Source organism: Rubinisphaera italica, from assembly GCF_007859715.1.
Lineage (GTDB): Bacteria > Planctomycetota > Planctomycetia > Planctomycetales > Planctomycetaceae > Rubinisphaera > Rubinisphaera italica.
The window spans coordinates 5,853,213-5,968,555 of sequence record NZ_SJPG01000001.1 but is presented as its reverse complement, the minus strand read 5'-3'; the positions used below and the strand labels follow the sequence as shown (position 1 = coordinate 5,968,555).

The following is a 115,343-nucleotide window of genomic DNA, read 5'->3' as shown; positions in this document are numbered from 1 at the left end:
TCCCCCAGCAACGATTCCTGAGGAATCGTCTGAGGCACATCGACATACACAAACAGTTCATCACCTTCCTGAATCTTGAGCTGATCCGCCACCCGACGATTCAGAACCAGACTGTTTTCATCGGGGAGTTTGGCGACATCTCCTTTGAGCATTTTCCACAAACGTTCATCCAGCCCCACCAGATTCACTTGACCGGCTGTCAAAATGGTCGGTTCATCATTGCGGTTCTCGTAGGATTCCTCGGCAGATTCCGAAGTTCGTTCGAACTGCAATGAAGCGGTCAGGAGAATCGCAGGAGCCACTTTTATGGCTCCCCCACCCGGTTGTTTCGACAAGTCCTCAGCAATGTCCGAGGCGATCTCTTCCCGAAAGAATCGAGACCCCGAGAGCGCATAATCAACATTGCCGAGCCGGTCGAGCGTCATCTGTTCGAGACTGAAACGGACGGAGTCACCGACGATCAGTGCACCGCAAATGACAGCCGCACCGACCGCAACACCCAGCAGAACTGCCAGGTTAGTTCGCCAGTAATACCGTAATGTTCTTAAGATCAGCTGGGTGCGATTCATGAAGATCAGTAACCGTCATTCTGGTGAATGTTAAGGATTTATGTGGTAGCAGTTTCAGCCGAACGATCGACAACAACAAGTCGACCTTCTTCCAGCTGATAGCAGACAGGGAAGCGATACGCTAATTCCAGAGAATGCGTCACACACAGGAGCATTGCCCCCTGTTCGCGGCTGATCTCCAGGAGCAAGTCGCCAATGACGGTCGCTGTCTGCGGATCGAGATTTCCCGTCGGTTCATCAGCAAGAATCAACTCGGGTTGATTAATTAACGCTCGACAAACCGCAACGCGTTGTCGTTCACCCCCTGAAAGTTGAGCTGGGCGATGTGTCACACGATCTTTCAACCCCACTCGTTTCAACAATTTGATTGCGAATTTTTCTTTTTCCGGATCGACACCATTTCCCGCCAGGCAAGGCAGCAGAACATTCTCAAGCACATTCAACTGCGGTAAGAGATTATGATCCTGAAATACGAATCCGATGTGAGCATTTCGAAATGATGTCTGGTCCTTTTCGGAAGAGGCGATCATGTCGCGGCCAAGCAATTCAATCGAACCAGCATCGGGGCGATCGAGTGCACTGATCAAATACAAAAGCGTACTCTTGCCAGAACCCGAAGGGCCAATAATACTCGCTGCCGCTCCGGTTTCGAGAGTAAAATCCAGATCCCTTAAAATCGAAACCGCTCGACCAGCCGATTCGTAACTCTTAAACAACTTCCGCACAATCAGTTTTGCGGACGGTTCATTTTTCAAACTCTCATCATTCATGGGACTTCATTCGTTAAAAAGTAGGATAGGTTTCAAGCCTGTCCTGTCGAAGTTCATCGCAAAATCACGTCTGTAAATACGGGGATTCTTCCAGCTTCTCTGCAAAAGGGGAAGCAATTGGAATTGATTCGAGGGTATGATCGGCTCGACACAAACAGCAGGCCGTCTTCATTCGTCCCTGAGCCAGTTTCTTGTCGCCGCAATAAATGCCCATCGACCACGAAACCGATTTTACGCCCAAACGCTCGATATCGACAGTAATCTGCAGAATATCTTCATAGCGAGCCGGGCCAAGATATTGACAATGCGAATTGACTCGCGGCCAGCCAACAATGATGCCATCTTCACGCCGATGCATGATCTTCAAATCGAGCGAACGAAAATACGCATGCTCGGCTTCTTCCATATAACGATAGTAATTCGAAAAGTGCACGATGCCCGCCATATCGGTTTCAGAAAATGAAACACGACGCTCATGCACAAACTGCGATTGATGCTCGATCACGGAAACTCTCAGACATTTCAATAAACAAACAGAGAATAAATGTATTCACCAATTGTAGTCTGAACTCAGGCAGGTCAACAGGGAAGAAGAGTGAGAGAAGCAAGTATCCTCGGGGCAATTAATTCGATTTCTCAAAAGCGGACTGGATTACACCCCAGACTGTCTCAGCCATCCGCTTTTGTCCCGCTTGAGAAAGATGGATACTGTCCAGCGTGGACTCTTCCGGAAGTAGGATCGAGAGGAATTTGCGTTTCGGAATCAACTGCACACGAAATTTGTTGGCCAGTCTGCGTTGTATGGCTCCATAAGCATTACGAAACGGTGGCAAAGGCAACTCGAACATCACGACTTGTCGATCAGAATCACAGGCTCGTTCTAATAGTTTCCTTAAGTCATTCTCAAATTTTTCTGCAGATGTCGAACCGAGTAAGTCATTTCCTCCAATTTCAATAATCAAAACGAGAGAATCAATTCTTTGGTTTTCGATCCTCTTGTAAGCAGAAGAAGCTGTTTCACCAACATGCGAAACATCTTCGATTTCCAGTTGATGCTCTTTTAATAGCAAAGTCGGCCAGGCAATCGTGCCATCATCCAACCCTGCAGTGACAGAGTCTCCAATAATCGCGATGGAGCGTTTGGAAACCGGCTGTAACTTCGGCGAAAACTGATAAGTCAATTCATAGATCGCCATCCCTAATAACAGAGATATCAATCCAATTGCAAAATACCGATTCCATTTTTTTGAACGCATACCTCCCAGCCAGGCAGTAATGGTAATTGCTGCAATCAGATACATGGGCAGAGAGAAGGGCGTTCCGGATATTGCAATCAGGATAATGCCAATCAGACAGAAGGTGATCGCCAGACTTTTTCTTTTGGGGAACAGAGAGAACCCCGCTGCGATCACGATTAACAGGGCACCAGAAAAGAATGCCTGACCGCTGAGCAGATGGTACAGAATCAGAGAGTTCATTGAGCACTGGTCATATCGGGCCGTAAGCGAGCTGCTTCGCCCAGATAGATATGACGGATTTCTTTTTGCGATTTCGTCGTATTGACATGAAACAGCACACGAATACAACTCGGCAGCGAATTCGGGACTGCGATTTCCGAAGCACATAACAGAGGGACTTCGTTCATTCCCAAACCCCGGGCGGCTTCAGCCGGGAAGCAGGCCGTTAAATCCGGGGAGGTGGTGAACACCGCGGAAACGATATCATCGAATTCGGTAATCTGATTCGCGTCCAGAATCGCCTGTAGCAACTCGCGAGTTGCTTCCAGAATCGATTCTCGTGTATTTTCAGCCGCAGAAATCGCTCCGCGAATCCCTCTCACCCGCATATCAACCTCGATCAGAGATGCCATTGGACTTATCCGTAGAATGGCTACAGCATAATGAACGGAGAATCGATCATAAAGCAGAGAAACCCTTTTTTCTCAAAAGCCAGTCAGGTCCAACATTTCTGACGAATGAAAACTTCGTTGCATGCCACTGGATTTGCCAGTGCCATCCCGAATAGAGACACTCTTTAAAACTCAATTTCAAGTTTCTGCTCTTCTTTCAGCGTGGTCGAGCGAATTAGAATGGTGTCCTGTACACGGGCTGCTCCTCCGGGTACTTCAACGATCAGCTGGGCATGGCGATTAATCACTGGCAGATAAACAGTTCCGCGTCGATATTCGGGACCGGGAACATTCTGCTTATAGCCATCTGTTCCGACAACCTGGCCAGAAAGATCGGTTGCACGATAGCGTTTGACTCGATCGGGAAGGCGAACAGTAATCACAATTTGATAATCTTCCCCAGGTTTCGGATCATTCGGCTCCGTCCAGGCAGTGAAGCTCCCCTTGGTGAAGATTTTGGCATTCTTCGGCACCAGAAAACTGGCTCCCCCGTTTCCCCCTTTACCACCATCATTGAACAGAGAGTCGACCGAATCCTCAACGCCCGTCACCACCTGATTGGCGGCATTGGGAGACAGTTCCATGTTCATCGCGGTTTCGAGAGATTCAGAGGTCGCGAGATCTCCCGTCGGCATATCGATACGAACATCCAGCACTTCATCGAAGACCAATGCTTCATCGTTGGTGGCAATCGAGGATTCGATGTAATTTTCCTGCACGTAATCGGAGAAAAAATACAGCGACATCGCGATCAGTAATAGACCATGAAACAGCAAAGAAATCCCATATCCAGCAGCGACCGCGGAGAGAAACCAGCGTTTGACAGCTTTAGAAATCCCTTTCAGGGAAAATTCGAACGGTTCGACGGCGTGGGGCGGTGGCTCGTGAGCGATAATCACCTGCACAGGAGCCTCCGGTTGCATTTTCTGCCGACGTTGTCGACGGATTTTCTGCGAAGCGACGTCAGGCGTCTGCAGATTCGGCAAGGTTGTCGAATCAGAATTCGACATGAATGCTCCGAAGCAGTGAAATAAAGAAAAGAATCGTCGAACTCTGTAACGCAGAATCAGCCAAAGTTCTACGGGCCTCCTCTGTATGATCGACCGATTGGCCCGAGAAGTCAAATCCCAGAGATCTCAAATCGATGCCCGCTGATTGATTATATCACTCTATCAGGTTTTGGTAAGGAGAAAACCGGATTGGGGTAATAACTGCTCGATTACACTTACATTTATGAAAAATCAATATAATAATCCATAGATCAAGAATCACAGATTTTACCTTGGACGTAACTTTACTTTCGAAAATGCTCCTTCCAACTTGCAAAAAAATCTCCCACTGCGTATCTTTTTGTGTACATTTGTGTAATTGGCCGCATTTTCATTTTTTAAAAGTAGAGTATCGATTATGGATGAATCTCTTGCAAAAATTAGTACATCAATCGGAATTGGTGCCTTTTTTCTGTTAGGCTTGTGCCTAATTATTGAGTTAATTCGCCCTTCATTTATTCTTCGTTACCTCAAATCTGATCATATTCCAAAAGGTATTTCTACGTCATTTGTATTAGCTATTGCATTTGTGTTTGGATTGCTAATTGAAAATCTATCATCATACGTTGCTGATCGTATTGATTATTTAACACCGTTACCGAATGAGAAAAGTTTGCGCGCACAAGTGCTTTTGCGGGAAGGTCTGAAAGATCGTTACACGAACTCAGATTATATGATGGATTTTTTGTTTAAAACCAATGTCCCGCAAGAACAGATTGATATTTTAAAGAATGGTGCAGGCGACACACCATTAAAAGATTTATCAGTTAACGATATATATTACACCGCTAAGAATATTGTTTACAGAGAAGACAACTACTTTATAGAATTGACTTATTTTCAGTCACGGGTCAATTTCGCTAGGTCATTCACTTTGGCATGTGTATTGCTTACTACTTTTTCTTTATTCGCGATACTCTTCTGCTTTAATTCACCTAATAAAATACCTGCTAAAATTCTTGTAAAACGTATTTTATTTTGCGTATTACTATTTTTTTGTCTTTATGTAATAGGCCGGTATGCATATACATCTGAGGAGATTGAATTTAATCAAAGAGTATTTGGATACTTCCTTTCATTAATCCATAGTGCCAACTCTTAATTTTTACTTAAACATGGTGTTTAAATATTATTTTCACTTTTACCTTCTACTGAATCACCTCCAACCCGCCCACCGCTTCCTCCTGATCCTGAATATACTCCCGATACTGACGATCAAGCGTCGGAAACGGAACGCCGGTCAGTTCGTCGAGGCCCTGGACGTTGCCTTGGATGGTGGGGTTGGAGTGATAAATCTGGGCGAGGTAGTGCATCAGGGGGATGCGGTATTTGCCTTTTTGGTAGTGCATGAAGAAATGAGCGAGGCCGGAGGCCTGGCTGTAGCGTTTTTGGAGTTCGGGGGTGGAGCCGGTTTGATAGGGGATCATGCCGAGCCTGGAGAAGATTTGCAGCGGGACGTAATACTCTTCCTGCAAGACTCGATGCCGGGCCCAGTAAAAGCGGATGAAGCGGGGATCGCCGACGTCGTATTCGAAGCCATCGGGTGTTTCGGTGACGGTGAATGATTCCATATAACAGGCGATGCCTTCGACAATCCAGAAGTTGGCATCGCGGCCGACATCCCGTTTCTGCAAATGGCTCTCGTACATCAACTGATGCGTCACTTCATGAAAGATGGTGGCATCGTTATTGGCTTCGGCATCGAAATAGAAGTAGGAGGTGCGGTCTTCGAGTTGATAGAGTCCGTTGGTCATCGCAATTTGCGGAATTCGGCTGATGAGCCGTTCGACATATTCTTCTTTCTTACGAAAGAAATGCACTTCATACCGCTGGCTGCGGGTTTTCGCGCGGCCGTTGGTGGAGTCGAATAACTGACGGATTTGAGCGGGGGAATTGTAAAAGGGGGCAAATGTGGAGATGAAGTAGTCGTAAAATGTTTCCAGTTTGCGCCCGAGTTCGACACCTTCTTCGAGTCCGACGTTGGTTTTGATCTGAAAATGTTCGGTTTCGATATCCCAGCCTCGATTGAAATCCTGCCGCAATAACGCCTCTTTCTCAGCCGAGAGCCAGGCATTGCCGAGATTTCGCTCGCCGGCTTCGTAGCGGGCGACGTCGTCCTGCTTAATCCAGCCAAACCGGGGATGATCGACTTCCTTATTACGCAGCTTATCCCGCTCGAAGGTCGTCATCCATTCCTCACCCTGCCGAACATATCCCCGCATGAGCCGGGCGGAGGTGTGATCGGAATCGAACTGCAGCAACAGATTGATGAGCTCAAAGGCAAATGTAGGTGAAGTCGTTTGCGAGCGCCTGGCCAGTAGATAAAGTTTCTGGGCATATTTTTCACAATTCTGACGAAATTCGACATGCAAATCTCGCTCGTCTGGTGGGAGATCGAACCGGATTTCCGGCTTGATTTTCCGGGGCAGGGTGCTGAGTTGCTCTTTTTCTCCGGAGAGAAGAGCCAGTTTGAGATCGATTTCCGTGACCAGGTCACGATTTGTCAACTGAGCCGCCTGGACTCGGAGTTCGGTCAAATCGTCAATCAGTTGCTCAGTTTCGGTCTGATAATCCTCATAAGCTCGTTCCAGTCGGCTATCGGCCTGAACAGATGAAGTGGTCAGGATGAGGGGGAGAATTAGAAAACAGAATTTATTAAGGTGGGAGTGTCTATTCACTGGGCTGCTCTTTATGGACAAATTCGTGAGACTGGACAGGAATTTATAAACTGGAAATGCCGTAATGTACTTCAGTGTAAGGTGATACGTAAATTCTTCGCTCCCCCCTCGCTGACACTTTGGGTTTGGATGGTCACTTGGGTGGCGGGGGCGCTCCGCTTTAGCGGAAGCCCCCGGAAGTTGTGAGTTCGGGGGCTTCTCTTCGAGAGCGCCCCCGCCACCCACGTCAAATTTATATCAATGATGGTTGATTGCTGGTTAATGTCTCCGCCTGCCAAAAGTCGCCGTGAATTCCGTGCAACCCGCCATTGACCCCATTTTACAATCGCAATAACATTTTACATTGTTATTACTTACGGCATCCGTACAGACAAACCGCAAATTCAGTGCCAGTCTGGCGCGACGTTTGCCAGATGGATTGTTATGATGCTGAGTGATCGACAATGCTGTCATTATGGCAATTCGGATACATTGTGCCTGAATTTGCCAAATGAGCCAAGGGCATTGTTCACTCAAACAAACAGCTCCATCAGTCCTGTGCGGATCTCGTTCAGGATGGATCGATATGAAATCGACGCGCAAGGTGCGTACAGGAAAATCGTTTACTTATAGAACAGACAGACGAACTGGATTTGAGCGTTGAAGATTGAGAGTTGCAGGAATCGAACTATTAAACCCTCAACACTCAACCATTAACCCTCAACCCACTTAGTCAGGAACTTTGGCGGCGGATCGTTGAATTCGTCATTTGCGAAGTGTCTGAGGATAGAAGAGTCATGGAATTTCTGGAAAAGCTTGGCGACTGGTTTACAGGCCTGACGTCATTGATCGATTCGTTTATCAAGCGGTTTTTCGGCTCCGATAACGACCGACTGATTCGCAAAATTGGTTTCGTTCGCGATAAGGACGGCAACGACACGATCACGCCGGGCAGTGCCCTCGACCGTATCGATCAGCTCGAACCCGAATACGAGAAACTTTCCGAAGGGGAGCTGAAAGGTCTCACGGAGAAATTCCGCGCCCGCCTGAACGACGGCGAAACGATGGACGACATTCTGCCGGAAGCCTTTGCTGCGGTTCGCGAAGGCGGTAAGCGATATCTCAAAATGCGTCACTATCCCGTGCAGATGGTCGGGGGTTATGTGCTGCATAAGGGCAATATTGCCGAAATGGTGACTGGGGAAGGTAAGACGCTCGTCTCGACATTGCCCGCTTATCTGAACGCCCTGGCTGGCAAAGTGCATGTCGTAACGGTCAACGATTACCTGGCCAAACGCGATATGGAATGGATGGGAGCCCTGCATATTGGACTCGGCCTGAACGTCGGCGCGATTCAATCGCAGATGTCGTATCTCGAACGACAGGCCGCTTATGCCTGCGATATCACATACGGCACAAACAACGAACTCGGCTTCGATTACCTCCGCGACAATATGAAACCCCGAGCCGACATGCAGGTGCAAGGCCCGCTCGATTTCGCCATCGTCGATGAAATCGACAACATTCTGATCGACGAAGCCCGAACTCCGCTCATCATTTCCGGACCTGCTCACGACAATCTGGAAAAATATCCCCTGGCTCACAAAATTGCCAAGCAACTCCAGCGGGATGAGCATTTCGAAGTCAAAGAAAAAGAACATACCTGCCATCTGACTGACGAGGGAATTCGTCGCGCAGAAGAACTGGCAGGCGTCGATAGTTTCTACACAGCCGGCAACATGGAATGGCCGCATTTAATTGATAACTCACTGCGAGCCATCCACCTGTTCAAGAAGGATGTGACTTACGTTGTCGAAAACGGCGAAGTCGTTATTGTCGATGAACATACAGGCCGCAAAATGTATGGACGGCAGTGGAGCGATGGTTTGCATCAGGCTGTCGAAGCCAAAGAAGGGGTCAAAATCAAAGAGACGACCCAGACACTCGCCACGATTACCCTGCAGAACTTCTTCAAACTTTATGGCAAACTTGGCGGCATGACCGGAACCGCCATGACCGAAGCGAACGAGTTCTACAAGATTTATAAACTCGATGTCATCGCCATCCCGACCAACCGACCAACCCAACGAAAGAACTTCCCGGATGTCATTTTCCAGTCGTCCGAAGAAAAATGGAAAGCGGTTTGCGAAGAAATTCGGGATGTCGGTAAAACGGGACGTCCGATTCTTGTCGGTACCGCTTCTATCGAGAACTCTGAACTGATCAGTAAAAAGCTTAAAAAGTACGGTATTGAACACGGCGTGTTGAACGCGAAGTATCATGAAAAAGAAGCCGAGATTGTTTCACAGGCGGGCCGACTGAACGCGGTCACCATCTCGACCAACATGGCTGGTCGTGGTACCGATATCATCCTCGGCGGTAACCCGGAGCATCTCGCCTGGGAAGAACTCAAAGAGCGATACGGCTCCCGACTCGATGTCCCCAAATCGGAATGGGATGACACCTCCCGTAAAATCGCCGATCGCGAAGGCATGAAAGAGGAAGCAAAAGTCGTCCGCGACAAAGGCGGCCTGTATGTGATCGGTACTGAACGTCACGAAGCTCGCCGTATCGACCTGCAGTTGCGTGGTCGTTCCGGACGCCAGGGCGATCCCGGTTCGAGCCGCTTCTTCATCTCTCTCGAAGATGACCTGATGCGAATTTTCGCGGGCGATTTCGTTCGCAGCCTCCTCGGCTCGCTCGGGATGAAAGATGGCGAAGCGATCGAAAGTCCGATGGTCACCCGTCAAATCGAAAAGGCTCAGAAGAAACGCGAAGAGACGCACTTCGAACAGCGTAAGAATCTGCTCGAATATGACGAAGTGATGGACGAACAACGCAAGCGAGTTTACACCTACCGTCAGCAGATTCTCGATGGGGCGAACTGCCGTCAGTTGATTCTCGATATGATCGAACGTCAGGTTGGACGAGCGGTCGATCACTTCCTCGATAAGGATTACCGCTGGGAAACCATTGCCGCCTGGACGCATCAAAACTTCCTCGTTGAAGTCGAGCCGAGCGAAATTCGCGGGATGGAAGCCGATCAACTCAAGCAGTACCTCAAAGAACAGGCGATGCGGCAGGCAGAGGATGAGATCGTCGAACAAATCGAAGAATTCCTGCCCGCAGATGCGGAAAATCAACGCGACTGGAACTGGCTCGGCCTGGCTCGCTGGGCCAACAACCGATTCAGCATCAATCTCAACGATAAAGAACTCAAGGAAGCCGGTCGCGATAACCTCACCGTGCTCATTTACGATCGTGCTCAAAAGTCTCTCGAAAAACTCGACTTCTCGAATGTCGATCACATGCTCGATGACCAACTCGGCGCGAAGACCGTCAGTGGCTGGTTGAGCCAGCAGTATGGAATTCATATTCCTGCAGAAGAGTTCAAGGAACTCGAGCAACATCAGGTCGAAGAACTTGTGCTTGATCGGATTATCAAAGACTACCGCAACCGCGAAATCAGCTTCCCGGTTTCCGTCGGCATGTCCCGCTTCATGAGTCGTTCCCGCAACAGCGATCAGTTCGATCGTCAGGGCCTGGCTCGCTGGGCCGAGTCGCGATTCCGCACGCATTTCGAAATGGAATCGATCGACAACAAATCCCGCAACGATCTCGAAGAACTGCTCATCCAACGCAGCCGGGATTTTTATCCGGGCGAGAAGTTAACTGAAGAAGTCGAAGAAAAAATCGGGGCCACTTACAAGTCCACTGGAGAGGAATCAGCCGAACCAAACACCCCGGCTCTGCAGGGGATGATTGACTGGGCCAATCAGCAGTTTGAAGCGAGCCTGAATGTCGACGAGTTCACCGGCGTGACAGCCGTCGAAGCGCAGAATCGACTGCTGCGGGAATTCGACTCGCATTACCGCCCCGAGTTTTCTCAGGCCGAGCGATCAATTCTGCTCGAAGTGCTCGACCATGCCTGGAAAGAGCATCTGTACTTCATGGACCATCTCCGCTCGGGAATTGGTCTGGTCAGTTATGCCCAGAAGGATCCGAAGGTTGAGTACAAACGCGAAGGGATGAAAGCGTTCGAGCAGATGTGGATGCGTGTCGGCGAGCAGGTCACCTCGGCCATCTTCCGCGTCGAAAACGAAAGCCCGGACTTCGTCGGCTCCCTCTGGAACATCTCCTCAGCGACCCACGCGGTTCCCGATGCCTCGATCCCCGAAACCAACGGCACCCACGAATCGAGTAGCCAATCCCAACCCGGCCCCGAACCAGGAGCCCCGGAACAACCAATCGACCCGATCCGCAACACCGGAGACAAAGTCGGCCGCAACGACCCCTGCCCCTGCGGCAGCGGCAAAAAATACAAAAAATGCTGCGGAGCAAACGACTGAGTAAAAACCAAAGTTATGTAGGGCAGGCTCCTGCCTGCCTTCCTTTTGTGGAAGGTCGATTGAATGCCGAATTATCGACGTGCCTCTATCCCTGGCGGGACATATTTCTTTACAGTTGTCACTCATCGCCGACGTCGATTATTTCACCTCGCAGAAAATCGAATGATTCTCGGTGATGCAATCCGCGAATGTCAGCGAGATTGGCCTTTCCTACTCAACGCCGTCGTTCTCTTGCCAGATCACTGGCACGCGATTTGGACCTCACTTCGATTACATCCACTACAATCCCGTCAAACACCAACTCGTCGAGTGTCCGAAAGATTGGGAAGCGACAAGCTTCCATCGTTGGGTGAAGCAAGGAGTCTACCCTGATGACTGGGGCTGCAAAAATTATCCGCCAATCAAAATTTCTGAAACGAAGAATGATTATGGAGAACCACTGTAAGCACAATCCAGGGAAGGCAGGCAGGAGCCTGCCCTACTGGGCTATGCATTTAGCACGATACGAAAATCCACCATGCAAATTACAATAACTCTATCAGATGCAGAAGCCTCTCAACTCCAATCGATGGCTAATGCAATGAAACTCGATCTCGAAGAGACTCTTCGCGTCTATCTTCGATCATTATACAGTGCCTCGCATGACTTACCATTCAAACCAGCTTCGGAGATGAGTTACGAAGAGGCTCTTGCGATTGTTCGTCACGCTGAATCCGGAATAGATGGTACATTTTTTCGTTTAAGAATGGGGAATGATCCAGGGTTAGCAGAAACATTACGACTGCGGATGGCATTGCGAGTTCTCTTTCACCATTTACGCGAGAAAGATTCCATTCCACTTCCAGTATGCGAAGCCGCCGCCTCTATTCTCTTTCATGAACGCGAAGCACGCATAAATCTTCAATCGAATAGCTCAAATATCCGTCCAGAATTACTCAGTTCTGAACTCTTCGATATCCAACTTCACGCGTTTCAACTTCTCAGTGGGGCGAGTTATGATGCTGATCGCGTCCGTCCCGATCTCGGGGATCATATGGATAATTCAGCTTGAGTATGCTGTGCTTTCGCAGGGTGGCCAAACCGATTTTGTCGGTTGGGTGCTGAAAGCACAAGATGCTTTACCGTTCGCGCTCCATGTCTATCTAAACTGCGAATTCATCATCCACGGGATGGCCCAGACGCATTCGTCTGGCCCTTACTGGTTTTTGAGTCGTTGGATGTTTTCAAAGTCGGAATCCGTATGTTGGTTTCCTCTTGTCGCTCCGCGACCCAACTGACAAAATCGGTCGTGCGATCCGCGTTTAAACGCACCTTTCTCTGGGTGTTATTGCACGAGCATTTATAATTCACGTCAAATTCAAATTGAAAGAAAGGTGCGTCTCGACGCACCCTACTTCACTCACGGATTCAAGTCACGCCTGCATATTGAACACTATCGCGACACACGAGATACCGATATCGCGGCGTTGGTCAGGATTGGGCAAAGCGCCGGATTTGATATTGTCGACACAGAAGCACACAATTGGGCATCACCTGCACCTGCGGGAAGCGATGACTAGTAATCGTAAGAGTGGGATTAAACGCACCTTTCCTCACTTCGTCCACCCAAATAGCGGGTTGAAGTCTTCATTCGAATGGGATTTCAAATCGTAAGCCGCTACATGAAACTATAAACATCGACAGAATACTACTTCACTCCATTGAGGGCGGTCATGCATTTAATCTTCACCACACTCATCATAACTCTTGTCCTCACAACAACCGCGAAAGGTCAGGAAGGTGATGTTTCGCCAAAGCTGGTGATTTGTGGCGGGGGATCGATGCCCGATAGTGTATTCCAACGTTTTCTCAAAATGGCAGGCCCCAAACCAAATCTGGTCGTCATTCCAACTGCGTCCAGTCGCGACTTAGACCCCGAAAAGGTTCAAAAACTCTGGCGATCTCGCGGATTCCAGGATGTTTTTGTGCTGCACACAAACAATCGTAACGTCGCCTCAACCAGCGAATTCATCGAGCCGCTGAAAACGGCAACAGCGATCTGGTTCTGTGGAGGTTCACAGCAGCGAATTGCCGACGCCTATCTCAACACACTCCTGGAAAAAGAAGTGTACGAACTGATTCAGCGCGGCGGAGTCGTTGGAGGAACATCCGCAGGGGCCGCGATCCAGTCCCGTGTCATGATCGCCAGTGGAAGCCGTGAGCCAAAAATCTCAACCGGTTTGGACTTGTTGCCAGGCTCGATCATCGATCAACATTTTTTGAAGAGAAACCGGATTCCCCGACTGCTCGTCGCCATACGCGCTCATCCCCACCTCATCGGATTCGGCATTGATGAGGGAACTGCCCTGATAACCCAAGAGGGCAATGCCCAGGTTATTGGGAAATCGTTTGTGCTTCGAATGGAATCCGTCGAAGGAATGATTCAGCTAGACGCGTACAACAATGGTGAAGAGGTGCCGCTGGCGAACCGCTAATTGGTGGGTGGCGCCGGTTGTGCGAAGCAGCTACGGTGTGACGTAATCACAAGTGGTGACATGCCTCCACGCAGGGTGGCCAAACCGACTTGGTCGGTTGGCTGCTGAAAGTATAAGATGCTTTACCGTTGGCGATCCATGTCTATGGAAGTATTGCAGGGTACGTCTTGACGCACCCTACTATTCTGGTTGACTAAGGGCATAAAAAAAGAGCCGCACTTGAGGAGTGCGGCTCTCTAAGGAGACGAGAGAGACATCGTAGGAGCTGTCAATCAGGTGCGAGATTCACGCTCGCTCTTGATTGCGACTTTTGGATTCAAGGTTGACTTGAAGGTCCAGGAGTCAGTTGGTTCGTCCTTTCGTCTGGGGAGGAACAGTGTGTCCTCCCCGGAGCGAGGTAATCGTTTGAGCCTTTACAGGCACTCTTTGCAGTTTTCGGTGCAGTTCTCAGTTCCGCAGCCGCATTCGTCCTGGCAGCAACCGTTGTCGCAGCAGATGGGAACGCGGACACAGATTTCCCGAGGCACGCAGCGAGTTTTCTTCACCATGATGGTCCGTGGCACGCACTTCGTTTTCGTCACATACTTGACGTCGCGAACTTTGTGGCAGGTGGTGTAAGGGACGCAGCGAGTGCGGCATTCCTTGACCATTTTACAGGTTGTGTAAGGAACTCGTCGTTTGACAGTTTCACATTTCCAGGTGCAGGTGGTGTACGGCACTCGTTTGGTGATACAGCGTTCGACAAAGTGACATGTCGTGTAAGGAACACGGCAGTGCTTGGTTTCTTTAATCATTTTGCAGGTCGTGTAAGGCACACGTCGAGTGTGACATTCTTTGACCATTTTGCAGGTTGTGTAAGGAACGCGTTTCTTAACTGTGCAAGGAATTCGCTCGCAGACAGTGTAAGGAACTCGTCGTGTTTTGACGCAGGTTTCGTAACGAACGCTGCAGACTTTTTTCTTCACAGTTTTCGGGCACCAGACCTGGCGACAGACAGTGTATCCACCGCTGCATTTTGTCATGCTGGTGCAGTCCGGGCAGTTGTTGCAATCGCTGCAGCCTTCTGCACATTCGTCGCCGCAACCTTCATTACAGCCATCCACACAACCTTCTGTGCAGCCGTTGAATCCACCGAAGTGGTTCATGTGACAACGTGAACGTCGACCACGAGGCATATCGCAGCAGGAAGATTCACAGCAGGGAACGCGTTCCCGAACGGTTTTCCATTCGCCGCAGCAAACATCAACCCAGTGTGTTTCGCGAACAGGCTTGCAGACGGTGTAACATACGTCGCGGTAGCAGGTTCGTGTTTTGGTTTTGTACTGAGTACAGCACACAGTTTTGTAACATGTCTTGTAAACCGGACGGCATGTCGTGTAACAGACGTTGCGATAGCAGGTCCGTGTGACAGGTCGGCTCACAGTATAGCAATGATCGCGATAGCAAGTTTTGTAGACTGGCTTACGAACCTTAGTTGTCACCTTGCGATAACAGGTTTTGTAAACTGGTTTACGGACTTTTTCACAGACAGTGCGGTAGCAGGTTTTGTACACAGGCTTGCAGACTGTGTATTTTTCCTGACGGTAGCAGGTCTTGAAGACGGTTTTGGTGCAGCGAACCGGTACGGTTTCGCAGCAGGTGTCGTAAACAGTGACCGGGCAGCAATACTCTTGATTTTCCCAGATCGTCTTTTTGACGGTCTGATATTGGGGGCAGCAACGCTTTTTGGCGTAGCCGAAATGTCCCCAGGCTCCACAGGTTTCGACAGGGCAGCATTCGTAGCTGTCTGCACCGCAATACGCGGCTTGTGACGTGCCGCTCATTGCGCACATGACCAGTGCGAATGCAGCGACTGATATCCAGGCTGCTGACTTCATAGCTAGTGTCCCTCTTTCCTCGGCTTCATTGGTGAATTCAATGAAGCAATTCCAAATTGAAACCAGAGACCACACGCTGACATTGGTGCAATCTCAACTGACTCATAGCGCGGTAATCAAATTGCGCCATTCTTGTTATCGTCGCTCATTCTTCGCAAACTTCTCATTTTGTGCATCTATTTCATAATTCGCAGTCGCTCTGTGCTTTGTTGATTGTGCAATTCTTGTAACCGGAATATCCGACACGGACTCGTCAGTTGATGAGAATCTATGGGTCCTTTAATTTGACAGCTCCCTGAGATAAGGTATGAGGAGGAGCGAAGGGAAATGGTGAAACGGGAAGAACGTATCTTCTACGCGGGAAACCATTTGCGATAATCACAACTTAAGGTGCGATTGCGATGCGATTTGGAATATGTCAGGAACTGTTTGAGGGTTGGTCCTGGGAGCGGCAGTGTGAATTCATAGCCAATACAGGTTATACGGGCGTCGAAGTTGCCCCGTTCACTTTGGCTTCACGAGCTAATGAAGTGACCGATCAGGAACGTGTCCGGTTGGTGAAAGTCGCCCAGGAAGCCGGGCTGGAAATTATTGGACTGCATTGGCTGCTCGCTAAGACGGAAGGTTTTTACCTCACAACCAGCGATGCTGATGTGCAAAAACAAACGGCCGACTATTTCGTGGAACTGACACGATTGTGTGCAGACTTAAATGGCAAAGTGATGGTGCTCGGCTCTCCTCAGCAGCGCAGCTTGCTTCCAGGGATGAGTCAGAAAGAAGCCGACGAAAATGCGATTCGAGTGCTCAGTCAGGTTCTGCCTGTCTTAGAGGAGAATAAAATTGTGCTCTGTCTGGAGCCATTGTCCCGACAGGAAACCGATTACATGATTACCTGCGCTCAGGCCAAAGTGATCATCGATCACTTCCAGAGCCCTTCGATTCAACTGCATCAGGATGTGAAAGCGATGTCGGATGAGTCGACGTCCATTCCCGAACTGATTCATCAGTTCAAGGATGTGACTGGCCACTTTCATGCTAACGATGTCAACCTGCGTGGGCCGGGGATGGGCGAGGTCGACTTCCAGCCGATCTTCAAAGCCCTGAAAGAAACCAACTACGACGGCTGGGTTTCTGTGGAAGTTTTCGACTATTCCCCAGGTGCAGAGAAGATTGCGATCGATTCTCTGGAGTATATGAAGCGTGTGTGGGAGAGTTGTTAATCGGGAACCGCAGATGAATGCGGATTGACGCAGATGTTGGTTAAATAAGTCGACTTATTACCTGAAGCGTCAGGGCATTTTTGCACGAAACACCTTACCCCCAAGCGTCAGCTAGGGGACGGCGTTTATACAACATTCGGGTTAAACTTATTCAGTGATTTACTTAATGCCTTCTCGTGAAAAAAACTGAGCGATAAGGGAACGAATCGTCTGTCACTGGACAAAACATGCCGTCCCCTCGCTAACGCGTCGGGTTAAGATCATTCGATCAGCGCAAACAAAAACAGGCGGATGTCTTGATGACATTCGCCTGTTTTTTGAGATGCGATTGTGTTCTTAATCGATTATTCCGAGGCTGGTCCGGCACAGCGGATGAGGTGATCGTGGTCGATGTAAACCACTTCTTCAGTCGCATCAGTGTGAGTGAACGGAATAGGCCAGGTGCTGCGGATGGTTTCGTCGTAGTACACGGTGCACTTGTAGTGACAGTGGTGGAGTCGAGCCGGTCCGACCATCGGGTAGAAACGGCAGTCGTCCAGTCGGTCGACAATCGGTTCGACTGTCATGCGGACGTTGTTCCGACAGGTTTCTGAAAGGAACCAGACTCCGCCAGCTGTGTTGTCGGGAAGAGCCCGCATCACTTCATCGGGAGAAGGAGGATCCAGACAGAAGATCGGAGCGTTCTCGCCCTCGACAGGATCGAGAACCGGAACTTTGTCGTACCGTTCCTCATCCCAATATTTGTCTTCGATTTTTTGACTCCAGTAAGGATTCACTGGAATGATTGGAGTCGTTTCCCAGAATCGTGCCAGTACGAAGGCTGTGTTAATAAAGCCTCCATATAGGGTACAGCCACTGTTCGAGACCGCCAAACCGGCCAACAGAACACACATGGCCGATCGCCTTAGGATGTTTCGCCAGTTGATCATATTCGCATCTCCGAATCCCTGGGGCGACCGTGTCTCTGAAGGAGAGAACGACCGACGCTTGTTTGGGCGACCAGTCCCTGGTCTGCAGAATTGTGTGTGAGGTAAACTTCGCTTGATTCCTATTGCGAACGCAACAGGCTTCTGTATTAGGTATCGATCTTTACAGCCGCTCATCTTGTGAAAATATTCCGATTTTGCGGCTGATATCGAAAATTCCTGTTTATCGGGCTTTGACAGAAGTGCATAGCGTGCCTGCCATTACTGAAATTGAACATGAGAGAGGTGAAATCAGGTGAAGGCGAGCTGTGGCAGTTATGCCACGGGTGTTGTCACGATCATTGTGCGTCTGGTTGGAAAAGAAAATTCAAAAATTTGTGATTACTCGATTCTGGGGGCTTCGCTGCGCTTCGACCCCAGCTACCCGACTACACTCATTTGCTGCGCAAGATAAATAAGCCGGGGTGGCGGGGCGCTCTCGAAGAGAAGCCCCCGAATTGTTGATCTTTCGGGGGCTTCCGCTGAAGCGGAGCGCCCCCGCCACCCCAGAAATTCTTTTGAATCATGAGAAAACCCGAGTCATGACTGACTCGGCTCGCCTGATTATTGATTTTCTCAACCCTCAACAAAAAAACACTTCCGACCCAAGGATCGGAAGTGTCGCATCATTCATTCCCGGCTGATGTTCAGCCTACCTGCCTGAGAATTCAGTGTTTTTTCAACGGGATCAGTCCCAGTTTTTCGGATTCATGAACCACCACCAGCGTTCGGTTTGTGGGCTGAACTTCAACTGCCATTGGCCATCATCCCATTCGAGGGTCGAGCTACGCCATCCCAGGGGAACCTGTGGATAAGGGTAGAACGGTCCGACATAAGGGAAGGCTGAGGCTGAGTACTGAGTTGGATAACTGATCGCTGCAGAGTTTGGATAGGCTGCAGTCGTTGGCCAGGCATGCTTTGGCAGATAAGGTTGGTTGTAAACCGGATTGACAGGTCCTGGTCCGGCATGACCGTAAGCTGGCCCTGGTCCGACTGGTGCAGGAGATGGCGGTGCCATTCCTGGTGCTCTACCAGGAGCCATTGCTGGTGGCATTGGAGCCTGGTTTGGTGCAGCTTCGCCTGGAACCAGTGTTGGCTGGTACGCAGTCTGCATGACGGGTGGAGCCGCCTGAGTAACCTGCAACTGATTGTTCACGCTGGCAACATCAGGAACCTGTGAAACCACAGAGTAAATGTATTGCCGTTGCTGATCATTTCCGACTTCACCGCTCAAATTGGCGATGCCACTTTTGTAACTGATTTCGATATCGTAACCAGTAACTCCGCTATCTCGTAACGCATAGGCGATGCGATTGGCGACTTCCTGATTACGAGCCTTGTCATCAGCTGGCTGCGATGCTGCAACCTGCTGAATCGGCGAGACAAAAGGTGCTTGTGTAGGTGCCTGGAATCCAGCCTGCTCAATACCAGCTGCCTCACGAGCAGGTGCAGCCTGCTGGGTTGGAGCCTGGAAAGCAGTTTGCTGAATCGCTTTGTTTGAAGTGGGGTTAATCAAGCCGAGCTTGTTATCCACACTTTGAACAGCTGGCAGAGCCTGCACAACTTCTCGTGCTCTCAGCTTTTGCTGTTCGTCCTGGATCATACCGGAAAGAGTGGCAACGCCATTCTCGTATTCGATGTTGATGTCGTATCCGGTCAATTTTGCTTGCGTCAAAGCAGCAGCAATCTGTTCGGCAACCTGTTGGTTGTTATTTTCCGAAGTTTCTGCTTCTGCTTGTGATGGACGCGAGGACGAAAACGGGTTGGAAAGCCCGAACGGTCCTTTCGCCATTACCAAATTGGGAGACATGGCGAGGATCCCGAATGTCAGAATCCATTTGCTTTTGATAGGCATTGGGATAGTACCTCCGTGTGCTCATGCTGTTCTCCCAACCGGGGAGAGGACAGGTCCCACATCACTGTGGAGACGAATTGAATGATGCTTAAGGGTCTCGGCAGGTTGTCGAGAACAAAGAACCGCCGTTAAGGAATTCATCCTGAACCCCGACGGCGAGTCGACCAGACATCCTGCCTGGTTGAACACATTTGCCCTGTTTGACATTCTGTGAATGCTTCACATTGAGTAAAGACTTCACGCAGGTCAAAACGCACAATTGTTCTGTCTCTATTGATCGGACGTTTTGTATCGTTTAGACAGATTATTCTGATTATTTCGGCAGAAAAATGGAGAACAGACCAAATTTCGGCTTCAGAGACTGTTCCAAATGTAAACCGGTGAAATTCAACGATTAGTAAAAACACTGATTCGCGCCTGATAAATTACAGAAAGCAATCAACCCGGGTGGCGGGGGCGCTCTCGAAGAGTAGCCCCCGAATCGTTGATCTTTCGGGGGCTTCCGCTTACGCGGAGCGCCCCCGCCACCCCGGAGATCCTTCTCAAGGTATTGCTGAAAATCCGGTTTCCAATTGGAACAGGCTTCACAGCCGCTCTGAAATCGGCTCCAGATTAGGATTCTGGGGGATGGACTGAGGAAAACTTCGCCTCGATTCCCCCAATTGCTTCATCAAACCGGGGTCCATCGGTGGAATATCAACCGCGAAATGACTATTCTTCTCAACTTATATCTCCCGAGATGGCTCCGCCCCCATTGCGGCAGGAACTCTCTGGCAGATAAACATACAATCACCGGATCTTGACTTCATTGCCTGTCATTTGGACTGAAGTTCATCTTCAGGGCTGCTTTGACAGCGGTTGCTCCCGAACAATAGAGTTGTCGTGAATTGCCGTAACTTGTTGCGGTATCGAAAGAAAGCTAAACAATGCCTCGAAAAATCCCGAGCCGTCTGGAGCTGAGAAAGCAGGCGGAAGCAGCAGAAAAGAATCCTGCTCCAAAGAAGGCCAAAAAGAAGAAAGCGGCGAAAAAACGTACTACGCGCCGTACCAAAGATGCTGTCCCGGAACGAAAAAGACTCGTCTGGGTCATTTATACAGCAACATTGCGTGAAGAAGCCCGCTTCCCTTACGATCAACGCGCAGAAGCTGAAGAGAAGCTCGAAACGTTGCTGGCCAAGGGAAAACGGACCTATTTCATGCAACCGGTCAAAGAACTCGTTTCCGGCGGGCCGGCTCCCTCGGCTGAAGTTGCCGATGAGGAGGACGATAACGATGTCATCGAGGACGTCGAAAACAATGAATCCGATGACGACGATGTCGACACTGACGGAGACGATGAAGACGACGACGTCGGCGGAGATGACGAAGACGATGCTTCAGATGAAGATGATTAATCTTGTCTGGAGCCTGGAGCCATTCCGCCCTCGGATACACTCATTGCTGATAGAGACCAATTGAGAAATGAACAGGTCAGGTCATTCCTGACAAAATATTAAGGGACGATCGACGATTTTACCAAACATCTCCTCACTGCAACCCGACAGTTATCTTGTTCGAAGTTCGTGAGCGTCCTCATTCAATACTAAACACCATCAGGGAGTTCTTCTTGTGCTACACCGCGTTCTGGTGACTGACAACTTATCTGCTGCTGGACTGAAAGTTCTGGAAGAGAATCCGGAAATCGAACTTGTCATTAAAACCGACCCCAAATTGTCGGTCGAGCAGCTCCGTGAAGAATTGCAGGATGCCGATGGGATCGTTATCCGCAGCGGCACGACGCTGACTGAAGAAGTCCTAGAAGGGCAATCTCGCCTCAAAGCGATTGTCCGAGCTGGTGTGGGAGTCGACAACATCGATATTCCAGCCGCAACCCGACAGGGGATTGTGGTCATGAACACCCCGGCTGGGAATACGATCAGCACAGCAGAGCACACCATTGCCATGATGATGGCCATGGCTCGTAATATTGGGCCAGCTAGTGCAAGCATGCGTGAAGGCAAATGGGAAAAGAAGATTTTCACCGGAACTCAATTAGCCGGTAAAACCATTGGTGTCATCGGTTTAGGACGAGTCGGCCTGGCAGTTGCACAGCGATGCCTGGGCCTGGAAATGCGAATTGTTGGATATGATCCGTTTATCTCCAGTGAGCGCGCCAATGAGTTCGGAATTGAACTCTACCGAGATCTCGATGAAATGCTGCCAAAGTGTGAATTGCTTACCGTTCACACAACAATGACCCCAGAAACCAAAAATTTGATTAATGCGGAACGCATGGCAAAAATGCCCAAAGGTGCACGTATAATCAACTGTGCCCGCGGTGGCATTATTGATGAAGATGCCTTGGCAGATGCTGTTGAATCCGGGCACATCGCAGGAGCCGCTTTGGACGTTTTCCTGCAAGAACCACCTAAAGAGACTCGACTGGTTAAACTGCCTTCTGTTTTGACGACACCGCATCTGGGTGCATCAACTGACGAAGCTCAGGAACTGGTTGCCGTGGAAGCCAGCGAAATTATTTCCGGATTCCTCACTCGCAACGAAGTTCGTCATGCAGTCAACATGGCTCCGGTTTCGGCTTCCGAAATGGGTGGCATGAAGAAGTATATCGATCTGGCTTATCGCCTAGGCATACTTCTGGCTCAGCAGACTCACGGCGAAGGGATCCGCAGTGCCGAGATTCATTATCGAGGTGAAGCGGCCAGCAAGCATACTCGTCTGCTGACCTCTTCGTTCTCTTCTGGATTGCTGTCGATTGCGTTAGGTGATCGGATTAATATCGTCAATGCGAGCATGTTAGCCGAAGAGCGTGGAATTCCAATCAGTGAAGAAACCTCCAAAAAGGCTGGTGACTTCTCGACGATGATCGTCGCTGAAGTGACCACCGATCAGGGAACCCTGCGAGCCGGTGGCACGATGTTCGGTCACGAATACCTGCGACTGGTGTTGATGGACGACTATCAACTCGATGCCTACCTCGATGGTACGATGTTGATTTATCGTCATCGCGACGTTCCGGGCCTGATTGGTCTGGTCGGGACCGTTCTGGGCAAGAATAACATCAACATCGCTCACATGGCTTTGGGACGTGAAACGAACCAGCCTGGTGGCGATTCCGTCGCGGTCATTAATCTCGACTCGAAACCGGGACAGGATGTGATTGACGAAATCCTTTCCAATAAAGATGTCACAGCTGTGGAAATCGTCCAGTTACCAGTCGCTGGAGCTCCATTGCCCTGGTTAGGCTTGTAATCTAAAGAGATTTCGCACCGATCATTGAATTGAACGCAAACCGCTGTCATTATTATTAGTGACAGCGGTTTTTTGCGATTCCTGCGATCGAATATCGTCACCAATTGAATGACTCCGGGATTCAACCTGAACTGAAACAGATCCAAATAATGAACGATATCTCAGCCTCTCCACTCGTCGGAATTATCATGGGCAGCCAGTCCGACTGGCCAACGATGGAGCATGCGTCTCGGTTTCTCAGTCAGTTCGAAGTCCCTCATGAATGTCGTGTCGTCTCTGCTCACCGTACGCCTGATGCGATGTTCGAGTATGCCAAGTCAGCAGCTTCGCGGGGAATCCAGGTGATTATCGCCGGTGCAGGGGGAGCAGCTCACCTGCCGGGGATGGTTGCCTCTCAAACGACATTGCCCGTACTGGGAGTGCCGGTGAAGAGTCGAGCTTTATCGGGTTTGGATTCCCTGCTTTCGATCGTGCAGATGCCCGGAGGAATTCCTGTCGGCACATTGGCGATTGGAGAGGCCGGGGCGAAGAATGCAGGACTGCTTGCTTGTCGAATCCTGGCATTAAGCGATGCGGACCTGAAAGAAAAACTGGAAGCCTTCCAAAAGAAACAAACCGAGACAATCGCTGCCGATTCGCACATTGAAAACGCCTCATGGGAAGAGGCTTAATTTGGCGTTTGATCTGGGGACTTCGCTTCGCTACGACCCCAGCCACCCTGGACAAATAGCAGTAGGGTCTGCTGTTCGGACCAGATAGTAACGAAGTATTCAGTAAGTAACTATTAGTCACCACAGAACGGTCCGCACTGCGGACCCTACAAAAACAGAGACAGAACGAGATCGATGAAACGGGATCAGCAAGTGATTAATCCGGGTGCGACGCTTGGCGTTTTGGGGGGTGGTCAATTAGGTCGCATGTTCGCCGAGGCCGCCCATCGGCTCGGGTATCATGTCCACACCTATTCCGATGAAGCCAATTCTCCGTGTGGTCAAGTCGCAGAGCGGGAGTTTGTTGGGGCTTATGACGATATTGAAGCCATCCGTGAATTTGCACGTACAGTCGATGTCGTGACATTTGAATTTGAAAACATCTGCTCCGCTGCCGCTCAGGCGATTGAAGAAATTGTCCAGGTCCACCCCAGTGGACAGGTTCTGCATATCTCACAGCATCGCCTCCGAGAGAAATCGACATTGGCCGAGGCCGGATTGCCCGTCACACCATTCCGGCCTGTACGCACTTCCGGAGAACTACAAAAAGCGATTCAGGAACTCGGGACACCCTCGATCTTGAAAACCGCCAGCGGTGGTTATGACGGAAAAGGACAAGTCACGGTTCCTAATGCAGACGCAGCTGAATCTGCCTGGAAAGAGTTGGGGGAAGTCGAAGCGATTCTGGAACAGCGAATTGATTTCAAATGTGAAGTCTCCTACATCGGAGTGCGGGATTCTTCAGGAAACTTCACTGGCTGCGGTCCAATTCGTAACGAACATGTCAATCACATTTTGGATTTGTCAGTCTTTCCCGATCCCGAGATGGCTTCTGTTGCTGAAGAGGCCCGTGCAATTGCTCAAGGGGTTCTCGAAAAGCTCGATGTGGTCGGCGTGATGTGTGTCGAACTTTTTGTGACCAACGATGATCGTCTACTGATCAACGAAGTTGCTCCCCGTCCACACAATTCCGGGCATCTCACCATCAATGCCTGTGCCAGCAGTCAGTTCGATCAACAGGTCCGAGCCATCTGTGGTTTACCGCTCGGTGAGATGACTCCCTTAAAACCAGCAGCCATGGTTAACCTGCTGGGCGATGTATGGGAACAGGGAGCCCCGAACTGGTCCGCTGCTCTGGAGCGGCCCAGCGTTTCGCTCCATCTGTATGGAAAAAAGGAACCAAGAGCAGGGCGAAAAATGGGACACCTCACCGCTATTGGTGAGACTTCGAAATCCGTTGTGGATACGGTCATCCAAGCAAGACTATCTTTGCAATCGAAATAAATGGTTGGGTTATACTTCGCCACCCCAGCCATCCGTGCCCATCTGCGATTCAAACATTTCTCATGCATTAATCTTATTTCTACGACCAACTTCCTGAAAAGTTAACATGACCCAAATCAAAGCCTGCCTGTTTGACATGGGAAAAGTTCTCGTACACTTTTCTCACGATGTGATGCTCGATCAGATGGCTGCTGTTTGTGGATGCGAAGCGGCCGAATTAAAAATGTTGCTATTCGATTCCGGCTTGCTGCTCGAATATGAACGGGGGCTGCACGACGAACCGCAGATGCATAGCAATCTTGAAACCGCTTTGAAACGTCAGCTCGATCGAATTCAACTCGAAGATGCGGCTGCTCGGATTTTTGAACCGAATGAAGAGATGATTCCCCTCTTGCAGGAATTACGAGCAGCAGGAATTCCATTGGTTCTTCTTTCGAATACGAGTCGCATTCATTTCGAATATATCCGGAACAACTTCTCGCTTCTCGAACACTTCGATCATTTCATTCTCTCTTATGAAGTGCAGACATTGAAGCCTGACCCGGAAATTTATGCTCATGCGGTTCAAGCAGCTGGCGTCTCGGCTGAGGAATGTTTTTTCACGGATGACATCATGGAAAACATCGTTGCTGCTCGCGAATGCGGCATCCAGGCACATCTGTTTGAAGATGCTGAGCAAATTCGAAAAGTTCTGCACGGTCTGGGACTTCCGATTTCGGAGTGAATCTGACATGATCGAATAGCCGGGTCAATCGGTCAGGGATGTTGTGAGAACATTCCGTTTCAGACAAAGGTGTTCGAAGATGATTATTGGTGTCCCCAAAGAAGTGAAGTCCGATGAGTATCGTGTGGCGATGCTGCCGGTTGGTGTGCAGGAGTTAACGCGGCGTGGTCATCAGGTTCTCATCCAGAGTGGAGCCGGTGTCGGCAGTGGATTGCCCGATGATGAGTATGCCACTAACGGAGCGGAGATCGTTCCCTCAGCCGATGAAGTGTTCGCTAATGCCGATTTGATTGTCAAAGTCAAAGAGCCGATGGCGGAAGAATGGCCGATGCTGCGCAGTGGTCAAATCGTCTTTACTTATTTTCATCTGGCTGCCAGCAGAGAACTCACACAGGCATTAGTCGAAACGGGGATTATTGCCGTCGCTTATGAAACTCTCGAAGGCTCCAAAGGTGACTTGCCGCTACTTACTCCGATGAGTGAAGTCGCAGGTCGGATGAGTGTTCAGGAAGGTGCCAAATATCTCGAACGGCCTCAGGAAGGTCGCGGAATTTTGCTCGGCGGAGTTCCCGGCGTGGCTCCTGCTCATATAGTCATTCTCGGCGGAGGCATTGTCGGCAAGAATGCCGCCCAGATCGCTGCTGGTTTTCAGGCCGATGTCGTGATTCTCGATATCAATGTCGACCGCCTGCGGTATCTCGAAGATATCATGCCTCCGAATGTCAATACACTCTTTAGTGATCGTCATAATCTGGAAGAGCAGTTGGAACGGGCCGACCTGGTCATTGGCAGTGTGCTTGTTCCGGGAGGCCGAACTCCGCAGCTTGTCACCGCTGAGGATTTGAAACGAATGAAACCAGGCTCAGTGATTATCGATGTCGCGGTCGACCAGGGAGGGTGTGTTGAAACATCACGACCGACCACACATTCCAATCCGACTTATATTATTGATGATGTTGTGCACTACTGTGTCGCCAACATGCCCGGTGCAGTCGGGAGAACGAGCACGTACGCCCTGTGTAATGTAACTTTTCCCTATGTCGCGATGATTGCCGACGGAGCGTTACAAAAGAAAGCCGGGCTGAGTCGGGCGATGAAAACAGCGATCAATATCTGGGAAGGTAAGTTGACGAATAAAACGGTAGCCGAAGAATTCGATATTCACCATGTCGATTTGTCGGATGTTTAAACGAGAATAAACTTATTTAAGGATCAAAAATGACCAAGACGCTCCTCTGTATGCTCACCTGTCTATTTTCAATGACACTGCCGGTCTCTGCGGAAGATCTGGTGGTCCCTACGGTTGTAGAGTTATGGCCGGACGGCGCTCCCGATGCGAAGGGGACCGAAGCGGTCGATATACCGACTCTTGCGGTCTATCAACCTTCCGTCAGATATGACCAGAAAACTGCTGTCGTTATTTGCCCGGGTGGTGGATATGGCGGGCATGCGATGGGGCATGAAGGTCAGGAAATCGCAGGCTGGTTGAACTCATCCCGTGTCACGGCTTTCGTCTTGAAGTATCGCCTGGCTCCACACTATCAGCACCCGACTCCCATGCACGATGTCCAGCGGGCGATCCGCCATGTGCGGGCTCATGCGAAAGAATACGGGATCAATCCCGAACATGTCGGAGTGCTCGGCTTCTCAGCAGGCGGACATCTGGCCTCAACAGCTGCGACTCATTTTGATGATGGTAATGCAGAAGCCGATGATGAAGTCGATCGTCAAAGTTGCCGTCCTGATTTCGCAGTCCTCTGTTACGGCGTCATTTCAATGAAGCCAGAATACACTCACGGAGGCTCTCGTAAGAACCTGCTGGGAACGGATCCCTCTGAAGAACTCGAAACCTTAATGTCCAACGATTTGCAGGTGACCTCCGAAACTCCGCCAACTTTTCTGTTCCACACTTACGAAGACACAGCCGTCAAGCCAATTAACAGTGTGTTGTTCTACCAAGCGATGCTCGAACACAAAGTTCCCGGCGAACTGCATATCTTTCAATCCGGTCGCCACGGCGTCGGCCTCGGAAAATCAATCCCCGGAACACGGGAGTGGTCTACTCTAGTTGACAATTGGATGCGAGTGAACGGTTGGATTGAGTAGGAAAGTTTTGGTCAGTAACCAATCTTAACCCGACTCGTCAGCGAGGGGACGGCGTTCTATGATTTTCGGTTCTCATGGTTAAATCACGCCTTCAATTGCAATTCAATCAGCAAATTGTAGGGTGCGTCCTGACGCACCATGCTGCCGAGATGACTTCGCTATTGACTCTCAAATCCAAAATGAAACCTCCGCGATTCGCTTATCGCTTTCAAATTGAATTCTACCCTGATTCCGGTGCGTCAGGACGCACCCTACTATTCCAACTACCGCTAAATGTCTTGTAAGTTCAATATCGGGGAGCAGTCAAACTGACTGCGGAATAGCGATTTGAGGGCGACATTTAAAGCTCAAAAGAGCACTACTATTCTGATGCGTCGGCTTACGAGGATAAAAAAACGGGCAAGTCTTTTTCAGACTCGCCCGTTTTTGTTTTCGTTTGACGCTCTGCAGGAGCAACTTCAATCGTTTTTTTACCCAAATCGTTCAATCGACTGCCCCCGGTGGAGCAGTTGTAGGGTGCGTCCTGACGCACCATGCTGCCGAGATGACTTCGCTATTGACTCTCAAATCCAAAATGAAACCTCCGCGATTCACTTATCGCTTTCGAATTGAATTCTACCCTGATTCCGGTGCGTCAGGACACACCCTACTATTACGCCCCCGGTGGAGCAGAATGTTCCTAGTAAGCCAGGCCAGGTGCCAACTGTGCGTGGAACTCAAGGATCGTGTGTTGTCCGCAGGGAATCACTTTGAGGCAGGCGACTTTGCCTGAGCACTTGAGTGCGTGAGTCCAGTCGTCTTCGCAGATGATGCGGATATCGTCGAACATTTTGATGACATCGCCAGGAGCAAGGCCAAGTCGGCACGCTTCGCTGTTCGGCTGGATTTCTTTGATCAGCATCCCTTCAGGACACATCACACCGAAGAAGCCGAGGGAAGGGAGTGGAGCCGGGCAGACAGGTTTTTCAATGATGACTGGCTTTTCGACAATCACTTCGCGGTAAACCGGTTTTTCAATCACAACTTCGTGAACGATTGGCTTGGCGTATACAGGTTTCACATAGTGATCGTTGTGGTAAGTCTTTTTATAGCCGTAATTTCCGCCGCCGTAGTGACCACCATAATTTCCACCGTAACCTTTTTTATAGCCCCCCTTTGAGCATCCACCCGCTTGAGCAGCAGTGGTGAAGGTTGTCAGAGCAGCCAGAGCGATCAGTGTGAGTGTGAAGCGTGCCATGGTTTTGTTCCTTGGAGTGATGTTGTTTTTGTTTTGTTGAGGCCGCGTTGTGCTGCCTCTCACTCTTTAAAACGGAAAGTCGGCTCTGGAGGGGACAGGGGGATGGAAAGCCGAGGGAGGAAAGCCGCAGGTCAGGCTGTGTCTGACGACAATTGAGGTGGATCGCAAAATTCGTCAGGCACTGCCTGACCTACAGTTTCGAAGTGGGTGGAACGGACTATAACTTCGCATCAGAGGCAGTGCATTTGATCTTCTCCCCCTGTTCTTGGTATGAATGTGTTTTGATTTTCTGTTTTCCGAATCACCAATTACTCTGAAACCTGACTGATATGTCTTCTCTACCTGCAGATTGCCTGAAAAGTGTTACGTTCCCTGAATTGAATCGCACACTTGGCAGCTTGAGTGCTGTCAAAAAGTGCGAGATTCAGGATGGAACTGCCCAAATAACGATTGAACTCCCCGTCCCCGGCTATCCTCATAAAGAGGAGTTGTCTCAGTCGATTGAGAAGCAGATTCGTTCTGTTTCTGCTGACGTGAATCAGGTGGACATTGAATACACGCTGAACATCAAAGGCCCGGAATCTGGGGCGAAGGTTGGCCTGCATGTGAAAAATATGATTGCGGTCGGCAGCGGCAAGGGGGGCGTCGGAAAAAGTACAGTCGCCGCCAGCTTGGCTTATGGTCTGCAATCTTTGGGAGCAAAAGTCGGACTGCTCGATGCCGATGTGTATGGGCCGAGCATTCCTCATATGACGGGCTCGACAGGCAAGCCGGAAGTGCGGGAGCATTTGAATTCGAATGGATCAGTCGTTCAGCGAATTCATCCGGTCGAGCACGATGGCCTCAAACTGATGTCAATCGGCTTTCTCGTCCCTGAAGGAGAAGCGATCATCTGGCGTGGACCGATGCTGCACAAAATGTTAACTCAATTTGTTGCAGAAACTGAATGGGGTGAATTGGATTATCTGATTGTCGACATGCCGCCGGGAACGGGGGATGTTGCATTGACTCTTTCACAAATGCTCTCATTGGCGGGGGCGGTTGTGGTTTGCACGCCGCAGAAAGTCGCGCTGCTCGATGCCGTGAAGGCGATTGGGATGTATCAGAAGGTGAACATTCCAATTCTGGGGATGGTCGAAAACATGACGGGAGAAATTTTCGGACGCGGCGGAGCTGAGCAGGCTGCTGCTGATCAGAAAATCCCATTCTTAGGTGAGGTTCCTATCGAAGCCGAGGTTCGGATTTGTGGCGATGAGCGTCGCATGAAAGATCTATTTACCGAAGAGTCGAAATCGAAGGCAGCCCTCGAATCCATTTGCTCACGCGTCGCTATGGAAGCGGCTAAGGTTTATTTCAAAAAACCAGCCACGACAACACTCGAAATTCTGCAATAATGAATATGATAAAGTAGAAGATTCTCATTCACCTTTCTCCAAGAATACAGATGAAAATTGATGATTGATCGAACTGATAACAATACGGATCAGATTACGCTGGCAGAAATCTTTGATGAGTTCGAATTTCTGGGTGATAGCGAAGCGCAGATGGACTATCTGATCGACCTCGGACTGGATCTCCCCAAGCTACCCGCTCAAGAAAAGACTGAACTCAATCGGGTGCATGGGTGTCAGAGTAATGTGTGGATGCTGACCGATTTTGATGACGAAGTGAGTTCACCGTTGCACCTGCAGGCCGAGAGCGATGCGATGATCGTTAACGGATTGATTGCAGTTCTGCTGGCGGCTTATCAGGAAAAACGGCCCAAAGAAATTCTCGATATTGAGATTCACAAAATTTTCGATCGTCTCGGACTGGATCGACATTTGAGTCCACAACGAAAAAACGGACTCAATGGAATGGTTAAACGAATTCGCGAAGCCGCGATGGTGAAGTTATCGCAGGAAGGGTAAGTCATAGGTAGGTTGGGCCAGCGCAGCGTAACTCATAAAAGAGGCAACATCGATTCCGTCAGGCAGTGCCTGACTTATCAGTTAGCAGGAACACACTCGCTTGCGCTTCGTGCTTGTATAAAAAACCTCAACATTCCACCATTAATACTCAACCAATCCCCATGAATATCACCTTGCCCGAATTTGATGTCGAAGCCTTTCGGAAGCAGTTTCCTATTCTGCATCAGCCGGATTCTCATGGACGTCAGGTAATTTATCTCGATAACGGAGCTTCTGCACAGAAGCCTCAGGTGGTGATCGATAAGGTTGTCGAAGCTTATACGAAATATTACGCGAACGCTTATCGCGGCGTATATGAATTCGGGCAACGGATCGATGATGAACTCGAGTTGACCCGAGAGGCAGTTCGGTCGCTAATCAATGCGGAACGAAAAGAAGAAATTGTCTTCACACCGGGCACCACCGCTTCATTAAATATGATTGCTCAAGGTTACGGTCGCACAGTCCTGAAGCCGGGCGATGAAATCCTGCTCACGCTGATGGAACATCACGCGAATATTGTTCCCTGGCAAATCATTGCCGAGCAAACCGGAGCCGTCATTCGGTATCTGCCTTTAACTGAAGATGGACGACTCGACCTCGAACAACTTTCCGATTATCTGACCGAGAAAACAAAATTCGTCAGCGTGACCGGCATGTCGAATGTCTTGGGAACAATTCCCAACATTCAACTTCTCGCCAGTGCTGCTCATGCGGTCGGGGCTATTTTTATTGTCGATGCTGCTCAATCGATGTTGCATGAAGCGATTGATGTGCTCGAAACGGGAGTCGACTTCATTGTGTTTTCCGGACACAAGTTTTACGGGCCGACCGGCGTTGGTGTCCTCTATGGACGCTATCAGCATCTCGAACAGATGTCCCCTCTGTTAGGTGGCGGACATATGATAGACCGGGTGTTTGAAGATCATTCCACCTGGGCCGATCCCCCTGCTAAGTTTGAAGCGGGAACCATTCCAATTGTGCAGGCGATTGCTTTGCGACCTGCAATTGAATTGGTTCGCGAAATCGGATTGGAAGCGATTCGTGCTCACGAGCAAAGCCTGCTCGTGCATGCGATGGATGCTTTGAGAGAAATTCCCGGCTTGAAAATCTACGGGCCTGCTCCAGAACACAAAGGAGCCATTGTCAGCTTCACTCTGGAGGGAGCCCATCCTCAGGATCTGGCGTTTCTCTTGAACCGACACGGCGTTTGTGTGCGTCATGGCCATCACTGCACAATGCTTCTGCACGACCATCTGGGAATTAGCGCCAGTGTTCGTGCCAGCTTTGCCGCCTACAATACGCACGAAGAAGTGGACAAGTTGGCCGAGGCAATTCAAGCGGCTCGTAAGCGATTGCGGCTAGCGTAAATATAAATTGAGGGTGGCGGGGGCGCTCTCGAAGAGAAGCCCCCGAATCGTCGATCTTCCGGGGGCTTCCGCTAAAGCGGAGCGCCCCCGCCACCCAGCTAATAATTTCAGGCAGCTTTTGAATTCAATTGAGGCTCTGCCGACTCTTGCGAATATCGCTCGGGATGCATCTGACGATCGATTCGATCTTCCAGTTCGTGCATAATCTGCTCGACCCGTTTTGTCTGCTCTTTAATTTGCTCTCGGGTAAGTCCCGATGGAATGCAGATCGGTTCTCCCGTGATAATCTTCACGCGAGTAAACGGTTTGGGAATGAGCATATCGGTCCATTTGGCCTGAAATCTCCAGTAGCGTTTGCAGCGTGCGGTCACAGGAACAATCCGTCTTCCCGATTGGGAGGCCAGGAACACAATCCCCTCTTTCATTACGTGCCGCGGTCCGCGCGGGCCATCTGGTGTGATAGAGATATGGTGAGCTTTCGCAGCCTCCAGGCATTGCTTGATCGCTTGCGTGCCTCCACGTTGGCTGGAACCACGAATAGGAGTCAAGCCGACCATTCGCATGGTATCTGCCAGATAGCTGCCATCCTGATGTCGACTAACCAGGCCCGCCATGTGCCTGGGTTTGCCGCAAAAAATGGCCATCATCAGAATGTCATGCCAGATACAAAACAGAAATCGCTCAGGAGAATCGGTTTTATCTTTGGCATATGGAGACGTGCCGGGTGTGTGTTCGATGGCCTCGATCCGACAGGTCGCGAAGATTGCGCGAGAAGCCGTCATGCAGCAGAATGCGACGAATCTGGTTAAAAACCGACTCCGAATTTTCACAGCTGATACTCCGCAAATACTTTCTGAGTAGTAGTGAACAGCGGAAGTTTAGCACTGTGTCGAATTTGCTCCAAGAAGATTTTCTATTGTGCCATTTTTGCATTCGGGAAATCTCATCTCGCCCGGCGACGGCAAAATCTCAAACCGAACCCTTTGAATCAATTTGAATATTGACCTTAGAACTCCTATTTCTCCGGATTTAAAAATGATCTTGGCGTAGACTCACTCGCTTGCGCTTCGTGCTTGTAACTGAGGTTTTTCAAAATTTCAGTCTTAATTGAAATCGTACCATCTTTATAAAAACCCGGGTGGCGGGGGCGCTCTCGAAGAGAAGCCCCCGAATCGTCAACCCAGATCATATTGACTCAAGTAGGTGTTGTTAGTGGCTCTTATTTTTGGGAGGCATCTGGCTCGATGGAGAACTTGCGTTGATCACGGGATCTTTCTGCTCAGTAAGCCAGTTTGTCAGTTGTTGTGAGAGCTTCTTCAAACGGCCAGCATGATTGGGATCGGCTGCGAGGTTGTTCATCTCATGAGGATCGGCGGTCAGATGAAACAGTTGCCTGAGATTCTGCTGGGGATACCAGATCAGTTTCCAGTCCTCATCATCGCGGATCATACGTTGAGTATCTGTGAAATATCCGTAGGTGGTGCGTGCCTCATCGACTGGACTGGCATTCCACAGGGAAACAAGACTTTTTCCCTGAACACTTTCGGGTGTTTCAAGCTGACACAACTCGCAAACGGTGGGATATAAATCTCGCAGGGCACAATTGGAGTCAATCGTTTTTCCTGCTGGGAGGCCCGGCCCGGTAATGATTAAAGGGACATTCGTGGTGTGTTCATACTGGTTTTGTTTGCCCATCAAGCCGTGACTCCCCAATGCCAGCCCCTGATCGCTGGTGAAGATAAAGATTGTTTCCTCTAGCATATCGCGGCTCTGCAATGCCTGAGCAATCCTGCCGACCTGCTCATCGATATTTGCGACCAGTGCGTAATAAATCGATCGCTGCAGTTGAACCGACTCGCGCGTGCGGGGGGCAGGGATAATCATTTCATCCCGTCCGTTTTGATTGCCATGATCAAAAGGATGTTTGGGGAGAAAATTGACTGGTAACGTCACTTCACTGGCCTGGAAAGAATTTTCCCAGCCCTTCGACCAATGCAGCGGATCGTGGGGAGCAGTGAAGTTGACCGTCAGAAACAGGGGGGATTCTCCCGTTTGGTTGATCTGCTTGATCGCTGCGTTGGCGATTCTCAAATCGGTGTCGGGCATTAAGCCGATGCCCAATTCGGGGAGAGGTTTTCCACTGCCATCTTCGCTGTCGGCTTTGAACGTCCAACCCCTGTAGCCTGTTACCGAATGACCACTGGAACTGATTGGCAGTGTCAGCGGTTGACCTTTGGCTCCTCCACTACTGTAGAGCCCGGCGGTTCGATCAAATCCACGTTGATGAGGTTGACCATTCACATGCCATTTGCCGGAATGAACCGTCTCCCAGCCATGTTTCTGCATCCAAGCCGGCCACAACGTCCATTCCGGCGGAAACTGGATCACTTTGCCTGGAGTAGCCTCAGTGACAACCGATCGACCACTCAGAAATTCTGTCCGACTGACATGACAGATCGGATACCCACACGTCGCCCGCTGAAATCGGCAGCCACGATTGGCCAGTTCCTGCAAATGCGGAGTCGGCACAGGTCCACCATAGACCGATATGACATCAGCCTGAAGGTCGTCCGCGACAATAAAAACGACATGAGGACGATCTTCTGCGACGATAATTTGCGGATCATTGACCAGAAAATTCGTCAGAAAACAAAGCATCAATAAATAATGTGACTGCATCTGGCCTGCCTTCAAGAAAAAAATGAAGCCTGCTTTGGTTACAGCAGTGTGGATTGCATTCGGTATGCTCATCTTTAATTCATCGGATTTATCAGTCAGAGCACTGCCAAGCTCTATCTCTAATACCCAATCTTGAGAAAAAATCCAAGAGTCCTCCTATCAGGTACAGGACTCAGATTAAGGAACCCTCCTTCTCAATTACTGGAGAATGTAATTCTCAATTCGCTTTAATCCGACCACTCCTCAAGCATGTGGTATCCTTCCTGTATTCACCAGGCTACCCAATTATTTCGTGAATTTTACATAAACATGATGCGTTATGATTGTTTATGACGGTTTTTGAGCGCATGATAGGGCATAATTTGATTGATCATGAAGGATCTGACTTGTGTTGCCGGATCAGCGACGAGCGAAAATATTGGATTTTGCCGAAAGAAACGGCTTTGCGTCTCTTCAGCAGTTAGTTGAAGCGACTGAGGCCAGTGAATCGACAATACGGAGGGATTTGGAAGTTCTTGACAGATCCGGTCATATCCGGCGAACCCGTGGTGGGATTGCCTATTCCGGAGAATCGTTAACGACTTTTGAAGATCGAACCACTCGTGCGTTGCCCCAGAAGCAGCGGATTGGGAGAGCCATCGCAGAGATGGTGCAACCGGGAGAATCGATACTTCTGGATGGCGGAACCACAACTTTTGAGGTTGCCCGGCATCTAATGAATACCCCTCTCCAGATTGTGACCAATTCTTTGCCCATTGCCCAATTATTAATCAATGCTCCGAATATCGAGCTGATTCTGATTGGCGGGTATCTGTATCCGAAGACGGGAGTGGCTTTGGGGCCGATTGCCGTCGATGCGTTGAGCACAATTCGGGTGCAGCGGTTAATTATGAGTGTGGGGGGCATCACTGAAGAGGGGATGTTCAACAGCAATACTCTGCTGGTGGAAGCCGAGCAGCGGATGCTGGAAACCGCAGAAGAGGTGATTGTCGCCGTCGACAGCGGCAAGTTTGGCAGAAATGCCCTGGCGAAAGTTTGTGATCTGAATCGACCGGATCGCATTATCGTCGACAACGGAATCAACGATCATTGGCGAAACGTGATGAGTACAGCAGGTGTCGGGTTAACGATTGTTGAGTGAGTTTATCAGGCCATGCCTGATCGAAATTAGAAAAATCAAGAGAAGGTTTTTAAGAATATGACAGCAGCAGCTTCCATTCAGCGTCAGGATGTGGAACGAATTGTTCGACAGGTTCTTGAAAGTCAAATGTCGGGAAAATCAAGTTCCCCAAATGGTTCTGCCCCCGATGGCAAACCGAATCCCCTGGTCGTCAATATTTCTGCTCGGCACATTCATCTGACAGAAGAGCATGTCGAAATCCTCTTCGGGCCAGGGGCGACTTTGACTCCGATGAAAGATCTGTATCAGGATGGCTACTTCGCTGCCGAAGAAACGCTTTCCGTTATCGGTCCTCGTCGTCGCGTTCTGAATAATGTACGAATTCTTGGGCCATGTCGTCCTGACTCTCAAGTCGAGCTGGCATTCACCGATGGCATTTCCCTCGGGATTGATTTGCCGGTTCGTATCAGTGGAGACATTCAGGGAACCGCCGGCTGCATTTTGATGGGACCAAAAGGCGTTGTCGAGCTTAAGCAGGGTGTCATTCGAGCAATGCGGCACGTTCACATGGGACCGGAAGATCTCGAATACTACGGCGTCAAAGATAAAGACATGATGCAACTGCGGATCGAATCACCCGGTTGCACAACAGTGCTCGAAGATGTGGCTGTACGAGCAGGCAAGGGCATCAAGCTCGAAGTTCATCTGGATACTGATGAAGGCAACTGCATCAATCTCGATGCCGCATCGAAAGTGGAACTGCTCAAAGTTGAGCCTTGTGCATGTCACAGTCATTAAGAGTCAATTCTGTCAGGCACAGCCTGACCTACGGTTCAAGTTTAGTTTTTCAGTTTGAGTCGAACGGTGTTCGTTCAAACGCAACACGTTTTTCGGGAGAGAAAGCAAATGGCAAAAGTGATGGAAGCTCTCGGCATGATCGAGACGAAGGGTTTGATTTGTCTGATCGAAGCAGCCGACGCAATGTTGAAAGCTGCCAATGTGCAGATGATTGGTTGGGACAAAGTCGGTAGCGGACTCGTGACCGCTTTCGTCGTTGGCGATGTCGCCGCTGTCAAAGCTGCAATCGATGCCGGTGCAGCCGCCGCCAGCAAAATTGGCGAAGTTGTCAGCGTGCAGGTCATTCCTCGTCCGCACGAAGAACTGGCCAGCGTTCTGCCGACCAAGAAAACCACAGCAAAATCTTAATTACACTCGGCTGCTCAGTTTATGAGGAGCCGCGATATTCATGGAACAGATTTATTTACCCTGGAGTGAAACCATTATGAATGGTGATGCAATTGGAATGGTGGAAACACTCGGTTTGATCGCTCAAATCGAAGCTTCCGATACCATGTTAAAAGCTGCGAACGTAACGCTCGTGAAGCAGATTCAAATTGGTGGTGCGTATGTGACGACCGTCATTCGTGGCGATGTCGGCTCGGTCCGTGCTGCTGTCGATGCTGGTGCAGAAGCTGCTTCTCGCGTTGGCAAACTCGTTTCTGCTCACGTCATCCCTCGTCCTCAGGGCGATTTGATGGACTATTTCGTTTAGGTTGTCAGGTCCGCTATGCGGGCCTTGCGGTGTGAAATCAAATTCGACACGTTCTCTCAAGGAAGAAACGCATGAAAATTCTTGTGGCCAATCTGGGATCGACCAGCTTCAAGTACCGGCTCTTCGATATGGAAACCGAAACGCAATTGGCGCGAGGTGGAATCGATCGGATCGGGCAGCCGGGAGCAGAGAGTTCGTGCAGCGTTGAAATTGGTTCACACAAATCCGAACGAACTCAAGTCGTTCCCGATCACGCCTCAGCGGTGCAAATTTGTCTCGAACAATTGACCGACTCCGAAACGGGCTGCATAAGCTCCGTCGAAGAAGTCGCAGCGATTGGTTTCAAGGCTGTATTTGCTGGCAAGCTGAGTGGTGTTCGCAAGGTCGACAACGAGTTACTCGAGATGATGGACGAGTTGTCCGATGTGGCCCCGGCTCATAACCCGCCGTACGTGAAAGCGATGCGGGAGTTGCAGGCTGCGTTTCCGGAAATGCCCCTCGTGGCTGCTTTGGAAACGGGTTTCCACGAATCCATCCCACAGGCGAATCGCCTCTATGCCGTTCCGTTTGAATGGCAGGAGAAATACTCGATTCAACGTTGGGGATTTCATGGTGCCAGTCACAGATTCATCGGACAGCGAACGGCTGAACTTCTCGGACGCGACGATTTGAAAATCGTTTCGTGTCACCTGGGAGGTTCGAGTTCACTGTGTGCTCAAAAAGGTGGGCAGTCGATGGCCACCACAATGGGAATGACGCCGCAAACGGGATTGCCTCAAAACAATCGCGTCGGAGATTTCGATCCGTTTGCACTGCCATTACTGATGCGAAAGTCTGGTAAGAGCCTCGAAGAATTGCTGAGCGAGCTTGGCAAGTCGGGTGGTCTACTGGGGTTGAGTGGCGGATTGAGCAGCGATATTCGCGATCTCGAAGAAGCGGCTGGGAACAATCATGAAGGAGCTCAGAGAGCTCTCGATGTGTATGTCGCCAATATTCGACATTACATCGGAGCCTACATGGCGGTTCTGGAAGGAATTGATGCACTCGTCTTCACAGGCGGGATTGGGGAGAACAGTCAGTACATACGCCAGCATGTCTGTGCGGGGTTTGACTGGGCGGGTCTGAAACTGGATGAATCCATAAATCAGACCGCAAGAGATGAAGGCTCGCTGACAGCGGCGGAGAGCAAAGTACAAATCTGGATTGTGCCGACCAACGAGGAGTTGGTTGTCGCCAGGCAGACAGAGAGTTTGATTACGAAGTAAGTACAGGTCATACGACATGGGTGGCGGGGGCGCTCTCGAAGAGAAGCCCCCGGAAAACTCTCGGGGGCTTCCGCAAGCGGAGCGCCCCCGCCACCCAGAATTGATTTGATGTTTAGAAATTCTTTTCGGAGAAACGGATATGTTCATCGGACGCATCACAGGCAGCATTGTTTCGACTCACAAGGTCGATTCCATGGTCGGCCAGACGCTGTTCGTTGTCGAGCCGTTGCGTGTCGATGAAAAGAATAAAGACTCACTCAAATCAACGGGCCGAACTTTCATTGTCGTTGATACCGTCGGAGCTGGTGTCGGCGAAGTCGTGTTGTGCGTGCAGGGATCGTCCGCCCGTTATACCGAAGAGACGAAAAAACTTCCGATCGATGCCGCCATTATTGGCATTGTCGACGAAGTAACCGTTCACAACGCACAAGTGTACGACAAAGACGGGGAGGAATGATGGATCAGCAATCTCCTGCAATGATTCAACAAAAGTTGATCATTTTGATCATCGCTCTCGCCTTGACCGGCGGAGTTGTGATTGCAACGGGCTTCTTCTTTGTGATGGGCAATTTGAATAACCCGCAGGAAGATTCCGTTCTGACGGCGATCTTTCTGGGTATCACGGCAGTGATGGTGCTCACCTCATTTGTCGTGCCGCCAATCATTGTGAAGACAAAAGAATCCGAAGCAAAAGCGAAGCAACAGAAACTGAGTGAGCAAGAATATCTGCAAATCTTTCAGATCAAAACGATTATCGCCTACGCCCTGATGGAAGGCCCGGCCTTCATGAATCTGGCCGTGGCTCATCGATATTCACTTCCGATTCTGGGATTTTTATTCTTGCTGATGATCGCTCGACTCCCCTGGCCGGGACGAATCGATTCCTGGATTCGGAATCGAGTGGAACTGCAGGAGTTTGAAAACTATCAATCATAGCGTGTCTTAAAATCATCTTGAAAAACAGAATCAAGAATTGAAGCAATTGAAATAAAGAATTGGAAACCACAGAGACACAGAGGACACGGAGAGTTTTAATGACAAAGTAAACTCGATTAGTTTGGTTAGGTCATTCTGTAATTTAATAATGAATATCTCTGTGATCTCTGTGTCTCTGTGGTGTAAAGAATTCAAAGAATAAGTAGGTAAAAAACTTAATCGAAACCAAGAAATCAGAATTAGTTTTTTAGAAACTTTTTGAATAAACCGCTGCTTAGCAGCACTGTGATCAACGAAACCTCGCTTCCTGAAAGCGACTATAAATAACGAGGACGATTCGGATGCAATCTACTGAAGACACAATTCGCAGCGTTGTTCAAGAAGTTCTGGCTGAGTTGCAGAAAAAGAACAACGGAACCAGCGTGCCGAAACGGGAACGTCAGGATGGAGACTGGGGTGTGTTTGCAGACACCGATCAGGCGATTGCAGCAGCCAACGAAGGTTTCGCTGGCTTGCGGGAAGCGAGCATGGAAGATCGAGCGAAGATCGTCGAAATCGTGAAACGGATTTGCTTCGAGCAATCTGAGGAACTCGGAAAGCTCGAACTTCAGGAAACCAAAGTCGGCCGTCTCGAACATAAAATCGAGAAGCTGCAGATCATCAAAAAAGTGCCGGGCACTGAATGGATGAAAACCGATGCGATGAGCGGCGATCATGGTTTGATGATTGTTGAATACGCTCCCTTCGGCGTCATTGGTGCGATTACTCCCGTCACTCACTCCCTGCCAACTTTGGCTGGTAACGTCATTAATATGGTCGCCTCTGGAAACTCCATGGTCGTCAATCCTCACCCGAGCGGTAAGAAAATCGCTTGCGAAGGTGTGCGACGTTTCAACCGGGCCATTTATGCCGCAACCGGTTTGCAGAATGTGGTCACGATTGTTTCTGAGCCAACATTGGAATCAGCTGAGCGAATTTTTCAGCATCGTGATGTAAAAGTCTTGTGTGTCACTGGCGGACCTGGCGTTGCCCGAGCTGCGATGGCCAGCAGAAAGAAAGCGATTGTCGCCGGGCCGGGGAATCCTCCAGTTCTTGTCGACGAAACTGCTGACCTCGATAATGCCGCTCGCTCGATCATCGCGGGTGGTGGATACGATAACAATCTGCTCTGCATCGGCGAGAAAGAAGTTTTCGTTGTCGAGTCCGTATTCAATGAATTCATGGCTGCGATGGATCGAGCCGGAGCTGCTCGTATGAATTCGAGCCAAATCGATCAACTCACCAAAGCCGCCTTCAGCCCACCAGAAAACAAAGACGATCACTGGCATCTGAATCGGGACCTCGTCGGACAACATGCCTCTGTACTGGCCAAACATGCAGGGATGTCGTTGCCGGAATCTACGCCACTTCTGTTTGGCGAAACGGATGAGCAGAACCCGTTTGTCCCTGAAGAACAGATGATGCCCTTCGTTCCAATCGTCCGCTGCCGCAATGCCGATCACGGTATCGACCTGTGCGAAAAATACGAACATGGCTTCCGACACACCAGCCTGATTCACTCACGCAACGTTAGAACAATGTCCACCATGGGACGACGCATGGACACAACTCTGTTCATCAAAAACGGACCCTCACCAGCCGGCTTAGGCCTCGGTGGAGAAGGATATCTGTCCTTCAGTATCGCAACACCGACAGGTGAAGGAGTGACGAATCCAATGACGTTCACTCGTCAGCGACGCTGCGTAATGGTCGACGATTTACGGATTGTTTAAGGCCCCTTCAACGAATAAACAAAACACCCCCCTAGACCCAAGTCTTAGGACTCTAGACCCAATGCAACTTGCCACCGTACATGGAAATGCGACTGCAACCGTGAAGTACCCGGCTATGACCGGGTGGCGGATGCTGGTGGTGCAGCCTTTGATGGTGGATGGATCGCCGGATGGGTTTCCGTTGCTGGCGATCGACAATTTGGGAGCAGGGGTTGGGGATACTGTGATGTTGACAACAGACGGAGCAGCTGTGAAGGAGATGATGAAAAGTGAGGCTTCTCCTGTGCGGTATGCGATTATTGGAATACAAGACTAATTAATCTTATGAACCTGGATCAGATTGATATTGATGGAATTGTCCAAAGCGTGCTGCAGCAATTGCGGCGGCGCGAGGATCGTCCGTTGATGTCAGCGATCGAACCAGTCAGTCAACCCAAGTTGAATAAAGTTGCCGTGATTCTGTCAGCTGTTGTGACGGCTGATTTGCTGGCGGAAAATGTTGGCGCAAACAAGACGGTTAGAATCTCACCGAAAGCAATCATTACACCGGCTGCCAGAGATTATCTGCGAGAGAAGAACATCACAGTCGAATCCATTGATTCGAAGACAACACAGAATCAGACATCAAAAAGTGAAACAACACAAAACGGATGGCATGGGCTCGTCGTCTCAGCCTCAGAAATGTTAAAAAGTTGTCTGCAGAATTTAGAGAAATCATCAAACGGTCGCTGGTCGCAGGAGTTGAGTGATTCCACTTCCGCAGCCGTCAAGTTAGTTCGTCAGGAAGTGGCTCGGGGAAACAAACGTGGCTATATCATTTTTTCCGACAAAGCGGCTACTGCTTGCTGTGAAGTGAATCGTAGTGAACAGGTTCGCGGCGTCGTCATTTCACGTGCTGCCGATTTACCGGCGATTTCGGAAGTGAAAGCCAACGTGATTTGTCTTCCAGCCAGCGGACTGAGTTATATGGAATACCGCCAGATTTTTCATCATCTCATAACGGAGAACACATTATGAGAATCGGCGAAATTATCGGCAAAGTGACCCTCTCGACCTGGCATCCTTCCTTGAAGGGTGGTTCGTACCGGATGGTCGTGCCGTTGACACTGGAGAATTTGAAAGGAACGTCGGACGAACGCGAGGAATCTTTCGTGATCTACGACGAATTCGGAGCTGGCAACGGAACCATCGTCGCCATCGCCGAAGGGCCGGAAGCCTCTGCCCCATTTCATCCCGAACAAAAACCAATCGACGGCAGCAATGCGGCGATTTTGGACGAAATCAGGGTAGGGAGTGGCCAGTGATGAGTGGCTAGTGGCCAGTGTTGAAAGGGTTGACATGTCACAGTTTCGATTTGAAAAACTTGATGTCTGGCATAAGGCCATTGAATTAGCGGAAGCGGTTTACAAGGTTTCAGCTAATTTTCCACAGCGAGAAATATATGGTTTAACAAGTCAAATTCGAAGGGCAGTGGTTTCTGTCTCTTCGAATATTGCGGAAGGAAATGGGCGACCATCCAATAAGGAATACATCAGGTTTATCGAAATTGCCTATGCGTCACTCATGGAAGTCGTTTCACAACTGTTTATTGCACAAAAACTCAACTTTATTACTGAAGTTCAATTAGTCGAACTCAAAAATCAAGCCAATGACATCGCTCGCATGCTGAGCGGTCTAAGACGTTCCTTACAAGATAGATAAACACAAACCTCTGGCCACTTAACACTGGCCATTCTCTACTCACTAACCTAATACACTAGCCACTGGACACTAGCCACTGGCCATTACAGGAGTACATCATGGAAAACCGTTGGAATAGTGGAATTAACGATCGTAAGCTCAAAGAACAGATCTGTGAGATTGGGCGTCGTGTTTATAACAAAGGCTTCGCTGCTGCCAACGATGGAAACATTTCCATCCGTGTTGGTGAAAACGAAGTGCTTTGTTCGCCGACCATGATCTGCAAAGGATTCATGGAGCCGGATGATATCTGTGCGGTCGACCTGGATGGAAATCAGCTGGCCGGGAAGCGAAAGCGAACCAGCGAAATCCTATTGCATCTGGCGATCATGAAAGAACGGCCCGATGTCAAAGCCGTCGTTCACTGTCATCCGCCTCACGCCACAGCATTTGCAGTAACACGCGAGCCGATTCCTCAGTGTATTCTGCCCGAGGTCGAAGTCTTCATGGGCGAAGTCCCGATGGCTCCCTACGAAACTCCCGGCGGACTCGAATTCGCGGAAACGGTTGTCCCTTTCCTGAAGGCGACCAACACAATCATCCTCAACAATCACGGCACCGTCAGCTTCGGTAAGGATTTGCAGGAAGCTTACTGGAAGACGGAAATTCTGGATGCTTATTGCCGCATTCTGATTCTATCCAAGCAGCTCGGCGGAGTGACATACCTCAACGAGCAGAAGAGCCGTGAGTTGATCGATCTGAAAAAGAAGCTCGGCTTTGACGACCCCCGCTTCCACAGCGAAGATTGCGATCTGTGCGGCAACAGTGCCTTCCGTGATGGCTACAAAGAAAATATGCCACAGCAGAAGTCCTTCGAAAAAGCTCCATCTTATCCGGGCTACCTGCAGAAACCTGCTTACGAGCAGAACGGTCAAGCTTGCAGCATGAATAACAACAACGGTCAGATCGATACCGATCAGCTCGTGAAAATGATCACCGAACAGGTGATGGCTGCGTTGGGGAAATAGTCGCTGGTTAATAGTTAATAGTAGGGTGCGTCTTGACGCACCGATATCGAATGCAAAGTGCGTTTATTCGCACCGGTTAAGCGGTTCTTAATTCCGCACAGAACGAGTGGAGACATCATGAAGGTCAGTATTATTGGTGGTGGTGGTTTGGTTGGTTCCTGTGCGGCTTTTGCTTTGCAGGGTGGCGGAATCGTTCGTGAGATTGCTCTGGTGGATGTCAATCAGGATCTTGTTGAGGGGCAGGCTCTGGATCTGATTCACGGGGCGACCTTCATGGCCGACCAGAAGATCACATCCGGTGGACCGGAAGCGTCTCGCGATGCCGATGTGATTGTTATCACCGCGGGATTGCGTCGTAAGCCGGAAGAAAGTCGACTCGATCTGATCAATCGAAACGTGGCGCTGTTCCGAAACATTCTGGCCGACCTGAAAAGGGTTGGAACGAAGAAAGATGCCATCGTCTTTGTCGTCTCCAATCCTGTCGATGTTCTCACCTTCCTCGCCTTGCAGGAACTTGGCTTGCCACCGCATCAGGTGATTGGACTGGGAACCGTTCTCGATACCTCTCGTTTGCGTGGCATGATGGCTCATCGTCTCGATGTTCCTGCGACTCAAGTGCAAACCTTGATTCTCGGCGAGCACGGCGACAGCATGGTACCGATCTGGTCAGCCGCTCAAATCGCGGGACTGCCTTTGGACAAATGGCCGGGCGTGAGCAGTACTTTGATTGCCGAAGTCGAAAAGAAAACTCGCGGCAGCGGAGCAGAAGTGATCAAGAAAAAGGGCGGAGCCGGTTTCGCGGTCGGCGTTTCCATCGCCGAGGTTGTGCATAGCATTGCTCTGGACAAACAGAGGATTCTGCCGATCTCTTCACTCCAGAACGGAGCCTACGGCTTGCGGGATGTGAGCATCTCCGTCCCGACAGTCGTCGGACGAGCCGGTGTTCTGGGACATGTCGAAATCGACCTCTGGCCGAAAGAACGGATGGGACTGCAGAACTCTGCGAATGTTCTGCGAGGGACAATCGATACAGTGCTAAAGAGTATTTCCTGATCAGACAAAATGCATAGTCCTTAGCCCTGGGTGGCTGGGGTCGAACTAAGTGAAGCCCCCAGATAGACGATCATTCTGGGGGCTTCACTTCGTTCGACCCCAGCCACCCATCGCACAATAATCTTGAAAATACCCGAGTCATGACTGACTCGGCTCGCCTGACCTACAGTTTTACTGCAACTCTTTACCGCAATGTTTGCAATGCTTACGGTCGCAGGGGGTTTCGCGGCCGCAGTGCCAGCAGGTGAGTTTGGTGCCGGAGTCGAACATCACGCCCAGGAAGTCTAGAAATGACATTCCGGTCGCTGCGTAGATGATGAAAAAGAGGAAGATCCCGGCAATCAGGATCACGGGAAAGAAAACAATCCAGAAGAAAAAGCTGCCGAACCACATTTCAAACCCGCCCTATCTTGTGCATTTTAACTACCACCACCCCAAGCCTGTCCGATCAGGGAAGTCAGGCAGATTTGCATCAATGTCTCGATCGTGATGTGCCGATTATCTCGATTATAGCGAATGAACTCGTTGCGCGATCGTAGTGCGCGGGTTCCAATTAGCTTTTTCCTAAGAGAAATATCACGGTCTGCAGAACATGAAGTTTTGTCGATTAGGGGACATCAGGATGATTGTCACGGGTCAGATTATGAAATCCATGCGGTTTTGCGGATACTTTTTCGCATTTCTGATTGGAGCCTTCTCCGTAACGATATGCCAGGCGGCTCCTAAGATTATTCAGTTTGATTCGCCAAAATCATCTCAAGTAACTTCCCCAACCGTGGCGATCATCGGCGCGGTCAATGAACCTGGAACCTATCAGCTGCAAAGCCGCACGCTCACTCTTGCAGACATGGTTACTCAGGCAGGCGGATTGACTGAAACTGCTGGTCAGAAAGTCCAGATTGTGCGTGGTGGAAGAGCCGGGATTGTGTTGTTCTACCAGTCTCAAATGGATTACACCCTACGGGCAGGGGATGTGGTGATTATTGCTGAAGGCTCTCCGAGTCGGGCAAAAGTGATCTCGTATGATCATGAAAATACGAATGGAAAATCGACCGCAAACTCACTGGTTGTTCGGGCAACACATCATCAGCCAGCGACTCGAAAATCGAATTATGGACATATCGTTCTGGTCGGCCTGCAGGATCATGCGGTAGTCATGCCACTCTGGAAACCGGAATTAACAACAGACGAGTTGCTGACGACCTGGCTGAAACAGCCTGCCGAAGTGGCTCAGGGAGTTCAACTGATTGCCGGACCTCGTAGCCGGGGAGAAGTGAACGAACTTTCTGACGGTATGGTTCTTCAAGTCCCCTCGAAGCTCGTCAACGGAAATTCGCTACCACGTTTGCCATCGATTTTAGGTGAGCCAAACAATCCAGAAGCGAAAAGTGAGAAATCAGCAAATGACTACCAACCAGAGACACAGAATCAAAACAGATGGTTGAAGGACAACGGGATTTCAACGGATTTACAGCCAGTCCCCATCACACAAAATGCCCCTGCAAAAATTGTCTCCGAACCTGAGCCATTGGCTTCGGTGCCGGAGTTCAGCCTGCCGACGTTGATGCAATCCGTCCAGCCGAATCCTGAGAACAACATGCAGGCGATGAGACCAGAACTGCGAATCGATTCTCCACTTCAAGATCCAACAATGGGAATGATGGTCATCCCACAGAGCTCCGCTCCAGTCGCAGCGGGCATGTCATCACAGTCTAATACCAAAGAAAGTCGCATTTCGTATCAGCCTGAGAGCGGGCAGAGTGTTGACGGCGTTTCGAGCGTTCCTTCGTTCGAGACCAGCTTTGATAGCTTTGTGAATGAATCCTTCCTGGGAGAAAACACCAGCGAGTCATTGCTCAGTCCTGTCAGTAATGAAGAAATCCATCTGGCAGCCGCGAATGAAGTGATTCCGAATCCGATTGATGTCAACGAGCCCAATCAATCCTCGTTCATTGGCTTAATTGCAGGGGGAATTGTCATTGTCGGAGTATTTACGGTGATTTTTGCTTCTGTGAAAACACACTTAGAACAGCCTGAATTCACCTCTGATGACGAACTGGAAAAAGAGCCCGTCGTGAAGACCAGAGATGTGAAACCGCTCGTGAAAAGCCCTGTGGTTGAATCTCAACGACAGACGACTCCAATTGCACCGTCTGAGGAAGAGGCACTTCTCCAGGCGTTGACAGAGGATCGCCTACCGACCATCGAAGAGCGAGTCTTAATGCCTCGGGAAATGAAATTTTTTGGCAAACCACATTTGCATTATGAGTTCCGCGTCGATGCGGCTCACGAAATTCCGAAGCCACATATTCAGACACCAAAAGTGAATGCAGAATCCAAACCAAAAATTGGATCAGGGCCGACATTTCGTATTACTCGCGAAGATGTTCAATGGCAGGGACAGGTCGGAATGGAACATACGTCTTCAGACTTCTTTCAACAAACGACACCGAATTTGAGATAGAAAAGTCAATCTCAGAGAAGTTTAACCCGTCATTGAGAAGCAACGTATTCAATGACACTTCGGGCCTCTGGCCACATATTCCGCGTAAGAATTGAAGCTGACTATGAATATCGCAATCGAATTTGGAGGCGGCGAATTTCGTTCGTTGCGACGTGAGGGAACTCGATTGCTGGCGCGTCGGATTTCAACCGACTATCTCGTCATCGATGCGAATGAATCTCGCCGTAAAATTCTCGAACGCCATAGCGAGGAGTTTGCTCGTTGTGATGCAGGCATCATCGTTTACGGAAATGCTGCCAATGAACTGGCGGAATTGCTGACATTACCTTTGCAGTCGGCATTGGAAAATGGTCACTTGCGAAAAGACGATCCGGTTTCTCGTCAGTTTCTTGGCGCACTGGTAGAAGGCTTGCTACCTGTGCCGACCAAGACGAACTCCCCTTGTATCGTCATTGCTTCGCAGGATGATCAAGATTCGAGTAGTCAGGAGGAGGTTCGGTTTCTGACTCAACTGGTGAAACTTCGAGGGTATACGCCCGAGGTCATTTCACCGGGTCTGGCATTAATTCTTTCCGAATGTTCCGGTTCCGGTTTTACTGGTGTTGGCATCAAAATGGGTGCGACACTTCTGGATGTTTCGTTTGTTTACCAAACTCGTGAACTTGCCCGGTTTACGATGCCTTGTGGCGGTCAGCGAGTCGATCGACAGATCGCCATTTCGCAGAACTGCTTTGTCCGTCTGCAGGATGGACGTGAAGTGCTCGATGTCCGCCCGATACGAATCTGGCGGGAAGGTGTCGAGACACTCAACCACATTTCCGATTCCCGTACCCTGGAGTTGAGGAATCAGTATCGCGAGATCGCCTTCATGGCGATGCACCGAATTCAACAGGAGTTGAATCAGGATGGCATTCTCATTCCTAAGCAAGTTCCACTAGTCATTGGTGGGACTCTGGCAGGCCCAGCCGGAACGGATGAAATGTTTACTCAGGCGATTTCTGAAATTGAATTGCCGATCCGAATTTCTCAAGTCAGACGCGTTCACAACATCCGCTTCTCAGCGTTACGGGGCGGCCTGATTCTCGGTGAAATGGCATCTAAGCCAGAGAAATCCGCTGCGTAATTGAATTATTCGCCATGTAAGCACGAAACGCAAGCGCGTCTGTCTATTTGACAGTATAACACGCTCGCTTACGCTTTGAGCTTGACGGTTATGGCAAAATATCATTTGCTACGATTCCGCTCTGCTCCTCCAAATTGCGTGATCCCTGCTTTGGATTCACACGTTTTCTGCAATAAGCTCCATAAAATAATCATGCATGGCGGCTGTCCTAAGGGTGCTCTCAGACGGTCCTGATTCCTATCATTTATAAGTGATACTGGATTTTCGGGTCGGGAACTGTGAGAATAACAAGTGATTGACTTGTTGATTTATTAACGGAGAGAAAGCAATAATGGTCTGTGAATTACGACCAGCCACGAATCGATGCAATTTCCCTCAGGCATTACTGGCTTCGCTGATCATGTGTCTGCTGGGAATGCTGTCGACTTCTGTGCGAGCCGACGAAAAACCGGCTCTTAAACCGGCTCCAGCCGCTGAAGAACCCGCTGGCGAAGTGGTGGAGGAAGGTGCGGCTGATGAGAAAAAGGAGAAAGCGAATAAAACGCCTCTCGCCTTGTATGTCACTGTCCGGAGTCCGGTCGATGACAGTATTTTCCGCAATGTCCGCAACACCGCATTAAAACTTCAGGAACTGGCTCGGGTCGAAAATCGCCCTGCGTTTCTGATCCTGGAAATTCGAGCCGGGCAAAGCGAGTTTTATCAGGTGCATGGCTTGGCTAAGTTTCTGACTTCCTCGAAAATCGATCGTGTCACCACTATTGCCTGGGTTCCGGAAACGGTCACAGGAAACAATGTGGTCGTCGCACTGGGATGCCAGGAAATTGTGATGCATCCCGATGCTGAATTGGGAGATATCGGTCGGGGTAAACCGGTCGAGCCGGATGAAGAACAACTCGTACTCTCACTGGCAGAAAAAAGGCACAACCTCCGACTGAATCGCGATCTCGTTCTCGGCATGCTTAATCCACAAGTGTCGCTGCTGGTAGCCACTGTCGAAAAAGATGGCATGACAGAAAAGCGAGTCGTTACCGAACAGCAGGCAAAAGTCCTGCGGGATAACGGACTGGCGATTACCGATGTTGAAGTGATTAAGGATAAAGGTCAAAGGGGATTGTTCTCTGGGCGAGAAGCTCGCGAGTTAGGAATTCTCGTTTCCCACACGATTGATTCCCAACCGGAACTGGCCAACCTCTATGGTATCGATCCACAAAGCCTGCGTGAAAAACATGGGCAGGGGGAGTCCTCGGTCGTTAAGTTAATCGATGTGACCGACATCATCGATCCCGTCCTCGAAGCCTTCATTCAACGACAGATCGATCGAGCTTTGGCCGAAAATGCAGAGATTATTATCTTCCGGATTGAATCCCCCGGTGGGTATTTAATGTCTGGAACCAACCTCGCGAATATGATCGCGGATCTTGAAGAGAAAAATGTTCGCACTGTTGCTTACGTTCCCGATCACGCGATCAGTTCTGCAGCCATCACCGCATTGGGTTGTGATGAAATCTACATGGGACCCGATGGCCAAATCGGTGATGCCGGTGTGATTCGCCAGGAGTTCGACGGAGCCTTTGAACGAGTCCCCGAAAAATTACTCAGCCCTTTACGACAGACGTTGATTTCACTGGCCGAACGGAAGAAGCGTCCGCCTGCGATTCTTGAGGCGATGTCGTTCAAAGACCTCGAAGTCTTTCAGGTGACGCATCGAGAGACAGGTCGTGTCTGGTATCTCACCGAAGCCGATATCGAGAAGTCCAACGGCGAATGGATTAAAGGTCCAATTGTCCCCGAGTCGGCTAAGGGACTGCTGCTGACTTTGCAGGATGATCGAGCAGTCGAATTAAAAATCGCGGCAGGTGTCGTGAACGATCTCGATGATCTCAAAGATCGACTCAACATCCCCGCTGATGTTGAACTCGATGCTGTCGGCCGCACTTGGGTTGATTCCCTGATTTACCTGCTAAACGATCCATTCATTACAGGTTTTCTCCTGTTTGTGGCGATCATCTGCATTTATATCGAACTGCATTTTATGGTGGGAATTTTCGGGATCTGTTCGGCTCTCTGTTTTGGGATTTTCTTCTGGAGTCGTTATCTCGGAGGGACAGCGACCGGGCTGGAAATCGTGTTATTCATGATGGGCATCGCCTGCATTCTGATGGAAATATTCGTCATCCCGGGCTTTGGTGTCTTTGGCGTTTCGGGAGGCTTGCTGATGGTCCTTTCGCTGATTCTGGCCAGCGAAACCTTCAATAATATCGAGCCGGAAGTGAACTCTCAGAAGTTTGTGGAGGCGGTCACGATACTTCTCGTTCCGCTCGCGGCGGTGATTGTCTCGTCGATGTTTATCAATAAGTATTTGCCTCAAATCCCACTGTTGAGGCACATCGTATTAGTCCCACCAATTCGGAAGCATGCTGGAGATACCGACACTCTACAATTGCGCCCTGATCTTGCAGATGGAAAGTCTGGCTTATTCGTCGGGAAGCAGGGAGTGGCCACGACGATTCTCCGACCTTCCGGCAAAGCTCGATTCGAGAATGAACTCGTCGATGTCGTCACGCAAGGCCCTTACATCGCCGCGAAATCTCCAGTGGAAATTATTGAAGTTCGCGGACGACGCGTGGTTGTACGCTCTCTGCCAGAAAGCACTTGAACTGAGCCTAAAATTGCGGGTGGCGGGGGCGCTCCGCTTCAGCGGAAGCCCCCGATCGTTCAATGTCTCGGGGGCTTCTCTGCGAGAGCGCCCCCGCCACCCTCCCTTGTTATTGGAATACAAAGAATGAACGCTCGAATCCACTAAGATTCATGAACGGTTACAATTGATGTATTCAATATCATAACAATCAAAACAGGAACCCATCCCACCAGCATGGTGGGGCAGGCCCCACCCTACCTCAGAGTCATTTACTCAAGCCGGTGTCTGTCAGCAATGTGTGATCTATGCATTCTCAGGCATCAATCCGCACATGCTTCAGAACCTCAGCTGCTGACATGACATAGCCGATGTAAAACGGACCGAATTCCGCGTAACGGGCAGAGGCTTTGTCGAATCGCATCGTATAGACGATATCTTTCACGTGAATCGGATTACGGGCCCACAAGGTGACGCCCCATTCCCAGTCGTCAAATCCGGTGGATGCAGTGATCAACTGGGATACTTTCCCGGCGAATTTGATTCCCGAAGTGGCATGCTCGGCCATCAATTCCGAACGGGCACTGAACGGCAGATCGAACCAGTTCGCGTGCGGATCACGAATCTTGTTCATCGGGTAAAAACAGTGCACGGGGTATGGTGGGATTTCGGGATAGATTCGTTGCTTGTTCATAGCCGGCAGACGTTGTTCGTAGCCGCGAACACGAGCTTTGAACATGTCGTCTTCAGGATTGGCCCCTTCGCGAATCAGTTTTTCAGAGAACTGTTCGAGAGTCGGCACATACTCGGAAATTTCCGTCAAAGAGACGAACGAATACGTCGGCTGCAAAACCGTTCCCAGTTCGGAAGAACGGAGTTCCTGACAGATCGTGTCAATCACCAGCGGATCAGGATCCATCAGCATCAATCCCAGGTCTGCCCGATGCCCGGAAGTGGCAAACACCTGCATCCGTTCTGGAACTCCAGCACGTTCTGGATTCAGGATTTCGATAACCTGCTGAATGCCTCGTCGACACTGTTTTTTGGACAGGTTCTTCAACTCCCGTTGATTCACCTGATAATAAATGTGCAGACAATGCCAGCCTTCGTGCAATTTGATACTTGGCTCTTCTTGCGGGGTCGAGGGCATAGGAGGGCGTCCAGACATTTCGATTCTTTCCTGGGGAGTGTTGAGAGTTGAAAGTTAAGAGTTGAGGGTTCTTTTCACTAGCCACTAATTCGGTTTACGCTTTGGCTTCGCATCTCGTAGTGGCCAATTGGGATCTTCTTCGCGAGCATCGGCCATCATGCGTTCTGCTTTTTTGACAAGATCTGGTTTCTCATTTGCAAGATTGTGTTCTTCTCCAGTATCTGTTTCGAGATTATACAGTTCGATCGGCAGAGACGGTCCATTGCGGACGGCTTTCCAGTTAGCGAAACGAATCGCCTGAATCGATTTTCCTTCATGCAATTCCCAGTAAAAATAATCACGTTCGGGAGCAGATCCCCCTTTGAGAAAACTGACCAGCGACTTTCCATCAGAACGAACATCACCTGGAAGTTCGGAATTCGTTAATTCGACAACGGTCGGGAGAAAATCCCAGAAGGCCCAGGGCTCTTCAGTGACACGACCGGCGGGCACGGTACCCGGCCACCAGGAAATGGCCGCCTGGCGTAAGGCTCCTTCATACATGCCTCGTTTGTAGCCACGCAATTGACCATCCATAGTCTGATCAAACAGTTTTCCAATTTCGGAATTGGGATTAAATGACGAACCATTATCGCCGGAGAAGATGACCAATGTGTTTTTGGCGATCCCTTTTTTTCGCAGCAGATCGAGAATGCGTCCGACATCGCTGTCGAAGCGAGTGACCATAGCCGCGTAGTTCTTTTGCAACTCGCTCCAGTCTTTTTCAGAATAAATTCCCTGATCATCGATCTCATAACGTCCATGCGGCAAGGTCGCTGCATAAAATAAAAAGAAGGGGCTGGCATCCTGCTCGTCGATCCAGCGAATCGTTTCATCAGCAAGATAATTTTGAGCATAAGATTTCCCCCGCCCCGGTTTGCCGGTGTTACCGGGAAGTTCGAAACGTTGGTCGTCGTTGTAGAGATAAGTCGGGAAGTAACTGTGAGCGTGTCGCTGGCAGTTGTATCCATAAAAATGATCGAACCCCAACTTGGCTGGGCTACCCGTGGTATCGAACATGCCCATGCCCCACTTGCCGATGCAGGCAGTGGCATAACCCTGAGATTTAAGATGCTTTGCAACCGTATAAGTGTTGGCCGGCATTGGCATTTGACCTTCCGGCTGAATCTCGCGATTCGCTCGAATCGGACAATGTCCCATATGCAGGCCCGTCATCAGGGAAGAACGAGATGGCGCACAGACAGACGTTCCACAATAAGCCTGCAGGTAACGTGTCCCTTCGGCAGCCATCTGATCCAAATGGGGAGTTTGAATCCGTTTCTGACCGTAGCAACCCAGATCTCCCTGAGCGATATCATCCGAGAGGATAAAAATAATGTTCGGCTGCTCACTGGCAGTCGAGTTCGAACAAGAAGCCAGAGCAGCCATCAGACAGAAGATAAATGAGAGTAAATTCATCGATAAGAATTCCTGAGTGTTGAAATCATCGAGTTATTCCATTGGTCATTCGACCGATGGTCTCCTCACAATAATCCGCATCGAGTCACTACGAAAGGGAATGGCAGAAATCGATGAACATAATATGGATTGATGTATCGAACATGAACTGAACGATCTAACCCGATCCATTCAGCATTTATGCTTGTAGTTTCGCAGAAAATACGTTAGTTTTCGACTCTTGCACAGAGCCGAAGTGGCGGAATGGCAGACGCGTCGGATTCAAAATCCGATGGGGGTAAACCCCGTGCGGGTTCGAGTCCCGCCTTCGGTATCCAATTGAAACGCTCGCCCTCAATCTTTGAGGACGAGCGTTTTTTTGTGCCCTTTCTTCAGATACCTGCATTCAGCCGCACTTAGCGGAGTGTATACACAAGACCACATCTTTTGCGAGTTTAACGATTGTAGCGGACGCATGAATTGAATCAAAAAATTCAATTTTTACCAATTGCAACTGGCCGATGGAAAATAATGGTTATTCAATGGCCAGGGTTTTTCCCTAGTAAATACGGATAGTGTGATGCGTGCGTTTATAATTGCAGTTGTTTACATGTCAGTTTCATCAATTTGCCAGTCCGGTTTTGCTGAAAGTATTGAGTCTGAATTATTGACGAATGTCAGTTATGATGAGTGCCTGGAGAACTGCTGCGAAAGCAGTTGGATGGATGTTCTGGAATTCTTCGCCGGGCTGGAAGGTTCCAAGCAGCCTCAGGATTTCGGGGTCAATGCCCACATGGGAACCCGGGTGCATGTCAATTATGGCTCGATCATTGTCCCGGAGTGGGGCCTGGGCCTGCAGGTCGGAACGGCGATTATTGCAGAGGCGATCATGCCGTTCGTGTGACATCCCGTGTTCAGGGAGCCAGTGCCCGTACACAGTCGTTCACAACATTCGGTCTATTTCAGAAGTCGGAAACCGGCTGGACGTGGGGAGCAGTCTACGATTATCTGGCGGAAGATGATTACGATCAGTTTTCTCTCAGTCAGACTCGCGGTCGCGTGAGCTATCGGATGGCTCCCGATCGCGAAGTCGGCTTCTACGGAATATTGCCACTGACAAATGCGACTGAAACCTGGGGAGCGATCCCGGTCGAACTGGAATCGATTGCTCAGGGGAGTCTGTTTTATCGTCAGACGTGGGATAATCAGTCGGAAACTTCGATCTGGCTGGGAATGGCGGAAAGTCATGCTCAGAACAATTTCGCTTTGGGAGACCAGAGTCGCACACCGAATGTACTGATTTACGGAGCCGACTTTCACGTCCCGCTCAATAGTCATATCGCACTTTTCGGAGAGGCGAACTTCATCACACCTTCCGATACGGGGACCGTCGATGCCTACCTCGGATTCGTCTACTACCTCGGATTCGTCTACTACCCCGGCGGCAACGCCTACGGCTGGCGAAAACAACGTAACTCGCCCGTGCTTCCCGTGGCCAGCAATACATCCTTCTCAGTAGATTTGCGAAGATAACTTATTTGTTGCAAACAGAGTTCAATGACACAGGTTGGGTAGCAATCCGCTATTCGACCAGTTTGGAATTGTCCTTCCATCTAAATTGTGCGCAATCATTGATAGGTGATCAGCCGAGAGTCAAAACTCACGAATTGTTCACCTCTGACCAAGCGTATGACCGAATTGATGCAATAAATCCTCAGAATCGAAAACTTCGCCACGATCTTTAGAAATCGTCGTAATTATGTCTTCCCAGATAGGCATTTCCCGTCAATAGCTCTCCTGCGAACTAAGTTTGAATACAGATCAAACTTGGATCTAGCGTGCTCATGGAGAGTTTACCAATATGACAGTCACCAATCTGGACCACACCAATGCCAGTTCACATTTCGTGAAAAACGGCGTTGACGAGATTGATAATTGCGAAGTTACAGGGCAGATTGAAACTGATCCCCGGATATCGCACGGCATGGCTCCCGTTTCGCGGAATGCCCAACAACTTCAGCAAATTGGTACTTACCGGATCATCAAAAAGTTGGGTGCTGGCGGGATGGGTGCGGTCTATCTCGGTATTGATGAACGTGACAACTCCAAAGTCGCTATCAAAGTACTTACTCAAGATGCGGAACCTGATCTGGATGCCGTCCGTCGTTTTGAAAAAGAAGCCAAACTGCTTGGCGAGGTAAATCATCCTCACGTTTCTAATTTGAGAGATGCGGGCGAATGGAATGGCGTTTTTTACCTCGTGATGGACTATGTCAACGGGATCGATCTCAAAGTTCTGCTGGCCGTCGAACGAAAACTTTCCGAGTACTTGGCGCTGGGGATCATTCGAGACATCTGCGATGCCCTGGCCGAAGCCCACTCACGCGGCATTGTTCATCGTGATATCAAACCCGCTAATGTGATGCTGGTTGTTGAAGAAGTTCCCGGACAGGAAGCGGTCCATACGTTATCCGAATTGATTCGCGGCGGTCATCATCCGATGGTCAAGTTGACCGACTTCGGTCTGGCTCGGCACGTTGACCAGTCCGAATCGATGGCGATGACCAAAACGGGAGCCATGCTTGGCACCCCGTATTATCTCTCGCCGGAACAATGCTCAGGACAGTACAAAATCAGTCCGGCGACCGACATTTACGCATTGGGTATCACCCTGTTTCAAATACTGGCTGGCAGGCCGCCGTTCCAGGCTCCCGATCCGGTCAAACTGATTACGATGCACAGCTTCGAAGAAGCACCCGATATTCGTAAGCACAATCCCGAAGTCAGCGATGGCGTGGCTGCTCTCATTGAACGCTGCCTGCAGAAAACTCCCGATCAACGCTTTGCCGATGGGGCTCATTTACGCGATGAAATCGATCGATTATTGCGTGGAGAAACCAACGATGTGGCCATTCATCCCATCGTGCCTGAGGTTAAGTCTCAAATCACAGAAGCCGTCTGGGAATGGGATTTGAAATCGACTCCACAAGAACTCTGGCCACATGTCTCCAATACCGAACGCATCAATCAGGCAATCGGTTTACCGTCTGTCGATTATCAAACGGAACGGGACGAGAATGGGCAGCTACGAAGATTCGGGTCTTTCAAATTGGGCTTCTCTAAACTCACTTGGGAAGAACATCCCTTTGAATGGGTGGAAGGAAAACGCCTAGGAGTTCTTCGCGAATTCAAGAATGGCCCATTTCACTGGTTTGCCAGCATTGTCGAACTACAGCCCTTATCGGATGGTGGCACAAAATTACTGCATCGAGTCCGCGTAGCCACGCGAGGCATGTTGGGACGCTTCCTGGCTCACCTTGAAGTCAACGTCAAAGGCCGCAAAAACCTCGATCAGGTTTACAAGCGGATTGATTCTGTCATCGCGAAGAAATCAAAACAGGTCAACCTGGAAGATCCTTTTGAGTCTCCCGCCAAGCTCACCAGATCAATCCAGCAGCGGATACAGTCTCGCGTTGAACGACTGGATTCAACACAAGTGGACCAGGAATCTCTTGATTATTTAATCCGGCATCTGACAGATTCTCCTGCTCAGGAACTCGCACGAATTCGCCCGTATGCGATTGCAGAAAAGTGGGGATTGGACAAACAGATGTTTTCCGAAACCTGCCTGCAGGCGTGCACAGTTGGTCTGCTCGAATTGCACTGGGATATCCTTTGCCCGACATGCCGAATCTCATCGGACATTAAAGACACCATCGCTGACATCGACAAACACTCTTACTGCGAAGCCTGTGACCTGGAATTTGAAACCGACTTTCAGAACGCAATCGAGCTTTTTTTCCGAGTTCATCCGGAAATCCGCAAAGCCGATTTGAAGACTTATTGCATTGGCGGTCCCGAACATGCTCCGCATGTCGTCGCTCAGGCGCGGATGTCTCCGGGTGAAAAACTCGAATTCGATCTCGCATTGGACGCCGGCACTTACACATTGCGAGGACCACAACTTCCGTACACCGCACAATTTATTGCCGAATCGAATCAGGGGGCGATCCGAACTTCACTGAAACTCTCTCAAAAGTTTGACACTCGCTGCAAAACAAGACTCCAGGCTGGTCGTCAACTTTTCACACTCGAAAACGGATATGAAATACCATTGCTGGTTCGACTGGAAAGAACCGTTCTCAATCAGAATGTTCTGACTGCAGCCGATGCAAGCCGAATTGCGATGTTCCGAGAACTGTTCCCAGATGAAGTTCTTTCCCGAGAACAACTGACCGATTACACAACCTGTACATTACTCGGGATTCGCATCACTGATCTCGAAGCCTTGTTCGAAGCTTCCAGTGAATCTGGTGCATTTCGGATGTTGTCGCAGAAATTTGAAAAGTTGTGTCAGTCAGTTGTTGCCTGTCGCGGACAGGTCATCAAGCAAGCGGAAGATCGTATTCTAGCCGCGTTCCCAGAAACGAATGATGCACTGGAGTTGACTCATACCCTGCTGAAAGAACAACAGACCAGAGAATTCAAGATGGCACTCGGCGTCACTTTACATCGAGGCACCACCATGACGACGACCATGAATGGTCAAATGGATTATTTCGGACGCTCCGTCACCACTGCGAATCAAATGCTCGAACGAGTAGTCGCCGATGGATTACTGCTCTCTTCATCGCTGGCACAGGATATCGAAGTGACACAGGGATTGAAGAAGATGAACGTCTTTCCGGAAAAATCAGGCGGACAATCCGATCGAGTCTTTCGGCTCAAATCGTAGTGAATGGAAGAGCGAACATTTCCTCGAATCAAAATTTAGACAATTAAACACTGCGTTGGCTCTCTTCGTGAATACGAAGTACGTTTCCGACAAACACCTGAAGCAATCCTGAGAAGGTAAAAGTCATGATTATCAACGACATTATGGAAAAGAATGGTATAAAATCAGGGAGTCACGAGTCGCACGTGGACTGGTTTCTTGAAGGCTGTTTTCAGCCGGATGCCAGCACATCCCGCGTCGCAATTACGCGTTCTCCTTTCACGATTGGTCGACGTAACACCAACGATTGCAGTATTGGCTCCCAGAAAGTCTCGGGACAGCACGCACAACTGATCACCGTCGGCGATAAAATCTTTGTCCGCGATATGAACAGCACGAATGGAACGTTCGTCAACGGGAATCGCATCATTGTCGATACCCCATTGGCTGCGAGCGATTATCTGCAATTTGCCGATATGGAATTCCAACTGGGACGCCATCAGGAGCAACGTAACGACCAGACGATTGTCTTTGATGAACCTGAAACTGGTTGGCAGATCTCGAAGATGAATCAGGTCGTCCAGGAGCAGCAATTCCGCATGGTCTTCCAGCCGATTGTCACTGCTGTAGGGGATTCGTTATACGGCGTCGAAGCTTTGTTGAGATGCCATATTGCTGGCTTCGAATCGCCAATCATGTTGTTCGAAATCGCTTCTCGACTCGGGCTCGCAGAACGATTAAGTGATGCCGCTCGTTACAAAGCAGCGATGGCAATTGCGCCACAACATCCCGCCAAACGGCTCTTTCTGAATACTCATCCGAATGAACAACTCGGGCAGAAATTGATTAACTCACTGTCGAATTTACGCTCATGGGTTGGGGATTGGAGCATCGTTCTCGAAATCCATGAAGCAGCTGTTCCCGACTTGGCAACAATCCGAGAGTTTCAGGCACGATTGAAGGATTTAGACATCGAAATCGCCTACGATGATTTCGGAGCGGGGCAGTCTCGACTAAAAGAATTGACAGAAGTTCCACCAAATATCGTCAAATTCGATCGCACAATTGTCGACGGACTTGCAACAGCATCCACACAACACCGAGCAATGGTGCAATCTCTTGTTAACGTCTGTCATGAGAACAATATCATTACACTCGCTGAAGGTATTGATAATGGCGAAGACAGCGAAGTCTGCCGGGAAATGGGCTTTCAACTCTTCCAGGGATACTACTTTGGTCGCCCTGCTCCATTGGAAATAATACCGGATTCAACAATTCAATAAATCGAAGGAATCATGAGCAAACCGGTGGCGTCCTGGCCGACTCTGCTATCGGTATGCAGTCAACACTGCATTTATTGCATGGTTTCTCTTATTGACGCGATCTGGTTTGATCAAGTAAAGCCCGCAATTTCGGTTGCTCCCGTTTCCCTAGTTTCGAGCCAATGACATTCTTCATTTCCTGTGGATCATTCTCGTGATCGTACAACTCAGTCGCGATCACGGAACCATCTTCATAGTCTCGCCATTCGGTATAACGGAAGCGAGGAGTCCGAATCGAATATCCCATCGCCTCTGGGGCTTCACCCGGTTTCGGATAAGCCGGTCGACAATGCTGCGTCAAAGCGGCAGCTTGAACGCTTCCTGCAGGATCCTCAAATAAAGGTCGTAAACTCACACCTTCCAGGCCGCTGGCAGGTTGTTCGAGTCCGCACAGATCGACAAGTGTCGGGTAGACATCCAGCAACTCGACAATCGCTGACGTTCGCATTGCCTCGGTTTGTCCAGGAAGAGAAATAATCATCGGAACACGGGCATCGAGTTCGAAATTGGATGTCTTCGCCCAGAGTGTTTTCTCGCCCAGATGAAATCCGTGATCGGACCAGAATACGACAAGTGTACTCTCCCGCAATTTGAGACGATCCAATTCATCGAGCACTTTTCCAATTTGTGCATCGACAAAACTGGTCGCCGCATAATATCCATGCCGCAAGGCTCGCTCCTCTTCCAGAGTCGGTCGCCCGTCGGGACGATCTTTGAAGCCTCTGAGAATTTCCCGACCATCGTGCATGGCAATACCTGGCACGTTTGTCGGTTGATCTCGATTCATCGCCAGTTCAATCTCACTCCGTTCATAAAGATCCCAGTATTTCTTCGGCGGATTGAACGGCGCATGAGGTTTCCAGAATCCAACCGCCAGAAAAAACGGTTCGTCCTTCACCTCGTTCATTGCCTCGACCGCTAATTGAGCGATGCGGCCATCAAAGTAAGCTTCATCCGGGACATCCATCATTTCTGTTCGGGGCACCTCGGATAGATTCCTGGGCAACTTCCCTTCAACGAGCGGCTTGTCATTGCCATGTGAATTAAAATGCATCACAGCTGGCACAGACCAGGAAGCAGCATCTCCTTTGTATTCAACCTGAATCCAGTTATGGAATATCTTGCCAACATCCCGTGTTTCATAACCCGATTGCATAAAATGTTGCGGCAACGTCACTACATCGGGAACCCGTTCCCGAAAATGAGTTGGCAAATCGTGAATCTGCAAGGTGTCAAGTCCCAACCCAGTCAACATTGAAGCGCGAGACGGATTGCAAACCGCCTGCTGACAATAAGCCTGTTCAAACAAAAGCCCCCGACTGGCCAGCTTGTCGATATTGGGGGATTTCACGACAGTATCGCCATAACATCCCAACTCAACTCGCAAATCATCAACCGCAATGAACAAGACATTCGGTTTCTCTGCAGCCTGCATCCATGCAGCGGATGATGCAACCATTAGAGATGTCAGGATACAAAAGGTCGTCCGTCTAAAGTTGATTCTTGTCACGATGACTCCTTCGCCTGATGATACTCAAGCTCTGCCATTCAGTATTAAAAGCTGTTCACACATCTGAGCATGACATTTCATCTCCATTCTGGCAATTCTGACAGGAATGTCGAATCGTGTTTAACCCAGTATTTGCATGGTGTCATACTTCCAGGAACGAGGTTCCGGTTGCTCAATCTCAGAGACGGCAAAGAACTCTGAATACCGTGAACGAATCATCGAATCGACCGCACGGGCATGCCATTTCGCCCAGCCGCGATTACCCCATCGATCAGACCAGCTATTGAGCATGTAGAAGTAATCTCCCTCATAACCCAGAAGACAAATCGCATGCCCGCCTCCGTTATTCTGTACGCGATACGTATCCAACACAGGCTTATCCATCGACTGATCCCACAGGATTCCCAAATAAATCGGATATCCAGATCCAATCGCCAGTCGACATTCTTCAGCGGAGTTCACAGGCGTATGCGCTAACAACTGGTGCTGCTCAGCAGCCTCCCAGCAAGCCTCGGGAATCGTGGAGACATATCGTCCGGGAAAAGGAAACAGATGATCTGGACAATTCCCATATTGTCGGGAAGCCTTGATACCGCCGCTGATCGTCGCTCCTGTATCGCTTCCCAGGAGATTGTCAGCCTTCTGTCCGGTCAGATAGCTGAACATCGGCGAGAACGAAATTCCCTGCCCACCAATTCCATTGGACAAAGCCTCCATACAATAGGACCGGGAGAAACCGGAACAAGCTCCTACCTGCCCCTGATCTTTCACCTCAATCTTCCCTCGCGGATCCACCTTTTCCGGCAACTCCGCCGCTTTCAAATACGAAAACTTCACAGCCGCCCCGTACAAAAACGTCTGATCTTCAAGATCATTCCGCCAACCTTTTGCTCGTTCAATTGATTCTGTCACTCTCTGTTTTCCTTTTCGTTTCCTACGACATACTGTCTGTCCAGAGGCTAGTGACCAGAGGGCTTCGAGCTATCATTAAAACTCTCACCCCTAATCTCTAACCACTAACCTAATTTGCCTCTCATCACTGACCACTCAAACCCTGTTTCCGCCAATACTCAGCCGCCACCTGCGGACTCCACTTCTCTCCTCCGATCTCAGCCGCATCGCGATTCAAAATTATGAAAGCGTGTTCCCGAATGGCTTTCGACTGTTGCTGTAGAAAAAGATTGGTTTCCATCTCGGTCGACAGTTCACCCGTTTCCAATTTGTCAGCCACTTCCAGGAACAACGCTTTCAATCCTTCGTCATAGTTTTTCAGCACACGTTCGATAGCCGTCTCTGCAGATGTGTTCGGATCATCTTGATGATCTCCATCTGCGTGATGCCCATTACCTGCTGGCAGGCATCCCAGGACCAAAACCAGCAAGCCAATTCCAATCAATTTCATTGATGCCCCTCCCAATTCTGGTTCTGAAGATGTTGTGCAATTAATTGATCGAGCAGAGTTTTCCACTGCGAACTCAACAGGCTGATCAGCGTAGTACTTAGCCAACAGACCAATGGCAGCAAGATCGACAGCAGTCCATAAGAAACAGTCAGCCAATGCCATCCTGCTCGCTCAAAACAGATTCCGAACAGCACGCATATGCCACCGAATCCGTAACAACCAAATAACTTAATAACGCTCGGCATAGTCAGTCAGCCAATCTTTGAAGGTCACCAGAGCCGGGCCAATGATGCCGGTCAGTATCAAGGAAATCGCTCCGTTATCCGTGTCGAGACTCGGCAGCAATTCCGAAAGATTTCCGACAAACACAACCACTGCCGACAATCCAGCCGTCACCAGCAGGTTCCACAAATCCGCTTTGTCGAGTTCAAACGCTCTCGACTCACCTTTGGCAAACATCATCTCTTTTCTCCTTTTCTTAAAAATTCAACTCTCACTCTTACTCAATCTGGTGGCACGCCCAGAACGTAGTGATGGGCGTGGCGATTACACATGACCACGCTTAAACATCTGGGGGCTGCGCTGCGACCCCAGCCACCCATCGCACAATTCTTCAGTTGATGTGTCGTTGAAACATCTCCTTGGCGATCTCTCCCCACGCATCAAACCAGGCCGACGACTTTCGGCTACTCAGACAAATTTCTTCCAGATCCCGATCCTGTGCACGGATCGCCTCACGGATTTCTTCTGCAGTCTGGGAAATGGCTTTCGTCGAATTGGCAATCATTTCCTGAGCCCGCGCTTCTCGTTCGATGGCTTCCAGCTTTTTCGAGATCCACGATTCAAACGGCCCATGAATCCAAGATGGCGGCTTCCACAACCCGTAAACCATCACCAGAAATGCACCGACCACCAGAAAAATGGCCAACCCATGATTCGCCAAAAACTCACCCGCCTGTTCAATCGTCATCACCATCAATTCAATCCACATCGCAGTTCAAACCGTTCATTCCTGTTCAACTTAAGCCGATCTGGTGCGCTCATTGACAGTCCTTCCCGGGAGATAGACAAATGCCTAACTTGAGACCACTCTCTTAACTGCATAAAATCAATCAGGAATGCTGGTCATGCCACCGGCTTTCCGCTTTCCAACTTCCGCTTTCCAAACATTCCGGATTCCTCATGTATCTCGTTATCGCCTGCAGTTTAAAATCGACCAGTAAAAGCCGACTCCTGGCAGAAGCCGCAGAGCGGAGTCTGCATTCATTGGGACGGGAGGTCGAACTGATCAACCTGCGCGATTTCCCTCTCCCTTTTTGCGATGCCGAGGGTGCGTACGCCGATCCGCATGTGGCGACATTGTCGAAGAAAATCATCGAAGCCGAGGGGATTCTGATCGCCTGTCCGATTTACAATTACGGCGTAAATGCGGCTCTCAAAAACCTGATCGAATTGACAGGCCAGAACTGGCAGGAGAAAGTCATCGGCTTTCTCTGTGCGGCTGGAGGCACCGGAAGCTACATGTCTATCATGGGACTGGCCAACAGCCTGATGCTCGATTTTCGCTGTTTGATATTGCCGAAATTCGTTTATGCCACAGGCAATGATTTTGACGAAACTCGCATTTCCGATGAAGGCGTCGAACAACGCATCTCCGAACTCGGCCACACAATGATCCGCATCTCGTCCGCATTACGCGAAAATCCTTAAGCAGCCAGGAGTAATCGCAGGGGGACCAGGCAGAGTCGTTCGGGTTGCGGAGCAATTAGGCGAGGCACCATGCAGGTTTTAAGTTAATAAGTCTGCGTTGATCACAAAATGGCACACACGATGAATGCATCTTCTCGATTTTATCGCCCCAGCCGCGTTGACCCATCGATAAATAATCGATCAGCATGTATTATACTAAATGTCAAACACTAATGGACGGAAAGCGATGTCTGTCTATTTATTTTTTCGTGTCACACCAACCTCACATCTGATAACCCGATTGTCAACAGCGATATGCCTTCATTACAAAAGTGCGAGTTTGTCCCTTATCTCTCCATCACCGACGCCACGAGAGCTGTCACGTTTTATTCAGATGTTTTTGGCGTAACTCCGTACTTATTGCTAAACATGCCAGATGGGCGAGTCATGCACTGTGAATTTCGAGTAGGGGCCTCCCGATTCTTTATCAGTGAAGAGCTCCCGGAGCATGGTGGCACACCAAGTCCAACTCGACTTGGTGCTACAAGCGTGGCGATTCATCTGTACGTTGATGACTGTGATTTAATGGTGGAAACGATGAAAAAGAACGGCTCAACGGTTTTAATGGAACCAACAGATGTGTTCTGGGGCGAGCGTTTTGCACGCGTTCGTGATCCTTTCGGGCACGAATGGGGAATAACGACTAAACTACGTGAAATGACGTCCCATGAAATCCGCGCTGCTGCCGAACAAATGTTTGCCGAGATGTCCGAGTAGATTGTGACACGTTGTACGCAGGGTGGCCCGGCACGACTTTATAAATATGTGGGTAAAGACAAGCCGCCAAATTCGGTCGGGCCACCCTGCTATCGGATTGTGGAGTAAAAAATATTCCGCCGTGTGTGTTCAAGTTGCAAAGTCTGGTTTAATCACAAAACGGCACACATGATGACTGCATCTTGTCGATTTCATCGCCCCAGCCGAAGCGGCTGGGCCACCTGCGCATCAGTGAAAGTATCGCTGGCCAAGTTCAATGGCAAGCGTTGTAAAGGGCGGTTCGTGTGGAAGTGCAATGTCGGTTTCAAGATCGAAGTATGATGAAACGCGAGTGTTACCTAAGCCGAGCCCCCACAAAAAGAGCTCGAACCCATATCGTGTTGGCCAGTAGAAACGAAAGGGAACATCGAAATCAGATTGCTTTTGTGGTTCGATTACTTCAATTCCGCGTTCGCAAAGGCCTTTCATTTCCAAACCGAGAAATGAGTGAAACGAAATGTCATCGCTTGGCTCATCAGTTGAGTACTCCATGCCGGCAAGATAACCCGACTCGGGGATTGCCACCGAAATAGTGTCCTGTTGATACCAATAGCTGAGGTCTTGGTCGTATGGACGTTGCGAACGGACGATTACGGCATAAATCAGATAGTGTGTCCGCAGCTGATAGGTTGATAAGGCGTTGATTTCATTGAGGTAGAAAGTCCCGCGATCATCCCGTGCGATGTCACCCTTAGATGACGCGAGCACGCCACCAAGATACTCCGCCATCAAGGGATCGTCGCACAAGCGAGCTTCGTCGAATACGCGTTTGAGCACGCGAGGATTGACGACGCCGGGTTCATCTGCTCGCGAACCTAGTTTGTGAAGTGCGATTCTGAAGACGTTGTCGAGGTTGATATTGCACCGCTCGACGAGATTCTTGATTTCGCCACCGACGTAATCAGCTGATGGTCCAAGGAGCTTTGTCAGCAGTTCCTTAGACCCAAGTACAGTTAGGCCTGCGCCAACTGTTGTCAGTGGGTCCATTCATGCACTCCTTTGGCAAATAACTAATTGATAGGCAGAATTGACTTCTGTCTAATAAAGTTTGATATTCTGTATAGCACATTTTTCATTATCGACTGATGAATCGATATCTGTCAACCAGTAGTGCAGTAGGGTGCGTCGTGACGCACCTTTCACTCGAAGTTCTTGAAATCGTCTCCATACCATTCCGCGTGGCTGCCCCAATTGGGTGCATACTCTCCAAGTTTAACATATCGCAGGGTGGCCCGACCGCTTCGGTGGGTTGCGGAACGCAAAGATATTCCGCCATGCGTGCTCAAGTTGCAAAGTCTGGTTTGATCACAAAATGGCACGCATGATGACTGCATCTTGTCGATTTCATCGACCCAGCCGAAACGGCTGGGTTACCCGCGGAGTCGACGGGCAGTTCCAGATCGACGACGCCCGCACCAAACTGAAACGGCTCTACCCAAAAACTAAGAGTGGATGACGCAGTAGGTCAATTCTTGTGAATGCAAAGTTTAAGTGCGTCTTAGTTTTCTCCGTTGAAAAATAACGGGAAGTGAAATAAGACCAAAGAAAAACTCAAGAGTTATCGCCGTACCGGTTTCGGTAAGTATCACGCAATCCGTCACACCATTGTTGATGAAACCTTCCCTCTTCACAATTACAACAAATCCTGACGTTGCCATACTCGACACTGCTTGTCCACAAGAAATCGATGCCACAGTATCGGCAATTCCAACGTGCGTACTCGTCAACTGGAAAAGCAGAATCAGGGCTGTACGCCATTTCACCCGAGGCACCGCAGCCGTTGGGGCAGTACCATCTAGCCGTGCAAATGTGCATATAGCCAAGGCAATGCTTACATACAGTTTTTTTTCTTGTAAACCATCCCATGAAGCAACCTTGTTCAAATAAGCCGCAATTAATCTGAATTAAGCGATCGGAAGTCAGCTAATGATGTAGACCTACTTGTGAAATCTTGTGAAATTGATTTCACCGCCATCCGAGTCGTTTCAAAGAAAAAGCCAGAAACCCTTGTGGTTTATGGCTTTATAATTACACCCGAGAGGATTCGAACCTCTAACCTTCGGTTCCGTAGGTCTGAGTGCTAGGCCATAAAATGCAGAATATGTAGGTTTTCAGCTCGATTGACTTTCCACAGTTTACATGAAATGCATAGAATTACGAGGGGTTTCCTGCATCGTTTCCTGCAAATGGGAAGAATATTCATTTAGTATATACTAAACCCACGGCCTATGGACTTCGCCCCTGAAAGACTCTGTCGGACCAGCAAGATTATTTTCAAAAAGTAGATTACTAAGATAATGTTAATTGTATATTCGATTGATCTCGGTTTTCAAATGACTGACTTGGACAGGACATTGTGGAGTCAGTAAAATGTAATTGGTTTCACAATTCTGTGGTAGAAAGTTGATATTGAATTCAAATAGACCCAGAACGATTACCTCGTGTTACGGGACAGGCCAAAGCCACGGATTGTGTCCGTGGTCGATTACAAGTTATGCCCCTCTGTCCAATTTTGAGTGACATGTGGTGTTGTCTCACATCGAACTTGCCCAGAAAATGCCCCCAAGAGGGGTGAACGCAGGGTGGCCCGACCGCTTCGGTCGGGTTGCGGAGCAAAAAGATGGAGGCGCCATCCGGATTCAATTTGCAAAGACCGGTTTGATCACAAAATGGCCCACACGATGACGGCATCTTGTCGATTTCATCGACCCAGCCGAAACGGCTGGGCCACCCGCCACAAGAGGTTTCGGTTTGAGGATTGGGTTTCCTGCTGACTTCTTACGTCTTCCAATTTTCCTTACAACCTCGAAATGTGAAATCAGATGTCATATGGTCAACCATGCAGGCACCATTTTTCAAAAGTGAACATGCGTCCGGTAATGCATTTATACATTGTATAATGCTGCTGTGACAGATTTGATGATCAAATTCGGTTTTATTCTTCCCCTTACGATTATCAAAGACAGTGGGAAATTTACGAATCCAACGTTCGAATCTTCCGCAAATTCTCGCTAATTCCGGAAAGACCTTTTTGAGATTAATCGTGGGGAACCAGAGTGATCCAGCCGCCCAGTATTTTCCATCTCGTAAATATGGCAACTTCAATCCTGCAGTAGGTGATTTTTGAGGATCTATCATGCGACATTGAGGGTGTAGCTCGATGTCCCTTTTCGTCAAAATGGCTTGTCTCCAATAGCTCGTATTTTCCTCATATTCACTCAGGTTAATTGGATCAGGCCAATATACCGTTGGCCCAATTGTGGGGAACACGATAGCGCATTCAGAACCATTCGTTGAAAAATCTTCGATGTTGTGCACCTTGTCCACTGATTGAGCTCCGGCCTTTACGAGCCAGTCTAAGATCAACGAAATATCTTTATCGGTGGCAAACCAGGTATGCGAAGTAGCCATCAAATTCTCCGACGAATAAATTTTAATTGACTAGCCATATTCAGTTTATCAAGTCTCAGCAGTATGAACTGACGCGTGAACATATTGCAATAAGCTATCCGAATGAAGTTCAATTTGACTCTACGTCCAGTTTCGTCAGGCAATGCCTGACCTACAGTCTGAATTCTGAATTCCGCCACACTTCCACAAACCTCCTGTGGCTGCGCCATCCAGAGAACTCTGCGAAATTCTCTGGGCGCCCCGGTCTATCAAGTGCTCTCTTCCTTTTATCTATGCCCATCCGTGTGCATCCGTGGTTCCTCCTCTTTTCCTCTCCTGGAACACTCCCGCCCAAACAGGTTCGCTGAAAATTTTTCAAAATTGGTTTGACTCTCTCTGGAAAGCGTTTTGCCACCTGGGTTGTTCGTAAGTGTCTATTAATTAGGCATTTGCGGAATTCACGTCCTTCTCGGCAGATCGAAACGAATTCTCCAGTCATTTCGGATTGACACGTTCTGACGCGCTTTTGGCCAACAGGTTCAAGATTGGGTGTCAAAAATACCGAATGAGATACTTAGACGGCTGGAATCAATTCCGACATGGTTTGGTTCGTGTCTCTTGGGTTTCAAATCGGTTTTCGATTTGGCCCTCAAGTACCACGAATCGCGGCTCAGGCCAAAACCTGCTGGTGTTGATTCCGACGATTGCAGGGAAGCGATCGTATCTTTTGGAAGCTGTCATGGAGGGGGGAAACTTGCCTGAATACTGTTGTATTCACGGGACACTCCATCAAGGACGAGACCACTATTACTATTGGATGATCAGCATGGGGATGCTGAGACTTTCAACCGGACTCATTTGTCTGGTCACACGGTAATAGCATGAATATGGGACCTATCCCATTTCAGTTCGGTCGACTCAATTCTCTCCTGTCATGGCGATGGACAAAAGAAATATACGAGCCCACGTATGTTAGTCGTTTCCCTGTTCGAGAATTCAGAGAGATCTGTATTCGAACAAGTTGAAAACGTGTGAGGCAACACCATCGAGTTATAAGACCCTGACCCTGAGAGTACCCTGAATCATGTCCGGTGGACACTGCCATGGAAACATTGGCACGGATGCCGACCATCGACAGCGGGGGCTTCCTTTGCAGTGAATTGTTCGCTGTAGAGTGGCATAAGTGTGATTGGAGAGCCCGTAATGAGGACAATCTTCACAACTGGACAGGTTGCAAAAATCTGTAAAGTTGCTCCAAGAACCGTAAGTAAATGGTTCGACTCTGGTCGACTCCGCGGTTATCGAATTCCCGGTTCACAAGACCGACGAATTCCCCGCGAGCATTTGATCAGATTTTTGAAAGAACATGGCATGCCTCTCGGCGAGCTGGAAGATGAAGCGATGGGCAAACTGCTCCTCGTTGGCATCGAAGGCCCGATCCGTACGATGCTTGGCGAAGTTCTTCCTTTGGAGGATTTTAAACTGGAATCCGCCGCAAGTGGATTTGAAGCCGGCATTCAAGCAGAATCGCTGCACCCGGATGGAGTCATCATCGACTTCGCCATGGGCCGCAACGAAGCTCTGATGATTGCCCAGAACCTGCGAAAAAATGCTGATTACAACGACACCGTGCTCGTTGGACTGATCAGCGACGACGACAGTGCCAGCGGTTTCGATCGCACACTGTTCAATGAAACGTTCCGTAAACCGTTCGATATTGCCCTCTTGGCAGAACGTGTGCGGACACTGATCACCCGGAAAAAAGCAATTGCCTGAACCCGGTTGGAATGATTCCAATCTCCAGTCAATTGATCAGGTCAGACATCGCGTATCATGGATGATACGCATGACTCGACCATTTTCAAATGATTACTGCAGACGCGCGGATATCAAATAACGGCGAAATGCTGTGTTTGCTCCTACCGTATCGCTGCAGATAATATTCGAAAGTGTTCAAGACCGCCTCCCCCCGGCAATCGATCAAACACGAAAACCCGACCCTAACCTTCGGCCAACCCCGCAGGTTCGGTAAGGGTTTTTTTGTGCGCGCTGGTGTAATGAATACAAGCACGAAGCGCAAGCGAGTGTGTTGACCGTGTTTGACACACTCGCTTGCGCTTCGTGCTTGTAAGCTTAACTCACAGTTGTAGGTCAGGCACTGCCTGACGAATTGTGCGTTCAACCCAGATAGAAGTCAGGCACTGCCTGACCTACATCTTGTTGAACAACGGATGAAATCTTGCCTCGATGGTTAATCGTTTCCCCTCATCCGCCCTTCGGGCACCTTCTCCCCCGGGGAGAAGGAAAGCAATTACCTTATTGATGCTTCTGGTTTCAACTATTCACCCACAACGACTCACGCTGTCGCAGCACCCTCAACTGGCTCCAGTTCCGAAGTACAATTCGGGCAGCGACTGGCTCGGAAAGGGATGACCGTTCGGCAATGAGGACACTTCTTATCGGAGGGTTCTTCCGGTGGCGGGGGGTCTTCATCGAAGACATTGTCGAGTTTTTCGTCAACGCGGTTGATGAGACGAATCACAATGAAGATGGCAGCCGAGACGATCAGTAGTGAGAGACAGTTGTTGATAAATACGCCATAATTGAGCGTGACCGCTCCGGCTTCCGTAGCTGCTCCCAGGCTTGCATATCCCCCTTCAGGAATCTGCCCTCCTTCTGGTGGGGCAAGTACGGCGTACAGATCTGAAAAATCCGTGCCGCCGGTTAATAAGCCAATTGGTGGCATGAGAATATCGTTCACGAACGATTTTACGACCGTCGTGAAGGCTGCTCCGACCGTAAATCCGATTGCCAGATCGAGCATGTTGCCACGGAGCGTAAACTTTTTAAAATCCTGAACAATTTTCCAGACCATGATCGCCCTCGATTACTCTGTGTGAAACTGCAGTCCTGATCACTTAGTCGTTACCAAGAGATTGTCCTTCTTGAAATGATCTTATTGTATTCCAACTGGAATGCGAGAGCTGAAATCGAATTATGAAAAGGGAATCCTAACTGATATTGGAGTAATTAAAGTGATTTCGGATCAATAGCCCGATGCTGCTGGGCGGAAAGATAGCACGCCTCGACCATTGCCATCGTTTTGAGATTATCTCGACCATTCAACACTGGTTGAATTCCCTGCTCTAACGCACATAGCAGTTCGCACATCGGTCCTGCGAAGGCATCGGGAAACCAGACATCGTCCCAGCGGGGGCGAAACCAGTTGTCAGGGTTCTGCTTCGTCACATATTCGATTGTACTCGGGCAGCGCTCGGGATACTTCGGCCAGCCAATGGTTCCTTGAGCGAGCCCTGCGGTTCCTTCAATTCTCCAGTTGATTCCATGATCGGCCCCTGCTCCTTCCGTCATTGGACCAGCCCAAACATCGTCCCAACTGCAGGCCCGCAAGCCGTTTTCGTATTCGAGGATATAAGTGCAGATGCCATCGACATGAGTGAACTTTTCGGAGGTGCGGGGATCGGTTCGTAAGCTCGCAAAAATTCGTGAGGGCATACCGAACCAGTAGCGGAATGTATCAAGGTGATGGATCGACATGATTCGCAATGTCAACCAGCCGAGCCGTTCCTGCCAGGGCATCCAATGGGGGACGGCTCTCATATCGATGGTCGCAAACACCGGTTCGCCGAGAGCATTCTGTTGAAGTAATGACTTCGCTGCCAGAACCGACTGGTCGTAGCGCATATTCTGATTGACAGCCAGTGTGACTCCGGCTGCCTCACAGAGTTCGACAATCTCTCTCGCCTCTGCCAGATTCATGCCCAACGGTTTTTGAGCGAGAATGCCGCGAATGTGTTTGTGCTGGATAACTTCTCGAATGATGTCGAACTGCACATCGGGTGGGACGGCAATGTCGATGATCGGAATCGACTCATCTGCCAACAATTGCTGATGTGTCGCGTACGATTTCATCCCATGTCGCTTTGCAACTGCGGCGACTTTATCCGGCGAGCGGGATGCTATCGCAACAGGATTGAGGCCGTTTGCTTTGTAAGCAGGAATTTGACAATCGGCCATGATGAAGCCAGATCCGATGCAGCCGATGGGAATTGAGCGATCTTCTGGCAAAATCGGTTTCGTCTGCAATTCATACTCACCTGGCTGACTCATCCGTGCTCTCCGACTTCACCGATTACACGGCTCGTTCTGTCTTCCGCCTGCTTGAGAAACTGACTTTGTCTGGAAGCGGTTTTGACACCCGTTTCTCGAATCGCGGAGTCCGGCAATTTGCTCAGTGGTGTGTAGCCGGGATGGTGATGGGGAATAAGTGGATCGTTTGTTTTCGTGTTGTAGCAGCAAATTAACCCCCAGCGGGGTGAGTCGCTCAAATTCGGATCGGATCGATGCAGCAGATTGCCATCAAAAAAGAGAGCCGTGCCTGCTTTCATTTCGCAATAGAGGAGCGGGAAGCGTTGTTTCGCCAGTTCGACCCGATCAAGATCGGCTCCGGTCTGTTCGCCTTCAAAGTGATGATCGATCCGCCCCATGCGATGCGAACCGGTCAACACCTGCATGCAGCCGTTTTCTTTAGTCGCGGGATCGACCGCAATAAACACGCTGGCCATCGTCGGCAGCAGGCAACCGTTCTTGTACCAGTAGCCATAATCCTGATGCCATTCCCAGGCGCCACCAACACGAGGCTCTTTGGCACTCAACTTAGAATGATAGTGGTAGACTTCATCGTTGAGCAGTTGTTCCATCCGAGTGACAACCCGCTCACTCCGCGCGATCACGCCATAGATGTCGTCGCCGGGATGATTCCAGAGTGAAAGATTCGTCTTCCGCCCAGCAGCATCTTTGACATCCATCGCGGCTTTCTGCAGGATCGCATCGTTATGACTGGCCTGCTGAAGTAGCGAAGCTTCTTCGGGATTGAGAAAGTCTTCGATCAGTAAAAAGCCATCTTGCTGATACTGTTCGATTTCAGCAGAAGAAAAATGGGAACTGATCATGCTGATATCCATATTTTCTGAAAGGACCACAACGCATCAATATTGTTCGATACCATGATTCCTATCATAAGGATTACGAGTATGATCACAACACTTAGAACTCGGAGGCCTGCTTAGCCTATTTGAAAATGGACAAATAAAAAACCTTCGGAAAATTGTAATGATCTTCCGAAGGTTGATTGAATTCTTCTGATCACTCAGCAGATTAACCACCAGTATTTTCAACAACACTCCACTTCCCAGTGATATCGCCAGCAGCTTTCCCAGTTTTCTGATCGGTGACTGTATAAGTCCATTCGATTTCGCCGTAGTTGAAGGATACGACTTCGGTCGGGACGCTGCGTTCGCCAGTCATATCTCCTTGAACGGAAATATCGGCGACGATCACGTCCTTCATTTCGTAAACCATATACAACTGTTTGTCGCCGGTGGCTCTGCAGAGTTCCATACGAACTGTGGCAATCGAAGCTCCTGTATTCAAAGAGACGGCCAGCTTCGGGCTCGATTTGTCGAGGTCTTTTGTGACAATGAACAGTCCGTGATTGGCTCGTTCTGAAGCGCGAGCTCCTGAGCTACTTGCGGTATCACTGATTTTCTGCGCCATTGTGTGACTGTAATCGATAATTTCGATCCAGTCTTTGTGCTTGGAATCAGTACTTTCGCCAGGAATTCCGTCAATCTGCAAAAACGCATCAAAAGCCATGTCGTGCTCCTCTCAGTGCCAGGTTAAATTTCGATCATTCCAACAAAGGTAGTTCGAAGTAAGTCGTCAGCCAGATTATTGAATGTCGTAGGTGAACTGATCGTCCTCTGCGACGTCGATCTTAGCGGTTGTAATAGTCTTTCCGGTAGCCAGTGCCGATAAAAACTCGGTGCTCAACTCGGGTAGCATTGTGCCATTCAAAATGTTATCGACATTTCGAGCTCCACTGGCCACTTCCTGACATCGACTCAAAATACTATCGACCACAGCCGGTGTGTATTCGAGAGTCGCCCGGTGATTATCCTGCACGCGATTTACCACCTTCTTCAATTTCAGATGAATAATATTCCGCAGAACATCTTCGGATAATGGGAAGTAAGGAATCAACGTGCAGCGACCAAGGAAGGCTGGCTTGAATGTTTTCATCAACTCCTGATGCAGTGCAGCGGTCAAACCTTCGGCATTCGGCATCGTGTCGGGATCTTCACATAATTTTGTGATGAGATCCGTCCCCGCATTCGAAGTCATGATGATGACGGTATTCTTGAAATCGATATCCCGACCTTCGCCATCACGCAGAATACCTTTGTCGAAGACCTGATAGAAAATCTCCTGCACCCCTTCGTGCGCTTTTTCCAGTTCATCGAGCAGAACCACGCTGTATGGTCGACGTCGAACCGCTTCTGTCAGAATGCCCCCTTCGCCATAACCAACGTAGCCGGGAGGCGATCCCATCAGCAGGGAGACTTTATGCTCTTCCTTGAACTCCGACATATTAATCGTCGTCATGTTCTGCTCGCCGCCGTAAAGCAACTCGGCCAGGGTAATTGCCGTTTCGGTTTTCCCCACACCACTCGGCCCGGCCAGCATGAAGACGCCAATTGGTCGCTGCGGATCTTTCAATTTCGCGCGGGAAGTTTGTACGCTTTTGGCAATTGCAGACAATCCATGAGATTGACCAACAACGCGGCCTTCCATCCGATCTTTCAGATGCAGAATGTTCGAAATTTCATCCGAAACCATTCGCCCGACAGGAATTCCCGTCCAGTTGGAAACGACTTCGGCAATCGCCTGGGAGTCGACACAGACATGCACCAGCGGAGCATCCCCCTGAATCGTATCCAGTTTTTCGTTAAGTGCTTTCAGGGAATCCAACGTGACTGGTTTCGCATCCGCGTCTTTCTCTTCGCCTTCAGAAGGACCATTCATCAACTGTTCCCGTGCATCTCGAATTTCCTGCACGAGTTCGAGTTCGCTTTTCCAGCGTTCTTCGATCGCCTGCAGATCAGCGGTGACGGCTTCTTTTTCGGCAATCAATTCTTCGATTTCTTCCTTGTGGTCGCTCCCCGCTGCCGATTCTCGTTCGAGAATTTTAATCGCTACATCGAGCTGCTCTTCACGTCGGTGCAAATCGGTTACTTGACCGGGAGTCGCCTGATAACTCATCGCCACACGAGCACAAGCCGTGTCAATCAGACTGACCGCTTTATCAGGAAGGTGTCGCCCGGAAATGTATCGTTTGGACAACACAACCGCATCGCGAACCGCTTCATCGAGAATGCGCACATGATGGTGCTTCTCCAGAACATCGACGATACCACGAATCATTTCAATGGCTGATTTTTCGGGCGGTTCACCGACTTGTACGACCTGAAAGCGACGAGCCAGAGCCGCGTCTTTCTCGAAGTACTTTTTGTATTCCGCCCAGGTGGTCGCAGCGATCGTTCTTAACTCACCACGTGCCAAAGCCGGTTTAAGCAGGTTCGCGGCATCGCCCTGTCCCGCAGAACCGCCAGCTCCGATCATCGTGTGTGCTTCATCGATGAACATAATGATTGGCTGAGGTGAGGATTTCACTTCATTCAGTACCGACTTTAATCGATTTTCGAACTCACCTTTCACTCCAGCTCCTGCCTGCAACAATGCCAGATCGAGCGATCGCAAAGAAACATTTTTCAACGGCTCGGGAACATCTCCTGCTGCGATGCGAAGTGCGAAGCCTTCCACCGCAGCCGTTTTACCGACACCCGGCTCTCCCACTATAATTGGATTGTTCTGCCGACGGCGAGTCAGAATATCGACGACCTGACTGATTTCTTCATCACGTCCGAGCACAGGATCGATCTCACCCTGACGGGCACGTTCCGTCATATCGACCGTGAATTGATCGAGCGAAGGTGTTTTCGATACACCTCCCGGCTTGACCGGCTGCCCACCTGAAGAAGGGCGGGCGGTCTTTGAAGAAATTGCTTCACCACCCGCTTCACGAGATTCAGGTAACAGGACAGAAAGTTGGCTCAATAATTGTGGGGCAGTGATTTGCTTCAGTTCACTGGATGCACCCGCGACGGTTCGACCAAGCGTTTCATCCGCCAGTATCGCGGCCAGCAAATATCCAGTACGAACAAGAGAACTGCCGTACTCGACGGAACCTAGAATCCAGGCTTCACGAATTGCTGTGATCAAATCCGGAGACAATGCTGGCGGGCGGGCGTTTCCAGTTTTAAACCGATCCATAGACGAGGTCAACTCCTGCAACACGCGGGCGGGGTTAACATCGAACTGTTTGAAAATGATGGTGAGATCGGTATCGGGTTCTTCAACCAGTTTATAGAGCCAGTGTTCCAGTTCGACATTATAATTTGTCCGCGACAAACAAAGCCCAGCTGCTCCTTCAAGTGTTCGCTGCGTTGTCGGATTGAGCTTACCAACCAGTGATTTGAGATTGACGCTGACCATCGAGTTGTTTTCCCATCCAATTGGAACGTGTTATTCACTGAGGTTTATTAAATGATTTGTAGGACATTCTCTGCAGGAGAGCAATTGATTCTCAGGCAGAATCGGCGATATTAAAAACAGCATCTCCAGTGGTTCCCGTCATCGAACGACTTCGCAACCAACTGTTGCGACCAAGTCGGGCGGGTATTTTCTGTTCTCGGCTCAATTGACATGCCGGGACATCTTTTCCTGAAAGTTTTACCTGAACGTCAAAATCGTACTCCATTCCGACATAACGTCGGGTCAATTCCTGAATGACCTTCAGTTTTTTCTGATCAGGAAGGAAGCTCGCAAATTCTAAATAGGAAGCTGTCGTCAAAACAATGCGAAATCGACTTTGCAAATCGAAGACACGCTCACCACATATCGCTGATCGCCCCAGTTGATTGTTCGCGATCACTTCCTGGTCCCGACTGCCGAGCCTGGTCCGCTCCTCCAGTTCCAGATTTAACCATTGAGGCTGGAACTGCTCGACCTCGACAGGAATCTTCATGCAGATCCACAAAATATTTTCCAGACCAGAAGCTGTTCGTCTTCTCGAAGAAAACAGTGAGGCGAACATCAAAAGCGTTTGGTCTGGAACAGGAGTTCGTTTCTGGAGTTCCGAAAATCCCTGACCGACCAGACTGTTCAACAGCGCAGTGATTCGATCCGGGCGATCCCCAATCAATCGGCTCGTTTCATAGGAGACCGGAATTTGCTGTTTGGCCCAGGCGCGATAAAAAATCGAAAGCGAACGGTGATTGAAAATATCGTAAAAGTCGGTCATCGCATTGTCGTGCAACTTTTGGCGTTGCAACAGCAGCGATGTATAGTGCAATGGCAATACGCCGGTTGGCCCCGTCAGTCCCATGACCGATGTCTGCAGACGTATCAATTGATTTGAAAATCCGGGTTGACTACCAGCGGGTTCTTCAGAAATCTCCTCGACTTCGCTGCCGGCGAAACGAGCTTTGGCAACCGAGCCGAGGCGGATCGGTTCCTGATCTGGACTCGAATTTGAACCAATCTGTTGAAGTCGACCACGACCTATTTGTGCACGAATCGTCTGCATTTCCACCAGACGGATCGCCTGAAGCAAACGAAACTTTCGAGTCATTTTGATAAGACGGCGAATCATAAGAGGATGCGACTTCCTGTTCTGGGGGCCCATTTCTTCCAGATCACATCTTCATTGTCGGACTGCACAATCAATTGAGAAAAAGAATTGAGCGTGCAGGCTTGTCCGAGAAATCGCTCAATCACACAAGCCAGCAAAAACAGTTTCGGCTCATCGACCTGACTGTCGAACGTCACCGTCACTTCAATTCCCCGGCTCACTCCACTGTAGTTGCTCTCGTGAATGCGGCGAGTCACACGCCGGGAAGTCACCGACTTGATCGCCTGAATCATATTTCGGGAGGCACTCGACTCTTCAAAATCATAGATTGCCAGAATCTCACGCAACGCTTTCGCCGCTTGATCATCTCCGACGAGGGAGAGATGATCGAGACTCAAGTTCGAAATCAGTTTCCAGCGAGCATGATTTAACATCGGAGGCCGTACGGTCGCTGTCGGTGCAGAAAGAGCCAGTACGTCACTGACCGCCCCAGCTTCTTCCGAGAAGTACAACTTCGGTTGACCTCTCCCGTAAGGAAGCTTTTCGGGTAGATTCCGATTCAGACAAGTCGTCTCCAGATTCACAATCCAGTCATCCCGTTGAATCGTGGTAAATGATAAATCCACAAAAGAAATGAAAACTTCGGAGCCACTTTGAGCATCCGTCTCGCTGAATTTGCTATCGCGGCGAATCGAATGCCAGAATCCATTTTGATCGCCCGTGCCTTCATGCAGGTGATCGACTGAATAGAACGGCTGAAAATCAAACTCATCGCCGTTGCTATCCTGAGCAGTCACTTCATCAATCGAGTAAATTTCCACAGCATCTGGACGACGGACATCTCCACAAACCGGATATTCAAATTCGGTTTGTGTCAGATAAATGGGGTCGGCTCGTTGTTTAAACAGATTGATCGTCGGCGTACATCCCAGTTGGAACGTGGAGGCCGTCACATCGTTTTCCAACTCGGCTAAAGTCTCATTCAGATAAAAAAAGATATGAAATTCTTCAGTAAAATCGGATCCTCTGAGTAAGTCGAGCTTTTCAAGATCGAAGAATAGAAACTTTTCGGGGAAGACAAAGAACTCCGTTAGCAGGCGATGTTCCCAAGCCGTCCGTTCGGAGCCGGGCAACAAAATATCCTCGGATTCAAAACCAACTTGCCGGATAATTTCGGGCGAAAACACCAGCGGATTCTCATCCTGAACAGAACGAGCGAACGCGACTTCTGTCACGTTATTGCAGAGAGTTTCATAGAGAGGATAAGTAATCTGAGGAAGTCCACTCAAGTAGAAACGGAGTGACTCCCATTCGATCTGATTGATCGAAAATTCGGGTGATCGCGTTTTGAGTGTCAAATGAATGACCCCCGCGGCTTCCTTCGAGTTTTTCGTCATCGGCGCTTTGAAGGGCCTGCTGTGACAACTCCCTCCTTGCACCTGAACCGGCCAGATGGTGACGGCATTGCTGGTCCGGAATCGACAGGGTTCGCCTTGAATGGATTCCGTTTCAATGCTGGTGTCATGTTCGATCGTGTAGCCACTGACGGAGTTGGCTTCGCTTTCACCAATCTTGAACTGAGTGATCATCATCGAAGGAATCGGAGCCAGGAATTGAGGCTGCAAGACTTCGAGAATGGCATTGGAAAGCTCGGGGAAATCATCATCGATTTTCTGACGCGTGCGGGCATTTAGAAATGCAACCGCTTCAATCAATCGCTCAACATGCGGATCCTGACTCGACTCCGGTCCGAGTTTCAACCGGCTCGCAATCTTCGGATGCTCCCGCGCAAACTCTTCCCCCATCCGTCGGAGAAAACCGAGCTCGTTGTTATACCACCGCAGTAAATCATCCTGCATACAAAATCACCGTGAGCTACTAATAAAAAATTAAGAATGAAAAATTATGAACCGCCAAGACGCCAAGACGCCAAGATAATTAGAGAGATTGATGGAGTAAGTTTGCTGGTTTGACAAAAGAAACTTATTAAATCACAAAGGCACGAAGACACAAAGAGTTTTGGAGAGATTGAGCGTCAAATTAAAAACCAATCGCATTCATTAAAGTTTTCAAGAATTTTCAGTTAACTGACATCGCACACCAAAACTCTCATCGTACCTTTGTGAGTTAGTGGTTATTAAAAAATCATCGAAGTTTTAATCGGCCTGAAATACCACGGAAAACGCTCTCAACCCTGGCGTCTTGGCGGTGCATCCCATGTCAAACCCCTTTCACCTTGAACTGACCAGACTTCGGTTCGAAGGAGGAATCGAAGACAATCGATTCCGGCAGGGGATCGGCATACATCACGGCATCAATGCGAAATCGTAGTGTTCTGTCGACATATTCATCCGATGCTAATAGTTGTACGCGGACCGATTTGAAACGTGGTTCAAATCGTTGAATTGCGTCCTGTACGGATCTCAAAAATTCTCGACGTTTGCGTTCGGTACTCAAGTCAGCTCCACTGATATCGGGAATCCCATAGCCGACAACAGATTGCTGAAGTTCCGTAAAATGCGGAGGAATCGTTGCTGCGCTGATTCTCGAATTGAGCAGATTTTCCAGATCCCGCCTCACCGATTGCCGCAGATCGCGAAGCTGAGGAACGTAACGCGTTGTCTCAACTTTTTGATCGGGTCGATCGTCAATGAGACGATCGAGAATTGATGAAATGACCGGTTTTTTGACATCCACGATACTGAGACTTTTCTTATTTACTTAATAATTGCAAATTTGGACGAGCCTGCTTACTTTCCTTCTCCTTGGTGAGAAGGTGGCCGAAGGCCGGATGAGGGGATGCCTTCGACTTCTTCATTCCAAATAACACTGACTTGCCCTCACCCTTACCCTCTCCCGGGGGGCGAGGGGACTATTTTCGAATTAAGTTACTCTCTCTCGGTCGAAACCGAAAACGTCTCTATCGTCATGATTGGTAGATCATTCTCGCCGACCAGCCAGGTTTTTTGGCCAATTCCCAGAATCGGCCCCTCGGGAACTTCGTGCCAGTCTGTCATGCGCCCCAGCTTCATTTTGTCGTCATCATCCAAGCCTGGATTGGCGTAGATCGCCGGCAGATAGACAACCCCTTCCGGTCCATCTTCCACGCGAATTTCCGCACGTCGCCACAGAAGATGATGATAAGCTTCGGCGGGCGCGAATGATAATTCACGGATCCGTTCGGCAGGCACCCAGTAATACTTTCCGTTGTTGGTGAGCAGTTCAATGGTCGTGCCGAGTAAGTCGTCGAGGTCGCGAAAGCCTGTGAAGGCTTCTCCGTTGCAGGTTCCTTGAATCTCAGGACTGATCTCCAGAGCTTCATTGAGCAATTTCCCCGCTTCAGCGGCATTCCCTTCACGCAGAGCGATACTGGCTTTAAGTTGCAGCTTCTGACTTTCGGTCGGCTCCCCCAGAAATTCGGGGAGGCGGCCATTGGTGTAGAAATCACGTCGGGCCTGCTCGGCTCGAATCAACTGTCGAAACTCAGCCAGTGAGATCGCGACATCGGGAGATTGCGTCGCCAGCAGATCGAGTTGTTTATCTGCTCGCTCAAAATCTCCAGCAAACGAAAGCATCTGACAGAGAATCATCCGCTTTTCCAGATCGGTCGGAGCAGACTTCACTGATTCGAGTGCCGTCGCGACAGCCTGCTGTAATTCGCCCGCTTCAAAATGTTCAATCGGTTTCACGGATGTTCCTTTTGTCGTAGATCAGACTGAGCCTGACGTGATTAACATTTGATGTGACATTATCGACTGCTCGTCGAACTGATTTCTGTCGTCAGCTTCACCGCAGAGACCATATCGTCCATTTGGTAATGTGGCTGAAGGTGGATCGTACAATAATAGTTCCCTGGCTCGCCCGGCTTTTCTCGAATGGTTGCCTCGGCTTCCCGTAAAGGATACTTGGCTTTAATTTCCGCTTCGGCATCATCGTCCTGAGTGACATATCGGCGAAGCCAGTCGTTCAAATATTCTTCGCAGTCAGATGCTTCCGTATAGGAACCGATTTTCTCGCGTCCTAGCACTTTGACATAATGAGCGATTCGCGAAACGCACAGCATATAGTGCATCATCGAGGAAAGTCGCGCACTGGTATTCGCACTGTCGCTATCGAACTGCTGCGGTTTCTGTAATGAAGGCGTCGAATGAATAGCGGGCAGTCGGGTGATGTTGCAAGGGCAGAGAGCCGTAAATCCGAGATTACTGAACTCGGCTTCCATCGATTCCGGGATGACAACATCCACTGGAGGTTTGACAGCGATCCCTTCGCGATCCGTCTTCCAGGAAATCTCCGGCAATCCGGTCACCAGTCCTCCTTCATCCCGATCCTGTCTCACTCCACGAATATCGGCCAACCAGCCGTTCTGACAAAATGAGCGAATCATCACGCCGCCCAGTGCATAGGCGGCATTCCCCCAGAGATAGTCGGCTTCATCGGCTGAATCGGTCGTTTCCTGAAACGGGAAGTGAGCCACTTCTTTGCCACGTCCCTCATAAGGTTTACGCATTAAAATACGGGGCAGAGCCAATGCCAGAAATCGGGAATCGGGCAGATCCCTCAACGAATTCCAAGTGACATATTCCGGTTGATTAAACAGTTTTGTCAAATCGCTGGGACGTTCGAGTTCCTGAAAGGAATCGAGCCCGAACAGTGACGGATGAGCAGAAGCAATAAACGGTGCAAAGGCAGCCGCCATCACTTGTGTGAGAGATTTGAGAGCATTGACGTCATCGGTTTTGTGATTTTTGTCGGGTCGCAGGTGAATTTCGTAATCGCCCAGAATAGCCGAGTATGGCTCTCCACCGGAGGTGCCGAATTCTTCGCTATAGATTTTCTTGAATAACTGACTCTGATCGAACTCAATTGCTCGATCCAAATCGCGAACCAGCGCTCCCCAGGAGAGGGAGAGCAGACGGATTTTGCAATTGGCATCAGGATCAGCACAGTCAATCAGGTGCCTGACTCCTCGCCAGCTGGCTTCGAGTTTTTGAAAACGAGGATGGTGTATCACTTCATTGAGTTGACGATTCAGCAATTGATCGATTTGACCAATCTCGCGATTGATTCGCCTGAGTGCCTGCTTGGCAGAGTTTGGAAGCGAGCGACCTGCAGAACGATCAGTCCAGGCAGCCAGCGCCTTGATCGGATCTTTTTCATTGAGCCAGCGATCCAGAAATTCATCCGGCTCAGCGGTTTGGGGATTAGTGGAGATTAAATCGAACAGAGAGTGAGAAGCTGGTTCGGCAGCGGTGGCAGTCTCTTCCAGAAATAAGTCGCTCCGTTCGGACTCATTCGAAGTCTCTGCTCGCATCAGGCCCACCTGTTCACGACAATCCATGTCGTCTAATGAAGGTTCTATCATTTGAGCCAGGGACAACCTGACTCATGCGATTTTAGAGGATGGAATAAAAAAATCCCATCTCAAAACAAGAATGGTTCCAGAGACTTCATAAAGAATTCTCTGGAACCATCTTAAGTTTAATAACACCAATTACCCCAATTGAGGAATCTTGGCGACCATTCGCAGAGAGGTCGTCAGTTCTTCCATTTGCAACCACGGACGCAAGTGAGCGACGGCATTGTAGGAACCGGGAGCTCCGGGGATTTCCTGAACCGAAACGCGAGCTTCACGAAGTGGGTAGCGGGCTTTGGTATCTTCGGAAGGCTTTGGATCGGCAGTCACGTAATTCGTGATCCAGCGATTGAGCCATTCTTCACAATCGGTGACTTCCATGAACGAACCGATTTTGTCTCGGGCCATCACTTTGAGGTAATGAGCGAAACGAGCGGTCGCCATGATGTAAGGCAAACGAGCAGAAATTGCTGCGTTGGCAGTCGCATCGGCTTCGTCGTACTTCTTCGGTTTTTGAGTCGTTTGACCGCCGAAGAAAACTGAATAATCCGTGTTCTTATAGTGACATAGAGGCAGGAACCCAAGCTTGCTCAACTCGGCTTCACGACGGTCTGTGATCGCCAGTTCGGTTGGGCACTTCATATCCGTGTCGCCATCGTCACTCTTGAAGATGTGCGTTGGCAGACCTTCGACTTTACCGCCACCTTCTGCACCACGAATCGCTGTGCACCAGCCATATTTAGAGAACGCGCGTGTGAGATTAGTTCCCATCACGTAAGAAGCGTTCATCCAGGTGTACTGGTCGTGTGAGACAGGCATTGAATTGCCCTGGGCATCGAGCTCGACTTCTTCGAAGTCAAATTCCTCGACTGGTGAAGTCCCTGCTCCGTAAGGGAGACGAGACAATACGCGTGGCATTGTCATGGTGACGAAGCGTGAATCTTCTGATTCGCGGAACGAACGCCATTTTGCGTACTCGGCTGAGTCGAAAATCTTTTCGAGATCGCGAGGTGAAGCCAGTTCGGTCCAGGTATCAAATCCGAACAGAGCAGGATCAGCTGCGGTGACGAACGGACAGAACGCAGCTGCTGCCACATTCGAAATTTTTTCAAGCATCGACAGATCTTGAGGATGCGAAGAAAACTCGAAATCACCGATCAGAGCCGCGTAAGGCTCTCCACCAGGTGAACCGAATTCGTTTTCGTACATCTTCTTGAACAACTGGCTCTGATCAAACTCGACCGCTTTGTCGAGATCCTTGAACAGTTCCTTCTTCGAGACATCGATGACTTTGATCTTCAGATTCTGACCGGTTTCACTTCCCATGATGAGGTGATGTAAGCCTCGCCAGGAACCTTCCAGCTTCTGGAATTTCGGGTGATGCAACACGACAGCCAACTGCTCAGAGAGAGTCTGGTCGATGGCTGCAATCGCATTGTTGATGGTCGCGGTGATACTTTTGTCAAAAGTAACCGTTCCCTTCAACGCTTCGGTTGTCAGGGCCGAGAGCAACTCTTCTGCTCGTGAACGATCGGTTGCTTTAGTCACAGCAATCGCCTGATCAAGCAGACTTACTGTCTGCTCAGTCGTTTCTGCGGCTGCGGCATCAGTTTTTGTTTCTTCGGACGCACTCATATTCAGCATCTCCATTCTGGTGCCCGTTGCGGGCTTTATTTTGGTGCACAAATCACTGTCACGCACTCCGCTGTCGTGCTGGACAACATTTTTTACCGTTCGTTAAGCAGTTACGCTGAACTATTCTGTATCCTCAAGGCCCAGGTCTTTTGACATCGCTTTCAGGTCGTCCTGATTTTGAAGAACTTTCTCGAGCAGATTCTCGAGGTCTTCAGAACGGTCGACTTTGGTCAGCAGGTCCCGTAATTTATCTCGTGTATCGAGCAGCTTGCTCAGAGGTTCGATTTGACGGGCCACTTTGCCTGGCTCGAAATCGTCCATCGATTTGAAAGCCAGATTGACGGCCATTTCGCTGCCATCACCTGCCAGTGTGTTTTCGACTTTCATTTCCAGGCCCGGTTTCATCCGGCCCATCACGTCGTCGAAGTTGTCTCGATCAATCTGCACGAACTTGCGATCACGCAGCGGCTTGAGAGGTTCGGTCGGGTCGCCGGAGAAGTCGCCAACGACTCCCATGACGAATGGCAATTCTTTTTGAACCTGTGCTCCGCCAGTTTCAACTTCGTAAGTAATGTGAACCCGAGGTTTGCGAACCCGGCCAAGCTTATCATGCACGCTCGCCATAATGCCTCCCAGCAGATTTGTCTAAAGAAGAACCGCTCGAAAACGATTCCGGAAAAATTGATTGATTCGCCTCACGATTCTGAAAAATCGTTTCGGTTAGATCATACTGAATTAAAAATTCACTCGCCAAGAAAAAATGCGAAGAATGAATTTAAGCCTTGACTTTGATTGACTGCCTGTTCCAGCCGTCTCTGACAGTCTAGCTCAAGAAATCGGGTCCGCCAATGTGGACCTGCAGAGTTTTTGAAAATGGAGGGGAGATTGTTGAATCCCGTTCGGCGGGTTTTCATCAGAAATTCATCGTTGAAGAGATCATTGTGTGGCACGCTCTGAGCGAAGCAATGGACGTGTGCTTCTGGGTTCACCACGCCCATCACTGCGTTCTGGGACGTGCCACCCTGTTGTTATAATTCGATGATGAAACTATTCCTCGCCTTCAGTCTCACTCGTGCGAATTCCAACCAGACGAAACATCTGGTGGATCGAACTTTCATCCGGAATCAACTCTTTCATCAGCTCTGGCAATGGCAATCGTCCCCAGCGGACAACTTGTTGGATGCCATAGGAAATCGGCGTGTGTGGTTCGGCTTTGCGGAAATATTCCGCGACTTGCAGCAAGATTCGAAACGCATCTTCTCGGGAACGGATCCCATCGACACTATTCACGCTTGCTGCAGCTTTAGGTGTAGTTCCACCTGCCTCGGCTGCAACTTCCTCGCTGGTTTCTTCCAGGTCCTCTTCAGTAGAGAGCGTGGCCAGTTTATCCCGGGCGACTTTTTCCAGAGTTTCCAGAATTTCTTCCAGCGTTTGTCGAATGCTGGATGACGGTGGTGAGTCTCGACCGTATTTTTCATCGAGAGTGGCTGTCATCTCCTTGAAAGCCGTGATCGCTTCCTGAAGATCGTCGTGAATTTCGCCGAACTCTTCTGCGGGTGTGGCAGAGAGAGCCATATTAAAGGTATCGAGTGAAATGGCTCCCTGAGAAATACGGCGATCACGTGCACCCGGATCGACTTTTTCCAGTTCCATTGCCTGAGTGTACTGAGCCAGTCCATAAGCTCCCTCGCCAGTCTCACCTGTGATCGGCACATTTTTGAGGGGCATGATTAATGTGCCGGTCGCATCTTCACCGTTCAGACCAACCAGCGGAGCCAGTCGCGTTTCCAACCCATCTTCATCTGGCAACGGATATATCACATCGCCGAACTCTTTGACATACGCTTCGATGAGCCGACATCCATCCCGCATTCCTGCAAAGCCGTGGATTCGCACAAGGCTTTCGAGCAGATAGGCGGTCATTTCAAAGTCTTTGGACGACTGAGCCAGGACTTCGGGCACGGTTTGCAGAATCGGTCGCCAGTCTGCGACCGCATCGTTATCGCCCATCTCAATTTGACGCTCTGCTGCCCGAGCTTGTGAGCGTGCATCCTTGATGCGATAATAAATCGAATTGGGCGACGTATCATCGCGCAAATCGACTCCGGCAGGAAGCTCTTCCGAAATCGGACGGCTCAATAATTCCAAATCTAGAATCGGCTCGGTCGACATAGCGCTGCATTCTTCAGTGAATTGAACTCGATATGAGCACGCTTACCCTGCGAAACAGGGTAGCATAGGGGATTCATAGCGGATGTAGGTATTCTTCCTATCGACAGAAGCCGACGTCGACTTGATTACGAAGCTCCGGAGATCGAGTTCTCGGCAAAGTGATGATGTTTGTGGTCTTGCTGTAGGGATTAGTGGCCAGTATTGAGTGACCAGTGGCCAGAGAGTTCCTGGAGCGTGACGATGGAATAATTCGCCTTAATTGTGAAATAAAGGATCAATAACAGGTCCTGCAAAGAAAGTAACCTGATGCAAACGCTGGTACTTAAAGTCGTAGAAGGGCCGGATCTCGGGCTGCAAACGTTCATAAGATCCGGCCAGAAGTTGCGAGTTGGACGATCTTCATGGGCCGAGATGAGTTGTTCCAGGGATGAGGAACTGCAGGAAATCCATTTTCAGATCCTTTCCACTTCCAGTGGTTGGTCTCTGAATTCTGCTCGTCCGGAATATACCGTTTTTTGCAACGGCCAGCCGGTTCGACAAACTCCGCTCAAACATGGCGATTTGATTGTCGCTGGCAATTCTCACTTTCAAGTTCGCGATGCCGCTCAAAAGATTCCACAAAAGAAAGCGGTTGAAGCGATTCAGGAAGAATCGTCGGAACCTGAGCATGTCGAAGTCGAAACGCCCGCGCTGGCGATCTTACTGGCCGACCTGCAGATCTCAACCAGTCTGGATGTTAATAATCCCGAACTTGAGGCCTCTGAGGTGATAGCCGAACTCAAGCAGGAAGAATTCTGGGGAGATACCGTGCGTTTGATTGCCGCTTTGATTGGAGCTCAGAAATCGGTCGCGTGGGAAATGGAAGCCTATCAAACTTATGAGCAATCACTCCCTGCACTCAATCCAGAAGTTCAATCCGTTGCAGAAGCCTGGCAAAGTGAGCCGACAGAAGAGAATCGTCGTGAAGCGGAAAAACTGGTCGATGTTGCAGGTTTGGAAACGCCCGCGGGCTGGATTGCTCAAACGATTTTCTGGAGCGAAGGCTCCCTCTCCGCTCCCGACCTTCCCGAAGCCCCTGCCCCTCCAACGCTGTTTACTAAAGCCGTTCACAGCACGCTGTTATTCATTGCGATCACCGTCGATCCCGCCGAACTTCCGAATCGCTGGATAGAGTTAATCGCTTTAGGAGAGACCCGGCTCTAACTCGTAAATTCAATTAATGAAACTGGAGAAGCATTATACAAGCACGAAGCGCAAGCGAGTGAACCCTCCAGGCTTTGACTCACTCGCTTGCGCTTCGTGCTTGTATTAGCTCTCAAAATTGCGCGCAAATCCCAACCCGAAGCGTCAGCGAGGGGACGGCGTCGATTTAGATTCCAGTTAAGCACCAATAAAGAAAAGCGACCCGAGACAGAGGAGTCTCGGGTCGCTTATTAATTTTCGCTGAGAGAATTCAATCTTTCGATTTTATCACTGCAGAGGAGCAGGCTTGAGTCGCAAGTTGATTTCCTTCAGTCGTCTCACTGACAAAGTCAGTTCCGATTATTTGCAACCGCAGCATTTTTTGCAGCAATCTTTGCAAGGAACTTTGCATTCAATCACTTCTTCAACGCAACGACAAACTTTCACTTCGACTTCTTTTTCAACCTGGACAGGAACACAAACTGTGTATGTCTTGGTTTTTTCTTCTTTGACGAGTTCGTAGGTTGTCTCTTCGTACTCTTCAGTACGAGTTTTAGTGACAGGCTCTTTGACTGTGCAGGTTTTTGTCTTTTCGACGGGAACTTTTTTGCAGGTCACGACAGTTTTTGTCTTTGTGACAGGCTTGCACTCAACAACAGTGTACTCGTACTCTTCTTCAACTTCTTCACAAGTCACAACGTCCACAGTCTTGGTGTACTCTTCTTTTTCACAGACAGTTTCGGTGTACTCGTACTCTTCTTCAACACACTCGTGCTTGCAGGTCTTAACCGTTTTTGTGTAGGTTTCTGGCTCGCAAACAGTTTCCGTGTACTCGTACTCTTCTTCAACACATTCGCATTTGCAGACCTTAACCATTTTGGTGTAGGTTTCTGGTTCGCAAACAGTCACTGTGTATTCGTACTCTTCTTTGTGAGGAACTCGTTTACAGACAGTGTAAGTGATTTCCTTTTCAACACATTCTGGAACCCAGCATTTTTTCATGTAGGTTTTTGGTTCGCTACAAGATTCACAGCAAGGTTTGCAGCATTTGTTGCAAGAAGACGGGCATTCAGTTTCGACGCATTCCCAGTGACCTTTGTCGACTTTGATTGTGCGTGTCTTTTCTTCTTTGACCGTTTCCCACACACAGCGAGTTCCGGTTTTGGTCACTTCTTTAGGAACCATACGAGTGTACTCTTTTTCGATTTCTTCCCACACAGGTTTCATTACCTTGCGTGTTCCGGTCTTGGTCACTTCTTTAGGGACCATACGAGTGTACTCTTTTTCGACTTCTTCCCACACAGGCTTCATCACCTTGCGAGTTCCGGTCTTGGTTACTTCTTTAGGAACCATGCGTGTGAAAGTTTTTTCGGTTGGAGTGACCACTTTCTTCATCACGGTGCGAGTTCCGGTTTTGGTCACTTTCTCAGGAACCATAACTTCGTACTCGACTTCTTTTTCCTCTTTCTGGACTTCGCAAACTGTGTACAGTTTTTCGATTTCCTTTTCGACCCACTCGGTGTATTCCACTTCGCGAGTCTTCGTTTCAGTGTGAGGAACTTTCTTACAGATGGTGTAAGTTTTTTCTTTTTCCTGCTTCTCGTACTCGGTCACAGTCACGGTTTTCATTTCCGTCACCCATTGTGGACGTCGTACAGTTTTTTCAACAACCGTGCACTTGTCGCATTCCGCGCTGCCTTCACAACATTTTTCACAAGCTGATGCACAGTTCGGTTTGCATGCACAATCGCCTGCCAAGGCCGGTGTCGTCACAACAGCCAGACATGCCACTGCCAGGAATCGACCCAGCGATCCCATTACCCAACTACTCATACGAATTTCTCCCCTCTGAAATAAATAAAATACAACCACACGTGTGACTGTCGGCCCCCGTTGTCAATCTGAGCTGCCTAAATAGTCAATATAGGGGGCCTGGATACCCATGATTAATAATCTAGCATCAGGGAGAGCAATGCAAATATTAAATTGGGCAATTCACGCAAAATGAACAGAAGAGGGGTGTGAAAATGCAGCCTGATGTTTTTTGGCAACATTCAGGACACAATCTCAAATTACGGACAGGAGGGTATGCATATGAAGGGGCGGCTAGCGACTAGCAACTGCTCGCATGTTTAACATGAATTGCAATCATTTGACGAGTCAGCGTCTCGTTCAGAAGCAGCAGATTTTATCGTCGGCAACCTGGCAGGACGATAAAATCAGGACAAGCCCGCACGTGCACATGATCCAGTTCCGAGTAGTTTTCCCGACGGGGAGTCACCCCGACACCGGCACTGAACAATGGAGCTTTGAGAGAACTCGTTTCGATGGGATAGCGACACAGCCCCAGTCGTTTGTCTAACCACAGATGCCTCACTTCAGCATCCAGTATCAGACCATTCTCCAGAAAGACCTCGGCGATATGCTCGCTTGCTGTATAGCCTATACGTATCAGTGGATATCGTGTTCGAGGATCATAAGGGTCTACTCCGGAAACGGCATGGATACAGTTGGAGATCTCAGTTCGTAGAACGGGATCGATCGCCTGATAAGCAATTAAATCTGCTTTCAGCAAGCCAATTCGATGCACCGCTCGTTGAAAAGTCTCGCAGGAAACTTGATAAGGCCCCCACTTTTGCACGTTTGCACCACCCTTAAGAGCCCAGCGAATCGTCTCATGTAATCCGAAATTGTCTCCTTCTTCGGGAACCAGTCTCCAGATGTTGATCTCTTTGGTCACGGGCAACCAGCTGATTGTATGCACTTCGAGCTGATATTGATTCCAGTCATTACCACAGCCAGTTGCTTTCACAAAGGTCGCAAATGAATGCACCCGATCCCCCCGCGGCGGTTCACACTGAGAGCCGTAAACTGTCATGAAGTAAAACGTCTCAGCAGAGGCGTTTCCACACATAGAAGAACTGATGAGTAGAGCACAAAGGACTGCGAACAGAAATTTATTCAGGGAAATCATCGTTTAACGCTCGCAGGTTGAGACATCATGCTCTCAAATGGAATATGCAACAGAAAACGAAGATGTAATGATCGATTCGTAATAAGTCGCAAGAAATCTATTCCATTCATCGTCAATCAACATCTCCATCGAACAGCGGCCTGACGATTATGCGAGTCGTTTGCATGATGTGAATTAAAAGGAATTCGTACTGCATTAATCTCAGGATTGCATCTGAAAATCAATCTGCAATTATGCTATCCACTTCAGAGGCAATTTGTTCAGGACACTTCCCATCACATTTAATCGTCACTTGCGCGTACCGTTCATACAGTTCGCAGCGTTCGTCATACATCTGAGCAAATGTCTGCTCGGCAGGCCGGGCAAGTCCTCGTTGAGCCTCGTTTGTCACCCGACTCTCCAGCTCTTGCAAACTCACTTTCAGATAAACAATTGTCCCCAATTCCTTCAAATGTTTCATCGCAGCTTCCGAATAAACCGCACTTCCTCCTGTCGCCACCACATGATTTTCCACATCCAGATTTTGCAGTACGTCCCCTTCAATCCGCCGCAGTTCCAGATAGCCCTTTTCGTTAACCGTCTCCTGCAGACAGCAACCTTCCTTGAGCTGAATCAGAAGATCGGTGTCGACAAAATCCCGAGCGGTCTGCTTGGCAAGGATGACTCCAATCGTACTTTTCCCGGCTCCGGGCATGCCAATGAGAATCAGATTTTTAAGAGCATTCGACATGGCAATGAAGGCAAAGTGAAAAGATTGGTCAGCTGGTCTCAAATGAAAAACTCAGATGGATTGACATACCGGGGGCTTCGCTGCGCTTCGACCCCAGCCACCAATATTTTAGGGAGTCGTATTAAGGGCATCGACAATTGTTTTGACATTGGCTGCAAACATTGTCGGAAAAGTCTCCGCTCCACTTCCAGCAGGCCCCAGGGCATCGGAAAAGAGTGTCCCGCCAAGCTGGACATCGAACCCACGCTGTTTGCAACCTGCAATAATTGCCTGAATCGATTTGTCACTCACACTCGATTCGGCAAAAATCGCAGGAATCCTGTTATCCACAACACGACTGACAAGTACCTCCACCTTCTTCACACTCGCCTCCGCATTCGTACTAATCCCCTGCACCGCTGCCACTTCCAGGCCGAGCGACCGCCCAAAATATTCAAAGGCATCGTGAGCAGAAATCAGAATACGACCATTCTCCGGAATCACCTCGATTTGTTCTCGGGAAGTGTCGAGCAATAACTGTATTTGATCGCAGTATTGGGCCGCTCGGGCGTTATAAGCTTCTGCCTGATCGGGATATCGTTCCCCAAGAGAATCCGCAAACTTCCTGGCGGCGACCTGCCACAATTCGAGATCATTCCAGAAATGCGGATCGTATTTTCCAGCCGCGACTTCAATCAAACCATCTTCCGTGGTTAAACCAGTCGCGAGTGCATACACGAATTGCTTCTTGTTCTGCTCCATATGCTCCAGCGTCTGCGACAAGCCCGCTTCCAAATGCAATCCATTATAAATAATCGCATCCGCCTGACTCATCAGGCTGATATCTCGCGGCGAAGGCGTAAACAGATGCGGATCGACGCCGGCCTTCATCAGCACATTAACCTCAACCTCTGGTCCCAGAATCGCACTGACAAGATCACCAACCATGCCAGTGGTACAGAGAACGATTTTGAGAGGACGAGGTTCGGTTGAGCCCGTTTCTGTGTTAGATGTGCCGTTACAGCCGAAAGCAAACAAAGGCCCAAAGACCGCAAATATCATCAGGACAGAAATTCGGAATGATTCAAACCAATGAGAAGAAGCCAATGTCGATGTCCTTTAAGAACAATGCTCGGAAATCACCCGCAAGTATTTCTGGCAGGCCCATGAATTGTAGCCTGTGGTACATTTTAAAGCAATTCTCGATGGTTCACACATCCCGAGATAGCTATAGTGATGGTTTCCCAACCCGTTTTGTCAGCCGATACCAGGAAACAGATGCGAATAATTGCCGGAGATTTCAAAGGTCGAAACCTGAAGGTCAACCCAGGAATGACGACGCGGCCGATTCTCGATCGCGTCAAGCAGATGCTCTTTGACCGGATTGAAGCCGATTTGCCGGGAGCCCGCGTGCTCGACGTCTTCTGCGGCACGGGCACACTCGGCCTGGAAGCGATGAGCCGAGGTGCGAAAAGCTGTGTGTTTATCGAGCAGGATCATCGGGCCGCAACTCTATTGCGGGAGAATACCGCTCATCTGGGAGTCGAAGACCGAACCCTCTGCTGGCGAACGAATGCCGTCAAATGCTCCTACCGTCCCAAAGGGGTGCCGGACCTTGTTCCGTTCGATGTCATCTTTTTCGATCCTCCCTATCCACTGGCAGAAAAACAATTCAAACCGGGCAAACCTCTTTACAAAGCCCTCGAAAAACTCGGCTCAGATGAAGCGACCGCCAAAGAAATCTCTCTGCTCATCATCCGCGTCCCCCGCCGCTGCGAAGTCGAAGTCCCCGAACCGTGGATCAAAACCGAATTCGAAATCGCAGTCGCGAGTATGCGAATTCTGTTCTACGAGAAGACGGATTCCATCGAAGAATAATCCAGTGGCACGCCCGGAACGAAGTGATGGGCATTGTCAGGAATTGTTTTGAACCGCGGATAAACGCGGATAAACGCAGATGGGATTACACGCAAAGCCCAATTATTTTGACCAATAAGATGCTACCAGATATTGAAGTAGAAATGAAAATGTCCCTCTCGGAATGAAAGGGACATTTTCTCAACAGACAACTCACAAATCTTAATACTCGCGTTTGGTTTTCAAACCGGGCATTGGAATCGGATAGAGTCCCTTTTCATTCATCATGACCGGGGCATCGCCTTCGAGTGTCAGTTCGGCAACCTGTGGGGCGAATTCGTGATCGTGCTCAAGCATTTGATCGCGGGTAACCATGCGGCCGGTATGAGCAGCCATGCGACCCATCGATGTGACCAGGGATGCCATCACGCCGCGTTCGACTTCGTTGTAGGTTTCATCCTTACGGATAGCCGTCATGAGATGTTCCCATTCGAGCTGGTATGGATTCGGTTCCTTACGATCAAACTTCCACGCGAGTTGATCATCGGTGAACGACTGCCCTTTATAAATACGGCTCTTAGCAGGTGTGTGAGAAGCCGTCGAGATGACAGCCGAGCCTTTGGTGCCGTGTGCGTAGCTGGCAAATTCTTTGTCGCAGCCGTTCATCGTCCGGCCTTCCAGGAACATTTTCGAGCCATCGGCAAAGGTATATTCCACAGAATAATTGTCGAAGTTCTGATCGATATAATTTCCACGGTAATGACGCCCACCAGAAGCCTTGGCCATGACTGGCCAATCGTTTTTCATCCAGCAGCATTCATCAATGTTATGAATCAGGAAGTCACTGAATGCTCCACCGCTCGCCCAGAGGAAGCCATGGAAGTTCTTGATCTGATACATCAGTTCGGTCAATGCTTCTCCATCTTGCGGAGCAACAAAAGCCGAGGCGGTCGGACCGGCTTGACGATAAGCACGCAATAAAACCAGATCGCCAATTTCACCGGATTGAATGCGATCAAACAGTTCGCCACGAGCTTCACAATGACGGCACATCAGCCCAACGCCGACTTTGAGATTCTTGGCTTTGGCCTGTTCGTTGAGCTCAAGCATTTTTCGGCTGGTCGGAGCATCGACTGTGACCGGCTTTTCCATGAAGACGTTCAAGCCTTTTTCAATCGCATAGGTGAATTGCACCCAGCGGAAAGCAGGCGGAGTGGTGAGGATGACAACATCTCCAGGATTCAGACAATCCATCGCCTGTTTGTAGGCGTCGAAACCAATAAACTTGCGTTCGTCAGGAACGTCCATCCGCTCGCTGTGTCGCCCGCTCAATGCATTGAAACTGCCACTGAGTCGATTTTCAAAAACATCAGCCATCGCAACCAGTTTGACAGGCCCCTGTTGTGTGTTTAAAGCATTATCCGCAGCTCCGGTCCCTCGACCTCCACAGCCCACCAGTGCAATTTGAATTGTTTCTGTACTGTCCGCATAGGCTCGTGAGGAAATCCCACTGGCTGCAACAGCAGCGGTAACCGTCGCAGAAGTTTTTAGCAGATCGCGTCGGGAAATTGGTGTCGGCTCGGTCATGGAAGTTCCTCTTGATTTATGGTGAGATTGAATCTGGGAATGAGATGCGAGGCAATCAAACATCAGCATAGTTTGATTCAATGTACAATAAACGTCCTTACTTTCCAAGCATTTACTTGGGCAGGATCGACAGACTTGAGAAATTCATCCTGTCTAATCACAATGCGTTCTGAATTTGGGAAAAGTAATTTGCAATCAGGTGCATCGGAAATTCCGGCTGTTTCTGTAACCGTTAAATCGACAAGGCTTCTCGATGAATTTTCACGATCTCACCCGTCAATTGCAGCGACAAAGCGAATCGAAAATTGTTCTTCTGGTGGCTGATGGTCTGGGCGGTTTGCCCATGAAGCCCGGCGATAAAACCGAACTGGAAACCGCAATCACCCCCAATCTCGATGCCCTGGCCAAACGCGGAACACTCGGATTGAGCACACCCGTTCTGCCCGGAATTACTCCCGGAAGTGGTCCTGGACACTTGGGATTATTCGGCTACGACCCCGTCGTTTACAATATTGGACGAGGTGTATTGGAAGCATTGGGCATTGACTTTGAACTCGGCCCAAAAGATGTCGCCATTCGCGGAAATTACTGCAGCCTGGATGAAGAAGGCAAGATTTCCGATCGCCGAGCCGGTCGTATCGGTAGTGATGTCGGTGCCAAACTGTGTAAAAAACTGGATAAAATCGAAATCCCCGGCGTAGAAGTTTTTGTTCGACACGTCAAAGAATACCGGCTGGTCATCGTCTTCCGTGGCGAAGGACTCGAAGGGGATGTTCACGATACCGATCCTCAACGAACCGGCGTCGAACCACTGGAGCCAACTGCTCGATCTGAAGGTTCCGCCAAAACCGTTGAAATTGCCAAGCAATTTCTGGCTCAGGCTCGCGAGATTCTTAAAGACGACTTCCCCGCGAACTTTCTGACGTTGCGTGGAATTGCCAAAAAGCCGGATATCCCAACTTACGAAGAAGTCTACGGCACTCGCTCGGCTGCGATTGCCGTCTATCCGATGTATCGCGGCCTTGCCCGGCTCGTTGGGATGGATGTTCTCGATGCCGGTCAAACACTCGATGATCAATGTGCTCGACTCGAAGCCGCCTGGGACGATTACGACTTCTTTTTCATGCATTTCAAATATACCGATTCCACCGGTGAAGACGGTAATTTCGATGCAAAGGTGAAGCGAATTGAAGAGTTTGATGCCGCGATTCCGAAAATTACCGGCTTAAATCCAGATGTCATCGTCGTAACTGGCGATCACAGTACGCCGAGCAAAATGAAATCTCACAGTTGGCATCCTGTTCCCACGATGATCGCAGCCGATAATTGCCGCTACGACGCCTGCGATACTTTCGGCGAAGCCACCTGCCTGACCGGGGGACTTGGCCAGTTCCCTGCGAAATACCTCATGTCGTTAGCGCTTGCCCATGCCGGACGATTGGAAAAATACGGCGCGTAACGAAGTCATTCCCAGATCAGTGAAAATTAGTTCTTGTCCCGAGCGAATGCCTCGCGTAAACTTAATCGAGATACTATTTGTGCGCCGTAATCACTTGTGTGATAATTTGCGCAGAAATTGTTGAGAACAAATCAGCTGTCTGATCCTCATTGGCAAATGCGAGTCTCTTTCTGAGACTTATCCTGTGAGAACAGTGGCCCTTTCGGAGTGTTCTCTTAAGTTGCCAATGGGGCTGCAGGAACGGATCTGCTGCTGTTTCAATGTTCGTTTTTCCTAATCTCACATGCAACAATGGCACTGACACCTTTAGATCGTGATTTGATAGCAAGATGCCTCCGCCGAGAGCCTGCGGCCTGGCAGAAGTTCATCGATCGCTTTCTCGCATTGTTTGTGCATGCCATTCGTCACACTGCTGATTGTCAAAGTTATCGCCTGACAGATGAAGATATCGACGAGATCGCTTCTGAAATTATGACGACCATTGTCGCCAACGAATTCCAGGTACTCCGTCAGTTTCGTGGCAAAAGTTCTCTGGCAACATATCTGGCTGTCATTGCCCGTCGTGTTTGTGTGCGAGATATTTCCCGAAGACGTAAACAGAGTACGGTTCCGATCACTGAAAATACGGATCATGAAAAATCAGTAACGAATGGGCATAGTATCGAACGCGAATTAATCAATCGCGATCAACTCGAGCATCTGATTGGCTCCCTCTCGATGCATGAAGGCAAAATTGTGAGAGCCTATCATCTCGATGGTCTCTCCTATGCGGAAATCAGCAAGCGCTACAATATCCCCGAAAACAGCATCGGCCCAGTCCTCACCCGCGCCCGCGAGTATATGAAGAGAATCGGCTAAAGTAGGATAGGCTTCCAGCCTGTCTGATGACTGCCTTTGACCATCCGTGGTTCAAAATTCGTTTTCGTTTCGCTTTGACTTCGCACTCTTCAGCAACCTGTCCATCACCTGCTGAGTCTTCAGCCCTAGTGATTGCTGATTATCAAGCTGCCCAGTCAAAATTCGCTGACTGAAATTTTCAATCAGACACGTTTCCTGAGTAGCGGCTTCACAGTTCACAACCTCGGCATTTCCCTGAGCATCATGAATCCAGAATCGCGTCTTCTCTTCCTGCCAGGGACGCGTGAAATCATCGCAGACAATCGAGCCTTCTGTCCCGGCAATTTCAATCCAACGACGAGATGTCATATTTCGTGAGCAATCAAAGGCAGCTTCGGCTCCATTCGCAAATCGCATCCAGCCTGAAAAACTTTCATCGACAGATCCATCCAGAACTTCTCTGCCGAAAACTTCCTCGGGTAACATCCCCAGTGTCCACAAGGAAGCCCCCACACAATACCAGCCCAGATCCATCAGGCTACCGCCCCCCTGCTCCTGCTTGAATCGATATTCTTCAGAGGGCTCAACAGAACTTTGCCAGGGAAAGGAAAATGCACTGGTGACACGGCGGATTTCTCCCAGGCGTCCTTGATTCAAAATATCTCGAATCTGAGTGGCGCGTGGATGATGATACCACATTACCCCCTCTTCAAAACAAACCCCTGCCTGTTGGCAGGCATTCACCATCGTCTCGGCTTCGAGCGCATTCAGTGCCAATGGCTTTTCACAAAGCACATGCTTGCCAGCCTGAGCTGCTTTGATGGTCCACTCCGCATGCAGATGCGGTGGCAATGGAATGTAAACCACATCGACATCATCGCGTTCCAGCAGTTGCTCGTAACTTTCGACGATCTGCGGACACTCGTATTTCTCAGCCCACGCTTTTGCTTTCTCCTCAGATCGACTGGCAATGGCGATCAGCTTTGCAGCTGGAGCAGATTGAATGGCAGGAGCAACCCGCCGTGTGATGCGAGCCGTCCCTAATATCCCCCAGCGCACGGGTGATTGCATTTTGAAATCCTGTCTGGGAATGAATTTGATGCGTTTCCTTCATTTATAGAAAGTTCCCTGGTACTTTCCAACGCAGGTCATGCTGGTAAAATCAATTCTTCAAAGACATGATACAATCAAATTGCATGTGTTTTATGAATCGATCACTATATTCACTCAGGATTATCAACTTTGGATTCCGATCAGTTACACACATTTCTGAAAGTCGCCGAGTTTCAGAATATGACTCGAGCGGCTAAGAAGATCGGTCTTTCCCAACCGGCTCTTTCACGTGCCATTGCCCGTCTCGAGGAGGAACTCGGTCAACCACTGTTTGACCGACAGGCTCGCAAAGTCGTTTTGACAGATGCCGGTAAGGTGTTGCAAGGGCGTGCGGTGCAACTGATTGCGATGCTCGATGACCTCAAAGCTGAAATTCGTGATGACGGAGAAACCGGAAGACTTCGTATCGCAGCTATTCCCACGATCGCTCCTTATTTCCTGCCCGATCTCCTTAGAACATTCTCCAAAGATTTTCCCAAGGCATGCGTTCACGTCCGAGAAGATGTGACGACATCGATCCTGAAAGCCTGCAAGCAAGGTGAAATTGATGTTGCGATTCTCGCGTTACCAGTCCGGGAGAAGTATCTGGAAGTGATGGAGTTATTTGAAGAAGAACTCCTGCTCGTCATGCCGACTCTGCATCCTCTGGCGAAACAAAAGACGATTACAGAAAAAGATATCGACTCTTACCCCTTCATCCTGCTACAGGAAGCCCACTGCCTTTCTGACAATGTCTTATCGTATTGCAGTCAGCGTTCGGTCTATCCGGTTTCGATTGAGCGAACCAGCCAGCTCACCACTATTCAGGAACTCGTCTCCCTCAATCATGGCATCTCGATGGTGCCGGAAATGGCCCGAAGGATCGATCAAAGCCCTGATCGCGTTTATCGCTCGCTCACAGGCTCCAAACCGAGCCGCACGATTGTGGCAGTGTGGAATCCCTACCGCTATCAAAGTCGGATTCTGAAATCGTTTCTTGAGGTGCTGCAGAAATTCGCTTAGACTCGAAGAACAGGCAAATCTTCACATTGATAATCAACTGATCTACTTCTGCTGCTGATCACTCTTCAACTGAGCTGCGACATACAGAACGGGATTATTTACTTTCTGAGCGTGCCGCTTGAGGGCTTCCATATCACCCGTGTCTTCACATAAGGCTGTGAATGAAAAACCGGATTGCTCATTGACATTCCCGAGATACTTCTCGGCTGTTTCAATCGCTTCGGCATGTTTTTCCAGACGCATCAGCAGATCGACCATCACATAGGCGATCAGTTCCTGATCCTGAGCATCCTCGGCCTGTTCCATTCGCTTACGGAAGAAATCGAGGGAGGCTTCTCGGTTTTTGTCGGCCACAATTTTGAAATAATGCTGATGGGCAACGTAATAATCATCAAATGGCGGCTCACCCGGATATTGCAAGTGCGTTGAGAGTCGCGCCCCGTAATCGGAAAGTTGGATCGCCATATCGAGGGCTTCAGGCTGATCCTTTTCCAGGGAGCGAGCAAATCGCACGACGGCATTCAAATGAGAAACATCCGTGTGATAATTTTCATTCTCGAACAGCCACAAACGACCGGCTAACAATTCTGAAAGTGTTTGATCGGGAGGTAACATCGGTGTGCGTTGTTCGACTTCATAGCGAACGTTGTGCAACAGATCGGCATACAATTGTCTGACCAGCACTTCAGCACATTTGCAGCGATCCTTTGGCGACATCTCCAGATAAATCTGATCGACTGTCGTGACCGTATTGCACATACCGTGCGTGGCCAGCATCAATTCGACGCCTTTAACGGTATTGATTCTCTGATAGAGCGACAACTGCAGCATCTCTTCGAGTTCATCGTCGATCTCTGAAGGGGCCTGGTAAGCATCCAGAGCCGCGGCCAGATCATCGGTTTCACCGATCACACGATAATACATCCAGGCATCGGCAAGCTGACCACGATCCAGCAATTGCTTGCCGGTTTTACGAGCCGCTTCGATATAGACCTGTTCGAATTCCAGCTTTTTCTCGCGAGGCACATCGGCGACCGAAGTCGGCTGCGTGACGGGAAGATTGTTTTCGAACTTCCATTTCATCAACTCGGCATCAAACAGATGATGGGGATCCCCCTTGGCACCAAGCTGCTCAATTAAAGTCTGTAACGCTTCAGCCGGGCTTTTTTCCAACCCCTGATTCAGTTCATCCCACATACTCGCCTCTTTATCTTTTACTTAGGGTCAGTAGGGTGGGGCCTGCCCCACCGTATGCTGATTTTATTTTTACGGTCTGCAAAACGTTAATAGTGGTCGTTCACGATTCTTTTTGCATCCGAGTGTCCATTCCGGTGCGTCAGGACGCACCCTACAACTGGCGAAATATGCGTTCCACCTTGTTTGTCGTCAGGCACAGCCTGACCTACAGTACTAATGACCACAGCCACCTGAGCCGCATCCTCCACCGGATTTTTTCTCAGCAGCAATCCCGTTACTCGATAAGGGAACCACTTCAACAACTCCCAATCCTTTGGCTGCGGTCATCAATGCGAGTTTCGTACATTCGGGGCCACGATCATTCAACACATAGAGCAACAATCGTACGCCATCATGAGTCCATTCCAGATCAACCAGTTCGACAGCGACCTGCCACTCGTCAATCCGTTCCTGCCAGATGCCAAATTCCTGATCGGCTTTCTGGCGAAGTTCCTGCTCTCGCTGCATGTCCTCAGCAGAAGCAGTGCGAATAAGAATCGCCTGTGGATTTGCTTCCGACTCTTCGAAAATCGGTTGTGGAAGTTTCTGCATGATTGTTGCGAGCCGCTCGCCGCGATCGGTCTGCACAATCACCTGATCCCCCCGCTGAGGAATCGCATCCTCGGTTCCAAAGCAGCGAACAGTTTCACTCTGTCGGCCGAAGCGGACGAGATATTCCTGCGATAAAACAGGTTCACGAACTTCATCAATCATGGCTGCAGTCTACTTTTCTTCAAAGCCGAGTTTCATCTGTTTATCGTTCACCTGATCAAAATCCTTGTACAGCAAGCTCGGCTGGATGTCATGATTTCGCTGATACTTGCCGCTGGCGTATTCGGTCACGTCACCCGTAATTGTGTGATAAAAGATCTGGCAGATTGGAACACCGGGATAGATACGAATCGGTTGTACGGCGAACATTTCGAGAGTCCAGTAACCGCAAAATCCGACATCGCCGAAGCCTGCAGTCACATGCACGAACAATCCGAGTCGTCCAATCGAAGAACGGCCTTCGAGCATCGGCACCAAATTCCGGGTTTCTGTCCGCTCAACCGTCCGCCCCAGATACAACTGGTTCGGGCTGAGCACCATTCCTTCTTCAGGAATCGTATACCGAGTATACCGGTTTGGCCGCTGCATATCGAGAACGATCTCTTCGTACACCAGAATTTCGTTATGCAGGCACATGTTGTAACTGTTTGGGTTCAAACGCTTTTCGTCATACGGTTCGATGACGATGTTGGTCCCCAGTTGTGCCTTGATTTCCTGGCCTGTCAGAATCATCCCACTCTACCCGTCAATTGGTGAATTTGATCAGTTCAATGATAACAAAATGTTCTTGAGTTAAGAAAATAGTATAACAACTAGCACGAAGCGCAAGCGAGTGTGTGCATATCGATTCCACACACTCGCTTGCGCTTCGTGCTTGTAATAAAAAATTTACGCCCGGTTTTAGACGTCGAGATCATCTGCCAGCGCCGACTCCGACATGATGATCCGATAGCGTTCGCTCGCATCCTTGCCGAACAGCTGATGGAACGTCTCGTCTGCGTCGACCTGACTTTCGATTTCGACTTTCAAGAGCACACGTTTGGCCGGATCGAGCGTCGTTTCCTTCAATTGCGAGGCATCCATTTCGCCCAGACCTTTGAAGCGACTGATCTCGACTTTCCGGTTGGCTGCCAGTGATGCCAGGATTTGCTCCTTATGCATGTCGTCCAGAGCATACATGCTCTCTTTGGAAGTCGTAATTCGATACAACGGCGGCTGGGCAATGAAAAGTTTCTCCTGACGAATCAGCTCCGGCATGTGCCGATAGAAGAAGGTCAACAGGAGTGTACTGATGTGATAACCGTCCGCATCGGCATCCATCAGCAGGATGATGCGATTGTATCTCAGTTTGTGAATATCAAAATTGGCTCCAACCCCTGCCCCGAGTGTTTCAACCAGATCGCTAATTTCCTGATTGGCAAGTACCTTATTGATCTTCAGAGATTCCGTATTCAGGACTTTTCCGCGAAGTGGAAGAATCGCTTGTGTTCGCGAGTTGCGACCGGAAGCCGCGGTTCCACCAGCCGAGTCTCCTTCGACGATAAACAGTTCTGATTCCCCCGCATCGTTCGAACGACAATCTAGCAGTTTTCCCGGCAGGCTGGTTCGTTTGCCACCGGGCGTCTTTCGCTTTACTTGTGCGACAGCATCCCGACTTGCCTGACGTGCCCGGGCAGCCAGAATGATCCTTCCGAGAATTGAATCCGCAATCGAGGCATTGTTATTCAACCAGGTTTCGAGCGTTGGCCGAACCAGTCCTTCGACAATCGACGCCACTTCCGGGTTGTTCAGCTTTTCTTTGGTCTGCCCCTGAAACATGGGGTCGCCATGAAAAACCGACACCACTCCGAGCATTCCTTCGCGGATATCCTCCGCAGAAATGCTGACACCTTTCGGCTTCACATTATGCACATCCATATAATTCTTGACGGCTTTCAGAATCCCCGAACGAACGCCGTTCAAATGCGTTCCCCCAGCATGGGTGCGGATGCCGTTCACATAGCTGCGAATCTGCTCGTCTGTCGCTTCAGTCCAGCGGAGCACGAGTTCTGTTTTGACCTGACCGTCATCTTTCTCGGTTGAGAAAATAACTTCATGAACTGGCTTTTTCTTCTCGTCTTTTGTCAGTTTTTCGATATAGGCTTTGATTCCGTCCGGCTGATAAAATTCGTCCGTTTCATTTTTCGCTTCATCCGTAAAACGAATTTTCAAGCCCGCGTGGATGTAGGAAATATCTTCGAGATGCTGACGAATCGTCTCGGTACTGAAAGCAATCCGCCGGAAGATTTCGTCATCCGGACGGAAATAAATGAGCGTCCCATGCCCCTTGAACGGCTTGGCCTTTTTGACAGGTGTTGTCGGTCGACCGCGTTTATAACGCTGAATCCATTCGAAACCATCCCGATGCACCGTCGCGACCATTTCGGAAGAAAGGGCATTCACGACGGAAGAACCGACGCCGTGCAATCCCCCGCTACGGGCGTAGTTCTTATCCGAAAATTTTCCCCCGGCATGCAGTGTGGTGAGGATCACCTCCAGTGCAGACTTCTTGTATTTGGGATGCTTGTCGACTGGAATCCCGCGACCATTATCGCCGACGGTCAACGCTTCGCCATCTTTGTGCAGCGTGACTTTAATCGTATCAGCATGACCGGCGAGAAATTCATCGACACAGTTGTCGATCACTTCCCACAACAGATGATGCAGCCCACGATGATCGACCCCGCCAATATACATCGAAGGCCGCCGCCGAACCGCCTCGAGTCCTTCGAGAACTTCAATATCGGACGCTTTGTAATTAGATGGTGTTGCAGTCGCCATAGTTACCTGTTTTGTTTTTCATCCTGTAGGCCAGGCACTGCCTGACGAGATCGATTCATATCTTTTATTGGGTTACACTTCGCTAACCCAAATATGAAGTATTATTTTCAATGCTTTTTTTGTGTATGGTATTTTTCGGTTCAAGTCAATTTCAAGAGGTTGGTCACTCGATAGGCCAGCAGCTCGACGAACTGAACAAATCATTCGTAACTGGCCGTCGTTTCGACAACCATTTCAAGCTCTTTCCATGTTCTGAGGAATGCGAGGATTCCCTCGATATCGCGGCACAAGATCCGTTTCCGCGTCAGGACGGTTCGGTTTTGATTGATGATGTCAAAAAAATCATAGACGGCTTGTGAAGGTCGACACAGATAAAATTCATCGTGATGCTTTTCTTTGGTAATTACGGGTACAAATTACGTTGACCACGCACCAGAGAACTTCGCAATCGGCTTAGCCATCGCATCGTTTAAACCTAAGGTCTGCATTTATGATCACGAGCAAAATACGGATATCATTTCGAATACGGCTTGGTCCATGGCAGATGAGATTAAAGCACTAACTCCAGTAGACATGTTGGGCCGTTTTACTCAACATCCAGTCCTTGTCTTCGTCGGTCAGGAAATCAAGCCTGTCTTTGATTAGGGCAATGGAAGCGGCATAATTATGGTTGTTTTCAACCTGAAATGGGCAGTCGCTGGCCCACATCAACCGTTTTGCACCAAATGTATTGCGGAGTCGCTTGATCATCGGACCCAAGTCCTCGTAAGGAGGCTGCTTTTTCCCGAGAGCATAGAAGGCCGAAGTTTTGACATATACGTTTTCCTGTTGAGCCAGTCGGCAAAGGTTGTCGAGATCTTTGGATCGAATCGTGCCATCAACACCAATTCGCCCGAAGTGATCAACGACCACGGTGGTCTTGGGAAACTTTCGGCAAAGCTTTTCAATGTTGGGGAGTGCATCAGGATTCGCCAGCAGACAGATTGCCTGTCCGTTATCGGCTGCGGTTTTCCACATGGCAGCCATCGATTTTGAAGTAAGCCATTGCGAGGTCGCAGCGGCGTCCGCATATAGCCGGAATCCTGTCGCACCCTGCTTCTGCAGTTTCTTCATCGTTTCAGAAGCGTCATCTTTTTCATGATCGATAATGGCAACACCACGAAACGTGTCTGGATTTTTGGCAATCGTATCCAGCATGTAGCTGTTGTCGAACTGATAGTAACTCATCTGTATCAGAACGATCTTATCGACTCCTGCAGGTTTGGTGTGAGTCATTAATTCTTCAGGAGTGAAGCTTTTTGGCTGCATGTCCTGTACGTCATAATCTGGCCCCAGAGGGTATGCAGTGGTGTCTGGAGTCCAGACATGGACATGAGCATCGACAAATGACTGCTTACTCTGGTCATCAGCCCAGCCCAGGGTTGCTTTTGTTGCCATCAGTGCGGCCAGTTGCAGGCAGCTGCGACGTGAAATGAGGTTTGAATATGAGCTCATTGTATATGTCCTTATAACGTGATTGAGAGGCCTGTTGGATTTTTACAAAACTGATAGTAAATTTCACAAGCCTGTCGAAGTTGTTCGATCTCAATCCATTCATCGGCGGTGTGGGCCTGAGCAATAGAGCCAGGGCCGAATACGACCGAGGGAACGCCCCCGGCTGCAAAAGTACTGGCATCGGTTCCGTACCAGGCACCTTGTTTTACTCTTGGTGTATCCACAATCCCGTTAATCGTATTCAACAGGCTTTCCGCGAGATTCTGGTTGAAATCATCTGCCAAAGAAGGAGAATCAATCCAGGGAGGAGTAAACGTGAAGTTTACCGTTGTCTCACTCCGTAGAAACTGCTCGATATCTTCGAGTAATTTTGCAGAACATTCACCAGGTAGAGATCGCCGATCGATTTCGATTTCGCACAGGTGAGGCACAATGTTAACGCTCGTCCCTCCGGTGATTTTTCCAATACTCAAACTCGACGAGCCACACAGAGGATGAGGTTCTGAATTTTCTTGAAGGGCTTCCGCATATTTCTCCAAAGCCGATACGATGTGGGCCATGTCGTAAATGGCACTGTGGCCATCCTGTGGTCGCGAACTGTGGCACGCCCGGCCGTGAGTCTGAATTTTCCAGCGGACGACTCCACGGTGAGCAACAATCACATTCAGATCGGTTGGCTCGGCAACTATGCAGAAATCTGGTCGAGATGACACAGGAGTTTGGGACTCTTGATCACAGGACCATTGCTGTGCGAGATGCCGAGCTCCTTTCGCAGTGTATTCTTCATCGCAGGTGCAGGACATGATGACATTCGCACCTGCAGTGGTTCCTTCCCGGACAAGTCTGGCAAATGTGGAGAGCATGGCCGCCATGCCTCCCTTAACATCACAGGCACCTCGCCCGTAGATCCTTCCATTCTCCATAAGTGGAGCGAACGGCTCAATAGTCATTCCGTCGACCGGCACCGTATCCTGATGAGCTTCGAGCATGATCGATGGTAAGGCCGAATCGATTTCGAGTCGGGCAATCACATTTGAGCGACCATCTGCGACGGGCTGAATTTCATAAGGTGTCCCCAACTCTCGGAAAAATCCAACAAGCCATTTGGTCAATTCCTGCTCAAAGAATTGCGGTCCAGAGAGATCATTCCCCATAGGATTGACACTGGGAATGGCGATCAACTCCTGCAGCAAACCCAGTGGATCATGTACAGTACTTGAAGTCATCGATGCATCCCGGTTGTCGCGTTCGACTTTCACACATCTATCCTCAAACAGTGACTTACGGCGAATTTACACGGCATTATTGTATTGGATCATTTTAATTTTGGTGTGCATAGGCATTGCCGTATGAATTCTTCACATTAAACGATGACATTGATTTTAGTAAGGGACTCAGCGAGTCCTATTGTCTTCATGCAGGAGGTGATGAGTTAAACAAACTGACATTCCATTGTTTTCGTCTCATTTTCGGCCGGGAACGCAAGGGAATCGAGACGCTCAAACCTCAGCTGGAAACGGGCTATGTCTTGGGACACAAAATCGAATATGATTCCAACGACTTTGAATTTTCATCTTCAGGTGAAATGTTTGGACAGGTGAGACTTTATGTGTTAATTCTGGGAGAGATCCAGGGAAATTAGCGTGGACAAATATGAACAGTGCTCGTATGGTTGCTTTGCGTTCATTGCCGCAGGTCTAGAGCATATTCAAAAATTCCCTGCAGCGTCCTGCAGGAGCAAACACAGCGTTTTCAGGGCATTTGAGGTCCAAGCGACTGCAGATACCATTTGAAAATGGTCTAAGTTGCGATTAATAAAATGAGATGGATCAGTAACGACTCCAGGGAGGGGGGCTTACCGGTTAAGTTCCGGTATTGGCTTCCGTTTGCGCTGAGTCTGATCTGTCTCTTTTCTGTGGGGTGCCAGTCCCTTCAGCCAGCTTCCCTTGAGCCGCAGTTCAAGAATCCCCTGGCGAAATATGCCTCCTGGGGCTGGAGCGGATTTCGTACTCCATTTACCAGTGAAAATTCCCGATTAATTACGCTGGACGATTATCAGCCCGGGAAAATCCCCGTCGTATTCATCCATGGTCTGCTGGCTACGCCTAACACCTGGACAGAAATGACAACCGCATTGCAGTCTGATCCGCAAATCGCAGATCGCTATCAGATTTGGGTATTTCAATACAGCACAGGCATTTCCTATCTGCAATCTGCAAGTGAATTACGTAATGAATTGAAGGATATCGTGCAGAAACTGGATCCGAGCGGAAAAGATCCGGCTCTCCAGAACATGGTTCTAATCGGGCATAGCATGGGTGGTTTGCTCGTCAAGCAAATGATTTCGACCAGTGGAAACACCATGTGGGAAGCTCTTTCCGATCAGCCTTTTGAATTCGTTGAGGCCGATCCCGAGACGAAACAGCAGATTCGAAATGCGATGTTTTTTGAGCCTGTGCCGTTTGTCAGTCGAGCAGTATTTATCGCAACCCCGCATAGTGGCTCCGACTGGGTCAATCGACCAATTGGCAGCATAGGCCGCCAGATGATTGCCTTTCCCAAAAAGGTGCAGGGACAGTACCGGCAGCTGATCAGTAAGAATTCAGGTCTTTTGAAAGATCACTATTTGAATTCGATTCCCACCAGCCTGGATCATCTCGCACCGGGTGATCCGATTATGGTGGCATTGGAGCAACTGAAGATCTCGGACCGTGTGCCTTACCATTCGATCATCGGCATCAAACAATCCCGATTTGGAAGTGACACAGGCGATGGAGTAGTCGAAGAAGTCAGCGCCCACATCACAGGAGCAGTCTCTGAACTTCTGGTCCCGGCTACACACACGACCATCCAAAAAAGCGATGAGGCGACAACGGAAGTGCGGAAAATCCTGAATCTGCATTTGAATTCATTGGAGCACAACTACTGACATTCCGATATCGTGCGAGTCAACTTGAGCGACTTGGTGATTTCCGAACGAGTTCAAGACTAAGCCAATTCCATCATGATAGCCGTTCCCACAAATATGCAGCGGGTGATGGACTGGAAGCATTGGGCTCAAACCACTAAAAAGCCACTACCGTAATCTGCAAACTGCAGTAGATGATAAATCGATTTGGTTTGCGGGGAATCAATCCTGCAGGCACCGTCAACTGCTGTGAATAATAAGGCTGCACAACTCCATAAAATCGACAAGCTTCCCATGATCCATGGTACGAGAAATACTCAAAGCTTATCGAGATTACATCGTGTTCAGGCCAGCGCGGATTTTCTCCATCAGTCGACTCAATTCTTTCAACTCAGGCTGAGTGAGTGTTCCACACAGTTGCTTGTGCAAAGCCATCAGAGGCTTGTCAATTCGTTTGAGCAGTTTTTTAGCATCTGGTGTGATATCGACATACACAACGCGACGATCTTCTTCGCAACGTCTACGGCAGACAAGTCCCCGTTTTTCCAGGCGGTCGATGAGTCCCGTGATTGCCGGGACCACCTGAATCATGCGTTCTCCAATTTCCAGAGAAGGCATTGGTTTGCCTTCTCCTCGCAAGATTCTCAGCACATTGTATTGCGACGGAGTTAAATCGTACGTGCGAAAGAATCGCCCAAATCGATTCTGCATCTGATCATTCGTTCGCAGGATATTTAGATTCGCTTCCTGTTCGAGTGAATCGAACGGCAGCTTCTTTTTGATTTCTTGTTGTAAACCACCACTTGACATCTTGTCATTCCCTTTCTGTGATCTTAAACTACCTACATATAGTTTTTATGTCAACTATATTCACGTCATGAAGTTGAACAGATTGACAGCCTGCCTGATCCTTCCTTCCGCACAAACTGGTTACTATCAAGGGTTCTTGATGTCCAAATATTACTCGGCACGCCTGCTTTTTGCGATGTCTATGCTTTTTTACGGCCCTGGTTGCGATCAGTCGCGACAGGAACAGTCTCCACCGCCGCCTCCAATGGTTACTGTTGCAACGCCAGTTAACAAGAATATTGTCGAATGGGATGCTTACACCGGACGATTCGAAGCGATTGAATTCGTGGAAATCCGCTCTCGTGTCGGCGGTTATCTCCAGTCGATTCACTTTGACGAAGGGCAGGTTGTGAATAAGGGAGACCTGCTGTTTATCATTGACCCTCGACCCTTTGTTGCCGAATTGAACGATGCCAATGCCTCGCTTCGCCAGGCCGAGTCTCAACTTCTGCAAGCGAAAGCACAAATGGAAGAGGCGAAGGCGGCGCAGCAGCAATCCAATGCTCAACTGACGCTGGCAGAAACCCGAGTTGCCCGCGTTCGCGATCTTCGTCAACAGGAAGTTACGACTCAAGATGAACTTGATCAACGCGAGGCAGAGTATTTACAGGCTCAGGCCGATGGAGCATCCAGTCTGGCTGGAATCAGTTCGGCCAATGCAGCCATCGCGACCGCCAATGCGGCTATCGATTCCGCGAAAGCCAAAATTGAAACGGCTGCGCTCAATCTGCAATACACAAAAATCACTGCTCCGGTTACAGGACGAATCAGTCGAGAATATATCACAGAGGGAAATCTCATTACTGGAGGCACTGCCACTTCGTCATTATTAACGACGATTACTTCTGTCCAACCAATCTATTGTATGTTCGATGCTAACGAGCAGGAGGTTTTGAAATACACTCGACTCGCAATGGCGGGGCGTCGCGAAAGTTCTCGTGTCGCCAAAAATCCAGTCTATCTGGGCCTCGTGGACGAATCCGATTATCCCCATGAAGGTCATATGGATTTCGTCGACAATCGTTTCGATACCGATACCGCCAGTATGCGTGCCCGATGTGTCTTTCCAAATAAAGATCAGGTTCTATTGCCAGGGATGTTTGCCCGAATTCGTATTCCAGGCAGTTCTCAATATGAAGCCATTCTCATTCCGGATTCCGCAATCGGAACCGACCAGAATTCTCAATACGTTTATGTTGTTGTCGATGATGTCATCGAACGACGAGTCGTCACTGTCGGACCAATTGTCGATGGACTACGTGTGGTTCGTGAAGGTTTAAATGGTGATGAGACTCTCGTCATTGAAGGATTACTGCTGGCTCGTCCTGATGCAAAAGTTCAAACTCGGGAAGGCACAATCGTAGTTGTTGAGGATGGTCTCCCAGACACTTACGAACCACTCCCACCTGAGAAATGGATTTCTCCCGAACCGGATCCATTGCCAGAAGAGGAGAAGGAGATCACCGGTTCAACTGAGCAGGGGGGTGGTCGATGAAGTTTCCACACTTCTTTATTGAGCGACCGATTTTTGCTTCAGTGCTGTCGTTTGTGATTGTCCTGATCGGCGGAATTACCTATTTCTCACTGCCGGTTTCTCAGTATCCCAATGTGGCTCCACCGACAATTGTCGTCCGAGCCAGTTATCCCGGTGCAACTCCCCAGGTAATCGCCGACACCGTCGCCACTCCTATCGAGCAGGAGATGAACGGCGTCGATGACATGCTTTATATGGAATCGTCATCAAGTGCAGACGGCACGATGCAGCTGACGGTCACATTCAAACTCGGCACCGACCTCGATGATGCTCAGGTGCTGGTGCAAAACCGGGTCGCAGTCGCTGAGGCACGCTTGCCGGAACAGGTTCGACAAATTGGCGTGACGACTCGGAAGCAGATTCCAGACATGCTGATGGTCGTGCATTTGAATTCTCCGGATAACAGCCGCGATCAACTCTACATCAGTAACTATGCGTTCCTGCGAATTCGCGATGCCCTGATGCGGCTCGATGGCGTGGGAGATATTCGTATTGCCGGGGGTAATGAATATTCCATGCGCGTCTGGCTCGACATCGAGAAAATGACCCACGTTGACTTGACCGCTGGCGATGTTCTCCAGGCAATTCGCGGACAAAATGTTCAAGTGGCAGCTGGTGTGATTGGACAACCTCCCATCGATGAAAGCGGAGCCTTTCAGTTGAATGTTACGACGGAAGGCCGATTGAAGGAAGCCGATGAGTTTGGTCAAATTATCGTCAAGCGTGGTGAAGATGGTCGAGTCACGCGATTGAAGGATGTCGCTCGACTTGAACTTGGTGCCCAGGATTATTCCCGACTGAGTTATCTCGATGGGAAACCGGCAGTTGCCATCTTAATCTATCAGCGACCGGGCACCAATGCGGTGGACTCGGCTGATGTCGTTAAGCAAACGATGGCGGATTTAAGCACGGAATTTCCACAAGGCATTGGCTACGAAATTGCTTACAACCCGACCGACTATGTGGAAGAATCAATCAATGAAGTGTTTGAAACACTCTTCATTACAACAATGCTTGTCGTGCTGACCGTCTTTGTTTTTCTCCATGGATGGAGTCCAACGATTATTCCCGTGATTGCGATTCCGATTTCGTTGATTGGTACGTTTGCCGCAATGCAGATGCTGGGCGTTACTCTCAATACGTTATCGCTGTTTGGACTTGTCCTCGCGATTGGGATTGTTGTCGATGATGCGATTGTGGTGGTTGAAAATGTCGAGCGGCTGATCGCCGAAGGACTGAATCCGCGGGAGGCGACCCATCAAGCGATGGATGAAGTCGGTTCAGCATTGATTGCGACGACTCTTGTTTTGATTGCGGTCTTTGTGCCGACGGTCTTTATTCCGGGAATCAGTGGTCAGTTTTATCAGCAATTCGCACTCACTATTGCCATTTCGACCGTCTTCTCGACTTTCGTCTCATTAACGCTCAGTCCTGCCATGTGTGCCCTGTTACTGAGGCCCAAAAATGCTGAGAGAAATGCTTTGGGGAAAGTTGTCGACTTCATATTTGGTTGGTTCTTCCGAGGCTTCAATCGCTTTTTCGATGTCACAAGCAATATCTATGCGGCGATTATCTCCCGGCTGGTGAGATTCTCAGCGGTCTCTTTGATTCTCTATGTCGGACTCTTAGTTGCCACCTGGTACAGTTTTGGATTGGTGCCGAGTGGTTTTATTCCGCCGCAGGATCAGGGATATCTGATTGTCAGTATTCAACTCCCAGATGGAGCCTCTCTCGCTCGAACCGACATCGTCACTCAAAAAGTGGCTGAGATTGGCGGCAAGATCGATGGTGTGGCTCATTCTGTTGGTATCGCTGGTCTGTCGGGTTCCACATTTACAATCAGCCCGAATGCCGCTGTGACATTTCTTCCGCTCGAAGATGCCAAAGAACGGGCCAAGCGCGGGCGAAATCTGGATACGATCATCGCCGATCTACGAAAAGAAACGGCTTCGATCAATGAAGCTCAAATCTATGTCATTGCTCCACCTCCTGTACGTGGTATCGGACGCGGTGGCGGATTTAAAATGTATGTTCAGGATAAGAGCGGAGCTGGCATCGATGCACTCAATCAGGTAACCCAAACAATGGTCGACAAGGCCAATCAAGCGCCGGGGCTCGTGCAGGTTTTCTCCAATTATCGAGTGAGTGTGCCTCAGATCTTTGTCGATGTCGATCGCACAAAAGCGCAGATGCTGGATATTCCTGTCAGTAATGTCTTCGAGGCTCTCCAGGTTTATCTGGGGTCCCAGTATGTCAACGATTTCAATCTGCTGGGGCGGACTTACCGTGTCACTGCTCAAGCAGAACCTGAATTTCGCGATGAGGCTACGGATATTCTTCGCTTGAGAACGCGCAGTGCTCGAGGTGTCAGTGTGTCGCTCGGATCGGTTGTGGACATCAAAAGAACTGTCGGACCGGACCGCATCGTCAGATACAATCTCTATCCTGCTGCAGATATCAACGGAAGTACCGTTCCTGGATACAGTACGGGACAATCGCTGGATTCCATGGAAAAACTCGCCGCTCAAAATCTTCCTCCGGGCTTTGGTTACGCCTGGACGGAAATTGCCTTTCAGGAAAAACAGGCTGGCAACACGATTGTGTACCTGTTTCCACTGGCGGTTCTGTTTGTCTTTCTGGCACTCTCTGCCCAGTATGAAAGCTGGTTGCTGCCACTTGCAATTATCCTGATCGTGCCTTTGTGTCTCTTGTTCGCCATTGTCGGAATCTGGATGCGGGGGATGGATAACAACATTCTGACGCAAATTGGATTCATTGTTCTGGTCGGCTTAGCCTGTAAGAATGCGATCCTGATTGTTGAGTTTGCCAAAGCCGAGGAAGATGCGGGCCAGGACCGCTTTCAAGCTGCGATCAATGCCTGTCGTCTGCGATTGCGTCCCATTTTGATGACCGCTTTCTCCTTCATTCTGGGTGTCATTCCTTTGCTGATTGCCACCGGAGCAGGCTTCGAAATGCGACGCGTACTCGGGACCGCTGTCTTCAGTGGAATGCTCGGAGTGACATTATTTGGACTCTTCCTGACTCCCGTTTTCTATGTCGTCCTACGTCGCTTTGCCGTGCAGCCAAATTTGGTGCTCGCAGGAAATGGAATGCCATCCCTCAACCATGATGATGTCGATCTTAGTTCCACTAAAGAGTCAGCGTATTCTGCTTCTCGCGAGGAAGAAGTAATCAAACCGATCTCAACTTCAGACAAAACGATTAGCCCGGCTGACTTTGAAAAATTATACGAGGGTCAACCAGCCTGGGACATCGATCAACCTCAGCCTGCATTTGTCGAGATTGCGGATCAAATTACCGGTTCAGTTCTGGACTCAGGCTGCGGCACCGGCGAGAACGCACTGTACTTTGCAGAACGCGGCTGCGATGTCACTGGAGTTGACCTGCTTTCCACTCCAATCGAAAAAGCCTTAGAGAAGGCTGCAGAACGCGG

General features: G+C 49.5%; 99 protein-coding genes, 1 tRNA gene and 1 pseudogene (2 of these 101 cut by a window edge). 51 read left to right on the top strand and 50 right to left on the bottom strand.

Annotated elements, in window-relative coordinates; all coding sequences use genetic code 11:
- The 6 genes from Pan54_RS22775 to Pan54_RS22750 all read right to left on the bottom strand — a co-directional run.
- Window positions 1-569, bottom strand: the 5' end (the start) of a protein-coding gene (locus tag Pan54_RS22775) for an ABC transporter permease (RefSeq protein WP_146505743.1). It extends 3,007 nt beyond the left edge of the window; the window shows 569 of its 3,576 coding nt (coding positions 1-569); its start codon is at window positions 567-569; its stop codon lies off the left edge, out of view.
- Between the two features lie 38 nt (window positions 570-607).
- Complete coding sequence (locus Pan54_RS22770; protein ID WP_146505742.1) at window positions 608-1,339, bottom strand: ABC transporter ATP-binding protein; 732 nt, start codon at window positions 1,337-1,339, stop codon at window positions 608-610.
- 64 nt (window positions 1,340-1,403) lie between these two features.
- Window positions 1,404-1,844 carry an acyl-CoA thioesterase gene (locus tag Pan54_RS22765; RefSeq protein WP_242631407.1) on the bottom strand — a complete coding sequence of 147 codons (441 nt, stop codon included), beginning with the start codon at window positions 1,842-1,844 and terminating at the stop codon, window positions 1,404-1,406.
- Window positions 1,845-1,962: 118 nt separating this feature from the next.
- Window positions 1,963-2,817 (bottom strand): GDSL-type esterase/lipase family protein, encoded by an 855-nt coding sequence (locus tag Pan54_RS22760; protein ID WP_146505741.1) that lies wholly within the window; start codon window positions 2,815-2,817, stop codon window positions 1,963-1,965.
- Window positions 2,814-3,185, bottom strand: a complete 372-nt coding sequence (aroH, locus tag Pan54_RS22755; protein WP_146506537.1) for a chorismate mutase — start codon at window positions 3,183-3,185, stop codon at window positions 2,814-2,816. Before aroH ends, Pan54_RS22760 begins: the two co-directional genes overlap by 4 nt.
- Window positions 3,186-3,373: 188 nt before the next feature.
- Complete coding sequence (locus Pan54_RS22750) at window positions 3,374-4,258, bottom strand: hypothetical protein (RefSeq protein WP_146505740.1); 885 nt, start codon at window positions 4,256-4,258, stop codon at window positions 3,374-3,376.
- Between the two features lie 397 nt (window positions 4,259-4,655).
- Between Pan54_RS22750 and Pan54_RS22745 the strand changes: the two genes are divergently transcribed.
- Entirely contained in the window at window positions 4,656-5,399 is a 744-nt protein-coding gene (locus tag Pan54_RS22745) for a hypothetical protein (RefSeq protein WP_146505739.1), read from the top strand.
- 46 nt (window positions 5,400-5,445) lie between these two features.
- On the opposite strand, the gene Pan54_RS22740 is transcribed toward Pan54_RS22745, so the two are convergent.
- Window positions 5,446-6,975 (bottom strand): DUF1570 domain-containing protein, encoded by a 1,530-nt coding sequence (locus Pan54_RS22740; protein ID WP_146505738.1) that lies wholly within the window; start codon window positions 6,973-6,975, stop codon window positions 5,446-5,448.
- 776 nt (window positions 6,976-7,751) lie between these two features.
- Between Pan54_RS22740 and secA the strand changes: the two genes are divergently transcribed.
- The 4 genes and pseudogenes from secA (at window position 7,752) to Pan54_RS22720 (ending at window position 13,777) form a co-directional block, all read left to right on the top strand.
- The gene (gene secA, locus Pan54_RS22735) at window positions 7,752-11,303 is read left to right on the top strand and encodes a preprotein translocase subunit SecA (protein ID WP_146505737.1); all 3,552 of its coding nucleotides are present in this window, start codon (window positions 7,752-7,754) and stop codon (window positions 11,301-11,303) included.
- Window positions 11,304-11,366: 63 nt separating this feature from the next.
- Window positions 11,367-11,748 (top strand): annotated as a pseudogene (locus Pan54_RS26875) (transposase).
- 72 nt (window positions 11,749-11,820) lie between these two features.
- A complete protein-coding gene (locus Pan54_RS22725; RefSeq protein ID WP_146505736.1) occupies window positions 11,821-12,354 on the top strand; it encodes a hypothetical protein in 534 nt (177 codons plus the stop codon).
- A gap of 661 nt (window positions 12,355-13,015) precedes the next feature.
- Window positions 13,016-13,777: a cyanophycinase gene (locus Pan54_RS22720; RefSeq protein WP_146505735.1), complete on the top strand. Its 762-nt coding sequence runs from the start codon at window positions 13,016-13,018 to the stop codon at window positions 13,775-13,777.
- Window positions 13,778-14,190: 413 nt separating this feature from the next.
- Here the strand turns inward: Pan54_RS22720 and Pan54_RS22715 are convergent, their stop codons facing one another.
- Window positions 14,191-15,654, bottom strand: a complete 1,464-nt coding sequence (locus Pan54_RS22715) for a hypothetical protein (RefSeq protein WP_146505734.1) — start codon at window positions 15,652-15,654, stop codon at window positions 14,191-14,193.
- Window positions 15,655-16,055: 401 nt separating this feature from the next.
- Between Pan54_RS22715 and Pan54_RS22710 the strand changes: the two genes are divergently transcribed.
- The gene (locus tag Pan54_RS22710; RefSeq protein ID WP_146505733.1) at window positions 16,056-16,874 is read left to right on the top strand and encodes a sugar phosphate isomerase/epimerase family protein; all 819 of its coding nucleotides are present in this window, start codon (window positions 16,056-16,058) and stop codon (window positions 16,872-16,874) included.
- A gap of 344 nt (window positions 16,875-17,218) precedes the next feature.
- Here Pan54_RS22710 and Pan54_RS22705 read toward each other — a convergent pair whose 3' ends face one another.
- Complete coding sequence (locus Pan54_RS22705) at window positions 17,219-17,767, bottom strand: hypothetical protein (RefSeq protein WP_242631404.1); 549 nt, start codon at window positions 17,765-17,767, stop codon at window positions 17,219-17,221.
- Between the two features lie 760 nt (window positions 17,768-18,527).
- Window positions 18,528-19,649 (bottom strand): BON domain-containing protein, encoded by a 1,122-nt coding sequence (locus Pan54_RS22700; protein ID WP_165441930.1) that lies wholly within the window; start codon window positions 19,647-19,649, stop codon window positions 18,528-18,530.
- A 971-nt stretch (window positions 19,650-20,620) separates the two neighbouring features.
- Between Pan54_RS22700 and Pan54_RS22695 the strand changes: the two genes are divergently transcribed.
- The 7 genes from Pan54_RS22695 to Pan54_RS22665 all read left to right on the top strand — a co-directional run bounded on the left by Pan54_RS22695 (window position 20,621) and on the right by Pan54_RS22665 (window position 27,767).
- On the top strand, window positions 20,621-21,088 hold the full coding sequence (locus Pan54_RS22695; RefSeq protein ID WP_242631403.1) for a hypothetical protein: 468 nt from the start codon (window positions 20,621-20,623) through the stop codon (window positions 21,086-21,088).
- A 214-nt stretch (window positions 21,089-21,302) separates the two neighbouring features.
- A complete protein-coding gene (gene serA / locus Pan54_RS22690) occupies window positions 21,303-22,943 on the top strand; it encodes a phosphoglycerate dehydrogenase (RefSeq protein WP_146505730.1) in 1,641 nt (546 codons plus the stop codon).
- Window positions 22,944-23,092: 149 nt separating this feature from the next.
- Entirely contained in the window at window positions 23,093-23,614 is a 522-nt protein-coding gene (gene purE / locus Pan54_RS22685; protein ID WP_146505729.1) for a 5-(carboxyamino)imidazole ribonucleotide mutase, read from the top strand.
- A 174-nt stretch (window positions 23,615-23,788) separates the two neighbouring features.
- The gene (locus Pan54_RS22680) at window positions 23,789-24,937 is read left to right on the top strand and encodes a 5-(carboxyamino)imidazole ribonucleotide synthase (RefSeq protein ID WP_146505728.1); all 1,149 of its coding nucleotides are present in this window, start codon (window positions 23,789-23,791) and stop codon (window positions 24,935-24,937) included.
- A gap of 106 nt (window positions 24,938-25,043) precedes the next feature.
- Entirely contained in the window at window positions 25,044-25,661 is a 618-nt protein-coding gene (locus Pan54_RS22675; RefSeq protein WP_146505727.1) for an HAD family hydrolase, read from the top strand.
- 79 nt (window positions 25,662-25,740) lie between these two features.
- A complete protein-coding gene (gene ald, locus Pan54_RS22670; protein WP_146505726.1) occupies window positions 25,741-26,850 on the top strand; it encodes an alanine dehydrogenase in 1,110 nt (369 codons plus the stop codon).
- Window positions 26,851-26,879: 29 nt separating this feature from the next.
- On the top strand, window positions 26,880-27,767 hold the full coding sequence (locus Pan54_RS22665) for an alpha/beta hydrolase (protein WP_242631402.1): 888 nt from the start codon (window positions 26,880-26,882) through the stop codon (window positions 27,765-27,767).
- A gap of 679 nt (window positions 27,768-28,446) precedes the next feature.
- Here Pan54_RS22665 and Pan54_RS22660 read toward each other — a convergent pair.
- Window positions 28,447-29,004: a PDZ domain-containing protein gene (locus Pan54_RS22660; protein ID WP_146505725.1), complete on the bottom strand. Its 558-nt coding sequence runs from the start codon at window positions 29,002-29,004 to the stop codon at window positions 28,447-28,449.
- 329 nt (window positions 29,005-29,333) lie between these two features.
- Here Pan54_RS22660 and Pan54_RS22655 point away from each other — a divergent pair, with 329 nt between their 5' ends.
- The 3 genes from Pan54_RS22655 (at window position 29,334) to Pan54_RS22645 (ending at window position 32,323) form a co-directional block, all read left to right on the top strand.
- Entirely contained in the window at window positions 29,334-30,398 is a 1,065-nt protein-coding gene (locus tag Pan54_RS22655) for an Mrp/NBP35 family ATP-binding protein (RefSeq protein WP_146505724.1), read from the top strand.
- A 60-nt stretch (window positions 30,399-30,458) separates the two neighbouring features.
- Complete coding sequence (locus tag Pan54_RS22650; RefSeq protein WP_146505723.1) at window positions 30,459-30,914, top strand: SufE family protein; 456 nt, start codon at window positions 30,459-30,461, stop codon at window positions 30,912-30,914.
- Between the two features lie 161 nt (window positions 30,915-31,075).
- Entirely contained in the window at window positions 31,076-32,323 is a 1,248-nt protein-coding gene (locus Pan54_RS22645) for an aminotransferase class V-fold PLP-dependent enzyme (protein ID WP_146505722.1), read from the top strand.
- 107 nt (window positions 32,324-32,430) lie between these two features.
- Here the strand turns inward: Pan54_RS22645 and Pan54_RS22640 are convergent, their stop codons facing one another.
- Complete coding sequence (locus tag Pan54_RS22640) at window positions 32,431-33,105, bottom strand: lysophospholipid acyltransferase family protein (protein ID WP_146505721.1); 675 nt, start codon at window positions 33,103-33,105, stop codon at window positions 32,431-32,433.
- Between the two features lie 427 nt (window positions 33,106-33,532).
- Entirely contained in the window at window positions 33,533-35,002 is a 1,470-nt protein-coding gene (locus tag Pan54_RS22635; RefSeq protein ID WP_165441929.1) for a sulfatase-like hydrolase/transferase, read from the bottom strand.
- A 388-nt stretch (window positions 35,003-35,390) separates the two neighbouring features.
- Here Pan54_RS22635 and Pan54_RS22630 point away from each other — a divergent pair, with 388 nt between their 5' ends.
- The 14 genes from Pan54_RS22630 (at window position 35,391) to Pan54_RS22565 (ending at window position 45,408) form a co-directional block, all read left to right on the top strand.
- A complete protein-coding gene (locus Pan54_RS22630) occupies window positions 35,391-36,143 on the top strand; it encodes a DeoR/GlpR family DNA-binding transcription regulator (protein ID WP_146505719.1) in 753 nt (250 codons plus the stop codon).
- Window positions 36,144-36,269: 126 nt separating this feature from the next.
- On the top strand, window positions 36,270-36,920 hold the full coding sequence (gene pduL / locus Pan54_RS22625) for a phosphate propanoyltransferase (protein ID WP_390621957.1): 651 nt from the start codon (window positions 36,270-36,272) through the stop codon (window positions 36,918-36,920).
- Between the two features lie 108 nt (window positions 36,921-37,028).
- Window positions 37,029-37,328, top strand: a complete 300-nt coding sequence (locus Pan54_RS22620) for a BMC domain-containing protein (protein ID WP_146505717.1) — start codon at window positions 37,029-37,031, stop codon at window positions 37,326-37,328.
- Between the two features lie 76 nt (window positions 37,329-37,404).
- The gene (locus Pan54_RS22615; protein ID WP_146506534.1) at window positions 37,405-37,674 is read left to right on the top strand and encodes a BMC domain-containing protein; all 270 of its coding nucleotides are present in this window, start codon (window positions 37,405-37,407) and stop codon (window positions 37,672-37,674) included.
- Window positions 37,675-37,745: 71 nt separating this feature from the next.
- The gene (locus Pan54_RS22610; protein ID WP_146505716.1) at window positions 37,746-38,939 is read left to right on the top strand and encodes an acetate/propionate family kinase; all 1,194 of its coding nucleotides are present in this window, start codon (window positions 37,746-37,748) and stop codon (window positions 38,937-38,939) included.
- Between the two features lie 139 nt (window positions 38,940-39,078).
- Window positions 39,079-39,396: a EutN/CcmL family microcompartment protein gene (locus Pan54_RS22605; protein ID WP_146505715.1), complete on the top strand. Its 318-nt coding sequence runs from the start codon at window positions 39,079-39,081 to the stop codon at window positions 39,394-39,396.
- Entirely contained in the window at window positions 39,393-39,875 is a 483-nt protein-coding gene (locus tag Pan54_RS22600; protein ID WP_146505714.1) for a hypothetical protein, read from the top strand. Before Pan54_RS22605 ends, Pan54_RS22600 begins: the two co-directional genes overlap by 4 nt.
- Window positions 39,876-40,216: 341 nt before the next feature.
- Window positions 40,217-41,647, top strand: coding sequence for an aldehyde dehydrogenase family protein (locus Pan54_RS22595; protein ID WP_146505713.1), 1,431 nt, complete (start codon window positions 40,217-40,219; stop codon window positions 41,645-41,647).
- Between the two features lie 61 nt (window positions 41,648-41,708).
- Window positions 41,709-41,963: a EutN/CcmL family microcompartment protein gene (locus Pan54_RS22590; protein ID WP_146505712.1), complete on the top strand. Its 255-nt coding sequence runs from the start codon at window positions 41,709-41,711 to the stop codon at window positions 41,961-41,963.
- Window positions 41,964-41,971: 8 nt separating this feature from the next.
- The gene (locus Pan54_RS22585) at window positions 41,972-42,664 is read left to right on the top strand and encodes a hypothetical protein (protein ID WP_146505711.1); all 693 of its coding nucleotides are present in this window, start codon (window positions 41,972-41,974) and stop codon (window positions 42,662-42,664) included.
- On the top strand, window positions 42,661-42,951 hold the full coding sequence (locus tag Pan54_RS22580) for a EutN/CcmL family microcompartment protein (protein ID WP_146505710.1): 291 nt from the start codon (window positions 42,661-42,663) through the stop codon (window positions 42,949-42,951). Before Pan54_RS22585 ends, Pan54_RS22580 begins: the two co-directional genes overlap by 4 nt.
- The gene (locus tag Pan54_RS22575) at window positions 42,941-43,348 is read left to right on the top strand and encodes a four helix bundle protein (protein WP_242631401.1); all 408 of its coding nucleotides are present in this window, start codon (window positions 42,941-42,943) and stop codon (window positions 43,346-43,348) included. The genes Pan54_RS22580 and Pan54_RS22575 overlap by 11 nt, the downstream gene beginning before the upstream one ends.
- 98 nt (window positions 43,349-43,446) lie before the next feature.
- Window positions 43,447-44,355 carry a class II aldolase/adducin family protein gene (locus Pan54_RS22570; protein WP_146505709.1) on the top strand — a complete coding sequence of 303 codons (909 nt, stop codon included), beginning with the start codon at window positions 43,447-43,449 and terminating at the stop codon, window positions 44,353-44,355.
- A gap of 117 nt (window positions 44,356-44,472) precedes the next feature.
- Complete coding sequence (locus Pan54_RS22565) at window positions 44,473-45,408, top strand: malate dehydrogenase (RefSeq protein WP_146505708.1); 936 nt, start codon at window positions 44,473-44,475, stop codon at window positions 45,406-45,408.
- Between the two features lie 171 nt (window positions 45,409-45,579).
- Here the strand turns inward: Pan54_RS22565 and Pan54_RS22560 are convergent, their stop codons facing one another.
- Complete coding sequence (locus Pan54_RS22560; protein WP_146505707.1) at window positions 45,580-45,801, bottom strand: hypothetical protein; 222 nt, start codon at window positions 45,799-45,801, stop codon at window positions 45,580-45,582.
- Between the two features lie 229 nt (window positions 45,802-46,030).
- On the opposite strand from Pan54_RS22560, the gene Pan54_RS22555 reads away from it, so the two are divergent.
- The 3 genes from Pan54_RS22555 (at window position 46,031) to Pan54_RS22545 (ending at window position 51,651) form a co-directional block, all read left to right on the top strand.
- Window positions 46,031-47,872 (top strand): SLBB domain-containing protein, encoded by a 1,842-nt coding sequence (locus Pan54_RS22555; RefSeq protein WP_165441928.1) that lies wholly within the window; start codon window positions 46,031-46,033, stop codon window positions 47,870-47,872.
- A 103-nt stretch (window positions 47,873-47,975) separates the two neighbouring features.
- The gene (locus tag Pan54_RS22550) at window positions 47,976-48,995 is read left to right on the top strand and encodes a hypothetical protein (RefSeq protein WP_146505705.1); all 1,020 of its coding nucleotides are present in this window, start codon (window positions 47,976-47,978) and stop codon (window positions 48,993-48,995) included.
- 331 nt (window positions 48,996-49,326) lie between these two features.
- Window positions 49,327-51,651, top strand: a complete 2,325-nt coding sequence (locus Pan54_RS22545) for an NfeD family protein (RefSeq protein WP_146505704.1) — start codon at window positions 49,327-49,329, stop codon at window positions 51,649-51,651.
- Window positions 51,652-51,946: 295 nt separating this feature from the next.
- Here the strand turns inward: Pan54_RS22545 and hemQ are convergent, their stop codons facing one another.
- Together hemQ and Pan54_RS22535 are read right to left on the bottom strand one after the other, a co-directional pair.
- Entirely contained in the window at window positions 51,947-52,798 is an 852-nt protein-coding gene (gene hemQ, locus Pan54_RS22540) for a hydrogen peroxide-dependent heme synthase (RefSeq protein ID WP_146505703.1), read from the bottom strand.
- Window positions 52,799-52,864: 66 nt separating this feature from the next.
- Window positions 52,865-54,238, bottom strand: a complete 1,374-nt coding sequence (locus Pan54_RS22535) for an arylsulfatase (RefSeq protein ID WP_146505702.1) — start codon at window positions 54,236-54,238, stop codon at window positions 52,865-52,867.
- Window positions 54,239-54,467: 229 nt separating this feature from the next.
- Between Pan54_RS22535 and Pan54_RS22530 the strand changes: the two genes are divergently transcribed.
- From Pan54_RS22530 to Pan54_RS22510, 5 genes are all read left to right on the top strand, one after another.
- A tRNA-Leu gene (locus Pan54_RS22530) sits at window positions 54,468-54,551 on the top strand.
- A gap of 276 nt (window positions 54,552-54,827) precedes the next feature.
- A complete protein-coding gene (locus tag Pan54_RS22525) occupies window positions 54,828-55,121 on the top strand; it encodes a hypothetical protein (RefSeq protein WP_146505701.1) in 294 nt (97 codons plus the stop codon).
- Window positions 55,118-55,750: a DUF6666 family protein gene (locus Pan54_RS22520; protein ID WP_146505700.1), complete on the top strand. Its 633-nt coding sequence runs from the start codon at window positions 55,118-55,120 to the stop codon at window positions 55,748-55,750. Before Pan54_RS22525 ends, Pan54_RS22520 begins: the two co-directional genes overlap by 4 nt.
- Before the next feature lie 328 nt (window positions 55,751-56,078).
- The gene (locus Pan54_RS22515; protein WP_146505699.1) at window positions 56,079-58,952 is read left to right on the top strand and encodes a protein kinase domain-containing protein; all 2,874 of its coding nucleotides are present in this window, start codon (window positions 56,079-56,081) and stop codon (window positions 58,950-58,952) included.
- A gap of 125 nt (window positions 58,953-59,077) precedes the next feature.
- A complete protein-coding gene (locus Pan54_RS22510; protein WP_146505698.1) occupies window positions 59,078-60,214 on the top strand; it encodes an EAL domain-containing protein in 1,137 nt (378 codons plus the stop codon).
- A gap of 88 nt (window positions 60,215-60,302) precedes the next feature.
- Here Pan54_RS22510 and Pan54_RS22505 read toward each other — a convergent pair whose 3' ends face one another.
- From Pan54_RS22505 to Pan54_RS22485, 5 genes are all read right to left on the bottom strand, one after another.
- Window positions 60,303-61,712 (bottom strand): sulfatase, encoded by a 1,410-nt coding sequence (locus Pan54_RS22505; RefSeq protein WP_146505697.1) that lies wholly within the window; start codon window positions 61,710-61,712, stop codon window positions 60,303-60,305.
- Window positions 61,713-61,883: 171 nt separating this feature from the next.
- The gene (locus Pan54_RS22500; protein WP_146505696.1) at window positions 61,884-62,675 is read right to left on the bottom strand and encodes a C1 family peptidase; all 792 of its coding nucleotides are present in this window, start codon (window positions 62,673-62,675) and stop codon (window positions 61,884-61,886) included.
- A 124-nt stretch (window positions 62,676-62,799) separates the two neighbouring features.
- Complete coding sequence (locus tag Pan54_RS22495) at window positions 62,800-63,321, bottom strand: hypothetical protein (RefSeq protein ID WP_165441927.1); 522 nt, start codon at window positions 63,319-63,321, stop codon at window positions 62,800-62,802.
- Window positions 63,322-63,393: 72 nt separating this feature from the next.
- Window positions 63,394-63,627: a hypothetical protein gene (locus Pan54_RS22490; protein WP_146505694.1), complete on the bottom strand. Its 234-nt coding sequence runs from the start codon at window positions 63,625-63,627 to the stop codon at window positions 63,394-63,396.
- A 151-nt stretch (window positions 63,628-63,778) separates the two neighbouring features.
- Complete coding sequence (locus Pan54_RS22485; protein ID WP_146505693.1) at window positions 63,779-64,156, bottom strand: hypothetical protein; 378 nt, start codon at window positions 64,154-64,156, stop codon at window positions 63,779-63,781.
- A 191-nt stretch (window positions 64,157-64,347) separates the two neighbouring features.
- Between Pan54_RS22485 and Pan54_RS22480 the strand changes: the two genes are divergently transcribed.
- The gene (locus Pan54_RS22480; protein WP_146505692.1) at window positions 64,348-64,875 is read left to right on the top strand and encodes an NADPH-dependent FMN reductase; all 528 of its coding nucleotides are present in this window, start codon (window positions 64,348-64,350) and stop codon (window positions 64,873-64,875) included.
- Window positions 64,876-65,169: 294 nt separating this feature from the next.
- Window positions 65,170-65,631 (top strand): VOC family protein, encoded by a 462-nt coding sequence (locus tag Pan54_RS22475; protein ID WP_146505691.1) that lies wholly within the window; start codon window positions 65,170-65,172, stop codon window positions 65,629-65,631.
- Between the two features lie 228 nt (window positions 65,632-65,859).
- Here the strand turns inward: Pan54_RS22475 and Pan54_RS22470 are convergent, their stop codons facing one another.
- From Pan54_RS22470 to Pan54_RS22460, 3 genes are all read right to left on the bottom strand, one after another.
- On the bottom strand, window positions 65,860-66,657 hold the full coding sequence (locus Pan54_RS22470; RefSeq protein WP_146505690.1) for a hypothetical protein: 798 nt from the start codon (window positions 66,655-66,657) through the stop codon (window positions 65,860-65,862).
- Between the two features lie 500 nt (window positions 66,658-67,157).
- Window positions 67,158-67,553, bottom strand: coding sequence for a hypothetical protein (locus tag Pan54_RS22465; RefSeq protein WP_146505689.1), 396 nt, complete (start codon window positions 67,551-67,553; stop codon window positions 67,158-67,160).
- Between the two features lie 895 nt (window positions 67,554-68,448).
- Window positions 68,449-69,081, bottom strand: a complete 633-nt coding sequence (locus Pan54_RS22460) for a hypothetical protein (RefSeq protein WP_146505688.1) — start codon at window positions 69,079-69,081, stop codon at window positions 68,449-68,451.
- 544 nt (window positions 69,082-69,625) lie between these two features.
- Between Pan54_RS22460 and Pan54_RS22455 the strand changes: the two genes are divergently transcribed.
- Together Pan54_RS22455 and Pan54_RS22450 are read left to right on the top strand one after the other, a co-directional pair.
- Window positions 69,626-69,937 carry a hypothetical protein gene (locus Pan54_RS22455; RefSeq protein WP_146505687.1) on the top strand — a complete coding sequence of 104 codons (312 nt, stop codon included), beginning with the start codon at window positions 69,626-69,628 and terminating at the stop codon, window positions 69,935-69,937.
- A gap of 326 nt (window positions 69,938-70,263) precedes the next feature.
- Window positions 70,264-70,836: a helix-turn-helix domain-containing protein gene (locus Pan54_RS22450; protein WP_146505686.1), complete on the top strand. Its 573-nt coding sequence runs from the start codon at window positions 70,264-70,266 to the stop codon at window positions 70,834-70,836.
- Between the two features lie 580 nt (window positions 70,837-71,416).
- Here the strand turns inward: Pan54_RS22450 and mscL are convergent.
- The 13 genes from mscL to tssA form a co-directional block, all read right to left on the bottom strand.
- Window positions 71,417-71,935: a large conductance mechanosensitive channel protein MscL gene (gene mscL / locus Pan54_RS22445; protein ID WP_146505685.1), complete on the bottom strand. Its 519-nt coding sequence runs from the start codon at window positions 71,933-71,935 to the stop codon at window positions 71,417-71,419.
- 155 nt (window positions 71,936-72,090) lie between these two features.
- Entirely contained in the window at window positions 72,091-73,191 is a 1,101-nt protein-coding gene (locus Pan54_RS22440) for a Gfo/Idh/MocA family protein (RefSeq protein ID WP_146505684.1), read from the bottom strand.
- The gene (locus Pan54_RS22435) at window positions 73,188-74,033 is read right to left on the bottom strand and encodes a phytanoyl-CoA dioxygenase family protein (protein ID WP_146505683.1); all 846 of its coding nucleotides are present in this window, start codon (window positions 74,031-74,033) and stop codon (window positions 73,188-73,190) included. Before Pan54_RS22435 ends, Pan54_RS22440 begins: the two co-directional genes overlap by 4 nt.
- A 205-nt stretch (window positions 74,034-74,238) precedes the next feature.
- Window positions 74,239-74,736, bottom strand: coding sequence for an Hcp family type VI secretion system effector (locus tag Pan54_RS22430; protein ID WP_146505682.1), 498 nt, complete (start codon window positions 74,734-74,736; stop codon window positions 74,239-74,241).
- Between the two features lie 75 nt (window positions 74,737-74,811).
- A complete protein-coding gene (gene tssH, locus Pan54_RS22425; RefSeq protein WP_146505681.1) occupies window positions 74,812-77,475 on the bottom strand; it encodes a type VI secretion system ATPase TssH in 2,664 nt (887 codons plus the stop codon).
- A gap of 91 nt (window positions 77,476-77,566) precedes the next feature.
- Entirely contained in the window at window positions 77,567-78,634 is a 1,068-nt protein-coding gene (gene tssG / locus Pan54_RS22420; RefSeq protein WP_165441926.1) for a type VI secretion system baseplate subunit TssG, read from the bottom strand.
- A complete protein-coding gene (gene tssF / locus Pan54_RS22415) occupies window positions 78,631-80,472 on the bottom strand; it encodes a type VI secretion system baseplate subunit TssF (protein WP_146505679.1) in 1,842 nt (613 codons plus the stop codon). Before tssF ends, tssG begins: the two co-directional genes overlap by 4 nt.
- A 361-nt stretch (window positions 80,473-80,833) precedes the next feature.
- Window positions 80,834-81,310 (bottom strand): type VI secretion system baseplate subunit TssE, encoded by a 477-nt coding sequence (gene tssE / locus Pan54_RS22410; protein WP_207310204.1) that lies wholly within the window; start codon window positions 81,308-81,310, stop codon window positions 80,834-80,836.
- 191 nt (window positions 81,311-81,501) lie between these two features.
- Window positions 81,502-82,302, bottom strand: a complete 801-nt coding sequence (locus tag Pan54_RS22405) for a type VI secretion system accessory protein TagJ (protein ID WP_146505677.1) — start codon at window positions 82,300-82,302, stop codon at window positions 81,502-81,504.
- A 59-nt stretch (window positions 82,303-82,361) separates the two neighbouring features.
- Window positions 82,362-83,927, bottom strand: a complete 1,566-nt coding sequence (gene tssC, locus Pan54_RS22400) for a type VI secretion system contractile sheath large subunit (RefSeq protein ID WP_165441925.1) — start codon at window positions 83,925-83,927, stop codon at window positions 82,362-82,364.
- Between the two features lie 180 nt (window positions 83,928-84,107).
- Window positions 84,108-85,604 (bottom strand): type VI secretion system contractile sheath large subunit, encoded by a 1,497-nt coding sequence (gene tssC, locus Pan54_RS22395; RefSeq protein WP_146505675.1) that lies wholly within the window; start codon window positions 85,602-85,604, stop codon window positions 84,108-84,110.
- Window positions 85,605-85,724: 120 nt separating this feature from the next.
- Window positions 85,725-86,228 carry a type VI secretion system contractile sheath small subunit gene (gene tssB, locus Pan54_RS22390; protein WP_207310203.1) on the bottom strand — a complete coding sequence of 168 codons (504 nt, stop codon included), beginning with the start codon at window positions 86,226-86,228 and terminating at the stop codon, window positions 85,725-85,727.
- Between the two features lie 423 nt (window positions 86,229-86,651).
- On the bottom strand, window positions 86,652-87,776 hold the full coding sequence (tssA, locus tag Pan54_RS22385; protein WP_146505673.1) for a type VI secretion system protein TssA: 1,125 nt from the start codon (window positions 87,774-87,776) through the stop codon (window positions 86,652-86,654).
- 306 nt (window positions 87,777-88,082) lie between these two features.
- On the opposite strand from tssA, the gene Pan54_RS22380 reads away from it, so the two are divergent.
- Complete coding sequence (locus Pan54_RS22380; protein ID WP_146505672.1) at window positions 88,083-88,979, top strand: DUF6931 family protein; 897 nt, start codon at window positions 88,083-88,085, stop codon at window positions 88,977-88,979.
- Between the two features lie 339 nt (window positions 88,980-89,318).
- On the opposite strand, the gene Pan54_RS22375 is transcribed toward Pan54_RS22380, so the two are convergent.
- From Pan54_RS22375 to Pan54_RS22360, 4 genes are all read right to left on the bottom strand, one after another.
- Window positions 89,319-90,791, bottom strand: a complete 1,473-nt coding sequence (locus tag Pan54_RS22375; RefSeq protein ID WP_146505671.1) for a hypothetical protein — start codon at window positions 90,789-90,791, stop codon at window positions 89,319-89,321.
- A gap of 355 nt (window positions 90,792-91,146) precedes the next feature.
- Window positions 91,147-91,932, bottom strand: a complete 786-nt coding sequence (locus Pan54_RS22370) for a hypothetical protein (RefSeq protein ID WP_146505670.1) — start codon at window positions 91,930-91,932, stop codon at window positions 91,147-91,149.
- Window positions 91,933-92,152: 220 nt separating this feature from the next.
- Window positions 92,153-92,662, bottom strand: coding sequence for a shikimate kinase (locus Pan54_RS22365; RefSeq protein ID WP_146505669.1), 510 nt, complete (start codon window positions 92,660-92,662; stop codon window positions 92,153-92,155).
- A gap of 108 nt (window positions 92,663-92,770) precedes the next feature.
- Window positions 92,771-93,748 carry a metal ABC transporter solute-binding protein, Zn/Mn family gene (locus tag Pan54_RS22360; RefSeq protein WP_146505668.1) on the bottom strand — a complete coding sequence of 326 codons (978 nt, stop codon included), beginning with the start codon at window positions 93,746-93,748 and terminating at the stop codon, window positions 92,771-92,773.
- A gap of 171 nt (window positions 93,749-93,919) precedes the next feature.
- On the opposite strand from Pan54_RS22360, the gene rsmD reads away from it, so the two are divergent.
- Entirely contained in the window at window positions 93,920-94,519 is a 600-nt protein-coding gene (rsmD, locus tag Pan54_RS22355) for a 16S rRNA (guanine(966)-N(2))-methyltransferase RsmD (RefSeq protein WP_146505667.1), read from the top strand.
- A gap of 201 nt (window positions 94,520-94,720) precedes the next feature.
- Here rsmD and Pan54_RS22350 read toward each other — a convergent pair whose 3' ends face one another.
- On the bottom strand, window positions 94,721-96,085 hold the full coding sequence (locus tag Pan54_RS22350) for a Gfo/Idh/MocA family protein (RefSeq protein ID WP_146505666.1): 1,365 nt from the start codon (window positions 96,083-96,085) through the stop codon (window positions 94,721-94,723).
- Between the two features lie 253 nt (window positions 96,086-96,338).
- Here Pan54_RS22350 and Pan54_RS22345 point away from each other — a divergent pair, with 253 nt between their 5' ends.
- Together Pan54_RS22345 and Pan54_RS22340 are read left to right on the top strand one after the other, a co-directional pair.
- A complete protein-coding gene (locus tag Pan54_RS22345) occupies window positions 96,339-97,544 on the top strand; it encodes a 2,3-bisphosphoglycerate-independent phosphoglycerate mutase (protein ID WP_146505665.1) in 1,206 nt (401 codons plus the stop codon).
- Between the two features lie 291 nt (window positions 97,545-97,835).
- Complete coding sequence (locus Pan54_RS22340) at window positions 97,836-98,402, top strand: RNA polymerase sigma factor (protein WP_146505664.1); 567 nt, start codon at window positions 97,836-97,838, stop codon at window positions 98,400-98,402.
- A 51-nt stretch (window positions 98,403-98,453) separates the two neighbouring features.
- Here the strand turns inward: Pan54_RS22340 and Pan54_RS22335 are convergent, their stop codons facing one another.
- The gene (locus tag Pan54_RS22335; RefSeq protein WP_146505663.1) at window positions 98,454-99,452 is read right to left on the bottom strand and encodes a Gfo/Idh/MocA family protein; all 999 of its coding nucleotides are present in this window, start codon (window positions 99,450-99,452) and stop codon (window positions 98,454-98,456) included.
- Between the two features lie 171 nt (window positions 99,453-99,623).
- Here Pan54_RS22335 and Pan54_RS22330 point away from each other — a divergent pair, with 171 nt between their 5' ends.
- Complete coding sequence (locus Pan54_RS22330) at window positions 99,624-100,496, top strand: LysR family transcriptional regulator (protein WP_146505662.1); 873 nt, start codon at window positions 99,624-99,626, stop codon at window positions 100,494-100,496.
- Between the two features lie 42 nt (window positions 100,497-100,538).
- On the opposite strand, the gene Pan54_RS22325 is transcribed toward Pan54_RS22330, so the two are convergent.
- From Pan54_RS22325 to Pan54_RS22310, 4 genes are all read right to left on the bottom strand, one after another.
- Complete coding sequence (locus tag Pan54_RS22325; protein ID WP_146505661.1) at window positions 100,539-101,693, bottom strand: hypothetical protein; 1,155 nt, start codon at window positions 101,691-101,693, stop codon at window positions 100,539-100,541.
- 213 nt (window positions 101,694-101,906) lie between these two features.
- On the bottom strand, window positions 101,907-102,446 hold the full coding sequence (locus Pan54_RS22320) for a PSP1 C-terminal domain-containing protein (protein WP_146505660.1): 540 nt from the start codon (window positions 102,444-102,446) through the stop codon (window positions 101,907-101,909).
- A 9-nt stretch (window positions 102,447-102,455) separates the two neighbouring features.
- Window positions 102,456-103,016 (bottom strand): dCTP deaminase, encoded by a 561-nt coding sequence (gene dcd / locus Pan54_RS22315; RefSeq protein ID WP_146505659.1) that lies wholly within the window; start codon window positions 103,014-103,016, stop codon window positions 102,456-102,458.
- A 168-nt stretch (window positions 103,017-103,184) separates the two neighbouring features.
- Window positions 103,185-105,104, bottom strand: coding sequence for a DNA gyrase/topoisomerase IV subunit B (locus Pan54_RS22310; RefSeq protein ID WP_146505658.1), 1,920 nt, complete (start codon window positions 105,102-105,104; stop codon window positions 103,185-103,187).
- Window positions 105,105-105,229: 125 nt separating this feature from the next.
- Between Pan54_RS22310 and Pan54_RS22305 the strand changes: the two genes are divergently transcribed.
- Entirely contained in the window at window positions 105,230-105,463 is a 234-nt protein-coding gene (locus Pan54_RS22305) for a hypothetical protein (protein WP_165441924.1), read from the top strand.
- Between the two features lie 199 nt (window positions 105,464-105,662).
- On the opposite strand, the gene Pan54_RS22300 is transcribed toward Pan54_RS22305, so the two are convergent.
- Both Pan54_RS22300 and Pan54_RS22295 read right to left on the bottom strand, forming a co-directional pair.
- A complete protein-coding gene (locus Pan54_RS22300) occupies window positions 105,663-106,598 on the bottom strand; it encodes an amidohydrolase family protein (protein ID WP_146505656.1) in 936 nt (311 codons plus the stop codon).
- Between the two features lie 11 nt (window positions 106,599-106,609).
- A complete protein-coding gene (locus Pan54_RS22295) occupies window positions 106,610-107,857 on the bottom strand; it encodes a M20 family metallopeptidase (protein ID WP_242631400.1) in 1,248 nt (415 codons plus the stop codon).
- Window positions 107,858-108,417: 560 nt separating this feature from the next.
- Here Pan54_RS22295 and Pan54_RS22290 point away from each other — a divergent pair.
- A complete protein-coding gene (locus Pan54_RS22290; RefSeq protein ID WP_146505655.1) occupies window positions 108,418-109,527 on the top strand; it encodes an esterase/lipase family protein in 1,110 nt (369 codons plus the stop codon).
- Between the two features lie 312 nt (window positions 109,528-109,839).
- On the opposite strand, the gene Pan54_RS22285 is transcribed toward Pan54_RS22290, so the two are convergent.
- A complete protein-coding gene (locus Pan54_RS22285; RefSeq protein WP_146505654.1) occupies window positions 109,840-110,316 on the bottom strand; it encodes a MarR family winged helix-turn-helix transcriptional regulator in 477 nt (158 codons plus the stop codon).
- A gap of 139 nt (window positions 110,317-110,455) precedes the next feature.
- Here Pan54_RS22285 and Pan54_RS22280 point away from each other — a divergent pair, with 139 nt between their 5' ends.
- Together Pan54_RS22280 and Pan54_RS22275 are read left to right on the top strand one after the other, a co-directional pair.
- The gene (locus Pan54_RS22280; RefSeq protein WP_207310202.1) at window positions 110,456-111,850 is read left to right on the top strand and encodes an efflux RND transporter periplasmic adaptor subunit; all 1,395 of its coding nucleotides are present in this window, start codon (window positions 110,456-110,458) and stop codon (window positions 111,848-111,850) included.
- On the top strand, window positions 111,847-115,343 hold the 5' portion of the coding sequence (locus Pan54_RS22275) for a multidrug efflux RND transporter permease subunit (protein WP_146505653.1). It continues 370 nt past the right edge of the window; the window shows 3,497 of its 3,867 coding nt (coding positions 1-3,497); the start codon lies at window positions 111,847-111,849; its stop codon lies beyond the right edge, outside the window. Before Pan54_RS22280 ends, Pan54_RS22275 begins: the two co-directional genes overlap by 4 nt.

Coding starts and splice junctions, on each gene's coding strand:
- Pan54_RS22770 (WP_146505742.1), bottom strand. CDS start 1,339: ATGAATGATGAGAGTTTGAAAAATGAACCGTCCGCAAAACTGATTGTG.
- Pan54_RS22760 (WP_146505741.1), bottom strand. CDS start 2,817: ATGAACTCTCTGATTCTGTACCATCTGCTCAGCGGTCAGGCATTCTTT.
- aroH (WP_146506537.1), bottom strand. CDS start 3,185: ATGCGGGTGAGAGGGATTCGCGGAGCGATTTCTGCGGCTGAAAATACA.
- Pan54_RS22750 (WP_146505740.1), bottom strand. CDS start 4,258: ATGTCGAATTCTGATTCGACAACCTTGCCGAATCTGCAGACGCCTGAC.
- Pan54_RS22745 (WP_146505739.1), top strand. CDS start 4,656: ATGGATGAATCTCTTGCAAAAATTAGTACATCAATCGGAATTGGTGCC.
- secA (WP_146505737.1), top strand. CDS start 7,752: ATGGAATTTCTGGAAAAGCTTGGCGACTGGTTTACAGGCCTGACGTCA.
- Pan54_RS22725 (WP_146505736.1), top strand. CDS start 11,821: ATGCAAATTACAATAACTCTATCAGATGCAGAAGCCTCTCAACTCCAA.
- Pan54_RS22720 (WP_146505735.1), top strand. CDS start 13,016: ATGCATTTAATCTTCACCACACTCATCATAACTCTTGTCCTCACAACA.
- Pan54_RS22715 (WP_146505734.1), bottom strand. CDS start 15,654: ATGAAGTCAGCAGCCTGGATATCAGTCGCTGCATTCGCACTGGTCATG.
- Pan54_RS22710 (WP_146505733.1), top strand. CDS start 16,056: ATGCGATTTGGAATATGTCAGGAACTGTTTGAGGGTTGGTCCTGGGAG.
- Pan54_RS22705 (WP_242631404.1), bottom strand. CDS start 17,767: ATGTGTGTTCTGTTGGCCGGTTTGGCGGTCTCGAACAGTGGCTGTACC.
- Pan54_RS22700 (WP_165441930.1), bottom strand. CDS start 19,649: ATGTCTCCCAATTTGGTAATGGCGAAAGGACCGTTCGGGCTTTCCAAC.
- Pan54_RS22695 (WP_242631403.1), top strand. CDS start 20,621: ATGCCTCGAAAAATCCCGAGCCGTCTGGAGCTGAGAAAGCAGGCGGAA.
- purE (WP_146505729.1), top strand. CDS start 23,093: ATGAACGATATCTCAGCCTCTCCACTCGTCGGAATTATCATGGGCAGC.
- Pan54_RS22680 (WP_146505728.1), top strand. CDS start 23,789: ATGAAACGGGATCAGCAAGTGATTAATCCGGGTGCGACGCTTGGCGTT.
- Pan54_RS22675 (WP_146505727.1), top strand. CDS start 25,044: ATGACCCAAATCAAAGCCTGCCTGTTTGACATGGGAAAAGTTCTCGTA.
- ald (WP_146505726.1), top strand. CDS start 25,741: ATGATTATTGGTGTCCCCAAAGAAGTGAAGTCCGATGAGTATCGTGTG.
- Pan54_RS22665 (WP_242631402.1), top strand. CDS start 26,880: ATGACCAAGACGCTCCTCTGTATGCTCACCTGTCTATTTTCAATGACA.
- Pan54_RS22660 (WP_146505725.1), bottom strand. CDS start 29,004: ATGGCACGCTTCACACTCACACTGATCGCTCTGGCTGCTCTGACAACC.
- Pan54_RS22655 (WP_146505724.1), top strand. CDS start 29,334: ATGTCTTCTCTACCTGCAGATTGCCTGAAAAGTGTTACGTTCCCTGAA.
- Pan54_RS22650 (WP_146505723.1), top strand. CDS start 30,459: ATGATTGATCGAACTGATAACAATACGGATCAGATTACGCTGGCAGAA.
- Pan54_RS22645 (WP_146505722.1), top strand. CDS start 31,076: ATGAATATCACCTTGCCCGAATTTGATGTCGAAGCCTTTCGGAAGCAG.
- Pan54_RS22640 (WP_146505721.1), bottom strand. CDS start 33,105: ATGACGGCTTCTCGCGCAATCTTCGCGACCTGTCGGATCGAGGCCATC.
- Pan54_RS22635 (WP_165441929.1), bottom strand. CDS start 35,002: ATGCAGTCACATTATTTATTGATGCTTTGTTTTCTGACGAATTTTCTG.
- pduL (WP_390621957.1), top strand. CDS start 36,270: ATGTCGGGAAAATCAAGTTCCCCAAATGGTTCTGCCCCCGATGGCAAA.
- Pan54_RS22620 (WP_146505717.1), top strand. CDS start 37,029: ATGGCAAAAGTGATGGAAGCTCTCGGCATGATCGAGACGAAGGGTTTG.
- Pan54_RS22615 (WP_146506534.1), top strand. CDS start 37,405: ATGAATGGTGATGCAATTGGAATGGTGGAAACACTCGGTTTGATCGCT.
- Pan54_RS22610 (WP_146505716.1), top strand. CDS start 37,746: ATGAAAATTCTTGTGGCCAATCTGGGATCGACCAGCTTCAAGTACCGG.
- Pan54_RS22605 (WP_146505715.1), top strand. CDS start 39,079: ATGTTCATCGGACGCATCACAGGCAGCATTGTTTCGACTCACAAGGTC.
- Pan54_RS22600 (WP_146505714.1), top strand. CDS start 39,393: ATGATGGATCAGCAATCTCCTGCAATGATTCAACAAAAGTTGATCATT.
- Pan54_RS22595 (WP_146505713.1), top strand. CDS start 40,217: ATGCAATCTACTGAAGACACAATTCGCAGCGTTGTTCAAGAAGTTCTG.
- Pan54_RS22590 (WP_146505712.1), top strand. CDS start 41,709: ATGCAACTTGCCACCGTACATGGAAATGCGACTGCAACCGTGAAGTAC.
- Pan54_RS22585 (WP_146505711.1), top strand. CDS start 41,972: ATGAACCTGGATCAGATTGATATTGATGGAATTGTCCAAAGCGTGCTG.
- Pan54_RS22580 (WP_146505710.1), top strand. CDS start 42,661: ATGAGAATCGGCGAAATTATCGGCAAAGTGACCCTCTCGACCTGGCAT.
- Pan54_RS22570 (WP_146505709.1), top strand. CDS start 43,447: ATGGAAAACCGTTGGAATAGTGGAATTAACGATCGTAAGCTCAAAGAA.
- Pan54_RS22565 (WP_146505708.1), top strand. CDS start 44,473: ATGAAGGTCAGTATTATTGGTGGTGGTGGTTTGGTTGGTTCCTGTGCG.
- Pan54_RS22560 (WP_146505707.1), bottom strand. CDS start 45,801: ATGTGGTTCGGCAGCTTTTTCTTCTGGATTGTTTTCTTTCCCGTGATC.
- Pan54_RS22555 (WP_165441928.1), top strand. CDS start 46,031: ATGATTGTCACGGGTCAGATTATGAAATCCATGCGGTTTTGCGGATAC.
- Pan54_RS22550 (WP_146505705.1), top strand. CDS start 47,976: ATGAATATCGCAATCGAATTTGGAGGCGGCGAATTTCGTTCGTTGCGA.
- Pan54_RS22545 (WP_146505704.1), top strand. CDS start 49,327: ATGGTCTGTGAATTACGACCAGCCACGAATCGATGCAATTTCCCTCAG.
- hemQ (WP_146505703.1), bottom strand. CDS start 52,798: ATGTCTGGACGCCCTCCTATGCCCTCGACCCCGCAAGAAGAGCCAAGT.
- Pan54_RS22535 (WP_146505702.1), bottom strand. CDS start 54,238: ATGAATTTACTCTCATTTATCTTCTGTCTGATGGCTGCTCTGGCTTCT.
- Pan54_RS22525 (WP_146505701.1), top strand. CDS start 54,828: ATGTCAGTTTCATCAATTTGCCAGTCCGGTTTTGCTGAAAGTATTGAG.
- Pan54_RS22515 (WP_146505699.1), top strand. CDS start 56,079: ATGACAGTCACCAATCTGGACCACACCAATGCCAGTTCACATTTCGTG.
- Pan54_RS22510 (WP_146505698.1), top strand. CDS start 59,078: ATGATTATCAACGACATTATGGAAAAGAATGGTATAAAATCAGGGAGT.
- Pan54_RS22505 (WP_146505697.1), bottom strand. CDS start 61,712: ATGGTTGCATCATCCGCTGCATGGATGCAGGCTGCAGAGAAACCGAAT.
- Pan54_RS22490 (WP_146505694.1), bottom strand. CDS start 63,627: ATGATGTTTGCCAAAGGTGAGTCGAGAGCGTTTGAACTCGACAAAGCG.
- Pan54_RS22485 (WP_146505693.1), bottom strand. CDS start 64,156: ATGTGGATTGAATTGATGGTGATGACGATTGAACAGGCGGGTGAGTTT.
- Pan54_RS22480 (WP_146505692.1), top strand. CDS start 64,348: ATGTATCTCGTTATCGCCTGCAGTTTAAAATCGACCAGTAAAAGCCGA.
- Pan54_RS22475 (WP_146505691.1), top strand. CDS start 65,170: ATGCCTTCATTACAAAAGTGCGAGTTTGTCCCTTATCTCTCCATCACC.
- Pan54_RS22470 (WP_146505690.1), bottom strand. CDS start 66,657: ATGGACCCACTGACAACAGTTGGCGCAGGCCTAACTGTACTTGGGTCT.
- Pan54_RS22460 (WP_146505688.1), bottom strand. CDS start 69,081: ATGGCTACTTCGCATACCTGGTTTGCCACCGATAAAGATATTTCGTTG.
- Pan54_RS22455 (WP_146505687.1), top strand. CDS start 69,626: ATGAGATACTTAGACGGCTGGAATCAATTCCGACATGGTTTGGTTCGT.
- Pan54_RS22450 (WP_146505686.1), top strand. CDS start 70,264: ATGAGGACAATCTTCACAACTGGACAGGTTGCAAAAATCTGTAAAGTT.
- mscL (WP_146505685.1), bottom strand. CDS start 71,935: ATGGTCTGGAAAATTGTTCAGGATTTTAAAAAGTTTACGCTCCGTGGC.
- Pan54_RS22440 (WP_146505684.1), bottom strand. CDS start 73,191: ATGAGTCAGCCAGGTGAGTATGAATTGCAGACGAAACCGATTTTGCCA.
- Pan54_RS22435 (WP_146505683.1), bottom strand. CDS start 74,033: ATGATCAGTTCCCATTTTTCTTCTGCTGAAATCGAACAGTATCAGCAA.
- Pan54_RS22430 (WP_146505682.1), bottom strand. CDS start 74,736: ATGGCTTTTGATGCGTTTTTGCAGATTGACGGAATTCCTGGCGAAAGT.
- tssH (WP_146505681.1), bottom strand. CDS start 77,475: ATGGTCAGCGTCAATCTCAAATCACTGGTTGGTAAGCTCAATCCGACA.
- tssG (WP_165441926.1), bottom strand. CDS start 78,634: ATGATTCGCCGTCTTATCAAAATGACTCGAAAGTTTCGTTTGCTTCAG.
- tssF (WP_146505679.1), bottom strand. CDS start 80,472: ATGCAGGATGATTTACTGCGGTGGTATAACAACGAGCTCGGTTTTCTC.
- tssC (WP_165441925.1), bottom strand. CDS start 83,927: ATGCGAGCAGAGACTTCGAATGAGTCCGAACGGAGCGACTTATTTCTG.
- tssC (WP_146505675.1), bottom strand. CDS start 85,604: ATGAGTGCGTCCGAAGAAACAAAAACTGATGCCGCAGCCGCAGAAACG.
- tssB (WP_207310203.1), bottom strand. CDS start 86,228: ATGGCGAGCGTGCATGATAAGCTTGGCCGGGTTCGCAAACCTCGGGTT.
- tssA (WP_146505673.1), bottom strand. CDS start 87,776: ATGTCGACCGAGCCGATTCTAGATTTGGAATTATTGAGCCGTCCGATT.
- Pan54_RS22380 (WP_146505672.1), top strand. CDS start 88,083: ATGCAAACGCTGGTACTTAAAGTCGTAGAAGGGCCGGATCTCGGGCTG.
- Pan54_RS22375 (WP_146505671.1), bottom strand. CDS start 90,791: ATGAGTAGTTGGGTAATGGGATCGCTGGGTCGATTCCTGGCAGTGGCA.
- Pan54_RS22370 (WP_146505670.1), bottom strand. CDS start 91,932: ATGATTTCCCTGAATAAATTTCTGTTCGCAGTCCTTTGTGCTCTACTC.
- Pan54_RS22365 (WP_146505669.1), bottom strand. CDS start 92,662: ATGTCGAATGCTCTTAAAAATCTGATTCTCATTGGCATGCCCGGAGCC.
- rsmD (WP_146505667.1), top strand. CDS start 93,920: ATGCGAATAATTGCCGGAGATTTCAAAGGTCGAAACCTGAAGGTCAAC.
- Pan54_RS22350 (WP_146505666.1), bottom strand. CDS start 96,085: ATGACCGAGCCGACACCAATTTCCCGACGCGATCTGCTAAAAACTTCT.
- Pan54_RS22345 (WP_146505665.1), top strand. CDS start 96,339: ATGAATTTTCACGATCTCACCCGTCAATTGCAGCGACAAAGCGAATCG.
- Pan54_RS22340 (WP_146505664.1), top strand. CDS start 97,836: ATGGCACTGACACCTTTAGATCGTGATTTGATAGCAAGATGCCTCCGC.
- Pan54_RS22335 (WP_146505663.1), bottom strand. CDS start 99,452: ATGCAATCACCCGTGCGCTGGGGGATATTAGGGACGGCTCGCATCACA.
- Pan54_RS22325 (WP_146505661.1), bottom strand. CDS start 101,693: ATGTGGGATGAACTGAATCAGGGGTTGGAAAAAAGCCCGGCTGAAGCG.
- Pan54_RS22320 (WP_146505660.1), bottom strand. CDS start 102,446: ATGATTGATGAAGTTCGTGAACCTGTTTTATCGCAGGAATATCTCGTC.
- dcd (WP_146505659.1), bottom strand. CDS start 103,016: ATGATTCTGACAGGCCAGGAAATCAAGGCACAACTGGGGACCAACATC.
- Pan54_RS22310 (WP_146505658.1), bottom strand. CDS start 105,104: ATGGCGACTGCAACACCATCTAATTACAAAGCGTCCGATATTGAAGTT.
- Pan54_RS22305 (WP_165441924.1), top strand. CDS start 105,230: ATGGTATTTTTCGGTTCAAGTCAATTTCAAGAGGTTGGTCACTCGATA.
- Pan54_RS22300 (WP_146505656.1), bottom strand. CDS start 106,598: ATGAGCTCATATTCAAACCTCATTTCACGTCGCAGCTGCCTGCAACTG.
- Pan54_RS22290 (WP_146505655.1), top strand. CDS start 108,418: ATGAGATGGATCAGTAACGACTCCAGGGAGGGGGGCTTACCGGTTAAG.
- Pan54_RS22285 (WP_146505654.1), bottom strand. CDS start 110,316: ATGTCAAGTGGTGGTTTACAACAAGAAATCAAAAAGAAGCTGCCGTTC.
- Pan54_RS22280 (WP_207310202.1), top strand. CDS start 110,456: ATGTCCAAATATTACTCGGCACGCCTGCTTTTTGCGATGTCTATGCTT.